Origin of the sequence: Daejeonella rubra (genome assembly GCF_900103545.1) — a bacterium.
GTDB classification, from domain to species: Bacteria; Bacteroidota; Bacteroidia; order Sphingobacteriales; family Sphingobacteriaceae; genus Daejeonella; species Daejeonella rubra.
The window spans coordinates 1-82107 of record NZ_FNHH01000018.1 but is presented as its reverse complement, the minus strand read 5'-3'; the positions used below and the strand labels follow the sequence as shown (position 1 = coordinate 82107).

The window sequence follows — 82107 nt, the reverse complement described above, 5'->3', positions numbered from 1 at the left end:
GGTAACCTTTCCCTCGGAATCGTGGCGTACTTTGCTTCGGAATGGGCGGCGTACTTTGTGTCGGAATCGTGGCGTACTATGGAGCGGAATATCCAGCTGCCGCCATACTTTCTATTGCTCTGCTTAGCCATACCCTGATGAGAAATCCCGGAGGACTCCCTCCTTCTGATCCGGACAATGGCGGGATTACACTTCCGGGAGGCTTTGAAGCAGTGGTAGTTACTGATAGCATTGGTCCGGCGAGGCACCTGGCAGTAAATGATAATGGAGATATCTATGTCAAATTGAGGTTTTCAGCAAAAGGAGGCAATGTAGCCATGCGGGATACCGATAATGACGGAAAAGCCGATATTATTCAACATTTCGGAAGCTATAAAGATGTTGGGAGTTTGGCAAATGGTATGCGTATCCACAAAGGATATCTTTATTACAGTTCTTCACTGGCCATTTACAGAAGCAAACTTACTCCCGGCAAACTAATACCGGAAAGTGAGATGGAAACCGTTCTGACCGATGATCACGGACATGGCGCACACTGGCATATAACCAAGCCTGTTTCATTCGATGATAAAGGATTTATGTACGTACCTTTTGGAACACCCTCCAATAACTGCATGGACATGGCAAACACTCCCGGAGGAAAGCCGGGGCAGCCGGGAATAATGCCTTGTCCGGAGCTTGAGCAGCATGCCGGGATCTGGCGTTTTGATGCCAGCAAAACCGGACTCACACAAAAAGACGGAACCTTATTCGCAACCGGTCTGCGCAGTATTGTAGCGATGGACTGGAATAAGGCAGATAAAAGTTTATATGTTGTGCAGCATGGAAGGGATAATTTACACCGTTTGTTCCCGGACTTGTATACTGCCTGGCAGAGTGCAGTATTGCCTTCAGAAGAATTCCTGAAAATAAAGGAAGGTGATGATGCAGGATGGCCATATTACTATTATGACCAGATGCAGAAAAAGAAATTAATGACACCAGAGTACGGTGGAGACGGCAAAAAAGAAGGCAAAGGTAAAGAACTGGCACAGCCATTAATAGGATTTCCGGGACACTGGGCACCGAACGACCTCTATTTTTACCAGGGAAACCAGTTTCCTGCACGATACAAAAATGGAGCATTTATAGCTTTTCATGGTTCAACAAACCGGGCACCTTATCCGCAGTCGGGTTATTTTGTAGCCTTTGTACCCTTTAAAAACGGTGCTCCTACCGGCGACTGGGAAGTATTTGCCGATGGTTTTGCCGGTGTAGATCCGATAGTTAACGTTAAAGATGCGATCTATCGCCCAATGGGAATTGCCATGGGACCCGATGGATCTTTATACATCAGTGAAACTGAAAAAGGAAAGATCTGGCGCGTGATGTACAAAGGTGATAAAAAGAATTTCGGCACTGCACAGCTGGCAGAGATGGAAAAACATAAACTTCTTTCTCATATCCGGACACCAGATGAAGTGAAAGATAATCTTGAAAAAGGGAAGATCCCGGAAAATGCAAAGCTTTACAATACCTACTGTGCTGCCTGTCACCAGAATGATGGTAAAGGAGATGGTAATCGCTTCCCTCCTCTTGGCGGAACGGATTGGGTAACGGGAGACAAAACAAAGTTATTGAATACCTTACTGATGGGATTGAATGGTGAGATCGTGGTGAATGATAAACCATATAATGGGCTGATGCCTGCTCATAATTTCCTGAAAGACGAAGAAGTAGCTAATATTTTAACCTATATCAGGCAAAATTTTGGCAATAATGCCTCTGCTGTTAGTGTTGAAGAGGTAAAAGCATACAGAAATAGCCAGAAGAAATAAAAACAGGCAATATTTTATTTTCAGGGATCGGATGTAACATGAATACTACCTATATTAGACTTTAATATATACTCAAGTCTTTAAATTAGACTATTCTTTATTCCGAAACTATAAAAACGTAAAAATCAATCTCAATATAACTTAAACTAAATAATTCAATGAAACGTAGAGACGTTATTAAAGGTCTGACATTGCTGCCATTAGCCGGTGGAGTTGTTGGAAGTGCTCAGGCTGCAATGGCTGCTCCGGCCGGTGCTGAAGGAGCAGGCCTTGCTGGTATGCTTGGTGGCGAGAAAGCTGCAGCAGGATCAGCATTATTAGGTCCTGAAGTGTATCGTGCACTTGGGGTGGAACCGGTAATCAATTGCCGTGGTACATTCACAATTATCGGTGCATCTACTTTAGTTCCTGAAGCTAAAGAAGCAATGTACAATGCTCAATCAAACTATGTTCAGTTAGATGAACTGGCGATGGGCGTTGGTAAAAAATTAGCTGAATTATCAGGAGCAGAATGGGGAGTTGTTTCTTCAGGCTGTGCCGGAGGAATTAAGATCGTAACTATAGCCAGCGTAACCGGTGGAAACCCTGAAAAACTGGTTCGCTTACCTGATATAACAGGTATGGATAAAGATGAAGTAATTATCCCGCGTAGATCCCGGAATGTGTATGATCACGCCGTAAGGAATGCGGGTGTAAAAGTGATCACTGTAGATACTCAGGAAGAACTGGAAGCTGCGATGAATTCCCGTACTGCTATGATCTATATGATGCCTACTAAACCGGGTGATACTGGTCCTCTTTCTGTCATTTCAATCTCAAAGGCTGCCAAAGCAAAAGGGGTTCCTGTATTAGTTGACGCCGCAGCAGAAGCGCTGACCTTAAATCCAAATGTTCACCTGGCTGATGGTGCAACTGTAGTTGCATATAGCGGAGGAAAGGCTATCCGTGGTCCTCAAAGTGCGGGTTTATTATTAGGCGATAAGAAGCTTCTTATGGCCGCATGGCAATCTGGTGCTCCGCACCATGGTCCTGGTCGTGATAATAAAGTTGGTAAAGAAGAGCAGATCGGTATGCTTGCTGCTGTTGAAGCATGGACCAAACGTAATCATGCACAGGAAGAAATTACCTGGACAGGTTACCTTGAGACTATTTCAAAGCGTGTATCTGCAATTTCAGGTATAACAACCAATATCCGCCAACCACAAGGATTGGATAACCGTACTCCTAACCTGAACATTTCATGGGATCCATCAAAGTTCAATGCAACAGGACAGGATATCGCGACCTATCTTTCAACAACTACTCCGCGTATCGCACTTAGTGCAGGTGGTGGAGGTCGTGGTGCAGCAGGTGCAGCTAATTCAACTTCTATCAGTATTGCTGCATGGATGATGCAACCTGGTGATGACAAGATCGTTGCTGAACGCATTTTTAATGCCCTTTCAATGAAGCGCCCCCCTGTACCTGAAATGAAAGCTCCGGCAGCAGACATTAAAGGACGCTGGGAAGTTACTGTAGAGTACTTCAACGAAACGAGCAAACATACCTTCTTTATTGAACAGCAAGATTCCAATTGGCTTAAAGGTTCTCACAAGAGCACATTTACAACCAATGAATTGGAAGGTACCATTGAAGGAAACGAAGTTAAATTCAGAAGTGCATCAAGAATGTTAGCTGATAATGTTCCATTTACTTTTTCAGGAACACTTTCAGGTGATACCATGTCTGGAAATATACATCATGGTGAATACCTGACTTCCAAGTTCACTGCGAAGAAATATATTCAGCCAAGCAGCCGCCAAAAAATCGTTGTACCTGTAGGTCCACCACTTTCAAGCTAATTGCAATTTAAATTAATAAAAATGCCCTGTTTTCATTGAGAACTGGGCATTTTTATTTACATCCCGAATCCTGCTCTTCAATAACTGAGGGAAATTTGTGGGAAAGGAGATCCAAGAACCAAGAGCCAGGATTCAGGACGATGAAGTGGTAGTTTGAAATTACCGGTATTTTTTCAGTGATCGGTATTCTCCCATACCACAAGCCGATGTGCCTAAAAAAGATACAAATCAATCTGAAATGAATGTCATGCCGAAACCTGCTCTTCCGCAGGTGAGGGAACTTCGTAAAACTGGGCACAAATTTGCCTTTAGAACAAAAAATTCCTTCACTTCGTTCAGCCTGCCTGCCGGTAGGCAGGGATGAAACGTGCATAGCGTCTAAAGAAAAATAAATCAATTCAAATCGAATGTCATCCCGAATCCTGCCCTTCCGCAGGTGAGGGACCTTCGTGAAAACGATAAACTTTTTTCAGTTCTAGACAAATTTTCCTATCCGTCCATGTCCACCGCTGGCGGGGGAATTAAAGGGGGTGGTTCTTTAATTTGAAAGATTCAGGCAGAAGCTTAACCTCTTATTCGCACCAAATACAATTCAGCAACACCTTCTGAACGTTTTGGCATCAAAATAATCTCAGACTGACCTAATGACGAAAACAGGAGTCAGAAATTCAGGCATTCTTATGAATTTTATTTTTATACTCCAAAAGTTTTGCAAACAACTCCTTAGAGTTATATGGTTTAGATAGATGATCATCCATTCCTGCTTCACGAATCTTTTCGCTTAAATTACTTGATACAGAGGCCGTAAGAGCAATAATTGGCACGCTTGACTTTACTGCATCAGGCAAATTTCTAATTCGTCTGCTTGTTTCATAACCGTCCAGTAAAGGCATGTGAACGTCCATCAGGATAATGTCATAATGGTTTGTGTCATACTTGTCCAGGGCTTCAAAGCCATCTTTTGTAAAGTCCGGAGTATTATTCCATTTGAGAAAAATCTTTTTTAACAAGAGACTATTAATTGGGTTATCCTCCACAACTAAAATTTTAAGATCCTTAATATCATAGGTATTACCCTTAATATCTAAACCACTATTTACAGGTTCTTTATCAATTTTAAAAGCAATATCAAACCAGAATCTGGCTCCCTTACCTTCAGAACTTTCAAGTTTAATGGTACTGTGAAATAGTGCAAGCAGACGTTTTACTATGGCCAGCCCCAGCCCAGTTCCACCGTAATTTCGGGTTGTACTCGTAGAGGCCTGAACGAAAGGCTCAAAAATAGCGTCCTGTTGTTCTCCATTAATACCAATACCAGTGTCAATTACAGAAAATCGAATATTGATCAATTCACTATCACTACTGATAACATTCAATCGGATGGTAACACTGCCTTCCGCAGTAAATTTGATGGCATTACCGGCAAGATTATAGATGATCTGACTGATACGGGTTGGATCAGTACAAACTATCGATTTTTTTATTTCATCATCAACTTCAAGGTTAAGCTGAAGTCCCCTTTCCTTTGCCTGTAAGCGGAGACCAGAACAAATATCATGCAATAAAGTGTACAAATTAACTCCAATTGCCTCCAGATAAAGTTTTTCGGAACCAAGTTTATTAAAATCAAGGATATCGTTTATCAATGTATGCAGACTTGCTGCAGAGAAATTCAGGATCTTAAGATTCTCTTCCTGATCAGGAGAATTAGATTCTTCCCTTAAAAGTTCAGCCATACCGATCACAGAATTGAGGGGAGTTCTGAGTTCATGAGACATGGTGGATAAAAAATCCGACTTAGACTGGGCAGCTAAATTGGCCTCTTCAACTGCCAGTATCAATCTGGCATTGAGCGATTCCTTTTCTAATATATTCTTAGCAGAGGCCTCGTGATATAAATAATGGGCTATGATAATGGTCAAAAAATTCAGGAACACTGTTATTTCGTAAGCGGGAGATGCAAGTTTATTTGAAGCCAACTCAGATAAATCAAGATTATTTCCAATGAACATATAGGTCAGAACCGGGGCAACTCCAAATATTGAATAAACAATTCCATATGTCCTTCCAAGCAAATAAAAACTGCTCAGAATGATCATAAATATAAACTGAAGTGCCATAATATTGATTGCCTTGGCAAAGACAAACAAAATTGAAAACACCATAATTAAGCCCATCCAAACCATAACATGAGCTATTGGAATGGTGTATTTTTTATTGATCAGTAAGATTTTATATAAAATAAAATAGATGATCAGAAAAATTATAGAACTTTTAAAATGAATATTAAGCTCATTCTCATATATAATAGAAACTATTATGAGGAGCTTTACAATTGATAGGATTAGAAATGTGTAAACGACCTTAACCTTAGACTGTTCAAAAGCCTCGGGTATCGTCAAAAGTAATTTTTTTAACGACCAATTAAATAAGGAGGGTTTGTCAGGCATGTTTTTCAGGTGCCTAAATCTAAAAAAATTATATGATAAATTTAAATTCAAGCTTATCGTTATTGTTATGTAACTAAATCATTTCAATCCAGGCATACTTCTAGAATATTTGAGTGCAAAATGCCATATTTGGGATAGATAAAAATATCGATAAATGTTTGAAGTCCTTTTTTCAAAAGTTGAAGAAAAAATAACGCTGAATGAGGTGGAGAAAGAGATCTGCAGAAGCCTGTTTATTCCTAAAAAATTAAGAAAAAGACAATACATCCTTCAGCAGGATGATATATGCAAAAATCTGATCTTTGTTGAAAAAGGCCTGCTACGTTCTTATAGCGCTGATGAAAAAGGAAATGAACATATCCTGCAGTTTGCTCCTGAAGGATGGTGGATAGCAGATATATACAGTTTTTTCACCGGAGAAAACTCTGCTTATAATATTGATGCTATAGAAGAATCTGAGTTACTTTTAATCACAAACCCCGCTTTAGAGCAATTATATGAGCGGGTTCCTAAATTTGAACGTTATTTCAGAATACTGACTCAGAATAATATGGTTGCCATGCAAAAGAGGCTCACTTCTGAATTAAGCAGTTCTGCAGAAGAAAAATACCTCAAACTTATTTCTGCTTATCCCAACATTGTTTCAAGGGTACCACAACACATGATCGCCTCCTACCTGGGACTTACACCGGAGACATTAAGCAGGATCAGGAAACGGATAGTTAGTTGAATAGGGTGTGCAGAGAATGAATCAACGGCCTTTTAAGCCGTACTCGCAAGAATTGCATCAAATCTCCGGTCGTTGAACCTTATTAAATCCCGGATAGATCAAAAAAAAATGGATAATCGAACCAAAGTCCAATTATCCAATTTGAATATTAATATTTATTTAGCAACAGCAAACTCTCCATCTGCTTTAATCTCAACTTCGTCGCTGATCATTGGAGCAGGGAAACCAGAGCCAAGATTGAAATCTTTACGTGATAAAGTTCCTGTTAACTGAAATCCTGCAACATTGGCTTTAGTCATAGGATGAAGAATTGTTCCGCGGTAAGTAAGGTTAAGACTTACCGGCTTAGTAATTCCATGCATGGTAAGATTTCCACTCAATGTATATTTGTTCTTTCCATTTGGCTTGATGGAAGTGCTTTTGAAAGTCAATTTCGGAAATTTAGAAGCATCAAAAAAGTCAGGGCTTTTTAAGTGATTATCTCTCATTTCAATCTCAGTATTGATCGAACTGATATCTGCGCTCAATTCAAAAATGCCATCACTAAAATCTGGTTTTGAAGATTTAATTGTTACATCAAAATTTTTGAACAAACCTTCTACATCAGAAATACCAAGATGTACAACTGTAAAATTTAATTTAGAATGTGCTTTGTCAACATTCCATGTAGTTTGTGCGAAAGTTGAAGCCTGACTCAAAATAGCCAGAAGGGCAATTAAAATTGATTTTTTCATTTTTGTTTTTTTTATGGTTTAATTAAGGTGTTACTGTTAATTGAGATATTCCCGGAATAAATCCAGACAACATCAATAATGTCATTGTTTCATTTAAGGCCTCTTCATCAAGTCCTCCAACGTAAAATACTTTTTGCTTCTCCTGATCATTTGTCAAATACAATGATATGATATGCGCATTTGGCAATAAATTTTGCAAGCCTGTTGAGGGTAGTGCGTTTAGTGCCTCCTGTGCCGAATCCACATAAGCGATCACGGTCTTTTGAGTTACAAAATCTCCTATCCAAGCAGCGATCATCTCCTGCAGCTCATAAGACAGTGCAAGAATGATACTGTCAGCCTGCCAACTGGCTTCTGTCGAACAATCCAATAATTCAATATCCGCTGATGGAGTTTTTATCAGGATCTGATCCCGAAGATCTGTTAATGCTTGCTTTACTTCAGAAAGCAACAAAAGCCTGTAGTTATTCGAAGCCAGGCTTTCAGCTAATACTGAAGCATGTTTTTCTGTGGCACCGAATATGGCAATACTTTTGATCATCTGAATTCAAATTACTGTCAGCAAATTTATCGTGAAGAATTTGAACCATTAATGACCTGTGATAAGAAATGTTATTGATGCAGATCAAGAAGTTTGGAGAGAACTGTTAACAATCAGAAGGTTTTCTTCTCTTTCCTGTTTTCGTCACAGAAATTGAAAAAGCTTCAAAATATGCCAAATCAGCGTTTATAGATACTTTTTTATGTTAAACTGAAGACCCGCGTATCTTTATTTTACTTTGGTCGGTATTCTCACCAGCAACCCTAATTTGTGATCCTGTGGGTGCTGACTGAAAAATCAACCAAAGGGAAATCTCCATAGAGGAGTCCGAAGAGGCGCTGCGCTAAACTCGGAAAGGGGGAATCATTGATATTTGAGATAAAAAAATAAACATAAAATGAACCACAAATTAGTCTGGCACTGAACTTTCATTCACATCTCTTCCTCCGCCCAAGGCGGATGGTGCGGTAAAGACAACCTTAGCCAACCCACTGACTTTCATAGCATCAGACGCAGCGGTGGCGTTTTGGTCACTTTTTTGCTAAAGAAAAAGGACTAGCCTCCGCGGCAATGAGCGGGCAAAACATCATTAAATTAGCTAATCATATCTTTTGGGTTGATGTTCGCCGTACCACAAGCCAATGTAACTATAAAAGATAAAAATCGATCTGAAACGAATAACATACCGAATCCTGCCCTTTAGCAGGTGAGGTACCTTCGTGAAAACTGTAAACTTTTTTCAGGCCGAGTCAGAGTAATTTGAAAGATTTAGGCACAAGTTTAACCTCCTATTCGAACTAAATACAATTCAGTAACACCTTCTGAATGTTTTTTGCATTAAAATAATCTCAGACTGACTCAATGACGAAAACAGGAGAAGGTATTCTTCTCTTTAAATGAAAACTAATTCGAACAGTCCGGTTTGAAGAGGATTTGGAGAAGGAATAAACCTGAATCAGATTTGTGATAAATTTAGACGTTCAAGATTTGGAAATAATACTGTCTATCCCGAAGTGGATAGCAGAAAAATAACCCATTAGATCCGGGAATATCATTGCTTCGCCATCAGAATGATTTTAATATGAAAATTAACGAAATTTCTGAAAATCAATCTATATAAGCCACACAATCGATCTGTACCAATATTCCATCTCTTCCCATTTGATCAACACCACAGCCACTGTAAGAACGAACAGGCTTCGGATCAGGGAAATAATCTCCATACACCTCGTTGAGTGCCTTGATGTTCTTATTTGGTTCAGCCAGGGTCATATGTACTTTCAATACATTAGCCATATTCGTTCCGGCACGCTCCAGCAGATCTTTCATCTGTTCCAGGGCACTTTTGATCTGCACCTGAATATCTCCCGGTTCCTTTCTCCTGTCTGCATACCAGCCACCAATACCACTCACAAACACTAAATGTCCGGAACGGATACATGCAGACAAGGGACTTGAACTAGGATATTTACTTGCGATCGCCACTTTCTTAGGTGTCCAATCAGATTTCTGCTTTATCTCTGCTTCAGCAGTTTTTGTACCAATTGCGCCAGCAAGTGGAAGAATAGTGAGGCTTTTTAGAATTTCTCTTCTTTTCATGATTGAGATGTGAGATAGGAGATGTGAGATATGAGATATTTAATAATTATGAAGAATTATTGATAAGGGTTATTTCTTTTCAAAAATCATTTGTTTTCAATAACAAGGTATTTTATATTTTTCCTGTCAAAAGTATAGGAAATATGCACCTTTCCATCACTGCTTTGTATGATTGCCGGATAGCTATACTCTTCCTTTGTACCGTCTTCCAGAACGAGTATATCCTTCCAGTTTTTACCATCAACCGACTGGGCAACATTCAGTTTAAACCTACCGTTAAACCACTCCTTTCCTGGGATCAGTGGATTATAAACGATCAGCTGGGAACCATCCTTCAAGGTTACAGCATCTGTTCCTGAATTGGGATTAAGCAATTCTGTACGCTGCATCTTGGTCCAGGTCAAGCCCTGATCTTCCGACCACGACTCTATCACATTCCCTTGCTTGCTCCGGCATAGGATCTGTAACCGACCTCCGGGATAGCTCAGAATACTGGGCTGGATCACTCCAAACTCAGTCCCCGGATCAACAGGAATCCTGGTCCAGGTCTTACCCTGATCTGCAGACCGTTCAATATGTACTTTCCAATTTTCATTTTCTATGGACTCTGTACTGGAAGGGGAAAGAATTGTGCCATCGGAAAGCTGAATGGGTTTATTCTTTATCGGACCAAGAATACCATCAGGCAAACGAACTGCGTCCGACCAGGTTTTACCATGATCCGCTGAGGTTTTATACATTCCCCACCACTCTCTTGGGTTCGGACCGGCTTTATAAAATAGGATCAGTTTATTTTCCTGCGTTTTGAATAAAACAGGGTTCCAGAGCGGAAAAACATCCTTGGCACCAAAATCACCCTCAGCAACTGCCACAGGTGCCGACCATTTGCCTTTTGTATTCGTGGATATCCAGATCTTTACATCCTTATTCCCTTCATGAGAACCACCAAACCACGCAGCCAATAATTCACCTTTTCTGGTTTCAACTAAGGTTGAAGCATGGCATTGCGAAAAAGGGGCATCCTGAAATATAAGCTCCTCCCTGACTTTTATTAATACACTTTGAGCAGATAAAAAATCCGGGTTCAGTAGAAATACAAAAAAAACAACGAAGCCCCTATTTTTCATATCAATCCTTTCTGCTGATAACAAGTATATTAATTTCGATTCTGTTTAAAAAATGCATTTTAAATCAATTATGTCAGGATAAAATTAGAAATTAAAATTGAAATCATCCCGCTCATGCCGCGGGAGAGGGCACTTACTTTTCCCATCAGCTGGAAAAGTAAGCAAAAGAGCCGCGGCTTCCCGGTATTTGTTGTAAATCCACGCTTTATCCTATCGGTGTAATCCAAGCCGTGTTAAGGGAAGTGAAATATATGAATGTAACTACAACACTTCTCCGGATTACTTAAAGGCAGTGATTCATGATTGTTAATGCAAGGATAAAGCGCGCCTTTACTGCCAAATCCCAGGAGGCCGATCTCTGCAAAAGGCAAAACCGGTAATTTATGAACGGTTTTTACCCATAGCAATCCCCAGCTACCATTCATATCAGATAAACGGTTCCAAAGGACAATTCTACCGGTGTAAAACCGGAACAAGGTGCCAGCTAAATCAAAAAATAGTTGCAATTTCTTTCAAGTAGCACTTCCGAGCATTAGATTTTGGGATCTCCTGCTTTCGTCACAGAAATTGAAAAATCTTCAATATATGACAAATCAGCGTGTAGAGGTATTTTTTTTGTTAAACCGAAGACCCGCGTATCTTTTTTTTCCTGTGGTGGGTCTTCTCACCATCCATCCTAATTTGTGATCCTGTGGAAACTGAAAACTTAAACCAAAGGGAAATCTCCATAGAGGAGCCCGAATAGTCACTGCGCTAGACTCGCAAAGGGGGAATCACTGATATTTGAGATAAAAAAAATATACATAAAATGAACCACAAATTAGTCTGGCACTGAACTTTCGTTCACCTCTCTTCCGCCTTGGCTGGTGCGGAAAAGACAACCCTAGCCAATCCACTGACTTTCATAGCATCAGACGCAGCGGTGGCATTTTGGTCACTTTTTTGCTAAAGAAAAAGGACTAGCCCCCGCGGCAATGAGCGGGCAAAACATCATTAAATTAGCAAATCATTTCTTTTGGGTCGATGTTCCCTGTACCACAAGCCGACTTACTTAAAAAAGATAAAAATCGATCTAAATCGAATTTTATACCGAAACCTGCACTTTAGTTAGTGAGGGAACCTCGTGAAAGCATTAAATTTATTTCGATTCTGTTAAAAAAATGCATTTTCAATTTACAAATATTCCTGATGCTTTAGTCTATAAGCTTTAGCCTTTGAGCTTAAGGCTTAGGCCACTTCAGCTCCACTCCCTGTTTCACAATAAAATCCTGGAACTCAGAAAGTAATTGTTTTCCTTCTCTAACTTGTTTCGGGATAACCTGCTTTTTAAGAGAGTAGGTGACCAATAAACCAACTGTTTCGCCAATACTCCATTCAACCGGATGCAGTCGGTAACAACCATTAGTGATATGAGTTGTACCAATATTTTTGTTTGCAGGAATCAGGTTTTCCATTCGAACAGGAAGCAATGAGCCCAATGGGATCTGAAATGGCAGAGATGAAAAATCAATGTAATTATTCCCCCGGCTACTGGGATGCAGATCAATATGGTAATAGCCGATACCCACTGTGTCGTAGAAGTCGGCAGCGATCTTTCCAGCAGCAGGCCCGGCAACCTGGATCCGGTTCTCCTGACCAACATGTTCTTCCAGCACAGTAAATTCAGCCTTAATACGCCTTGATTCACGGATATAAGGGTATTTTGCCATACCGTCTTCCGTTCCCATGATATCTTTACGCAAACGAAGGCCCGGCCATCCCTGTTTTCCATCCGGGCGTGGTGCTTCTGTTTGAAGCCAGTGAAATAAAGATAAACTTAACTGCTTCCCTCTTCCTACATGATGATTGAACTCCTTCTGAGATACACCAACCAGATTACCCAGTGTATAATCATTCTGAGGCCAGTTCACCGTTGAGATATCACCTTTAAAAGCACCAGGAGTGAAATTGTCTTTTGCAAGTATGCGACGGTAATTCCAAAGGTTCAGATATGGATCTGTAGAGCTGCCATCAGGATTGAATCCCAATGGTTTCTTTTCTAAAGTTTTTGGATTGGAATAACTCAGATCAAGCAATTTACCGGACCATGCAGGGGCCATTTTAGGAACCAGGTTTCGCCAGAAATCGTATTCTGCTGGTTTATTGCCCACATTATTTGATCCGGGAACATAATCCATCGCAAAACACATGGTAAATGCCTGCTGGTTATCCGGATCGGCCTTTAATGGCGCATGCAGTTCATGAGTTTCATTTCGCGATTCAGTGCCCATTACAAATTCAGTGCCGGTCATTGGTAGTAATTCGCCGGTTTCAGTAGCATCCACAAAGTATGGAGCAGTTAAAATAAGTGTGCGGCCGGATCTTAAACTCTGAGCTTTCAAAGCTTTCACTTTATTTCCTGAATACTCGGCAGAGCTGATCTTATGCTCAAGCAGCAAAGTTAATTTCCCTGAACTGATATATGGGGCAAGCATATCATGCAAAACTGCCAGAGAAACCCTTGGCTCGTGGCAAAGCGCAGAAACCATCGCATTTCCCGGATTAAGCCTGGGCCTTGCTTTAGCCGCATCTGTGATCGGGTAGTTATTTTTGTAATAATTCCTGACCGCATTTCTGTAATCGCGATAAGCTTTAGGGGCACCATGAGTTTCGATCCAGCTATGTTCATCCGGAGGTACTCCCTGTGAGGTAAGCTGGCCACCGATCCAGTCGGTTTCTTCGGTCATGACCACGTCCAAACCATTGCGCAAAGCAGATAAAGCTGCTGCACAGCCTCCTACTCCTCCCCCGGCGATCACCACACTGCCATGCAGTTCAGAGGATTTCTGTTCCACTATAGAACCAGATGCAAATGAGTGATTTGGGAATGCTGACAATGCTCCTGAAGCCAAACCTGTAGCTCCCAGTCCTGTCAGACTTATAAAATTTCTTCTTTTCATAAACTTTCAGCTTTTGACTTATAGCCGTTAATCCCAAAAAATACGATGTATAAATAACAAAGAACCGGAATCATAAATGCTACAGCCCATGTTGAATGATCTTTTAAATAACCTTGCGAGAATGAGATGATAGCACCACCTGCAATGGCTGTTGATAATATTCCCGAAGCCTTGGTGGTGTATTTGCCCAGGCCCTGAACGGAAAGCGAGAAAATAATAGCGAACATCACTGAATTGAATAATCCTACGCCGATCATCGACCAAACGGCGAATGTCCCGGCAGTACTAACAGAAAGCACCACCAGCAATATTGCAGCAGCGGCACAAACCGTAAGGACAAATGAAGGTTTTAATGTTTTAAGCAGGTAGGAACCGAGCAAACGACCAGCAAGCATTCCACCCCAATAGTAGGAAACATAAGAATTTGCATCTTCAACGCCCATACTTAGTGTATCGGCGATGTAATTAGTAAGAAAAGTACCAATTGATACTTCAGCACCTACATATGCAAAAATAGCCCATGAACCGAAGTTCAGGTTACGGAATGAGAAAATACTCCTTCTTTCTTCAGGAGTAGCCAAAATGCTTTCGGCACCGGCACTTATCTTTGGGAGTTTTAAATTATAAACAACCAGTGCGATACAGATCAGCAAAGCAGCAATTCCTAAATAAGGATATTTTACCGCATCGCTGGAGGTACCAGATTCCTGCAACCTGGATAGAATAAAGTGGGCACCAAAAATGGGTGCTACCGTTGTTCCGATGGATCCTACTGCCTGGATTAGTGTAAGACGTGAAGAGGCTGTCTTCGCCGGACCAAGAGCAGTGATATAAGGGTTTGAAGCTACCTGTAATACCACAATACCGATCGCTAAAACAAATAAAGCGGCAAGGAACAAATAATAGAGATGCATATCGGCTGCAGGGTAAAATAATAAAGCTCCGACCGCCGCAATGGCAAATCCAAGTACCATTCCATTCTTATAACCGATCTTCTCGACGATCATACCTGCAGGAAATGACATAAGCCCGTAGGTCAGGAAAAAGTAGAATTGCACCAGGGATGAATCCGCATAACTTAAGGTGAATCCTTCTTTAAAAAAAGGCACCAGAGTATCATTCAGGCAGGTAATAAAGCCGTTCATGAAGTAAAGAACTGCAAGCGAAATAAGTGCAGGCATGTAATTCTGCTTGCTGCTCTCATTATCTGAGATCACTGCATTTTGCATAGGGATGTTTGCCATATTCTTAAAATTTGAATTCTTCTTCAGCCTTTAGCTTAAAACTAATTGCTAAAAACTATTTTGAGTATTTTGCTTCTATTTTTTCTAAGGTTTTCCAGCACTGATACAGTCCTCTTGGAACATGAAAACAACCCTTCCATTTACCGCCCTTTAATGGAAGTAATACTTCTCCCCTTCGGTTCAGATAACCATACCATTCGCCCTTTTCAGCATCCGGAAAGTGGGCCCATGTATATTTATGAACCTTTTCAAACCAATCCCAGCATCGCTGATCACCGGTATGGTGAAATCCTTTCAACAAGCTGATCAAAGTTTCGATATGCACCCACCATAATTTCTGATCCCATTCCAATTGCTGAGGAGGATGCCCTTTCACGTCCATGAAGTATAAAATCCCTTCAAATTCCTTGTCCCAGCCATATTCCAGAATATTGATGGTAATATCTACTGCCTTTTTAATTAGAGCCTGATCATTTCTGCGCTCGGCAATATCCATTATGAACCACATAGATTCCAGTCCGTGTCCGGGATTGACCAACCTGCCTTCAAAGGAATCAGAAAATGAACCATCTGGCTTTACATTCTCCAGGATAATGCCCAGGTCTTCCTGATAAAAGATATCCATAACTGAATGAATGCCATCATTTATTGTTTTTTCTATCAAGTCCCGATCCAGAAGATGCTCCAGTTCAAGAACCAGGTTACAAAGGATCATTGGTAATGAAAAACCCTGCAGCGGACGGGTATCCGGATAGGCTTTATTATATTTTCCTTTCGGATCATCCTTCTTGCGAAGGATATTATTGAATGTATCAATTGCAAGCTTTGCATATTCTTCTGTTCCAGTAGCTTTGTAGAGCTGAGCAAAGGCCATTGCTGCAAAGCAATCTGAAAATATATTATATGGCTGAATAAGCGGCTGACCTTCGCGGGTGAGTGAAAAATAGAAATTACCTTCACTGTCTTTCCCATGCTTCTTCATGAATTCGGCACCCTGAATTGCAAAATCAAGCCACTCCTTCTTCTGCTCCACCTGATTGTATAACATACTAAAGCACCATACCTGCCTGAACTGCAACCAGGCGAACTTATCGGTATCAAACACATTTCCTCCACGGTCAAGACAGGTAAAAAACCCACCATATTCCTTGTCTCCTGAATTCTTTAACCAAAATGGAATAACATCTTTCAGAAGATTATCCTGATATTTTTCTGCGTATTGTCTGTAATTCATGGGTTTATTGTTAGGATCATTGCAATCCTGTATTAGGTTTGTATTCTTCCTCTAATTAATAGAAAATTAACAAGAAAAGCCAATTGTTTTAGTTTAATCAAAGAATCACCTGTTGCATACCTGAAGAAGCATAAATAAACACCTGTCAATCGAAGATCTGCAAATAGATCAGGATCAATGCAGCGATACTCATTAAGATCAGAGCTGTAAAGCCCAGGATATTAGAACGTTTACTATTTGTAAAATCTCCCATAACATCCTTATTATTAGCTATATGAAGAATAATTGCAATAAGAACAGGTGCGGTTAATCCATATAAAATAGCAGACCAAAGCAGGGCTTTTATTGGAGAAATTCCGATAATATTCATCAATAATCCGAGAATAAGGGAAATTGCAGCCACCATATAAAATGCTTTAGCCTGATGAAATTTCTTATCCAATCCCCTTTGCCATCCAAAGGTCTCTGTAATTATATAAGAAAGAGAACCACATAGTACCGGGATAGCTAATAATCCGGTTCCAATTACCCCAAGTGCAAAAAGTAAATAAGCGGCATCGCCTGCTAAAGGCCTCAAGGCCAATGCTGCCTGCTCAACGGTATCTATGTTATGAATTCCGCTATTAAATAACACAGTTCCGGATGTTAGGATAACAAAGAACATGACAATATTAGAAAACAACATTCCGAAATCAACATCCTGCTTTAGGTCGCCTAATATTTTCTTGTCAATGATAATTTTTTTCCTCTTATGAGTACTGTCCTCTGCCACCATTGTTGCCTGCCAGAAAAAAAGATAGGGAGAAATGGTTGTTCCAAGGATCCCAACTAATATGCTGATGTATTTTTTATCAAAAGTAATTTCGGGAATCAATGCACCTTTAAGAACAGCAATCCAATCCTGTTTATATAAAAAAGGAACGATCAAATAAACCAGAAGAACAATGCAAAGATATTTAAGTGTAGAGGCAAACTTTCGATAGGGCAGATAAATAATAAGGACAAGAAGCAGAACTGTAAAACCAATGCTAAAGAATCCTGCATGGATGGCCGGAAACAACAGGTTACCTACAGCTCCCATACCAGCAATATTAGCTCCAATATTCATTACAATGGCAGGAAAACTAAACAAGACCATCAGATAAAGAACTGGCTTTGAGTAATGGTCCTTTAGTGTGCCTGTTAGCCCTTTTGAAGTTACTAAACCGATTCTTGCACACATTTCCTGAATTGCAGCCATCAGGGGAAAAGTGATCAGGGCTGTCCAAAGTGTTGAAAGTCCGTACTGAGCACCAGCTTGCGAGTAAGTTGCAATTCCTGATGGATCATCGTCACTGGCACCTGTTATCAGGCCAGGTCCCAGTTTTTTCCAAAAAAAACGAAGCCTATTGAATATTTTCTTCTTGCGCATCAAAAATTTGCTTTCAATAATGTTCAATATAAGGAACCCAAATACTGATTAAATATAATCCAACAATAAACTATTTCTCATCAATAAAAAATGATATCCATCAGAACAGGAATATATTTCTCATTTAAAAGAAGGGTCATACTGCCATAATTCCGCAGATCGATGAAAATAAAGCCTGCCCTGATCATCCATTGCCAGCAGGCTGGCAGGTTTAACAAGAACTTCCACATTCATTGTTTTCGGATCAATTTTGAAAAGCTGACTTCCACCAGTTCCGTAAATCATTCCGGAAGGATGAGCAAGCAGGAAAGCATCGCGCCAAACATGACTGGTCAATGGTGGAGTAGGATAAATTACCTTTTCATTGATCACCTTTTTAGTTTTTGGATCGAACACAAAGAGTGTACCTCCGGCCATACCCCAGATGTTCCCATCCGGACCATGAATTAAAGTTGTAATGGCATTCGCACCCTGAACAGGTATGATCTCATCTACTTTGACTCCCTTATTCACATCCCATGAAAAGAGTTTTGGAACTTTAGTCGAGGGCATTACACCCAAACCACCCGAAATACTGGTACCACCCCATACAAGTCCGTTGGCATAGGTAAGACTTACAATAGATTGATCAGCAACCACAAGCCCCAGGGATTTCAATTCAGATTTTGCAGGATCGTAACTAACCAGAGCACCACCAAGTTTACCATATTCAGGAACCATCCCAAAGAACACTTTTCCACTTTGCTTTTCACTTAAAACAGCAAATGGACGACTCTGATCAGGTATTTGTCCAAGAAATTTGGGATTACCCTTTTTCACATCCCAATCCTTTTCCGTATTATATTCATACATATGTCCCTTTGGATAGATCCCAAAATAGATGAACTTATCTTTTACTGTCATCCCTTCTGTCTGGTGCAAGCCGGGATAAGAAGTATGCTGTTTTGTTTCAGGATCATAGGCTGCATGGCCGCCAGCTAAATAGCCCCCTGACCAGATCCTGCCATCCGGTCCTTTCATGATACTTTGTAAAGCGATAGGCTGGCCTGGGATATTCAGCTTTGTACCTTTCATTACTCCGGTTTCCATATTCCTCACCAGAAGCATGGCATCTGTATTTAATATTAAAACCTTTTTTTCCTTGTACAGGATTGCATTTGCAGAACCTGCATGTTCTTCAAGCTTAAGCGGTGCCTGCTGGCGATTGGAAAGATCACGGCTATAGAGGCCAGATTTAAGGGTGTAATAAATACGATTGTTCTGATCGGCCTGACTAACCGCCTTCATATCCATTTCATCTATCTGATACTCGAATTTCTCTGTCTGAAGGTTATAAACCAATGTAAAACTACCATTGGTTATCAGAGCAAGCATTCTATCCCCTCCAGGCTGACCTTTAATGATCTCCAGACTATAAACGAACTCTTTGTTTTTAAACTCCAGGGGTAAAATCGATCTTTTGGATCCATCCTGAGGGTTCAACTCGATCAGATCAGCATGAGATCCCACACCGGCATAGATTTTTCCGGTTTTTTCATAATATGCCAAACTCCTTACATAATTTTCGCCTTCCACCATTGGTCCCTTCCCCACATCAGAAAACCCATCATTTGCATGATACCGGAATACCCTGCATCCGGGATAGGTAGCTCCGAACATCTCTCCGTTCTTGCCTGCGGCAAGATTCCAAACTGTTGTTTGACCCGGTAAAACGACACCAAGATCTTCAACCTTTTCTGTTCCCGGCAAATGCCTGTATAAACGTCCTTTAGCACCGGGAACATATAGCCATCCATCAGTTGAAACTGCCATATCCCAGGCACCATCCGTTCCGGGAAGTTCCTGATCAAGGATCATTTTCTGTTCGTCTACCGTATATCCCAATAAATGGGCGGGGTTCCCCCTAACAACAGTATAAACCAGATCACGGCCTGATTTATCCTGAAGGAAAATACTTCCCTGAATAACCGAAGCCTTGATCTGAGGACCAAGGTTAGTTAATCGGCCTTGTAAATTTTGAGCCTGCAATGAGCAGGAAAAAAGAGTAAGAGTTAAAAAAAGACGAATTGATTTCAAAGGAAATTTATTTATAAAAAAACAATAATTATTTATTCAATGAAGATCTAACCTGTTTTACCAGTTCAGGCTTGATTGGAATAGCATGACTTGATCCCATGGAACGGATATAGGTTAAAATATCCAGTAAATCCTCATCTTTCATGAAGGCAAAAGAAGGCATTGCTGAATCGTATGTTACTCCATTAATAGTTGCAGGACCAGTGGAACCCATTAAGACCTTTTTGATCAGCTCTTTTGGATTAAGTACAACCGTTTGTGAATTCTGCAAAGATGGAAATGTACCCTTCACGCCTAATCCATTTTCCTTATGACATGAGGCGCAGTATTGCAGATACAAAGTTTCGGCTTTTGAACCTGCGGCCATGGAAGAAAGAGAATTCTGAGGATCAGATTTACTCAGATTAGAGATCTTAATTATTCTGTCATCCTCAGGCAGTGGAAAACCGGCAACCGGATTCCAGTCACGGTTACTTGTTGCCAGATAAATATCACCGGCAGGTGAAACACAAAGGTCTCTGATCCTACCAAACTTATTCTCGAAATAGATATCTTCAGCGAGTATTTTTTTACCTTCATTATCCAGCTTAAGTGCCCTTAAGCTCTTTCCTTTCAAGGATACCAGTAAGAGCGAATTCTTTAATCCGGAAATCTTATCTGAAGAATAATAATCAAGACCTGCAGGACCAATAGTTGGAGTCCAGGCTTTTAATGGATCAACAGTACTATTCAAGCCTTTGAATGAAGTTTCAGCAACACTTTCGGCAAAACCCTGAACTGTGGGCCACCCATAATTTCTGCTTTTATTGATCAGGTTAACTTCATCATCATTCGTGTCTCCATGCTCTGAAGTATAGAGTTGTCCGCTATTTGAGAAAACCATACCCTGAATATTACGGAAGCCCCAAGCCCAAACCGGATTCCCTTTCATCGGGTTATCGGCAGGAACTGATCCATCACTATTCATTCTTAAGATCTTTCCATTCGGTGTTTTTGGATCCTGAGAATCAACCATACTCATGGCATCGCCCGTAGCCCAATAAACAAGACCCTTATTCACAACGATTCTGGATCCGTTGTGGCCTAAAGCAGCAGGGATTTCCATCAATACCTTTGCATTCAAAAGTGTATCCTTCGCCCATGTATAACGTACCAGACGGGAATATTTTTTTTTATCTTTTTCTATTGTATAATCCAGAAAAACATAGGGATTTTTCTTCATGTCAGAATGCAGCGCCATACCAAGCAAACCTGTAGTTCGCAGCTGCCAAACATCATTTAACTTCAATAATATTTCCTTTTTCCCGGTGAGTGGGTCTATCCTACTGATCAGACCATGCTGTTCGGCAATCCATATCTTATTATCCGGACCCCAGGCAATTTCCCAGGGAACACTAAGATTTCTTGCAACAGTTTTCACTTCTGTGCTGACTTGTTTTATATCTTTTGGCTGATCCTTTATTTTGCTTTCAGGAAGTACAAAAAAGTATCCGAAAATGCCAATGGCCAGGACAAAATTGAGGAAGATATACTTCATAATTTATGATTTATTGGATATAAAGATTAAACGGCTAAGTAAGAAAAAAACTAATGAGATATAAAATTTAAAAATAAACATTTAGTGCTTTGAAAATTGCTGGGTCAGCATGAAAGATACCTGAATATTAAGAATTAATTAATTATCAATGAATTAATTAATAGCCTCTTCGAATCCAATAAAAAAAGGAGAATAAACCCTATCTTCATAAAGAAATTGAATTTAATAAAGTATTAATTCTAAACCTATGGAAATCAATTACTTCATCTTTGTACCAATCGTGTTAATTGCAATAATTTTGCTGCTCTTTGTTATTAAAAGAAACCAGAAGGACGAAAAGAAATTTGAAGAAGATATGAATAAGGATTCTGGTGATCCTGAAAGTCATCCTACCGACAAGATATAGGCGAAATTAAGGTTATAATTAAGTTTTTAACCCAGAAAATGTGTTTAAATAATTGTCTGCTGGATTCCTTATAAAGGAATAAATTTTAATTATTATTACCTCTGATTATCAACAAATCATTTCGGTCCTTGATGGATAGACGTAGTTTCATTACCGCAAAAACCAATACAAAAACTCCTGAATTTCGTACAAATGCAGGATTGTTTTCCTATTCCCCACCATTTGGTAATGCTGAAATCATTCATTTACTAAAACGGGTGCTTTTTGGTGTGAAGCAGGCAGACATCTCCAAAGTAAAAGGTAAAACTTTGGATGAGGTTCTGGATTTGCTTTTAATTGCCGATCCTGCTCCAGTTCCTCCGCTTAATAATTACAATGATGCGAATTATACTGACCCGAATGTTCCATTGGGCCAGACATGGGTGACAGCTCCAAATGATGGAAATGCTACTGGTCGCAGAATAACTTCTTTCAAATCATGGTGGACCGGACTGATGCTCAATCAAAATACCTCCATTCATGAAAAAATGGTTTTATTCTGGCATAATCATTTTGCCACTGAAACTGCCGATATCAATGACGCCCGATATGTATTCAAGCAGAATGCTCTTATAAGAAGTTTCGCACTTGGCAATTTCAAAGCTTTAGTTAAAGAAATAACTCTTGATCCGGGAATGCTGCGGTATCTGAACGGTTATCTGAACAATAAGACCTCACCTGACGAAAACTATGCAAGGGAACTGCAAGAATTATTCACATTGGGTAAAGGTCCGAAATCCAATTATACAGAAAGTGATGTAAAGCAGGCCGCCAGGGTATTAACAGGATATACGGTCAATGCAACAACGATCGCCTCTGCATTTGACCCTAATAAACATGACACCGGGAATAAACAGTTTTCCGCATTTTTTAATAACGCACTTATTACAGGAAAAACTGGCACAAGCGGCGCATCTGAGTTGGATGAACTGATCAATATGATCTTTCAGCAGCCTGAAACTGCGCTTTATATTTGTCGCAGATTATATCGTTTTTTCATTTATTATGAAATTGACGTAGCAACTGAGACGAATGTGATTGCCCCTCTTGCCACTATTTTCAGGAATAGCAATTATGAAATAAAGCCGGTACTAAAGGCACTCTTCAGCAGTGAACATTTCTTTGACCCGGTAAACCGTGCCTGTTTGATAAAGAGTCCGGTTGATTTTTGTGTGGGCTTATGCAGGGAGTTCAATATGGTTTTTCCGCTTTCAACAGATATAGTTAATCATTATTACATGCATGATTATATCCGTACACAGGCTTCAAATATGCAGCAAAACCTGGGAGATCCACCAAGCGTTGCCGGATGGGCTGCCTATTATCAGGAACCGCAGTTTCATGAGCTCTGGATCAATGCAGATACTTTACCCAGACGTAACCAGTTCAGCGATACAATGATTGGAAATGGTTATACCAGGAACGGGAAAAAGATAAATATTGACATACTTTCATTTGTTGACAGTTTACCCAATCCGGCTGACCCAAATATTCTGATCAGCGACAGTCTTTCAATAATATATTCAATCGATATCTCACAGGAAGTGAGAGATTTCCTGAAAAGCATACTTCTGTCCGGGCAGTCAACAGATTCATACTGGACCGGTGCCTGGGTAACCTATAAAGCGAATGTGAGCATTGCAGCTAACAGAACAATAGTTCTAACACGTTTGCAGGCCATGTTTAAATATCTTATGAACCTTCCTGAATATCAGCTATCATGAAAAGAAGGGATTTTATAAGAAGAACAGCGCCCGCAGGCATAGTATTTCCTGCGCTGATCAATGGATTTACATTTAAAGCCTTTGCTGAGTCTCCGCTGGTTTCTGCTCTCACTCAGGCTCCGACAGAAACAGATCATGTACTCGTTATCGTACAACTGAACGGAGGCAATGATGGCCTTAATATGGTTATCCCGTTTGACCAATACGATAATCTTAGCAATGCCCGTTCAAACATTATTATTCCCAGAAATAAGATCCTTAAACTAAACGGTACAAGTTTTACAGGTTTACATCCTTCAATGAAAGGATTGCAAACTATGTTTAATGATGAAAAACTTAAGATCATACAGTCGGTTGGATATCCACAACCCAATTTTTCACACTTCAGGGCAACTGATATCTGGCTTAGTGCTTCCGATTCAAATCAGACGGTCAATTCAGGATGGGCCGGACGCTATCTGAATGAAGAATACAGTAACTTCCCAACGGGCTATCCAAATAGTGTGATGCCTGATCCGCTGGCTATACAGATCGGATCATTTGTTTCACCTGCCATGCAGGGACCGGCAGTAAACATGGGAATGGCTATTTCAGACCCAGTTAATTTTTACAACCTGATCAATGGGATACAGGGTACAGCTCCCAATACCAGAGGAGGAAAGGAACTAACCTATATCCGCCAGATCGCTCAGCAAACCCAGCAATATGGCTCTGTGATCAAAGCAGCAGCAGCAAAGGTAACCAAGCAGTTTTCGGGTTATCCTACAGGAAACAGCCTGGCAGATCAGTTGAAAATAGTTGCCCGTTTAATTGCAGGAGGATTAAAAACAAGGATCTACATGGTAAGTCTGGGAGGATTTGATACACATGCCCAGCAGGTCAATGCAAATGCCACAGAAACAGGAACTCATGCAAACCTGATGCAAAAAGTTTCAGAAGGAATTAAAGCATTTATGGATGATCTGGAGTTCCTGAATTCAAGTAAAAGAGTGATTGGGATGACCTTCTCTGAATTTGGAAGGCGCATCAAGTCAAATGCAAGCGGAGGGACCGACCATGGTGCGGCAGCCCCTTTGTTTGTTTTTGGACACTATGCTCAGAACGATGTATCAGGTACCAGTCCGATCATTAATTTAAGTACGGGTACTGGAGATAATATACCCATGCAATATGACTTCCGATCGATCTATGCTTCTATTTTGCAGCAATGGTTCTGTGTTCCTGAAACAACTCTTGAAAATGTTATGCTCAGGAATTTTCAGAATATACCGGTAATTAAAAAGTCAGCGCCATGTATGTCAAGCAGTCCTGATATAATGATCGCCAATGCCGGAAAGAACATCATCAGTAATTATCCGAACCCTTTCCAGACATCTACCACGATCTCCTATGAAAGTTCAGGAGGACATACCCTTATACAAGTGTTTAACACAGAAGGAAGATTGATCAAAACGCTGGTAGATGCTGAAATAAGTGCAGGAAACCATAAAGTTACCTTTGAAAACGAAGGTTATTTACCGGGGGTTTATTATGCAAGGTTACAGAATAATACTATTCAGCAGATCAGAACAATGCTACTGGTCAATTAATAAATATCATTCATCATATTATCCTGCCAATTTCGAAAGCTTATAATGTGATATCTTATTTAATACATAAATTTACCTCAAACATATCTGTACCTTAATATTAAAATAGCTTTTTTAATATATGTCTAAATCATATACATCTGCCCTATTGAATTTGTTTACCAACCTGAGCAAGATACCGGGTTTATTATTGCTCACATTTTTTTTGTCAGTGGCTTTGATTTCAATCACAGGCCGTGTTTCTGCACAGGATAAACTCTCTCCGGATGAACTTTTCGTTAAGGCCAGAAAGCTTGCCTTTGATGATAAGAATTATGTTGAGGCAATTGCTCTTACAAAACAGGCATTGAAGCAAAGTCCCGATTATGCAGATATCCGGATCTTTTTGGGCAGACTCTACACCTGGACAGACAAAATAGACAGTGCCAGAGTTGAATTCAAACAGGTTTTAGAAAAAAACCAGGGTTATGAAGATGTTTATCTTGCATATGGATCATTGGAATACTGGAATAATGATTCTGAAAAGGCACTTTCAATTGTTTCTGAAGGAATAAAATATAATGAACGATCTGAAGATCTATTATTACTTAAGGCCAAAATTTTAAATAATCTGAGACGATATGAGGAGGCAAGTAAGACAGTCAATTTGCTGCTGAAATTAAATCCGGGTCTGACAGAAGCCCGTGCCCTTTCAAGCCAAACAGGAGAGTTTGTTTCAAAAAATAAAATCGGTGTTAGCTACGACTATCTATATTTTGATAAGCAGTTTGATGCTCCCTGGCATTTGGGGAGCATTGATTATACCCGGCAAACCGGAATTGGCTCCTTAACAGCAAGAGTAAATATTGCCAACAGGTTTAAAACGAATGGCACCCAATTTGAGCTGGATTTTTATCCACGGATCTCAGATGTATTTTACGCATATGTAAGCGCAGGATATTCTGGGGATGTGGGTGTATTTCCTGAGTACCGTACTGGATTTTCACTTTATGCAAACCTGCCTTCCGCCTTTGAGGCCGAGGCTGGCTTCAGGATGTTGAGTTTTGGTGAGAAAACCTGGATCTACACTGCCTCGGTTGGCAAATATTATAAAAGCTTCTGGTTTAATTTACGATCCTTTTTAACCCCATCTAACAGTTCTGTTTCACAGTCAGTAGCATTAAACGTACGCTATTATTTTGGCGGAGCTGATGATTATTTGAGCTTCGGTACCGGTACTGGTTTATCTCCGGATAACCCAAGAAACAACCTTCTTTACAATAATGGGAACGCCTACAAGTTAAAATCGAATAATATCTCAATTGGTTATAGAAAAACGATCAAAACATCCAATATTATATCCCTTAAGGCATCACTCGAAAATCAGGAGTACCTCAAAGACACAAAAGGGAACCAGCTGGAGTTAGGCATAGGATTTATGAAACGTTTTTAACATGATAAAGAAATTCCTTTACCTGATTACTTTTTTAGTGTTCCTGCCACTTATAATGTGGATTCTTTGGTTAGTAACTCCGAAAACAAAGCTGGTCGCAGCAATAGTGGATAAAACTGTTTTAACAGTGAAAGGACAGGAACATATTTCATTAACCTGGATACTAAATAACGAGCGATATACAAAGACAAGTAAAAAATTATATAATTTAAGTCGCGACTATTTTGGTTTTTTTCCTCTTGAAGATGAAAAATTCAAAATAAAAGGCCTGGAACGATTCTCATCAAAACAACTTCGGCAATTAAGTATTGATGCAGATCTGGTATATTTTACGGACACGTATGGGATCTATAATAATGAATGGTATCAGAAGAAAAACACCAATGAGCGATCCGGAATGCTCTATGGCGGATTAAGCTCAAAAGATGTTGAATTACTGGTGTTAATGAAAGAACAAAAAAAACTCATCATTGCAGAGTTTAACACCATAGGTTCACCTACTGATTCTGCTTCAAGGGCAGGTTTTGAAAAGGCATTTGCCGTCCATTGGACAGGCTGGACTGCCAGGCATTTTGAAAGTCTGGACACCCTGATAAATAAAGATATTCCGCAATGGCTGATCAATAATTACAAGAGATCTCACCAAAACAAATGGCCTTTTAAAAAATCAGGAATTGCATTTGTAAATATTGACGAAAGAATTGCCATCCTTGAAGACAGCACGCACCTGAAAGACCCTATGCCACATATTGTGAGCAATAATTTCGGACAGCAAAGTTTGGGATTACCTTCTGAAGTTAAATACCCTTTCTGGTTTGATATTATAAGTTATGATGCAAATATTAATAAGTCTGCCGCTGACTTTAAGATCAGTGCGAATGCTCAAGGTCTTGCCGAACTAAAAAAAGAGGGTATTCCCTTAATTTTTCCGGCAATCACGTACCATAAAGAGAAAGACTATAGCTTTTATTACTTTTCGGGCGACTTTTGTGATAACTTAATCTCTGTTAATTCCTCTTATTTCAAAGGTATCAGCAATTTTAAATGGGCATTTTATGATGAAAGTAATCCAATGGACAGGGCTAGTTTCTTCTGGAATTTTTACAGGCCATTGATGAGCAATATATTTGAAGATTATTCTAAAACATTAAAATAATTTATCTCTGTGGGGTATATTTTAAAAATATAGAATCAGGAATAATTTTCCCGCCATTGGCAATTATTGAATTTCGTTTTTTGAAAAGGCTGAATTCGTTGAGTATCTGATTCTTTTTAGCATCATCATTGACCTTTTCTTCATCAAGTCCGGGGTTAAGTTTAAACAATACATCCCCATTCAAATGGTGATCTCCAATAATAAAGTCGGTAATATCTGTTTTGCTTTGCATGAATGGCATGCTGTGAATATTCTGAAAGCTCCTGCTGGTATCAAGCCCCTGTCCTATCCAACTGCTAAGAGAGGGAACTTTGAGCTTATGAGAGTTCTTCAGATAAGCAATAATCGAAGGCGGAACATCATAATGGCTTGAAACGGAAGCAAAATTAGCTGTGCGTTTTAACAACGGAGAATAGATAATCATAGGAACATGATACCTGTCAATTTTTGTACTCATTGGTATTTCCGGCATCCTATGGTCACCGGTAATGAAGAATATAGTATTGGCAAAGTCAGCGCGTTTCTGATATTCATTTATAAACCCTCTGATTGCATCATCCATATACAGGATACTTGTGTATTGCGCCTTATATTTTCTATGATCTTTTTTCTCTGATTCATTCAGTTTCATAGTAGCTAAATGATTCTCAAACAAATTTGAATATTTCTCTGTTTCATTGATCAAAAAGGAATTGTGTGTAGAAACCGTTAGGATCACACTTAGAATGGGTTTACTTGCCTGTTTAACAGGACGAGTGTTCAGAAAGTACCTAAACAATTCCTTATCATTATAGCCCCATGTAAATCCATTGATCGGAGGCAATTTGACATATCCTTCGGGGAATGTTTTTTCATCTCTGATCTCATCCACCATATTGTATTTCAGAAAAGGTATCATTCGATCAAAATCCCCGTCTCCTCCATAATAAAAAGAGGTGTGATAGCCGTTGAATTTAAGCAGGTTGAGTAAAGAAAGATGTTTTGGGATCTTGTCAAGCTCCAGAAAGCCATTCTTTGCAAAAGGCAGTGATCCAAGTATCGAAGGAAGTACTGCAAAAGTACGTCCACCCTGACTTAGAAAATTATTCCAGTAAAGACTTTTTTCTGATAGCGAATCCAGAAAAGGGGTAAAACTACCTAAATAGGCATCTTCGTTTGAATAAGCCCTTCCTAAGCCTTCAACGAGCAAGATAACGATATTGGGTGCAGTATTTTTTTGCTCAAAGAAAGGTGAAAGAACATCTTCTGCTGCCTCCTGATGCAAAAAAGGATAATTGACTTCGTCAACATACTCAAATTCAATATTGTTAGTATTCCCATCTGCATAATCACCAATATAGCTATCTGCATAAATATCAATTTCCTGATCAGGAGGATAGAAATGATTGATTGAAGCTTCCAGGAAATAATCTGATTTATTAAGCACCAGGCTATTTTCGAAATCAGTACTAAGATTTGCCTCAGGAACCAGAACTGAGGAGCCTAAAAATGAAAACAATAGGGCAAAAGAAGGCAGGATCATTGCGAGATTCCGGTTAAATCTGATTCCTGGCAATAAAAAGCGCACAGCAGCAATAATCACAACAATCGTAAGAATGAAAACTGAAACAGATAAAAAGCTAACACTTCCGGAAGCACCAAGTGTTTGCTGTATATCTTTTAATGAATAACTATACAAATCTGCTCCAAGAAGCACCAGTGAGGTATTGAAGTAAAGTAATAGTCCGGCGTGGATAATAAAAAAAATAACTATCAAAGTTTGGAATATAACATTTGCGAGCCGGGTGGATAATAAAAAAACTACAGAATAGGCGAAAAACAAGTAAAAGAGCCACTTAATCCAAAAAAACAGATCCATTAACAAACTCCATAACATAATTTGAAAAAAGTTTGTTTGAAAACCATGAGTAATGCTGTTAAAGATGTTTTCAAAAAAGCTGAACAACAAAATAAGCATGAGCCAGACTATAGACAATCCTGAAAATGACTGGCATGCCGCAAGTATTTTGCTGGTAATGGAATGTTGAACCGGAGTTTTTATATCGCTCATCTTATTTACCTTTTTTAGCTGTTGAAAAACCTTCCCTCGTCATTTCTCCCCAGGAAGTTTTTTTCCTCATTAGATCGATATTTCCCTTAATTGCATGCCATACCCCAAAAGGATGCAGGATTATAGGTTCAATGAATGCTGTTAACAATAGACGGCTGATATCCTTGTGTTCCTTATACTGATTATAGGTTCTCACTTCCATGAGGATCCCAAATACAGAATACAACACTCCAAAGGTATAAACCATTATTAATAGCGAAAGGAAATATGAATAGTTTAACTGACCAAAGAAAACAAACAGATTAAAATAAATAAAACCTACAAATTCAACAATGGGTGCCAGAAATTCAAAGAAGAACCAATAGGGGTAGCTTAACATGCCCATTAAGCCATATTTGGGATTGAAAAACATGATCTTATGAAGCCTTAATGTTTCAATTGTACCACGTGTCCATCGATTTCTTTGTCGGCCTAAGATCTTAAATGTTGCAGGAGCTTCAGTCCAGCATAAAGGATCAGGAATAAAACAAACCCTGTAAGGAATTTTCATTTCCTCCATATAACGGCGCATTCTGACAACCAATTCCATATCCTCACCTACAGTTTTATGATTATAGCCACCACATTTGATCACTATCTCCTTATCAAATGCGCCAAATGCGCCAGAAATAAGCATTAAACCACCCATACGGCTCCATGCCATACGGCCAAGCAAAAAAGCACGGATGTATTCAAGAGTCTGCATTCTTGGCAGTAATTGACCGGGAAGATGAACCTTGACTAAACGGCCACCCTCTACCTCACAACCATTTGCAATTCTTACTACCCCACCAGCGGCAATTACTCTATGCTTTGAGTCTTCTAAAAAGGGTTTTATCAGTTTTAAAATAGCATCCTGCTCAAGAATACAATCTACATCGATACAAACGATATAATCATGCCCTGAAATATTTATACCAACATTAAGGGCATCTGCCTTTCCGCCATTTTCCTTATCAACGACAATTAGCTTACTGTAGATAGAATTACGACTCTTATATACTCCCCGAACTGTTTTTGCCGGTATCTTTTGATTAACGAAATATTCAGCCTTATAAAGTTCATATGCTTGAATCAATTTTTCAAGCGAATCATCCTTACTTCCATCATTTACAATGATCACTTCGAGATTACTGTAATAAATTGATAGTAGTGAACGAACATTCTCAATGATATTTGCCCCCTCATTATATGCCGGTGCAATAATACTTATCCTGGGAGCTTCTGAGGCATTAGCAAGAATTCGGTAATTAGTAAAACTGTTTTTACGGAGGTATTTTTTTAGTTCTCCAATTGAATAAAGTCCAATGAAAATATAACCACTCAAAAGAAATATAGAATAGAATAAAAACAAGGAAGAGATAAGGGTATTCAATAGATCCTGCCAGTTCATCTTAATTCCTCCTTTATCTGTGCTATTATTTGATTCAACGGAAATTTATCCGACATAGGATGCTGCATAACCACTTCCATACCTTCAGTTCCCAGAGATGCCAGGGTCCTGACAGTATTGAACTTAATTTCATCAGACTCATCATCAAGAAGTCCGGAAAGGAAAGGAATTTCAGAACCTGTACTTACAGATTCAAGCACATGGAGTATTGTGATCTGATTTCTGGTATTTTCAGCAGGATACACAGTAATAAGATCAGAGGCTGTCTCGTGATTGGGTAATTCTTTCAAAACCCAGATAGCCTGACGTCTTACCTCAGGGTTTGTATGTTTAAGGCATTCTTTAACCTGGTCATAAAGTTCAAAACGATGATAGGTCTTGACAAGTTTCAATGCAAAAAGGATCACTGTATCATTTGTCGAACTTAACCAGACATCGATACCTGTAAAGTGTTCATTAGGCAATTGAGATAATTCATCCAGCAACTTGATTTGCTGCCATTCTGTTATAGGGTAACTTGCGGTATCTAAGAAACGTAATCCTCCAAAACCCTGGAATTTAAGAATTGCATTCTGCGCTTCAACACGGATCAGGCCCCTCTTATGATTTACATATCCGAATATTTTTTCTTCGTATTCCTGCAATCCCATGATCCCTAATTGCTGTAAGGATAAAGCCTTAAGATACCAGGAGGAGCTATCGAGCATCTCGATAGCTCTTTTATCAAGATCCAGCTGTTTGTAGAGTTGAGACAAATTATCGGAGGCGCCACCGGTCATATTGCGTTTTGCTGCAACCAGCTTCCCCGACAGAAGTTTTCTGAAATGAGAGTTTTTTAGAAGTTTTTGCAAACGGTCAGGAACAGCGAACTTTTGAGTACTGATTATTTGCTCAAAAACTTTAGCCGGTTCTACTGGCTCATCTTCTTCAAAAAAAATTGCAGACCTGATCATATGGTCTGCAATAAAATCCCAACGACCTGTATTCGCTTCCCTATTCCTTAATTGACGCTGGTATATGATAATGAACAGGCATAATATAATGATCAGGCCAGCAAAAATGAAAGTGGCGAGATCAGGAAGGCTTAATCCTGAAACAAAACTGTTAAAACGGTCAAAAAGAATAGAGCCCAATTTATATTTTATAATTACCTGATCTTAGCAGCTCCGGAAAATCGGTTAACCCGAACCGATAATTCATTAGGACTAAAAGGCTTGGTTATATAATCATCTGCTCCAAGACGAAAGGCTTCGAGAATGACACTTTCCTGCCCCATTCCGGATAAAATAATCACTTTTATAGTGTCTTTATACTTTTGTTTTACTAAACCAACGATCTCCAGACCAGTTGAGTAGGGCATCATAATATCTGATATAACCATATCCGGCATCTGCTCCTCAATCAAATCTAAGGCAGCTTTTCCATCTCTGGCTAAAAGAATTTCATGCCCATCTCTTTTCAATCGAAATTCAAGGGTTTTTAGCATTAATTCGTCGTCTTCAGCAATCAATATTTTCATCGGTAGGATGTAGTGTTTTAAAAGATAATTTTAATTAAAGAACATATGCAAAAATATGTTTATTTGAATAAAATAGCCCTTTTTAATTGATGAAGAGTAATTTAGCTATTTTTACACATAAGTAGATATACTTATTGAAAAAAGTATATTTATCTTCGATAAAAAAATAATAATGACAATACCTTTGCCATTGAACGAGGTTGAAAGAATGCACAGCCTTTCCAATCTGGATATAGATTACAGTGAATTAGAAAACGAATTCAGCTGTATGTTAAAGATTGTTTCAAAGATCACTGATATGGACGTGATTCTTTTAAGCATGGTAGATTCCCATACGCAATGGACTATTGCTCAGCATGGTATTCAAATAACATCCTTACCCAGAGAAGAATGTATATGCCAGTATACTATTTCAGGAACTGAAGTTTTTGAAATTTCTAACCTATCTAAGGATAACCGTTTTAAGAACATTTCTTATGTTAAAAATGAGCCCTATTTAAATTACTATCTAGGAATTCCTTTAGAGATAAGTAAAGGGGTTAATATTGGAACCCTAAGTATAATGGACAGGCATGCTACAGAAATCAACCCGGAAAAGATTGAATTATTAAAATTAATTGGAGAAGAAATCGTCAACAAATTAAAAACTTTCAATGTAATCAACGGGCTTAAAACAAATCTATCGGATGCTATAAAAATGCAACGAAAAATAGCCCATGATATCCGAAATCCATTAGCCGGAATCATTGGAATTTCTGATTTGCTGATTGATGAAAATGAAGTTCATGAAAAAATAGAGGTAGTTGAATATGTCACTCTGATAAACAGCAGCAGCAAATCTATTTTAGAAATAACAGACAACATTGTTACCGAGCTTGGAGACAATGATTCGGAGCCTTATAGCTTTAATCTAAAGACCTTGAGTGACCGATTAAGTCAGCTTTTTATGCCACTGGCCAAAAATAAGGAAGTTACGCTTGATTTTTTTATCAACAGCAATAAGCAGCATATACCCTTTTCAAAAAGCAAGATCCTGCAGATTGCTGGAAGTCCGGTTTCAAGTGCCATTAAACTTAGTCGTGCTGGTGCAAAAATAAGTATAGATCTGGACCTTGGTATTCAATCGGATAGCAATATTCTAAATATTGTTGTTAAAAGTGACACTCCGATCAGCGTTGACGTAAACCCTGAAAGTGTTGTCCTGAATTTCACCAAGCAATTTGTTGAGAACATGAATGGCAAATTCGACTTTTCCTGCGATGAGCAAAATGGCCTTGCATATGTGATCAGCCTTCCACAAACTACCTGAGATATCAGTTAACTATAATTTCATCTGTTAGTAACCATGGCTTACGGTCAATTCTATTGCGCCATACAGGCAGCTCCGAGAGATTTATTGCTACTACCTTTACATAACGGGCTTCAATTTTGTCAAAATCAAGAACAAATTTTCTAATCGATTTAGGCAAAGCCTCCAGAGGACCCGGATTATTAAACCGTGCTACCTCCCTATATTTAATTCCATCATTTGAAACCTCAACCCGAATTACCGAAGGTAAAAACATGTAAAATCGATGGTTTTCAAGAAACGATATTTTTACCTGTTCCATTTTTGTTGGACTAAGCATATCGATCAGAACTTCCATATTTTCACCATACCATCCTACCCAGTTATAATTAAAATCCCTGGTTCCGGTATTTCCATCAACTAATGTTCTGGGGCCCTTGCTAATAAACTCCTCATTATTTGGAGTTAAAAATCTCAATGGCTTATTTAAAGCTTTATGAATTTCAGGCCCGGATTCAAAAACCGCTTCCCACTCTTCCATATATTGCTCAGGTGTTAAACCTTCCTCGTTCAGCTGTGAAATTCCATTATTACCGAGCATTTTAACTAAATCCTGCAGATTGGACTTCACATTATTTCGGACCGTCCATTTCTTATCTTCAAGAATAAATACACCATTCTGATCAATCCCATGAAACCTCGCTTGCTGCAGCATTGCAAAATTCAATGGCAGTTTTAAAAGTTGAATCCTTTTAAACATATCAACATCGTCTTTAACCAGCAGAGCTCCATTATCAAGAATACTTAGATATTCAGTCAGAAATTGATTACTGAGATAAGTTTGGAAAGGAATAATCGGGTTATCATAAATATCCATCCGCTTCCATGACTTCTCTGCATTTGAATGGATCTGATTTAAATATTCATTAACAGAAGCTCCTGCCTTTCCATAATAGGCATTTAAGAATTCTGTTTTCAATGCATCAACGTCTGTATCCTTATCCCACAGCAATTTTGCTAAAATATAAGTCCTCAATTCAGCCAGTTCACCAGGCACCTCAACGCTGCCCTGTATAAAAAAACCTTCAGGTTTATTCCCGGAAAAATAATTGAAGTTAGGTTTAAGAGTATTAAGATTAGGAAATGGACTGAAATAATTACTGAACTGAACCACATAATCCCAAATGATCATATTTGAGGTGAGCCCTTTCCATGCATCAAAATCATTCCTGAAAGCTTCAGATCTTGGATCAGTTACAACCGGTTTTGCCCGGTTAATATCAATGCTTGAGAATAGAATATTCACATTTCTCAATGGATACAATCCTTTAGGAGCTTTCCTTGAATAAGTATAAGCTAAGGTAGAAATAGTCTTATCCGGAAAAACTTCAGCCACTTTATTAACAAAAGTCAAAATGGATCCCTGCGGGCTCTCATATTTACTGTTTAAAAGAGAACAATTAGTGCATTCACAGGCCCCCAGGTCATCATTTTGGCTTACAGACCAATTGTCAAGCTGCGGAAACTCCTTCATTTTTTTACTCAAATTTTCGACAAGGATCCTAAATACATCCGGATTGGTCAGGCATAATTGCATTGCCTTACGTTGTCCGTTGACCAGACCAAAATATTCAGGATGTACCGTAAAATACTCCTGTGGTGATAGAAGTTTAAAAAAACTATGTCCCCATAAACCCCATCTATCATCAATACGATGAAGTTTATGCCAGTCGAGGTATTCCTGATCCGTTTCTGCATCATAATAATGAAGGGATCTGAATTTTATGTCAGGGATTTCCAAAACATTTATTTCGGTGATAGAAATCGATTCCTTTTTAGGGATGAACTTAACCTTTGATGAGTATTTCCGGCAATCTAAATAACGTTCAAGAAATGTATAAACTCCATATAAAGTGCCTTTTCCAATACCCATGATAACAAGTTTCCGGTCTTTTGTCTGTATGGAATAAGAATCTATGGATGTAAGTTCAACTATCAGTCCTGAACGGTTAGTATTTCCAACTAATATTTCGAAGTCTGATTCGGCATTACTATCATCGATTATTGGGATGAGTACACCAGATATCTGACGGAGATGATCCTGGAGTACAGATGAAGCATAGATTTCTATCTCAGAAGGATTCAATGGCCTTACAATCGAATACGCTGATGCACCTTTATGAACCAGAACAATGGAAAAAGACTGCATAGAGCAAAATAAGATTAATAAAAGCAGAGAGGTCGGCTTGAAAGGGGTACTGATAAAATGCTTAAAATTTCCATCCGAAATCATGATCGAAGCTAATGAAATATCATAAAAAGAATTCCCACAAAATACTAATGTTTCAGATCAAAGCATTTTTGCATGGAAGCGGATATCATCTTTCTCAAGAATTGCTTTATCTTCATGGAGCTTATAATGAAAGTTATCTAGTTTTTGCAATAGGTATTGCAGATTCAATTTTTCCGAAAAGCTAAGGTTACCAGCCACCATTTTACCGACATCATTCATATCATCAAATACCCGGTATAAAAGCTGCTTCCCCTGTTCCGTAATTGAGACCCTTTTGGATCTTTTATCATTTTCATCATCAAATTGGCTTACAAGGCCAGCCTGGAGCAAACGCCTGATCACCTCGGTACCTGAGGTTTTCTCCTGAATATTCCTGTTGATCAAATCACTTTTTGAAAGGCTATCATGAGTGAGCAGAATGGCCAGACAGGTAAAATCTTCAGGGCTTTGGAGTGCAGTTCCATCCAGTGTCTTTTTAATATAGGATTTTGCGTAGCGACTCATATAAATAAATAAGCGACCGATCGAGTTGTCAATCTGGAAAGCTAATTGCTGAGAATCATCTTCATTTTTACCAAAACGAACATCCGAAGCCGTTACAGAGTTAGATTGTGCCAGATGATTAATGAGAAAGCCCGAAAAATCAGTCAGACATAATTCTTTGCCATCATTTTCATCTTCAAATTCTTCGACAAGATTGAGGAGCTGATGTACCAGTTTGAAGCTTTTCATTTGAGTCTTAAATTCGATTTTAAAGAGATAATATAGACTCTGCAGCCAGCCTTCCGCTCTTCATGGCTGCATTTATGGAACCATTCAATAAATGATCTCCGCATATAAAGCAAGAACCATTTATTCGTAACGAAGAAGGAAGAATATCATTTATCACATGACTGTTATCCGGGAGTGCATATGGGATAGTATAGGTTTTTAAATGCACCCAGTTTACACATTCAGGGTACCAGAATTTTAACTCTTCCTTAACTTTCAGTTCAAGGTCTTCAGGTTTTATAAATTGTTCTTTACCAGTAATTGAAACTGAAACAAGTGATTTTCCCTCAGGAGCGTAATTAGCGGAAACATTACTCATTACGGCTATATTATTTACAAGTCTTTCCGGATTAGCATTCAATGCGATCAATGCTTTATGATATGGTGCTTTATCCGTAGAAAAATACATGCAGGTCACCGATTTTTTTTCGACATGACGACGTTGAAATGGTACCGGTATACAGTCGGCTGTTGTTGCAATCAGAATACTGTCCGCTTCATAAATCTTACCTGAAGCTGTTAAAACTTCCTTACCATCAATATTTAAAACACGTTCATTCAAGATCAGTTCTTCAGCTGAAAGACCGGAAGCAAGCTGACTGGATATCATACCCATTCCATTAGCTGGTATGGCTGTATCTGCTTCGCTGAACATTTTAAATACAAACTCAAACATTCTGGCAGAAGTATCCAATTTTTGTTCCAGGTAGATCCCCGACATGAAAGGAGCAAAAAAATCAGAAATGATCTTTTCACCGAAACCAGCATTCCTTAAATATTGCAATGTGGTAGTTTCCTGTTTTGAAAAGATCTCTTCAATACTGGTACTCGCCAGCTTTAATCGGAGAGAAAGAAGTCTGAATTTATCATTCAGGCTGCCCACAGGAGATCGCAATGTGCGTATCAGAGATGATGCTTCTCTCAAAGGATCGCCTATTTCATCTATTCCTGAATTATTAAGAATGATAGAACCCGGACTGAAAGAATGAAGATCAAGTGCTTTATAATCAAGAAAGCGCCTTGCTTCGGGATAAGCAGTCAAAAGTACCTGGAATCCTCTGTCAAGCAGAAATCCATTAACATTATCCGTCCTGACCCTTCCACCCGGGGCATCAGACGCTTCAAGTATTCTTACTTTACGACCAGCTGATCTCAATACACGCGCGGCAGTCAGACCTGCAAGCCCGGCTCCAATAATTAAGGTATCATTTTTAGATGTACTCAATTTTTTTTTGAATTCTAATGGAAAATGGATCAAGTAAACTTTGCATATGCTAATCTACCTAAATGTTCTGTTTTAAAATAACTATCGAGTCCTGCAACAGTAACTGTGCCGGCCTTAATATGATCTACATAACCGTCATTGCCAACAATTCCATCTCCCATCAAAACGTGAACTATTTCACCTATAAGCATCTTCGTGTTATTTATTGGAATGTCAATGATCTCCCTCATCTCCAAACCGATCATTATGCTTGATTGAGCAACAAATGGAGCCTTAAAATCATTGTAGTAAAATTCCTTAAATCCGCAAGGTTCAAATTCCGACTGTCCGGAAGGAAATCTGGCACTTGTTTGATGAGCCTGATCGAACCATTCAGGTAAAACATTATTTAATGTGTATTGTCCTGTTTGTTTTATATTTTCCAATGAATCATGCTCATCACCATCGGGCCTGAATATCATTCCAAGTAAAGGAGGGTTGGCACCCAGATGAAATACCGAGTTAAACAGACCCAGATTACTGATCCCTGAACGATTAACAGTTCCAAGCATATGAAGGCACTTATAACCTGGAAGACTATTGATAAAAGTAGTCCGGTAACGTTTCTCCATTGCTGAAATATGATCCTGACTAAAATTCATATTTATAGATTTTTTAAATTTCCCATTCCACCATCTACACCAATTACCTGACCACTGATCCAACTGCTCTCATCCGATAATAAAAATGAAATAGCTGATGCAATATCCTCTGGCTTTCCGATCCTGCCCAAAGGATGCCGCTTTGCAGAAGCTTCCCGTTTATCTGGTGTATTTAGAAGATTTGAAGCCAGAGGGGTATCTGTCAATGATGGAGCAACTACATTCACCCGTATATTTTGTGAGGCAAATTCTGCTGCCAGAGATAGTGCCAGACCTTCAACACCACTTTTTGCAGCAGCAATGCTGGCATGGTAACTCATTCCAGTGTGGGCGGCAACTGAGCTAAGAAGCACGATTGACGATGCCTTTGCATTTCTTAATGAACGATATGACTGCTGGATAGTTTTTGCAGCACCCACCACATTTAATCGGTATTCTGTTATAAAATCTTCCTCTGTCAGTCGGCTGAAAGGTTTTAAGGTAATGCTTCCTACTGCATAAACCAAACCATGTATTTGTTCAGGCAGATCTTCAATCAGAGACGCTCCTTCAGACAATACATCAAACGGAATATGGATCACTCCTTTCGGCCATTCTGCTGAACTGTTTCGGGAGGCATTATAAATCTGTGCTCCATTTGCTGCAAGTGACTTGACAAGTGCCAGACCAATTCCTGAGCTTCCACCCACAATTAGTATATTTTTACCTGTCATATCCATTATTTGATATGTTTTAAAAATTCATTCCTTGTCTCAGGCAATAGGAACTTACCACAATATTCTGCGGTAACTGTTGAACTGTTCATGTCTCTTACACCCCTTGAAGATACACAATGATGATGAGCATCAATTATAACAGCAACATCCTCTGTTCCAAGTGCAAGTTTCATTTCATTCGCAATCTGAATAGTGAGTCTTTCCTGTACCTGTGGTCGTTGTGAATAATATTGTACTATACGATTAAGTTTAGAAAGTCCTATCACCTTTCCGTTACTGATGTAGGCCACATGAGCCTTGCCTGTAATGGGTACAAAGTGATGCTCACAATTACTGTAAACAGAAATATTCCTTTCAACAAGCATTTGATTGTACTTATAGTGGTTCTCAAACAAGGTTGGCTTTGGCTTAAGTTTAGGGTTCAACCCACTGAATATTTCCTTAACGTACATTTTAGCAACCCTTTTTGGTGTATCCTTCAAACTGTCATCAGTAAGATCAAGACCAAGAATATCCATTATTTGAGTAAAATGTTTACTTATTAACTGGATTTTAGTGTCGTCATCCATGTCAAATGCATCAGCCCTTAGAGGGGTATCAAAAGACGAAGATATATGCTCATCAGAGATCAGATCCAATAATTCATCTTCGGTAGTGATCAGGTTTCGTAGCGTACTATTCTTACTCATTAGTATAATTTCGTATTAATTTGACGCAATTATAATGGTTATGTTTTAATTCTAACGAAGGATTTAGGTCGCACTTTTGTCATAATAAACTGAAATAGCGGAGCAATAGGATTTCATGGCCCAGTGAGGCTTTTTATTAAAAAAAATAAGAATCAGATAAACAAGGATAAATTACTGATTATAAAAGGGTTTGCTTCAGGAGCACTTCAAAAGTAGTACCTTCTCCCTGAGATGATCGAATACTTAGTTTGCCATTTAAGCTTTCAACGAGATGTTTAACCAGTTGCATACCAAATCCATAACCCTTTTCCCCTTCCGTACCATTTTCTGTTGAAGCTGTACCTTTCAGGATAGTATCAATTTTCTCCGTACTCATACCTTCTCCGGTATCTGAAACAATGATCTTAAGGATCTTTTCTTTATCGTTTACTTCAAGTGCGAGTTCAACCTTTACTTTCCCATCCGGAGGTGTAAATTTGATCGCATTTGAGATAAGATTTCCGCTTATCTGAAGTAATTTATTTTTTGGAAAAGGTATACCTTCTGACTTAGGATCGATCTTTACTTCCAGAAGGATATCTTTAGATTTTGCCTGAGGGATGTAGAGTTTTTCCAGGTTATCTTTAAAACCTTTGAGTTCTAATTCATTTCCCTTTACAATATTTGAGTTCCTTTTTTCGGAACTTAAAATTTCATCGGCAAGGTCAAGTATCGATTTGCCACTTTTATGAATCAGATTAATAAACTCCAGAACCTCATCAAGTTTATTTTCTTTACCCTGTTCACTTATTATTTCTGTCAGACCAATTATTCCTCCCAAAGGGCCCCGGATATCATGAACAACCTTGTTTTGAGTTGCTTCAACTTCTTTTACCTTGTTTCTCAAGGATTCAATAGCTTTATAGGCTTTAAGGCGATTAACAATTTCGTCAGCAATAATTCTTAAAAGTTCTTCCTTTTCAGGTGAAAGTGTTCTCACATTTCTGTCAAGCACACATAAAGCACCTATATTCAGTCCATCAGACTGCAATGGAATTCCATAATAATAACGAAGCGAAGGCTCATCCTTTACATAAACTTTATCTTTGAAACGATCATCTTTCGAAAGGTCTTCAACTTCAAAAGGCTGCTCATTTGACAAAATAGTATACTGGCAAACAGAATCTTCACGAGGCATTTGTTCTATTGCAAATCCATGACTGGAAATAGTCCATTGCGTAAATGAGTCGATTAAATTAACAAGTGAAATTGGGGTTCCAGCAACACTTGCAGCAAGCTTGGCAAGATCTTTGAAATTATCCTGGAAGTTTGTATAATCAAGGTTAAAATCAGAGAGATTCAGAACTCTCTCAAATTCATTTGAGGGAAAGGGCTGGTTTATTGACATAGGGTATGATGTGTAAGAATGTTATTTGAAATCAAAAAGCCTGCCGCGAATTTAATGCATTTTAATTATTTTGAACTAAGCTTTTTTTAACAGCAAAATTTTTAACAAGTTCCAAAATATCAGTTATTTAGGCGCATTCCTCCTCCACCCTGAAATCTTCTGTTATTACCATCAGGACTACCTTGATTTTGTGAAGGACCTTTACCACCGGCAAGTTTATTGATCCTCATATTTAAGGTCAGCATGAAATATCTTGTTAGCCGGTTCGTTCTGATATCAGTAAATCCATTTTCGACCACTGATCTCTGAATATTGTTGGATTGATCCAATAGATCGAATCCCTGAAAACGGACAAAGGCCATTTTATTTTTGAGGAACTGCTTTTCAATATAGGCACTAATGATCAAAGGATTGGTATTCAGGTTACCTGAAAAACCCCTGTTAAAGGTCTTGCCTCCATAAAACCCAAGAATAAGAGTTTTAGATTTTTGAAATAAGAGCCTTCCATCCAGGTTAAAACCATAGGTTTTTAAAAGTATGTCGGTGTTGGTTTGCAGTGAGTAATTAGTATTAGTACGGCTATAGGAAAGATTTGGCGTCAATTCCATCCAATTCCCCGGATTAATCTGGAGACTCATCCGCTGACTAATATTCCTTCTTTGAGATGAATTCCTGATATTATCAGCAAAGGATACATTATTGGTATATCTGGTATCACCATTCAGTCGGATGGTGTATTGTTTATCCTTAAATGATTTCTGCCAATTGTATGATACAAAATAGGTATAATAACCATTCGCATTCACAAATCTGACTTCCTGCTTTTTACTGCCATACACATCAGGGATCAATACTATATTCTGAACCACCTGGTTATTCAGCATATTTGCCTGCAGATTCAGGATCAACGAGGTTTTCCTATCTGGATTCGAGCTATTCAGATTGGCGTTCAAATTATGTGAAAATGCACTATTCAGTTCGGGATTTCCTACTACCGGTCTTTGTGGATTTGAAATATCGCGAACCGGTTGCAATTGAGAGAACTGCGGTTCATTTGCAAATCCATAATAATGAATACTGACAGATTTAGTTTGTGAATATTTATACTGATATCTTGCTATAGGGGAAAAGAAGAGATTTGTCCGGTTTATTCTGGTATTCAAACTTTCTGAGTTCCCTGAAAGGCTGGTAGGATTTGCTCTTAATCCCAGTGAAAATTCATTGTTTTTAGTCTTATAGTTGTAGTTCAGTCCAAACTGCTGAGAAAGAAAATTATACTGAAAAACATTACTCAAGGAATCGATCTTCTGCAAAACACCGGCAGCATCCGTAAAACTGCTTATCCGGCTATTATCATAACTATTATAGGTTACATTATAACTCATTTGAATCCGGCTCTTCTCACTTAATGGCTCTGAATAGCTGAACCTGCTGTTCCCATTGAAAACCCGATTCTCTGTTGTATTTATACGATAATTTATAGAATCCCGCAAAGTGTTTCCAGTAGGATCAAAATAGACTATCTGGTTATCATTCTCCTGATCAGCATTGTAACCGCCATTCCTTAAATTCATATTGACAGAATAATTCCGCCCTTGTTTTGGAAAATTATGGTTAAAAAGGATATTGCTGCTAACATTTGGAGCAACAGACCTATTATTTGACAATGAAGCCTGATCTTGCCTGATAACACCAGTTTGAGCAATTGAACCTGCATTATTGCTGATTGAATTTGAAAAGCTTATGTATGGAGAAACAATAAGCATATTAGATTTATTAATATTATACTCTAACCTGCTTCCAAAATTATGTGTATTTGTCTTACTGGCTACATCGCTGAATTCGGTACTTAGAATTAGTCCGGAGGCATTGGCGCTTTGTCTGAAAACATTGCTTATCGTACTTCGGTCACTATTAGTGAAATAATATGACCCACTGACCACCAATTTAGGGCTCCAGCGATTATTATAACTCAATCCTATCGAGCTTAGGTCAGTTATACCTCCTCCACCTGATGCTCCAAAATTAGCACCACCACCTCCACCGCCTCTGCCGCCGAAACCACCGCCACCGATCTGGGTGCCATTGTTATTCAGATTGGCAGTGATACCAATATTTTTATCCCCTTTAAACTGACTGGCAAAGAGTCCCAGCTGATAACGATCTTCACTTCCCCCACCAATGGTTGAATTCATGATCAAACCAGTATTTCTCCCCGGCTTGGTCGTTATATTAATGATCGTTTCCGGATCACCTTCCTTCACTTTTGTAAAATTTGCCTGATCCCCATAATCATCGATCAGCTGGATCTTATCAATGGCATTGGCAGGTATATTTTTGGTTAGTGTCTTCAGATCACCTCCGAAAACTTCCTTTCCGTCTATCTTGATTCTTGTTACCGGCTTTCCTGCAGCCGTCACATTCCCATCCTTATCAACTTCTGCACCGTCCAGACGTTTTATCGCATCCTCAACAACAGCGTCATCCTTCAACTTTAAATCCGACATTCGAAACTCAACCGTATCCTGCTTCATCACCACAGGGGGAGTTCCATTAACAACCACTTCAGCAAGCATGTTACTGCCAGACTTTAATACTATTTTAGGTAAAACAATGGTGGATGTACCCGGCTGATAAACAAACCGGGTTAAAAGTGGAATATACCCCAGGCTAGAAGCGGATATCCCAAATTGAGTCACTTTGACTCCTTTAAAAAAGAAGTTCCCATCCACATCAGACCGTGTAGAAAGTGTATCATTTAAAGTTATTAGCTTTACTGTTGCACTAAAAACAGGTGCTCCTGTAGTATCTTGTAAAACACCCTTAATATCCCGGTTACTTTGGGCAAATAAAGAACAATTCAGGCAAAAAAGGATCAGAACCGGTAGTAATTTAAATTTCATATCAATAATTGCCGATGAAAACCGGTGGCTGAGTTTAAAAAGGAACAATACTATTCCACAGTATAGTCGTTAGGCCCTAAAAATAATCTGTATTTCCGACAAACAAGGCCATATACCAAAGATGTTGCAATTGTTCATTATTATACGTTTAAACAATCATACCTTTGTATCCGCGACTATATTGTAGTGAACTATACCTTCCGGACCTCCATGTCAAAACTCAATGCCCGTGATAAATTTCTTGACTTCTCTGATTACGGAAGGCAGATAGGGAAATTATTCGCGAATCAAATAAGTCATACCCGTATCACCCCTGTTCACGTTACTTTACTTTTTGGTTTATCCGGACTCATAGCGATCTACTGTATAATAAAGGGATATTATTATGGTGCATCCTTCTTTATCATTCTTAAATCGATCATTGACGCCGCCGATGGGGAACTGGCAAGAATAAATAAAACCCCCTCCTATACCGGAAGATACCTGGACAGTATTTTTGATATAATTTTGAACTTTTTGATCTTCATGTCGATCGCTTATGTATCTGAAAGCAGCTTTTTATATGCCTTTCTCGCTTTTTTTGCCGTCCAATTACAGGGGACACTTTATAATTATTATTACGTCATTTTAAGAAATTTGTCGGAAGGCGGTGATACAACCAGTAAGGTCTTTGAATATAAATCGCCAAGGGCTTTACCCGGAGAAAATCAGCGATCGGTGGACATTTTATTTTCCATTTACTATCTGGTATATGGCTTTTTTGATAAAATAATTCACGTTTTAGATCCCGATGCTTATAAAGTCAAAACCTTCCCTTCCTGGTTCATGACCTTACTTTCCATCTATGGATTGGGATTTCAATTGCTCATCATTGCATTCATGCTACCGATGAATTTAATTGAATACATTGTTCCTTTTTTTATCTGGTACAGCATTTTCATTGTTGTCCTGATCGGGATCAGGAAGTCGGTATTGCGTCCCTGAAACTATTTAGTCATCCGGGCAGGCTGATTTGCTTCAGGATAGAAAAAATATTTTAAGCGTAGCTATTTGAATTCCTATATTTATTCACAAAAAATTGTAAATCAAGCATCCCGTTCATGAAAAAACTCTCTCTGTTTACGATCCTTTTCTTAGCAACACTTTTCTTATACGCTCAGAATGAAAAAAATATTGTTGCGCAATCATCCTACAAAAAGGAAATTGAGAAGATAAGCAGTGCAGATAAAATCCAAAAAGCCTTTGCGATCATTCAGGAGTTGGAGCCTGTGAGTATGAAGGAGCTGATTGAGCTTACTCAAATTCCTGCTCCGCCATTTCAGGAACAAAAAAGAGCAGAATATTTTAAAAAAATGCTTGAAGCAGCAGGAATTGATAGTATTTGGATAGATGAGGCAGGGAATGTACTTGCATTGAGAAAGGGAAATGGTAATGGGAAAACGGTACTTATTGATGCTCACCTGGACACAGTTTTCCCAATTGAGACTGATGTGACTGTAAAATTGAAAGGTGATACCCTTTATGCTCCGGGAATAGGTGATGATACCAGGGCACTCAGCATGATGCTAACAGTTCTAAAAGCGATGAATAAGGCCTCCATAACTACTGAATCTGATATAATATTTGCAGCTACTGTAGGCGAAGAAGGTTTAGGTGACCTTAGAGGCATCAAAAATATTTTCAAATCCGGCAACTTAAAAATAGACTCTCATATTGCTATTGATGGAGGCGATATCAGCAGATTAGTCACCAATGGACTAGGCTCCATACGGTACAAGATCACTTTTAACGGACCGGGCGGTCATTCCTGGGGCGCATTTGGTTTAGCCAACCCGCATCATGCCATGGGAAAAGCGATAGATTATTTCAGTACTGCAGCGAGTGCCTATGTAAGTTCCGGTCCAAAAACCACTTTTAATGTAGGTCGGATTGGCGGAGGAACATCAGTGAACTCCATTCCTTTTGAAACATGGATCGAAGTAGACATGCGTTCTTTAAGTCCGGAAAAATTAAAGGGTATTGAGAAAATATTACTTGATCAGATGAACAGAGCATTAATTGACTATAATTCCGGAGTAAAAACCGGAGCTAAGCTCAGCCTGAATGTAGAAAAAATCGGAGAACGCCCATCCGGAGTTCAGAAAGAGGATTTGCCTTTGATCCAAAGAGCTGCTGCAGTAATTGAATTTTTTAAAGGAAAAACCTTTGCCGGTACCGGATCAACAAACTCAAATATTCCAATTTCTTTAGGTATACCCAGCATCACGATCGGTCGTGGCGGCAAAGGTGGCAATGCTCATTCTTTGGATGAGTATTGGATCAATGAGAATGGTGCCGAAGCAATTAAATTTGGATTGCTGATGTTAGTTTCAGAAGCAGGAATAGCCAAATAGCTTAAATTGCTGTTTCAATTCAATGAATATTCCTCCGTCAGATTGATCGGTGATTAACTCTTTTGTTCCAAAATTTTTCATTCCTGCTTAATATTCTGGCAATTATCTAATAATCATATTGGATCCGCTTAAATCTCACAATCATCAGGGATAGAAAGCATTCTGCTGATCCGGGCATGAACTTCGGTGGATCAAAGTCTTTTTCTATTAAACACCTGTTTTCATTGCCCATTTCTGACCAGCATCATACGAAGTGCCAACCATTATCATAGGTGAGCTTAACTAAATAATGCAGTTTTGACCTAATTATAAAACTAAGGTCAGTCTTAGGAAGAAAAATTCAACAGACAGGATTTTAAAAAACAGAGAGGTCAATGAAGTATTCTAATAGGACAATATTGAGATTTTATCAGCTGCTGGGTAAAATATTTTATGCTGCAGCAGCAATCGACAAAGTGGTTAGAAAAGAAGAACTTGACGAGCTTCGTAAATCAGTAAAATCGCAATGGTTAGCTCTGGACCAAACTTTTGATGAGTTCGAAACAGATTCAGCATACCAGATCGAAATTGTATTCGACTGGTTAAATGACAAGCACCCGGATCCGGGTAAGGCAATTCATAGTCTACAGCTTTTTAAAAAGAAATATCCGGAACTGTTTAATGAGAAAGTGAAGGAAATGATCTTTCAGACCGCATCTGCTATTACTTCATCCTATTCAGCCAAAAATAAATCAGAGCTGGTTTTTATGAGCCGGCTTGAGCGCGCATTAGCCGAATCCTGATGATTCTGAATATGTATCTATTACAAAGAAACAACGAGTTTATTATTTCTTTAAGACAGGTAATGAACAAATTGATTCAGAAGATCAAAACCCTGAACAAAGAAGAATTGGGATCTACAATTCTTAATTATTTATCCAATGAAATTTAAAATCCTGAATTATGCTGGGAAATTTAAGTGAAACTGAAATCGATAGTCTATTAAAAAGACAGGTAATAGGACGCATAGCCTGTCATGCTGATGGGGCTACATATATTGTTCCCACGAATTATATATACGATGGAACCCATATTATTTCTCATTCTGCTGCAGGAAAAAAAATAGAGATGATGCGAAAGAACCCTGAAGTATGTTTTGAGGTTGAGGAGATACAATCCATATTTCGCTGGCAAACGGTTATTGCCTGGGGCAAATTCGAAGAAATAACTGATCAGGAAGAGCGTGGCCGGGCAATGCAGGGCCTTATTCACAAGATCATGCCATTGGTAGATGATCCTGCCGGGCATCCCTTCCATGCAATTGCATCAGATGAATATGATATCGAGACTAAAATTGAACTTATTCTATTCAAAATTACTTTAAACAATAAAACCGGGAGGTTTGAAAGTGGTACTCATCCCGTGGTCTGAAAAGTAATTACACCAGAAATAAGGAATTTAATCGTTTAACACTAATTTTTTATTCCATACCATGCTGCCCCCAGAAGTGCCGCTTTTGTATTAAGAATTACATATACAGTAACTTTCTCAACCAGATCATTTAAGCGGCCGCTCTGACAGAAATTTGTTTTAAAATCATTACTTTCAAAAAGGTCAAGGATATAGGGTGCAATTCCTCCACCAATGTACAGTCCACCTGTAGCGTTAAACTTTAAAACCAAATTTGCTGATTCATATGCCAGATAGCGAATAAATATCTCCATTGTTTCTTTACAGACATTACATTTTTGAACATTCTGACTAATGACTGCAGCATCTAAACCATTAACAAATTTTTCTTTTAGCCAGGCAGATTCTTTTCTTTTCAATTCCATGATTAAAAATTGATAGATATGAATAATTCCCGGTCCGCTAAGCAGGCGTTCCCAGCTCACGTGGCCAAATTGTTTTTGAAGGTACAGAAAGAGTTCAAAATCAAACATACTACGAGGTGCAAAATCAGAATGCCCGCCTTCAGTAGCAAAAGGATGATAATATTTCCCATCCCAATATAGCCCTGCTTCACCCAGACCTGTGCCTGGTGCGATGACAGCCGCATTCCCTGGCACATGTTCTATGCCTTTATGGACAATAGTAACTTCCTTTTCTGAGAGCATCGCCAGACCGTATGCTGTTGCTTCAAGGTCATTTATGACATATATCATCTTATTGAAATGTTCAGATAGTTCTTTACTATCAACTTCCCATTTTATGTTTGAAAATTTTGCATGTCCGCTGATCACTGGTCCGGCAACCCCAAAACAAATAAAATCCGGATCAGGGAGGTTTTGCATGAATAAACTTGTAAGTTCAATAAGGCTATTATAATCCGCAGTTATATAGTGAGCCTCATTTACGGGTATTAACTGATCTTCTTCCACTTTATAAAGTGTCAGATTTGTTTTGGTTCCACCAATATCACCTGCTAATATGAGACTGCCAGTCTTGTAATTTTTTTTGTGTTTTAAAGAGGCTTCAAAGGGTAATAACATAGAATATCAGTATTAAAAGGATCCTGTTTTATTTGGCAGGTTCAAATGATCTGTATACCAGGTCAATTTGAAAAAATCATTATAGATCTAACTTATAAAGCAGCTCTTTTCTACCATTCATTGTGGCTATCATGTCAATATTTCGATTATCCAGTATAGATTCGAGGTTTTTATATGCGATAGCTTTTTCAACATTGACAAGTTCAACTTCCATGCCATTGACTTTGAACATTCCTTTTTTCAAAAAAAAATTATTTGCATAATCTTGATCCATTTCAGGGATGGCGGGCTCAGCAAAATTAAAAAGGGTTAAACCCGCCTGAAATGATTTTGCAATCTTAACTATCATTGCAATTGTGGAGATACCTGTAAATCGGATATCAGTAAAAAATCCAATTTGCTTGATACTATTACCACTTTTTAAACGGGGCAGCAACAGAACCGGGCATTCAAGGTCATCTAATAACTTCAGGATCTTTTGATTATACACCGGAAACCTGGATGTATTTTCTGAGTCCTCATTCTGTACCTGGCCTTCAAAATTCAAACCTCTAAACAAGGGAGCATTTTTTCTGGCCGATGTTGAAGAAAGGCTATATTTTTTTTTAAGCGGATGATCCTCTGAATTCTTAGCAGATTGCACAGGCATTTCTTTCGATCTTATTTTCATTTCTGAATTATTAATTATTTACCGCCTTGATAAAATCATGCCTGAAGACGATGGTGGATATTTTCCTCTATTGCTGGTTCTTAATGAAGTGGATGACTGTTCTTCATACCTTACAATTTCGAAGAGCTTAAAGATCTGGTCTGAACAATCATATAGAATTCCTCTGTGTCCCTCATTGGTTTTTAATGCGCATAATATATACTGTTTTCCTGGCTGATCGATGGAAGGGAATTTATATATTTCTTCTATTTCAATTTCTGATAAATTAATTTTGATATTCTGATGAGCACAAATAAGGTACCCGGAAGTAAAACTAAAATCGAGTCGATATCCTCTCTTTCGAAGGTCAAAAATGGCCATATTTAATGAGGGGAAAGTTTTCACGATAAAAAATTTATATACAAATTTGGCGAAAACAGGCTTACCGAATATTGATGAAAATCATTCAATCACTTGATCTTGATTAATATGACATGTTAAATTTTAATGGCCGAAAGTTATATTCAGTCAAATACAAGAAATTTTTTTGTAACAGATTAATGAACAATCTTTTTTAAATCCATAATTATTCCCAAATTGATTAAAATTTAAAAAAGAATATTATGGCAGGTTTAGGTGGTCCCGAAATTATTTTAATTGTAGTGGTAATATTATTGATGTTCGGAGGAAAGAAACTTCCTGAGCTTATGCGTGGTTTAGGCCGTGGCATGAAAGAATTCAAAGATGGAAAAGATGGAGTATCAGAAGAAACTGAAGCAAAACCGGCTCCAGCTATAAAAGAAAGCTAACATAAAAAAGGGTCCTGTTGGACCCTTTTTTATGATTTAAACTACGCCTTTCTGAATTATATTTTAAAATCAATTCAGATCGTTAATAATATCTAATTCTTGCCTAATATCTGACCGGCATGATTTTTTGTATCGATCTCAGTGATCACACGGTTGATATAACCATCCTTATTGATTAAAAAAGTGGTACGAGTAGTACTAAAAGACTTTACACCATTTCTTTCTTTCTCTGTCCAGACACCATAATTAGTTACGATAGTTTTATCCACATCTGCAAGCAAAGAGAAGGGTAAAGCATTCTTTTCGATGAAGCCTCTGTGTGATGCTTCATCATCAACACTTACTCCAAGAATAGTATAACCTTCCTTTTTAAGTTCCTTAAAATTATCGCGTAAGCTGCAAGCCTGAGCAGTACATCCTGAAGTATTATCTTTTGGATAAAAATAAAGCACTAATTTTTTGCCTTTAAACTGGCGCAGGGAAACTGTTTTACCATTTTGATCCTTTGAAGTAAAATCAGGTGCTTTATCGCCTGCTTTTAATTTTGTCTGAGCCTGAATCAAAAGCGGAGAAGTAAGTAGTAGAAGCAGAACTATTTTGATTATTGCTTTCATATTTTATAAGTTTTTTATTAAAAATACAAATTCCATAGTTAAGGATCATTTAGTAATGAAAATGTTATTCAAATTAGTTTTATAAACCTTTAAGAGAATTAAGATGAATACAGCTTGTGTACAGAAAGAGATTGTCTGAACAAAAAAACAGGGAGCCTTTGCAGACTCCCTGTTAATTAAACTTATCTGATCAGTATTATCAGAGTTCTACTTTTGTAATTACTGGAAAATGATCTGATGGGAATTTTCCGAAATAGGTATCGGTAAGTATCCCCCATTTACTTGAGGAGAAGTGTTTTGACATAAATATATGATCAATCACTCCCATTCCCCTTGGGGTTCTGAACCCATTTGAAGATGAATTATTCTCATAAGGATATTTTACACCTGAATAAGAATCCTTCAATATCCCCGAATTGGCGATAGAAAGATACCATTCACTTTCACGGGTACCATTAAGGTCTCCTGTTAATAGTACTGGTTGATTTCCGGCAATTTCCTTAATCTTTTGAATCATCAGATTTCCACTTTCTTTCCTGGCCACTACACCCTGGTGATCAAAATGCACGTTGAACAGGTAGAACTTTTTTCGGGTTTTGATATTTTCCAGGTAAACCCATGAACAGATCCTGTTACAGCATGTAGCATCCCAGCCCTTACCTGGTTTATCAGGAGTTTGTGAAAGCCAGAAATCGCCACTTTTAAGCACCCTGAACATATCCTTTTTGTAATAGATCGAAGAATGTTCACCGGCCTCTTTGCCATCATCCCGCCCAGCTCCATACCGTGCATACTCAGGTAGATTGCTGCTGATATCATCCAATTGATTCTTTAATGCTTCCTGTACTCCGAATACATCAAAATCATGGAATCGTATCAAATTGGAGACCACAGGAGCACGGTTAACCCAAAGATTACCTGAATCGCGGGGGTTATCATAGCGTATATTAAACGTTGCTACTGTGAAAGACTGTGCACTGGCACTCAACATTGAAATTAAAAGAATTCCTGTAATAAAAGCTGTTCTGATGTTCATATATGTGACATATAAAATATTTGTTCCAATCAGCTATAAGTGAAATCATTATACCACTTTCACTCAATTAATGTCAATTAAAACATATACACCGCAATATCACCAGCACCTACATCAATTGTGGTATCATAAACGCTTGCAGGCACAATTGTGCCATCTTTCAATATCCTCTTCAGATTATCATCACCCAAAAGTGTCAGCTTCATACTGTGCTTATAATCCATATTAACGATCAAAAGAAATCGCTTATCTCCGTTTTCAAGAATGGATACAATGGCAGGCTTGCCACCGGTTTCCAGAACTTTCAAAGATTCCGGAAGGGTGGATAATCGGTTTGTTCCAATTGGCGTTTCTTTTCCGGCATATTTAATTGAAACGAGTTTGGATCCATAAAATACTCCGGCAAGATTTTTTATCTCCTGGTTTAATATTTTAATATGATCATAAACTGTTGATCTTTTGCCCCCCAGTGAAATAGGTGCTCCGCGAAAATCTTCAGTTGAAGATACGGGAGTCCAGTAGGTGAAATATTGTAATCCCTGAGCACCATAGGCAAGATTGGTGTACATCTGCACACGCATGGTAGCTAATGTTGGGTCTTCATGAAAATCATCAAACAAAACAGATTGTGCAAATCCCCAGAAAGGTTTTCCGGCTTTCTTTGCCTCATCAGCAAAAATTTCGAGATTCTGATGCCATTTTGTGTACACTCCTTCAGCTGAAGTAAGCGGATAAGAATCATAGGAAAGGAAATGCAGCGGGACTTCTTTGGCAAATTTATTTACATATTCCCGGTAATCACTTGTACCCAATTGGGCTGCCGTAGCATAATTTGGAAACAGGTTTACATAACAGAAATTTTTAGGATCCACTGCATTTACACGTTTCGCCCAGTTTCCAAGTTCTGTGAAAGCATCCATTGCGGGTTCGTCTCTAAGGAAATATCCTGCAAGAGCCGGGTGGGTCATAAAGCGTTTAACGGTCTTCTCAGTCTCCGTTTTCAACTCCGGACAGCTGATCACGATCTTCATACCTGCCTTTTGTGCCGCATCCAGCGATTTTTGAACATCTTCCGGGCTCCCCAGAAAGGAAAAGCTGATATCAAAACCTGCATCTTTCATTTCCTGATAGCGTGCAACAGTCGCTTCTTCCGGCGGGATACTGTACCAACCAAGGATCGGAATATGACCTTTTGACGCCAATTTTTCTTGTGCAGACAGAGAAAATGTGATGAAAAATACAAGGAATGCAAAAATTGTATGCACCAATGGTTTCGATTTGCTGTTCATAATTTTAATACCAGGAACCTTTTAAAATTGAATCCCAATTTAGAAAGTATTAAATCCTTATCTGTCATGTTCTATCCTGAGTTAAATGATTAAAGTGCAAATTTTTTGAACTTTTATCTCTTCATGGCATTTCAGGTATTAAATTTGACTATGATCTTAGCATTTCCTACACTTTCACCTCTTTTTTCACAATACTTTACTACAGATTTTAAGGGAATTGAAGAATTATACCCCGCAGAGCTGGCTTTGGTTGAAGGATCTGCAAGCAAAAGAAAAACAGATTTCAGCACAGGCCGCTTTTGTGCCAGAAAAGCTTTAGAACAGCTCGGAATAGATCATACAGAAATTCTAAGAGATTCCGGCAAACAGCCGGTATGGCCTGAAGGTATGGTGGGATCTATCAGTCATTCCTCTCAACTAACTGGTGCAATTGTAGGGAAACGCAAGGATATCGTATCTGTGGGACTTGACATTGAGACCATTGCAGGCGTAGAATTGAATATGTGGAACATCTTATTTCTGGAATCAGAGCAACAATTTCTAAATTCACTGAACGAAGAAGATCAGAATATGTACCCTACCCTGCTTTTTTCCCTGAAAGAATGTTTTTATAAGTTCCAATATCCGTTAACAAGGCAATTTCTTGAATTCAATGATGTAGAGTTCCATATGATGGATGAAAAAATAAGTATAAAAGTTATCAAAGAGGATTATGATCCGGGATACGATTTGGAAAAACTGCAGTTTCAATGGACTATCGCAGATCAGCAGCTAATTACCTTGTGTTTTCTGAAAGTTTAGGAAAATTCATGCCTGTCAAAATTTATTTCTTCTGTTTAAATCATAAATTGCATTGATCAAATTTATTGCAATTATAAAGTTCGAAAAGCTCATGACCTATACCAGAAAAGAATTCCTTCAAAACACAGCTATTTTACTAACTGCAGCAATGACAAGCTCAAACTTTGCTTTTGGGAAAGAAAAGCCTCTTTTAGCTTTTTCAACATTGGGCTGTCCCGACTGGTCTTTTCAGCAAATTGTAGATTTCGCAGCTGCCAATGGTTATTCCGGTCTGGAAATCCGCGGCATAAAACGCCAGATGGATCTTCCAAAATGTGATGAATTCAGCAGTCCTGAGCGGATAAAAACAACGTTAAGCCTGATGAAGGAGAAGGGTTTGAAATTCATAAACCTTGGAGCTTCCGCCAATATGCACTTTCATGAAGGCCCTGAAAAAGAAAAAAGCATTGCAGAAGCCAAATCTTTTATTGATCTGGCGCAAAAGATAAATTGCCCCTTCGTCAGAGTATTCCCTAACAAATTTCCAAAAGACCGTGATCGCAACCAAACGATCAGTACTGTTGCAGAAAACCTCTTAACTCTTGGCGAATATGCCAAAGAGCGCAATGTTACTGTTCTATTGGAAACACATGGTGATTTTTCAGGCTCAGATGATATCCTGAAAGTCATGAAAGCTGCCTCGCATCCTAATATTGCTTTGGTTTGGGATATTGCAAACATGTGGACCGTAACAAAAGAGTCGCCTAAGGAAGTGTATAAAAAATTAAAGAAATATATTCGCCATACGCATCTCAAAGACGCCAAAATTCAGGGTGATAAATTACAGTACGTATTAATTGGGCAGGGTGATGTGCCAATATTTGAAGCCATAGATATTTTGTATAAAGATGGATATAAAGGGTACTACAGCTTTGAATGGGAGAAATTATGGCATCCGGAAATTGCGGAACCGGAAATAGCTTTAGCTGATTTTCCTAATGCAATGAAGAAACACTTTAGTAATTGAGACCCGATAGCTATCGGGTGAAGAGTTTAGGAGAATGATTTTTTTGGAAGGAAATTTCTGCACTTAATTTTTCTGCTTCCAAAATGATTTCCGGATTTCAATTCCAATTAGATTATCAACAGGCTTAATTCTTAATTTGAAAAAAGGAACGATATTCTTCCTTCAATTCAATCAGGCAGGCTGCACATAAACATCCCTCATAGTGTTCACTTACATACTGAACCTCATTCAAATTCAGTTGTATAGTGCTGCATTGACACTTGCTGTAGGCATTGGCCTTACATTCCATTCTTTTTCTGCAACGCTCACAGGTAATGATCTCATGTTTATTCATTTGTATCAAAATTTCTATAGCCAGGAAACATTAAATCCCGAAGAATAAATCCTTCGGGAATTAATGTTTTCATTTAAACCAGTACCTTATGAACCGCAACTGACGCAGCCATCTTCCATACTGCAACTTGCGCCTTCCTCAGACACTGATGGTTCAACACTTCCAGGATCATTGTTCTGAACCGGATCGAACTTCGGAACTACTGGTTCCATGGTTTTCCCTCCCTGCTTTTCTACCGTAAACTGAACCGCCTTTGTTGCCGCCTGTGTCCGAAGGTAGTACATCCCGGTCTTTAACCCTTTCTTCCAGGCATAAAAATGCATGGAGGTTAATTTTGCGGTATTTGGATTATCTACAAAAAGATTAAGTGATTGCGACTGGCAGATAAAAGCACCCCGATCAGCAGCCATATCTATCAGATTGCGCTGTTTAATCTCCCAAACTGTTTTGTATAATTCCCTGACTTCTTTTGGAATTTCTTCAATATGCTGAACAGAACCATTGGCCCGGATGATATTATCCTTCATGGTGTTGTTCCATAATCCAAGATTAATCAAATCTTTAAGCAAATGCTTGTTCACAATAATAAACTCCCCGCTTAATACCCTGCGGGTATAAATATTAGATGTGTAGGGCTCAAAACATTCATTATTCCCTAATACCTGAGAAGTTGATGCAGTAGGCATCGGAGCGACAAGCAGAGAGTTCCGCACCCCAAATTGTTTTACCTCCCCTCTTAACTTTTCCCAGTCATACCTTTCTGAAGGCTTAACACCCCAGAGATCAAACTGAAACAAACCCTTTGATAATGGTGATCCTTTAAAAGTTTCATAAGCGCCCTGCTCCTTCGCCAGATCTTTACTGGCCGTCATCGCCGCAAAATAGATCGTCTCGAATATATTTTTGTTCAGTACGGCAGCCAGGTCACTTTCAAATGGCAGACGCATCAGAATGAAAACATCTGCAAGGCCCTGCACTCCCAGTCCAACTGGACGATGACGAAGATTGGAATTTCGCGCCTCCTCAACGGGATAAAAGTTATTATCAATGATGCAATTCAGGTTTTTAGTTACCTGATAAGTAATCTCATACAATTTCCCGAAATCAAACTGCCCCTCAGTAACAAAACGCGGTAGCGCTATAGATGCAAGGTTACAAACTGCTACTTCATCCGGACTTGTATATTCCATAATTTCAGTGCAGAGGTTACTGCATTTAATGGTACCCAAATTCTGCTGATTGCTTTTGCTGTTTGCTGCATCTTTATAGAGTAGATAAGGAGTGCCGGTTTCAATCTGTGCTTCCAGAATAGCAAACCATAATTCCTGTGCCTTAATCGTTTTACGTGCCCTACCCTCCGATTCATACTGATGATACAGATCTTCAAACTCTTTCCCAAAACATTCATGTAATCCTGGTGCTTCATGCGGACAAAAGAGGCTCCATTCTCCATTGGCCTCGACTCTTTTCATAAAAAGATCAGGTACCCAAAGTGCATAGAAAAGGTCTCTTGCCCTCATTTCTTCTTTACCATGATTCTTTCTCAGATCCAGAAATTCAAACACATCGGCATGCCAGGGTTCAAGATAAATTGCAAAGGCTCCTTTCCTCTTCCCTCCACCCTGATCTACATAACGGGCTGTATCATTAAACACCTTCAGCATCGGAACAATTCCATTACTGGTACCATTCGTGCCGCCAATATAAGTCCCCGTAGCCCTGACATTATGAATTGCCAGACCTATCCCGCCGGCACTCTGAGAAATCCTTGCAGTCTGCTTCAGCGTATCGTAAATACCATCAATGCTATCATCCTTCATAGCTAGAAGAAAACAGGATGACATTTGAGGCTTGGGAGTTCCGGCATTAAAAAGTGTCGGAGTGGCATGAGTGAACCAACGCTCAGTCATCAGATTATAGGTATTAATAACACTCTCCAGATCATTCTTATGGATTCCGATCGCCACCCGCATGTACATATGCTGCGGGCGTTCAGTAACTTTACCATCAATTCGTAGTAAATATGATTTTTCAAGGGTTTTAAAACCGAAATAATCAAAGCCAAAATCCCTGTCGTAGATAATGGAACTATCCAGCAGATCAGCATTTTTTTTAATTATTTCGATCACATCATCGGCTATCAATGGCATTTTACGGCCACTGAGTGCATCAGAATAATGATACAGATTCAGCATGGTTTCGGAAAACGATTTGATGGTATTTTTATGCAGATTACTTACAGCGATACGACTGGCCAGTAAGGCATAATCGGGATGCTTTGTGGTTAAGGAAGCCGATGTCTCTGCTGCCAAATTATCCAGTTCGGTGGTGCTTACCCCATCATAAAGTCCTTCAATTACTTTTTTTGCAACGTCAATTGCATCTACCAGCGGGCTTAGACCATAAGATAGTTTCTGTATGCGGGCAGTAATTTTATCGAACTTGACGCTCTCTTTTCTTCCGTTTCTTTTGATTACAAACATGATTCTTTTGTGATTGGTTATTATTGATATTTGTCTTAGCTGAACATAAGAGTAAAGGAAATCGGTTAAATTCAATATCAATTACCCTTAGTCTATTTCCTTAAAAATCCTCTTCCAGTGAGAAATTATTCGACTCCTTACTGCCTGAAAGCACTCCCGCTTTCTGATAATCTCCAACCCTCTTCTCAAAGAAATTAGTTTTCCCCTGGAGAGAAATCATTTCCATAAAATCAAAAGGATTTGATGCGTGATAAATTTTCGGGCAGCCCAGTTCATCAGCCCAGCGGTCGGCTACAAATTCAATGTATTGTTTCATCAGTTTAGCATTCATACCAATGAGTTCAACCGGTAAGGCCTCGCTGATAAATTCTTTTTCAATCTCCACCGCATCACGAATAATACCCAGAACCTGTTCTTCTGAAAGTTTATTGGAAAGCATTCGGTAAAGCATACAGGCAAACTCACAATGAAGTCCCTCATCGCGGCTGATCAGCTCGTTGCTAAAAGTGAGTCCGGGCATCAAGCCACGTTTTTTTAACCAGAATATAGAGCAGAAACTGCCACTAAAAAAAATACCTTCAACTGCTGCAAAAGCAACAAGACGTTCGGCAAAACTGCCATTTTCTATCCAGCGAAGCGCCCATTCAGCTTTTTTCTTCACTGCGGGAATCGTATCAATCGCATGAAAGAGATGATCTTTTTCGATGGGGTTATTTATATATGTATCGATCAGCAGAGCGTAGGTTTCAGAATGAATATTCTCCATCATGATTTGAAAACCATAAAAACATCTTGCTTCAGGAACCTGGACTTCTCTCATAAAGTTGACAGCCAGATTCTCATTGACAATACCATCACTGGCTGCAAAAAAAGCCAGGACATTGGATATAAAATGTTTTTCACCGGAATTCAGATTAGCCCAGTCTTTGAGATCTCCTGACAAATCGATTTCTTCGGCTGTCCAGAAACTGGCTTCATGCTTTTTATACATCTCCCAGATTGCGGGATAATTAATGGGAAGGATCACAAAACGATCCTTGTTCTCTTTTAGTAGAATTTCTTCCTGTTGCATATACTTTTGTTATTTTGTGTTAACAAGAATTGACAAAAGGCAACAAACCCAGAAGTAAAGGAGAAAGAGCTTTCGCCAAAACTTTATTCGTGAAAGTTTTGAACAAAACTATTTCGGCAGGTGTCTGGCTCTCCATATTATTGGATTACAGTTGCACGTCAGCCCGTGATTTACACACGGTTCCCTTTTAATCATCCGCCAAAGCGAATGAACCAGAATAGATATGACAAAGAACTAGAAAACGAAAGTAGATATTAAATCCGCGCGGCGAATGATCTAGTTTTAAACAAGCAATCAGTTTTCAACAGATTGAGTGATATGTGAGGTTAAGGACGGAATCAGATAATATGCACGCAAAAAAAACGACCCTGATCAATGATCATGGGTCGCTATAAATTTATGGTGTATCGCTTATGATACCGAAATGTGATTCTTTACCGGATGTTCCGGATCTGTATAATGCTCTTCAAGAAGCGCATCAATATCCTGTTTTACAGCATTTTTAGTAAATCTTTTAATGATCTTATCAAAAGCCTCGTAAACAACAGGCACAATTATCAGGGTCAGGAACAGGGAACTTAAGAGTCCGCCGATAATTACCCAGGCCAAACCATTTTTCCATTCAGCACCCGCACCACCTGCAAGAGCAATTGGCAGCATACCGATTACCATCGCAATGGTGGTCATCAGGATCGGCCTTAAACGTGCATGGTTTGCTGCAAATAGAGCTTCACGCACCGACTTGCCTTCTTCTTCTATTTGCTGATTGGTAAAATCGACCAGAATGATGGCATTTTTCGCCACCAGTCCGATAAGCATGATCAATCCAAGTATCGTAAAGATGTTCAATGAATTATTTGTCAGTGCCAGAGCAAGCAATGCCCCAATAATTGACAAAGGAATTGAGAATAAAACCACAAATGGGTGCACATAATTATTATAAAGTGCTACCATGATCAGGTAAACCATGACGATAGACATTAACAAAGCAATTCCAAGAGTACCAAAGCCTTCCGACTGGTTTTCCATATCACCGCCGAATATATAATTTACACCTGCGGGACGAGGAAGATCTTTTATCAGAACATCCAATTCGGCTACAATAGTACCTGAAGGCTTTCCAACTACCTGGGATTGAACTGATACCTTAGTAGTTTTATCCTGACGCTCTAATCTTGAAGGACCGGAACTCTCAACAACATTCGCAAACTGATCCAGTTTGATCTTTTGTCCGCCGGAATTAATGAAAGTCAATTCCCTCACATCATCCATACTCTTCCGGTTAAAATTATCCAGTCGGATATTGATATCATATTCATACTCTCCCTGACGGAATTTTCCATTGGTATTTCCATTGAAGGCAGTTTGCATAGATGCTCCAACAGTTTGAAGGTTCAGACCCAGAGAAGACATCTTATCGCGATCAACCTGCACGCGGATCTCGGGATTACCCCCTTCTACTGAAAGTTTCACCTCTGTAGTTCCTTTTATGGCTGCAAGCTTTTCCTTCACCACATTGGCAAACTTCATTACACTATCAAGCTGACTACCACGCACCACTACCTCAACCGGCGAACGCTCGGCAGTACCCAAAATACTTACTGGTGTGGTCTTAATTTTTGCACCTGCCAGTTGCTGAACAAGTTCCTTTTTTACTTTGGCTGCATAAACATCCGAGCGATCCACACGTAGCTTACGCTCTACCAGCTGAACATTGATCTCTGCAGAATAAGCAGGAGACTGCTGTGCCCCGGTGGCATCACTTGCCTGCCCTACAGTAGTTACCAATCGGGTAACCTCAGGCTTTGCTCCCAGGATCTGCTCCGCTTTAAATGTTATTAGGTTAGTTTGTTCAATGGAAGCATCCTTGGGAAGTTCAATCTGTACTATAAACTCACCCCGATCACTTTTCGGAAAAAACTCAGTACCGATATATCCCTTTCCGATCAGCATGAAAGTAGCTACAAGCAAGAGCAGTGTTCCTCCCAGTACGGTTTTTTTATGTCCCAAAGACCAGCCAAGAATTTTTGTCAACCAGGCAGTAAATCGATCCAGACCTTTTTCAAAGCTGATGATAACCTTTCCAAAGATGTTCTTTCCCTGAATTTTCTCAAGTTTTCCAAATCTGGAAGAAAGAAGAGGTACAATGGTAAATGAAGTCAGTAAGCTGAATAATGTAGCCATGATTACTACCACACAGAACTGACGTAAAATATCAGAGACCAATCCGGTACTCAGGGCTATCGGAAAGAATACAACTACGATTACCAGCGTAATGGAAGTCACTGTAAATCCAATTTCAGAGGTCGCTTCATATGCAGCACGCACACGATTCTTGCCCATCTCCATATGCCGGTAAATATTTTCCAGTACCACGATGGCATCATCCACAAGAATACCAACCACCAGAGATAAACCGAGCAATGACATCAGATTCAGGGTATATCCCATTAAATAAATTCCGATGAACGTAGCGATCAGAGAGGCAGGGATCGATACCATGACGATGGCGGCATTCCTTAAACTATGCAGGAAAAACAGCATCACAAAGGCTACCAGAACAACTGCAATCAATAGATCATGGATTACGGCATCAGCCGATTGCAGGGTATAAACTGAACTGTCTGTTGCAATGGTCAGATCGAGACTAATGGTTTTATACTCTGTCTCCAATCCGGCGATACTTTTCTTAATACCATCACTTACGGACACTGCGTTCGCATCCGACTGCTTAAGAATTTGAAGGGCAATGGCTGCCTTTTGATCAACCCTGGCTATCTTCTCCACATCCTTTTGTGTATCCTGAACCTCTGCAATATCAGAAAGACGTACCTGTATTCCGTTTTTGTCGGAAACGATAAGCATGCCCAACTCTTCAACACTCGCATACTTTCCTGATAAACGAACAAGGATATCCCGGTTCTCGGTACGAATACTTCCTGTTGGGAAATCCAGGTTAGAAGATTGAATCGCCTGTTGTACCGATAATAAAGGCAGGCCATAAGCAGCTAATTTCTTTTCATCAATATTGACCTGGATCTCGCGTTCGCGTCCGCCAATAATATTCACCTGGGCTACCCCTTCAACACGGGATAAACCCGGTACTATTCGATTTTTGACCAGATCATAAAACTGTGCATCATCCATACCTGCAGTTGCAGACATGGTTATGATCGGAAGATCATCCAGTGAAAATTTATTCAGTGAAGGAGCCTCAATATCATCCGGAAGCTTTGATAATATAGAATTGACCTTACGCTGAGCATCATTCAGAGAAACATTTACATCTGTTCCACTATTCAGAGTAATCGTAACCAGCGACAAGCTTTCATAGGAAGTGGCCTGTATCTTTTTAATATTCTCCATGGAGGATACTGCATCCTCGATCTTCTTGGTCACCGTATTTTCAACCTCACTTGGTGAAGCTCCGGGATAAACAGTCGCCACCGATACTACTGCCGGAGCGAACTTCGGCAACATTTCGTAATTAAGCGATGAGTAACTGATCAGACCAAGCAGCGTTAGTACTGTAAAGAGTACTACTACTATGGTCGGACGTTTTATTGAGATTTCAGCTATTTTCATTTTAATTTTTATTGTTAAAATATTGGTTATCAATATTTTATATATTTTAAAGAAGGCAAAAATATTATTTTATTTTAACCACTTCTGTTCCGTCCACCAAATTGATCTGTCCGCTGGTAATCACTACATCACCTTCTTTCAAACCATCAATAACCTCAACACGCTCTCCGAAAACCCTGCCGGCAGTTACAGTACGCTCCCTTGATTTAGTTCCATCCAGAATAAATACCTTATTACTATTGATACTGCCTACAAATGCAGTTCTTGGGACAGATAAAGAGGCTGCCTGCTCAGGAAAATCAAACAGTGCAGTTCCATACATTCCCGCTTTCAGATCGGCATCTTTGGTATTGCTTACCTCTACTTCTACCGGAAAATTTAAGCTGTTATCTGCTTTAGGGGCGATGAAAACAATTTTGCCGCTGAATGCAATTCCAGGAAAGACATTGGATTTAATTTGTACCGGATTGCCCACTTTAAGATTCACAACCTGATTTTCATTGGCTGTAACTTTTAGCTTAAGGCGGGAAACGTCTACAATCTCAAAAAGCTGATTTCCTACACTCACATACGAACCTTGTTCAACAAATCGTTTATTAATGATTCCGGAAATCGGAGCAGTAATATTAGCATCAGCAGATTTTAAATTTGCTGACTGAAGTCTTGATTTTGTGATCTGGACATTCAGTCGTGCATTATCCAATTGCTGTTGTGTAACTCCACCTGTCTTAAATGAACTTTCGTAGCGTTCAAGATCCCTTGCAGCACTCAGTAAATTTGCCTTTGCAGTTTCCACATCTACATTCAAGAGATCCGCATCTATACGCGCCAGGAGTTGTCCCTTACTGACACGTGAACCTTCATCAACCAGAATACGCGTGATACGTCCCGCATTTTCAGTAGCCAGAGTAAGGTCCTGGTTAGGAGCAAAAGTTCCATTAGAACTGAAATCAATGCTGATATCTGTTTTTGCTGCCTTTTCTGTATTAACCGCAATGGCACCTAAATTTCCGGAACTTACAATAGCCGTGATCTCTGCATTCTTCGTTTTATTTCTCTCTAATACCCAGAATATCAGTGCAAATGTTGACAGGACTGCAACTATTGATATTATAATTTTCGTTTTCATCTTATTCGTTTAGTAGTGATTTTATATTTCCGTTTGATTGAATTAATTGAATCTCAGCAAGCTTATAATTGAGTAAAGCCTTGTTATAGCTATTCTGTGCATCAACCATCGAAGTTTCAGCATTCAATAGGTCCGTAAGTGGAGCGAGTCCGTTATTGTAATTATTTTGAGTGCTGGCATATATCTCGCCAGCAAGTTTTACGTTTTCCTGCTGCGCATTTATAGTACTGATATTGTTCCTCAGTTCCAGATTGGCATTATTATAGGCCAGGCTTAATGAATTTTTGGTGTTTTTAAGATCCTGCTGAATTTGCTGAATCTCAATGTCTGCTTGCTTTACCCTTGATCTTCTGGCAAAGCCATCAAAGATTGGAATGTTCAGGGTAAGACCGATTGCAGATGCATTATATTTGACAGCGCTTGAATTTTGTCCGCCGAACAGATCAAAACGATCACTGGTGCTAGTTCTGGCGAAATTGCCGGTCATACTTAGTGTAGGAAAATATTCAGCAATCGCTGCTTTCTTCTGATAGCCCAGCAATTCTTCCTGCTTCATCAAAAGACGGTAGCGGGTCAGGTCTTCTACTTTAAAATCATTATAACGACTTAATGCATCCTCAGAAATTTTATTCAGTTCTGCAGAAGGCATTTCGATTTTAGTATCTACGGGCATTCCAATATAAAACTTCAATACATTCTCTTGTTGAATTATGCCATTGGCGAGTTGATCCCGTTGAGTTTTCACATTGGTTAGGTTTACACGGACACGATCAAGATCGATCTTCTTAGCCAGTCCATTTTTAAACTGATTAGCAACTGTAGTCTCAATACGGCCAATCGATTGAATATTCGCCTCTATGGTTTTTAACTGCTCCCTGCTTACCAAAACCTGATAATAAGAGGTAGAGACCTGCTGGATAATGTCTTCCTCAGTAAGTTCAGCGCTCAGATTATAAAAGGACTCTCCAGCTTTTGCGGCTTTCAAACCAGTAAAAACCTGCTGATTAAACAATTGCTGACTAAAGTTTAGTCCGACATCTCCTGTCCATTGCCGGCCCATTTTGAATATCTGATTTCCAACTATCAGCTGCGGAATAATCAACTGGTCGGTTAAAGAACTTTTACCGTTTAATTGTGGAAGTGCTCTTGCCCTGATCTCATCAGTTTGAAGCTGTCCATTTATAATTTCCAGTCTTGCTTTCTGAATATCCGTATTATTTGCAAGCGCATAATTTAATGCTTCCTTCAGTGAAAGATTGACAGTCTGTGCCCCTGCAGATAAACTGAGCAGGACCATCAAGCTAATGCCACTTACTGTTTGTTTAATTCTAATTCTCATTTCTCTATTTATTCATTTTCTTTATGTCCCTGATTCTTTTCACCCTGAACTCAATTCTTAGTCACCCTGAACTCGATTCTTAGTCACCCTGAACTCGATTCATAGTCACCCTGAACTCGATTCATAGTCACCCTGAACTCGATTCATAGTCACCCTGAACTCGATTCAGGGTTGATTCAGGACAGGCCCAATTCCCTTCAAAAAGATCTCAGCCAATTCCTTCTGTTTTATAAAAACAGATCGGAAAGATTCCATATCCGGTATTAATTGTTTCTTTTGCTCACCAAGCACCCACATTGCTATACCGGAGAGCATATTGATAAAAAGTTCAGCAGTATGACTGGAATCCTGTAAGTTCAATTCACCAGCTTGAATACCCTTATCAAACAAATTGGCAACAAGTGCAATTTCATTGGTACGTATCTTTACGATCGAATCCTTTACCTCTTCTCTGCATAAACTTTGTTCGGTATTATCCTCGAGGTGAAGCATGAAATAACGTTCCAGGAATTCAATTCTAAGTTCAAGCATAGCAATCACTGATTCTGACATATCCTTCGATCCTTCAAATAACAATGACAAGCGTTCATGATATTCCTTAATAATCCATTCAATAACTGCAATGGTCAATGATGTTTTATCAGGAAAGTAGTAATAGACTGAAGGTTTTGACATAGACAGGTCTTCAGCAATCTCATTCATCGTGGTTTTTTGAATTCCAAAATGTGCGAAACGCTGCAATGCCTTTTCTATGATCAACTCTCTTTTCTTATCAGCCATGCGTTTTCAACCTTTTTACTTTCTGACTATTTAATAATAATAGTCAAAAGTACAAATAGGATTAAACCTGTGCAAGAATTATAGCGAAATTTAGGACAAGGAAGAATAATGTGACAAAAAACTGACTAGTGCAGACCTTTCAGATAGATAGAAGCCAATTTCTTTTGACGGGAAAGCAATGTTTTAAAATGATCTGCGGGAAGCTGAAAAACCTGTTTATTGCTAAAAGCGATGTAACGCATTCCAACCAGTGCATCCATTAAGAGATCAGCTGCTTCTGCAGCATTGCTGATATGAAGTTCATTAGAATCAATGCCACGCTGGAAAATTTCAGTAACAATTTTGATCTCCAGAGACTTGGCATTTTCAATGGTCTTAAGAATATTTGAGGATAGATCTGGTCCGGAAACCCGTATATAATCAAGAATATTATAATATTTCAGAATATATTCCTGTCTTTTTTCAAGCACATAGAATAATGCTTTGTGGGTATCTTTAATTGTTTCAACACCCTTTCTCAATTCTCCGTCTATTTCGTAAACAATGCTTTCAAGTACTGCAGAGTATAAGCTGATCTTATCCGGGAAATAATAATATAATAATGCCTTAGACAATGACAGATCAGAGGCAATTTCGGTCATGGTGGTTTTAGCCAACCCATAATGGGCAAAACGTTTTACCGCAGAATCAATTATGACTTGTCTTTTTTTATCCTGGTTATCCATTGCATCCCAAATTTAAATTAATCTTTTGGTTAGGCAGGGGTATAAGTGAAAAATATAGAAAGATGTGTTTTTGGCAATAAATTGTACAATAGTTGAGATTAATAAAAATTTCGGCTACATACTTTCATCATCGCTTACTATTTTCTGGTAATCAATACCTTATCAATTCTTTGATCATCCATATCCAATATTTCTATCTCAAAGCCTTTCCAGCTAACCTTATCTCCGGTTGTTGGAAAACGATGTAACAAATGAAGTATTAACCCGCTTATAGTAGTAAACCCTTCAGGCTCCTGTGCATTATTAATCTTAAAATAGTTGACTAATTCATAATATGGATATTGCCCGTCAACAAGCCATGATTTTTCGTCTCTTATTATTATTTCAGACTCCTGATTGGTTCCCGGATTAATATCGCCTATCAGAGCATCAAAAACATCAGTTAAAGAAAGAACCCCCTGGAATATTCCATATTCATCAACAACTATAGCTAAGTGAGCTCTATGTTCTTTAAACTGTTCAAGGACTTTATAAACAGCCATTCTTTCATGTACATACAGTGGCCTCTTAATTAGTTCTTTCAAATTAAACAGATCAGGTTCAAAGCTTTTCGGCAGGATTTGGTTGGCAGAAACTGTACCCAGAAGGTTATCCATAGAGCCATCAACAACAGGATAAGTTGTATGAGGATCAACTTCAATTTTCGATGATATTATTTTTAAGTCATCTTTAACATCGAACCATACAATATCAGAGCGGTGAGTCATTAACTCGACTGCCTTTCGATCTCCCAATGCAAAAACACGCTTAACAATATCTTCCTCTATTTCCTGGATCTCTCCGCCAGTAGCACTCTCAGCTATAATTGATTTAATTTCTTCCTCAGTTACTATTCCATCATACTTTTCCTTAATACCAAACAAACGAAGAAACAGATCATTAGTAATTGCTAAAAGCCATATAAAAGGTTTTGTAATGGAGGATATTATCCCCATCGGCCTCGCCATCGTGGTAGCTACAGTTTCAGGAAAACTTAATCCGATGCGTTTCGGCAGCAGTTCGCCAAATACAATTGAAAAGTAGGTGATGATTAAGACGACCGAAACTACTGCCAAAGTTTCAGCGTATTCTGATAAGAACAGGATACTTTTAAATGCTGCTTCTAAATCATCCGTTAACTTTTCCCCACTGAAAATACCTGTCAAAATACCTATCAGAGTTATACCAATCTGAACTGTAGAAAGAAAAGTATTTGGGTTTCTTGCAAGTTCTAAAGCTTTTGCAGCATTTCTATTGCCACCTTTTGCTGCAGTTTCCAGCTTAAACTTTCGTGCTGAAATGAGTGCAATTTCACTCATTGAGAACACTCCATTTAACAGGATCAGAAAAATAATTATCAGGATTTCCATCTTTCAAAGCTAAAAGAATTAATACAATGTATTTTGGAGCAGTTTTGGAAATTCATACCGTACTTATTGATATTAATCGTACAACAAATTGTGTTTTGAGTTAGCGTTTATAAGATGATTTTCGAATTTCAACAAATTTTCAGCTTACGAATTTATATTACAGGCTGTGAACAATCTAGTATCACGAAATAAAACATATAATCTATAACAATCGGGAGATATTTTTAGTTCTGTCTTTGTCTGATCCTGAAATAGCGATACACAAAAAATGCCTCCCAAATGGAAGGCATTTCATTTTTTATATGATTATTTATACAGATCTCTTAGCGTGTTGGAGTTGGTCCGGCAGGCTGAGAAATTCCGTCCAGATCATAAACGACATTGCCGGCTCTTAAAGTCATTTCAGTTTGGAACCGTTGAGATCCTTCAAACTTCCCTCCTCTTACAGGCCATCCAAACTTGCCATCATTGATCTTAAATATTGCGATATCCGCTACAGATCCCTGAGAAAGATTTCCAAGTTCTTCACGTTTGATAGCTTGAGCCGGATGCCAGGTACTTGCAGCGATCACATCTTTAAGAGGCATTCCAGTTGCCATAAATAAACCCATAATGTTCTCCATAGTTTTCATAGGACCATTCATACTACCTGTATGAAGGTCGGTACTGATGGTATTTGGATAAAAACCAGCTTTTACAGCAGGAACACCCTGGTTATAAAGATAACTTGCTCCTCCAAAACCAACATCGAAGATCACTCCCTTTTCTCTGGCCTTGTAAACAAATGGCTTTATTTTACCATTCATATCAACAATTGATTCTCTTCCATTTGGGTTATCAGTACCATTTCCACCGAAAGCATGCGTATAAATATCGCCTTTTCGGAACTTCACGTTAAATAATGAATCGAGTGGCAAAAATGGATCTGAAGAACCAAAATCAACCATGATCGGAATATTTGCGAGCCTTCCAGCTTCAATTGTGCGGTCGGTAGGAACCCAGGTACGGCCTGAGAAGTGCGCAAGTTTCACCCCTACGATATCGTTAGGATATTTCTTAGCCATCTCAGCTGTCTTCTGAGGATCCATTTCATCGATATTATTCTCACCGGCTCCATCCATTCCTGTTCCAACGATGTTCAGCATAGCTAATACACGGGTTTGGGAAGCATCGATGGTCCGTTTTTTATACAGTTCAAAATCTCTCCAGCCTGTACATCCCGCATCAACAACTGTTGTTACACCGGTACGGAAGGTAAATCCGTCGGCAGGTAAAGCTGTAGCTGCATTTTTCAAATAACTTCCATCATGTCCCCAGAAGAAATGAACATGTATATCGATCAAACCAGGTGTTACATATAAACCTTTGGCATCAATGACTCTATCGGCAAGATCAGGGTTAATATTCTTTGCTACCAGAGCAACCTTGCCTTCTGATGCAGGAACAGCCGCACGGGCAGGCATGGCAGGACGGGCTGGGCGACCGTTTTCTGCCGGACGAGCAGCCATTGCAGGACGCGCAGCTTGTGCACGTGTTCCTGAAGTGACTGCCAGGTCCATGATTTCATTTATATTGTTTTTCGGATCGATCAGATGTCCACCTTTAATAATATAACTATAGGGTTTACCTGAGGGTGCTGCAGGCTGCTGGGCACTGGCACTTAATCCGAGGATGACAAGGACGAATAATAAAAAATGCTTTGTTCTCATTGTGTTTTTTAGATTTATTATTGAAATATAGAAAATTACTCAGGGCCGGACAACTTGAGCTAATGACATTAGATGATCCCCTCCGAAAAATAAGCTTGTAAATACAAGTAAATCAAATAGATAGAAATAATTGCAAGAAGTGTAACAATAACATGATTGGGTTTAATTCCTTGTGTACCTATAACTAGGTTGGGGCTTATTGGAGAAAGTTACACTTATGGATGGCCACATTTATAGGTCCCCTTGACATGCAATTTTAGGATCACTTATTTTCTTCAGGAAATAATTAGTTGAGAAAGAAAGTAGTTTGATTGAGATCAATTACTTATATGCAGTGGAGTCAGGAGACTCCAAATTATTTGAAAATCCGCAGAGCTTCACTAACTCAACGGATAGCGGAGCCTCCTCCCGGACAAATAATGACAGCCGAACCATTATTTTGACTTTTTAAAGGAACAAAAATGGTCAAAGTCGGAACAGACACTTTTCTGCTTACTGTATCTACCAGAGCATTTGCAGTTTTTTGCTCTTCATTGGCACTTACTTTTGAGTTAGGAATTTTTCCTGGATAAAGTGGAATGATTTGTTGGGCATTGGAAATCTGATATGATAATACCGGAATCAATGTCAGTATTAGCCGGTTCTTATAATTCATTATTGATCAATTAATTGTACCTGTTGATCAATTTTAATCAAATACATTTTTCCAAAAAAATATATTCTTCAAGGCAATTTGATATGTTTCAATATTTCCAAAAAACTATCCCCAATGTTCAGATTTTTCTGCCCATTAAGAAATACTTTATGCAAATTTGGGTTAGAATCAATTCTTATGAAACAGGGGCTTTTAATAGATATGGACGGAGTAATTTACAGTGGTGAATTATTAATTGAGGGAGCCGACAGATTTATAAACAATCTTATAAAGAAAGATATCCCATTTACATTTATGACCAATAATAGCCAGCGTACGCGGCTTGAGGTTGTGCGTAAGCTGAAGCATCTTGGAATTGATGTGACGGTCGATCATGTTTATACCAGCGCTATGGCGACCGGCAAATTCCTCGGTGATCAGGGCTCCCATGGCACTGCATATGTATTGGGTGAGGGAGGATTACTGGCCAGTTTACATGAGAACGGAATTACGCTGGTAAACACCGACCCTGAATTTGTTGTATTGGGTGAAGGCCGGAATTTTACATTGGAAATGGTGCAGCGTGCCGTAGATATGATCCTCGCCGGGGCAAAATTTATTACTACCAACCGGGATCCCTCACCTAAAAAACCGGGATGGAATAATTTGGGAATTGCAGCCACCACCGCCATGATCGAAGAAGCAACCGGTCGGAAGGCTTTCGTTACCGGAAAACCAAGTCCGGTGATGATGCGTTCGGCGCGAAAATATTTAGGTCTGGAAACAGGGGGCACAACTGTGATAGGTGACACAATGGAAACCGATATACAGGGAGGGGTTCAAATGGGATACAAAACAATTCTGGTACTTTCAGGTATTGCCCAAAAGGAAGACCTTAGCCATTATGCCTTCAAACCTGATTTAATAAGCAGTTCCATTGATAAGATTGATCTGCCTTTAAGATGGTGGGAAAGCTGACAGGATACCCGAAGAGTTAATTCCTGATATATGAATCAAAAGATCCTCTGACTTTCAAATATGTTGATATATCCCAAATACTGATCCTGGTAGTGTAATCTGCAGAACAATAGCCTGAAGCGGTCCTGAAATAATTAAACGCTTTTCATTCGGCAAATATTGAAAAAAGCTAAGCAGTCTTTTATAAATTGATTTACCCTTATAAAAATTCAGAATTTTCTTCCTCAGAATAAAATCACAACGGCTTTTCGCCAGATTCTGATCCACCCGATCATTTTCCTTTCGACACCAGATAGTCCACCGACTTTATCGCTCCAGCATTAAAACGGATCTCCATAGTTCTGAATGATTCAGCGAAAGCTTCCTTTTGTTCCAGCAAATTCTGATAACGTTCCCTGGAAGATTCCATATTCAGGTAAGCCTGGCTTGTGAGCTTTTGTAGCTGCACCTTCACAATATATAATAAAGAAAATCACCTCCAGGATGCGCAACAGCATAGATAATCAGCATAGATCATATGCAAAATGAATATAGCCAAAAAAAAATAAATAAATATTATACAAAGTCTATGGATTTAGTAGATATTATATTTATAATTGCACGATGAAATCAAAATGATTCTCACACGCTTTACAAAATAGGTTTTATGAAAAAAACAGTACTCAGCAGAAAAATTTCAAATTCAATTGTTACTCCCTTCTTAGACAGCCTAATGTCTCGATGTTGTTGATCAGCATCCACCCCTTATTCACTATTTAAATCTTTTCAAATTCTAATAAAATATCAATAATGAAATATTTGTCTTATAAAATAAAATTCCTTCTACTCATCATTTTTCTGATTCAAAATACCTCTTCATTCGCTCAGCAAGTTATTTTGGGAGTGGTTAAAGACACCAAAGGCCTACCTTTGCCAGGGGCCACCGTAGCTGTAAGAGGAACCTCAATTTTTACAAAAGCAGATTCAATTGGCCAGTTCAGACTAAGTGTAAGCCAGGAGCCGCCGTTCTTCATCAGGGCTACTTTTGTTGGTTTCAAACCCCAGGATTTCCAGATCCTGAGATTTGATAAAACACCTGTACAGTTAACTCTTGTAGACGATGCACTTCTTGAAGAAATTGTAGTTACTTCAAGACGCCGTTCAGAGGTCCTTCAGGATGTCCCTATTCCGATTTCGGTGGTGGGCAGAGCCCAAATTGAAGAATCCGGTTCATTCAATGTAACCAGAGTGAAAGAGCTGATACCATCCATTCAGATGTATACTTCCAATCCGAGAAATACCGGTGTTAACATCAGGGGAATAGGCTCACCATTCGGGCTTACCAATGACGGTCTTGATCCTGGTGTGGGCTATTACGTTGATGGAGTTTATTATGCACGCCCTGCAGCTGCTACCCTCGATTTTATTGACATTGATCGTATCGAAGTATTGCGCGGACCACAAGGAACATTATTCGGAAAAAACACCAGCGCAGGTGCCTTTAATATAGTAACCCGCAAAGCAAGCTTCACTCCTGATTACAGTTTCGAAACCAGCTTCGGTAATTATGGATACATCCAGACAAAAGCCTCCGTAACAGGCCCAATCAGTAAAAAAATTGCGGCGCGTCTCTCTTTTTCAGGCACACAGCGTAATGGTGTAGTTGAGAACGTGCGGACCGGAAAATACACCAATGATATTAATAATCTGGGTTTTCGCGGACAGTTGCTATACAAACCTTCTGAGAATACCTTCATCACACTGGCCGCAGATGCATCCGACCAGCAACCTGATGGTTATGCCCAGGTAGTTGCAGGAGTTGTTCCTACTCTCCGACCAGCTTACCGTCAGTTCAATGCAATCATTGCTGATCTTAATTATACACTTCCAAGTCTGAATGCATTCGACCGTAAAATAGACCATGATACACCCTGGAATTCGGGAAATGAGCTGGGCGGTATTTCATTGAACGCTGAAACAAAATTAGGTCCGGGTACCCTCACTTCCACAACTGCATGGCGTTACTGGAACTGGGATCCATCAAATGACAGAGACTTTACAGGTTTGCAGGCTTTGGCAAAATCTCAAAATCCTGCAGAGCATCGTAACTGGTCGCAGGAAGTTCGTTATGCCGGTCAACTGACAGAAAAACTTAGCGGTGTAGTAGGAATATTTTACATTGATCAGGAAGTAAAAATAAATGGAACTGAGGAGTCAGGAACAGCACAATGGCGTTTTTCTCAAAGTTCAACCAGCACCCTTTGGAAAACACCGGGACTCCTGGAAGGATATGGAATATACACCAACGCTTCTATTAAATCTCAAAGTGCTGCAGCTTTTGCAAGTATAGACTGGGAATTCGCTAAAGGATTTCACATCCTGCCTGGGGTCCGCATTAACTACGACAATAAGGATGTGGACTACAACCGGGTTGCCAGGGGTGGATTGCAAACTACTGATGCTGCATTACTTGCCATTAAGAATGGAGTTTATAGTAATCAATCATATTTAGCCAGTGCCGATGAGAAAAATTTCACTTATTCACTTACTGCTTCCTACAGACCAGGTAACCGATTAAATGCTTTTGCAACCTATTCAACCAGTTTCAAACCTGTCGGTGTAAACGTGGCAGGCCTTCCTACTGTCAATGGAGCAGCGGCAACTGATTTGGCAGTTATCAGACCAGAGGATACAAAGCATTATGAACTTGGAATAAAAAGCACACCGGCTGATAACTTTACATTGAACCTTACATTCCATAACTCAGATATCAAAGATTACCAGACCAATGTTCAATCACCGCAACTGGGTGTTAACCGCGGATATATCGCAAACGCAGAGAAGGTGAATGTAAATGGACTTGAACTGGACGCAACGATAAAAGCTAACCAGCACTTCTCATTCAACGGAGCGGCGGCCTATACTGATGCAAAATATGTTCGTTTTACTAATGCACCTCTACCTCTTGAAGAAACCGGTTTAACAGTTGGGGGCGTGCAGGTGGCATTTAAAGATATCTCTGGAGGTCAACTTCCGGGAATCTCAAAATGGGCAGGATCATTGGGCGGTGAGTATAATACCCCGACTAAATTCTTTAATAAGGAAGCAAAATTTTTTACTGCTATAGATGGCTATTACCGTTCCTCATTCTCTTCAAGCCCATCACCTTCAGCCTATCTCAATATTGATGGTTATACACTTTTGAATGCCAGAATCGGATATAAAGCTACCAGGGGTTTATCAGCTTATGTATGGGGACGTAACCTTTTTAACAAGGATTATTTCGAACAGCTTTTACCGGCAGGTGGTAATGCAGGTCATTATGCGGGCGTACTTGGCGACCCAAGAACCTATGGACTTACCCTTCGTTATGCACTCTAAGCTCAGATAACAATTTTTTTGAAAGCTCCGCATCATACGCGGGGCTTTTTTTATACAATCCTCCTGGAATATAAATAAAGCATTAACTCTTTATTTTCAATAAGCTTGCATTAATAGCTACAACTACAGTACTTACAGTCATTAATACTGCACCAGTTGCAGGGCTCAATAAAATACCCTGATTATAAAGTACCCCGGCGGCCAAAGGAAGGGCGATTAAATTGTAACCCGTTGCCCAGGCCAGATTTTGTATCATTTTTCTATATGTTGCTTTCCCAAAAAGAATTAAACTCACAATATCCAGAGGGTTGCTGTTGACCAGAATAATTCCGGCTGTCTCTGCAGCAATATCACTTCCAGAACCCACAGCAATGCCAATATCAGCTTGTGCAAGAGCAGGTGCATCATTAACTCCATCACCTGTCATCGCTACAAATTCACCTTTTTTCTGTAAGTCCTTTATCTTCTCTAATTTTTCGTGAGGTAAGACTTCAGCAATAAAGCTATCCATTCCTAATGCGTTACTGACGCTTTTCGCTACCCGGACGTTGTCACCCGTTAGTAAAATAGACCTGATGTTGTTTTTCTTTAAGATTTGAATGGCTTCAGCTGATTCCGGACGAATCTCATCTGATAAGGCAATATATCCTGCCAATTCTTTATTGATGATCACAAATACAACAGTTTCTGTTTCATTGGCTTTGAAACCAGCAGGAAGAGATAAGTTAGTTTCTGTTAAATAACCCGGACTAACAACCATGATTTTTTTGCCATCAACAGTGGCTTCAACTCCTTTCCCGGTTATCGCCTTAAATTTTTCTGTTGAAGGAATTGTAATTCCCAGATCCTTTACCTTCTGCAAAATACCTGTTGCAATGGGATGTTCAGATTGTTGCTCTAAAGCAGATACCAAACGAATGATTTCATCTTCATTTAATTCTTTTTGCAGGGAAACGATCTTTGAAACCTGGAATTTTCCCACAGTAAGAGTACCTGTTTTATCAAACACGATGGTTGTAATCTTTCTCGAATTTTCAAAAGCTGTACGATTTTTGATCAGTAAGCCGCTTTTTGCTGATAAAGCAGTTGATTTAGCAACAACCAGAGGTACTGCAAGACCTAAAGCATGCGGGCAACAGATCACGATGACTGTAACCATACGCTCCATTGCGAACGCTAAGGTTTGACCTGTTAAATACCAATACAGAAAAGTCACAATACCTGAAACCAGGGCAATAATTGTTAACCATCTGGCGGCTGTATCGGCTAATAACTGAGTTTTAGACTTTGATTTTTGTGCATCATTAACGAGCTTCACCACTTGCGAGAGATAGGAATCTTTTGCTGCATGTGTTACAGTGACCTTAAATGAACCATTCCCATTAACAGAACCGGCAATTACTTTATCGCCCTTTACTTTTAACACCGGCTTTGACTCTCCGGTTAGCATACTTTCATTTAAATAGCTTTCACCTTCTAATACTATCCCATCTGCCGCAACTTTCTCGCCCGGCTTTACCAGAATAATATCAGCTTCCTTAAGTGTATCAGTTTTTACATCGTGAACCTTATCCGGCATCACCATATGAGCATCTGAAGGCATTAACTGTACCAACAGCTCCAGTTCTTTTGAGGCACCTGCAACAGATTTCATCTCAATCCAGTGTCCTAAAAGCATTATTAGAATCAGGGTGGTTAGCTCCCAAAAGAAATCCATCCCCTGCAAACCAAACACTATGGCTACACTGTAGATATAAGCTACTGATATGGCAAAACCAATCAGGAACATCATTCCCGGATTTCTTGATTTCACCTCATCAACCAGCCCTTTTAAAAAAGGTCTTCCTCCATACAAATAAACAATGCTTGACAAAGCAAATAACAGATATTGCGAACCGATAAACCGCCAGTCAACCCCCAGCCAATGCTGGATCATTTCAGAAAGCAGCATGATGGGAACCGTAAGAACCAAAACCACATAAAACCTTTTTCGAAAATCAGCGATCATGCCAGCATGATCATGTCCTTCATGGCCCATGGAAGCATGATTTTCATGATGATGATCTGAAACAACCTTAATGTTTTCAGTTTTTACCGGTACTAAGTCCATTCCACAAATGGGACATTTACCTGGCTTATCTTCCTCGATTTGAGGGTGCATTGGGCAAGTAAATTTTTCTTTTAAGCGTTGCTGCTTCATACTTTGACTTTATCCTATTGGGAACCCAAAAACAATCTGTTTAGCAGGATATTTAAAAACCTTTATTCATTTTGTTCATGATAAAATTGATACTAATATTCCTTTTCGGCAATGTTTGCCTTAATTAATCATGCATTTTTTTAATTGTATCCATCATATGATCATTTCCCATCATCTTACCACACATTGGGCACACCATACTTGAATCAGACTTAGACATTTCCATCATATTTTTCTTCATTTCCGGATTATCTTTCATCATTTTCATCATCTTTTGATGATACTCCTGCATCATGTTACCGTTCTTCCGGTTCATCAGAGCTTCCATCATTTCATTAGACATTTTGCTATTGGTAGCAATAGAATCAATCAATTCCTTTCTTGTCTCATTATTGGCAAGAATCTTATTTACATCTGGTTTGGATTGACAGGAGGCGAACATGACAATTACAGTGATCACCAAGGCGATTTTTTTAAATACGTTCATGATTTTTTTGTTTAAAAAATTCAGATTAGAATAGCGTAAGTTGATATCTAAACAGAACATTTACATGGGTTTTTTGTTTTCAGGAAATTCACCGGCTGCGGGCTCAGAATCTCATTGTTCGTAATCCCAGGGCAATGTCCAATACACTATCCATCGTTTAAGTACAGCGCTCTACCTTCCAATAAGGTGAAGTCTCCCGGCTCCTCACCTTATAAATAATATCAATTAAAACCTGGTATCGAACTAAAAACTTATTTAAAATTACACCTGGTATAGGTTGCAATGAGAGTTAATGTTACAATGGAACTTAAATGTCCCCGAAGGTGGCCTTTTATTGTAAGCAGGTTTCTTAAACTTATGATCTGGCAAAATATTGTAAAGCTATCCCTTTACTTTATTAATTCTTTGGTAAAGTTATAGCTTGACAATATTGGAACTACTAATAGTGTAAATAATTGATTAATAGAAGATAAAAAATAAAGACAAGTCTTAGGACTCTTATGAATTTAACAATCCGATGAGCGCTACACTAAACAGCGGAAAATTGGTCAATATTGATCAGGCAGATTAAAGAACCTTTATTACGATAGATCTTAAATTTTCAGGCAACAGACACCCTTGGTTCGGTAAACCATTATTGCCAGTTTGCCCAAACCCCGGATGCAGTCCAGTTATCAGTCCCTATGGCTCCTACATGTGCTGCTGCGGTAAAGAACGTGGAAAAGTCTGCACCACTTAGATTGGCACTGATCAATGCCGGGGATCCCGCTTCTGGTGTGAGATCCGGAGAGCTCATGTACACACGTTTTAATTGAAGATCCGTTGTCCCTACAATTTTATTTCTATTTATAGATTGTTTTTGAATTACATTATCCTGCAGCTGGACTGCATATCCGCTTACTTCAGGATCCGGTATGATAACTATTCCACTTGGTCCGTCATCATATGTAAAGGATCTTGTCTGGATATCGGCATTCACGAGGTTGTATTTAAACTCAGAACCCAGATTATTAAGTAAAAGCGGTTTGGTTCTGGGACATAGCATTAATCCACCATTTGAATACCCGGCTATAATGGAATTTTGTACATTAAACCTTGTGTTTTTTCTGATATAGATCCCCTGGTTTTGGTGGGTCATATCGATATCTATGCCCTCCGGACCAATAATGGTCATATTAGAAATTACTGGTCTTGTATAAGGCATTATATCGGACGCATCTTTATCATTCAAACTCTCCATTCCATGTGCACGTATAGCAACCGCAGAGCCAGTTGGGTTATACGAAATAATAAATTGCAATTTGCCTCTGTATCCCCGGTCGAAATCAAAGTTATCATCGCCATTATTATAGGCAATCAGGTATTTTGCATTCACGGTACCTCCAACAAATTGAAAGGCATCATCACGGGAATGTTTCACCATTACATTCTCAATGGTAGTACCGGATCCAACACCATTCAGGCTCAAACCGCTGGTCATATCCAGAGCCCACTCCTCTTCCTGAGCTGGGTTAAGGCCCCCTGCGTATTCTATACGGAGATATTTAATTGAGCCCGAATTATCTGTATCGTCTGATCCACCGAATTGTGAATCAACATTAACAGCATGGCCAGCAATATTAAGCATTCCACCGGGACCATTTGTTGATGCTTTACCCATTACAATGATTCCAATCCAGTCGCCCGGAGCTTTTGAAGTTGCCGCTGAAGTAAACACAACAGGTTTTTCTTTCGTACCGTTTATATTGATCTTAGAGCCTCTGCTGATGATCAAGGCTCCTTTATCAAGTGCTGTTGCAGCACTCTCCACCAAAATCTGTGTTCCCGCCGGAATAGTTAACACGGAATTATTTATCACAGATACACGCCCTTTTAAGGTATAAGTTGAATTTTCCTTAAGGCTTAAGCTGGATTTTATCTCCCCGCTTAGAATTATATTTTCAGGAGTTAATGGATTTACATCAATTAGATTAGCTGAGTCTTTTTTACAGGAAGTAAAACCGAGAATTAATACCAGGCTTGGAATTAATGCAGATTTAATAATGTTTTTCATTTTATTTAACTTTTACGTTTCAGTGGCGATGAACCTGCCTGCCGGTAGATAGGGCGATCATGATTTGATAATCATAGCCCTCCGGGTTTTGGCGAAATCATGATTGTTTCATTTTATAATAGTTTAAAATTTCAGTCACCAGCATGCTCCTGATGAAATTTTATACCCTTATTCAATTGAGCTCATGCCGGCTCAATTAATAGATGTTTTTAATAAACTATTTATGAGACCTTTTGTTTTAACAGATCTCATATTTTTATTCTTTAAGTTAAATTTTTTCTGATATATAAATCAGAAGTCCCAAGTACTCACTCTACTGATCCTAATCTAATTGTGCTATCCGTCGGGTTTCGCGCAGCACTCTACGGATTTCCAATAAAAAGGAGTCTCCTGACCCCTCGCCTATGCTATAAAAAACCGGGATTATGCTTCTTTGAGCAACGAGGTTATTTTCCAATACAGAAAGTAATGTGTACTGATTTTCAGTTACTTAATAAAATAAATATGAAAAAGTCAGAAATACTTGTCCAACATTTACCGGCCTTAAACCCCTATGAGTCTTTTCACACTATTCTATATCTTGACCTACTTTGGTAGAAGATATTCGAGTGACGATATTTGCGTTGAACCAATACATTATATCCTCGAATTGAAAAGTATTATTTGAAATTTCTACTCCCTTCGACTATTTTTAGGCAAGCCTACTGTTTAGACTACAATAATAAAATGTAATAAAAATATTGTTACATTTAAATAGATTTGATATGTAAGGGCAGCACAAATCTTATTAAAAACCAGTCAGTTACTGCTAAGTACTTATTGCTTACCTAAATGCACGAAAATGTCTATTGATACTTTATCAGCGTTACCCAATGGTGCGAAATTTTATCGAGCGGATTTGCATATTCATTCCTTCGGAGGATCTCACGATGTTAAGGACAATTCGATGACTGCAGGTGCCATTGTAGCAAGCGCCATTGCTGAAAATTTGGATATCATTGCAATTACCGATCACAACGAGATAACTAATGTAAACTTGGCGCTACAAGCCAGCACAGGAACTTCCTTGCTTGTAATCCCGGGTATAGAATTATCAACGCCGCAAGGCCATCTATTGTGTTATTTTCCAGACCTAGATTCTCTACAAAAGTTTTCAGGCAGAATTAATGTTGTTGATAGAAACACTCAAAATTCTAGATGCCAGAATTCAATACTTGAATGCCTCAATTTATTGGAGCCATTAAATGGGATTGCCATACTTGCCCACGTTGATGTTGGAAGTGGTTTTGAAATAGAAAATCCCGGGAGCTCGCCTCACAAACTAGACATTATTTGTCATAAATGTTTATTAGGGCTTGAATTAAAATCAGCTAACTCAGATATTTTTTATTCATCAGAGGATGTTGATTCCAATAGGAGAATGTTTGCGGACGAAAGAATAAAAAAGTTAAATCTTGGAACAAAACAATTCTTAGCCCGGGTACTGAATTCAGATGCACACACTTTAAGTGCATTGGGTAGAAATGCGTCGGGAGTAAAGAAAGTCACTAGGCTCAAAATGGACAAACCATCATTTAATGCCTTCAAAATAGCTCTAGAGGATAGTGACGCTAGAGTAAGAATCGAAGATCAAATTCCTTCTTCCATACCACGGATTGCTTTTGCAGTATTAGATGGAGGTTTTTTAGACGGACATAAAATACATTTCAGTCCTAATCTGAATTGCATAATTGGAGGTAGAGGAACCGGTAAGTCAACGACATTTGAGGCTATTAAATGTTTGATCGGTAAAAAAAGTGAAAATCCCGTAGTCGACTCAGATATATGGCCCCATAACATACATCTCTATTGGGTGGACAAGGCAAACCAATTTCATCAAATGGAACGACCGCTGGGTGGTGTGATGTCAAATCTTACCTTAGAGGATGGACCCACAGAATTTCATATTGAATGCTATGGTCAAGGTGAAACTGAAAGAATTAGTAAAGATGCTCAAAGTAATCCCATCGCCTTATTAAGTTACCTTGATAGGTTTGTTGATATTGGTGCATTTAAAATAGAAGAGGATAATGCAAGAAATCAGCTATTAGAAATACAGTCCGAAATAGAGAAGGCAGTAAAAAACGTTAATTTAACGTGAGTTCGATATAAGAAATCAGATTTTCAAGAATTATTTTTAGTTTATAACTATTTGATAATGAATAAGTAAGCATATTTTATTA

General features: G+C 39.0%; 63 protein-coding genes and 1 riboswitch. Of the genes, 19 read left to right on the top strand and 44 right to left on the bottom strand.

Features of this window, described 5'->3' with window-relative positions; genetic code table 11:
• The first annotated feature begins 41 nt into the window (after window positions 1-41).
• Together BLR27_RS12665 and BLR27_RS12660 are read left to right on the top strand one after the other, a co-directional pair.
• Complete coding sequence (locus BLR27_RS12665; RefSeq protein ID WP_221406336.1) at window positions 42-1817, top strand: c-type cytochrome; 1776 nt, start codon at window positions 42-44, stop codon at window positions 1815-1817.
• A 158-nt stretch (window positions 1818-1975) separates the two neighbouring features.
• The gene (locus tag BLR27_RS12660; RefSeq protein ID WP_090705414.1) at window positions 1976-3658 is read left to right on the top strand and encodes a PLP-dependent transferase; all 1683 of its coding nucleotides are present in this window, start codon (window positions 1976-1978) and stop codon (window positions 3656-3658) included.
• A 668-nt stretch (window positions 3659-4326) separates the two neighbouring features.
• On the opposite strand, the gene BLR27_RS12655 is transcribed toward BLR27_RS12660, so the two are convergent.
• Entirely contained in the window at window positions 4327-6060 is a 1734-nt protein-coding gene (locus BLR27_RS12655; RefSeq protein WP_176767699.1) for an ATP-binding protein, read from the bottom strand.
• A gap of 202 nt (window positions 6061-6262) precedes the next feature.
• On the opposite strand from BLR27_RS12655, the gene BLR27_RS12650 reads away from it, so the two are divergent.
• Window positions 6263-6838 carry a Crp/Fnr family transcriptional regulator gene (locus BLR27_RS12650; RefSeq protein ID WP_090705410.1) on the top strand — a complete coding sequence of 192 codons (576 nt, stop codon included), beginning with the start codon at window positions 6263-6265 and terminating at the stop codon, window positions 6836-6838.
• Between the two features lie 155 nt (window positions 6839-6993).
• Here the strand turns inward: BLR27_RS12650 and BLR27_RS12645 are convergent, their stop codons facing one another.
• The 10 genes from BLR27_RS12645 to BLR27_RS12595 form a co-directional block, all read right to left on the bottom strand.
• Entirely contained in the window at window positions 6994-7572 is a 579-nt protein-coding gene (locus BLR27_RS12645; RefSeq protein WP_090705408.1) for a YceI family protein, read from the bottom strand.
• 22 nt (window positions 7573-7594) lie between these two features.
• Window positions 7595-8113: a Rossmann-fold NAD(P)-binding domain-containing protein gene (locus tag BLR27_RS12640; RefSeq protein ID WP_090705406.1), complete on the bottom strand. Its 519-nt coding sequence runs from the start codon at window positions 8111-8113 to the stop codon at window positions 7595-7597.
• A gap of 1107 nt (window positions 8114-9220) precedes the next feature.
• Window positions 9221-9712, bottom strand: a complete 492-nt coding sequence (locus BLR27_RS12635) for a RidA family protein (RefSeq protein WP_090705404.1) — start codon at window positions 9710-9712, stop codon at window positions 9221-9223.
• Between the two features lie 86 nt (window positions 9713-9798).
• Window positions 9799-10839: a sialidase family protein gene (locus tag BLR27_RS12630; RefSeq protein WP_090705429.1), complete on the bottom strand. Its 1041-nt coding sequence runs from the start codon at window positions 10837-10839 to the stop codon at window positions 9799-9801.
• A 1220-nt stretch (window positions 10840-12059) separates the two neighbouring features.
• The gene (locus tag BLR27_RS12620; RefSeq protein WP_090705400.1) at window positions 12060-13778 is read right to left on the bottom strand and encodes an FAD-dependent oxidoreductase; all 1719 of its coding nucleotides are present in this window, start codon (window positions 13776-13778) and stop codon (window positions 12060-12062) included.
• Window positions 13775-15022 carry a sugar MFS transporter gene (locus BLR27_RS12615; protein WP_176767698.1) on the bottom strand — a complete coding sequence of 416 codons (1248 nt, stop codon included), beginning with the start codon at window positions 15020-15022 and terminating at the stop codon, window positions 13775-13777. Before BLR27_RS12615 ends, BLR27_RS12620 begins: the two co-directional genes overlap by 4 nt.
• A gap of 55 nt (window positions 15023-15077) precedes the next feature.
• Window positions 15078-16256 carry an AGE family epimerase/isomerase gene (locus BLR27_RS12610; protein ID WP_090705399.1) on the bottom strand — a complete coding sequence of 393 codons (1179 nt, stop codon included), beginning with the start codon at window positions 16254-16256 and terminating at the stop codon, window positions 15078-15080.
• Between the two features lie 145 nt (window positions 16257-16401).
• Window positions 16402-17667 carry an NRAMP family divalent metal transporter gene (locus BLR27_RS12605; protein ID WP_090705397.1) on the bottom strand — a complete coding sequence of 422 codons (1266 nt, stop codon included), beginning with the start codon at window positions 17665-17667 and terminating at the stop codon, window positions 16402-16404.
• Between the two features lie 120 nt (window positions 17668-17787).
• Window positions 17788-19743: a ligand-binding sensor domain-containing protein gene (locus BLR27_RS12600; RefSeq protein ID WP_143007747.1), complete on the bottom strand. Its 1956-nt coding sequence runs from the start codon at window positions 19741-19743 to the stop codon at window positions 17788-17790.
• 28 nt (window positions 19744-19771) lie between these two features.
• Window positions 19772-21280, bottom strand: coding sequence for a PQQ-dependent sugar dehydrogenase (locus BLR27_RS12595; protein WP_090705393.1), 1509 nt, complete (start codon window positions 21278-21280; stop codon window positions 19772-19774).
• Window positions 21281-21527: 247 nt separating this feature from the next.
• On the opposite strand from BLR27_RS12595, the gene BLR27_RS18540 reads away from it, so the two are divergent.
• The 5 genes from BLR27_RS18540 (at window position 21528) to BLR27_RS12575 (ending at window position 27626) form a co-directional block, all read left to right on the top strand.
• A complete protein-coding gene (locus tag BLR27_RS18540; protein ID WP_176767697.1) occupies window positions 21528-21686 on the top strand; it encodes a hypothetical protein in 159 nt (52 codons plus the stop codon).
• A gap of 131 nt (window positions 21687-21817) precedes the next feature.
• Window positions 21818-23449 (top strand): DUF1800 domain-containing protein, encoded by a 1632-nt coding sequence (locus BLR27_RS12590; RefSeq protein ID WP_090705391.1) that lies wholly within the window; start codon window positions 21818-21820, stop codon window positions 23447-23449.
• Window positions 23446-25038, top strand: a complete 1593-nt coding sequence (locus BLR27_RS12585) for a DUF1501 domain-containing protein (protein WP_090705390.1) — start codon at window positions 23446-23448, stop codon at window positions 25036-25038. The genes BLR27_RS12590 and BLR27_RS12585 overlap by 4 nt, the downstream gene beginning before the upstream one ends.
• Window positions 25039-25159: 121 nt before the next feature.
• Window positions 25160-26470 carry a YaiO family outer membrane beta-barrel protein gene (locus tag BLR27_RS12580; protein WP_090705388.1) on the top strand — a complete coding sequence of 437 codons (1311 nt, stop codon included), beginning with the start codon at window positions 25160-25162 and terminating at the stop codon, window positions 26468-26470.
• Window position 26471: 1 nt separating this feature from the next.
• Complete coding sequence (locus BLR27_RS12575; protein ID WP_090705386.1) at window positions 26472-27626, top strand: hypothetical protein; 1155 nt, start codon at window positions 26472-26474, stop codon at window positions 27624-27626.
• A gap of 1 nt (window position 27627) precedes the next feature.
• Here the strand turns inward: BLR27_RS12575 and BLR27_RS12570 are convergent, their stop codons facing one another.
• Genes BLR27_RS12570 through BLR27_RS12555 form a run of 4 tightly spaced genes read right to left on the bottom strand, consistent with a single transcriptional unit; the run spans window position 27628 to window position 32627 of the window.
• Window positions 27628-29676: an LTA synthase family protein gene (locus BLR27_RS12570; RefSeq protein ID WP_090705384.1), complete on the bottom strand. Its 2049-nt coding sequence runs from the start codon at window positions 29674-29676 to the stop codon at window positions 27628-27630.
• Between the two features lies 1 nt (window position 29677).
• Entirely contained in the window at window positions 29678-31108 is a 1431-nt protein-coding gene (locus BLR27_RS12565; RefSeq protein ID WP_090705382.1) for a glycosyltransferase family 2 protein, read from the bottom strand.
• Window positions 31105-32241, bottom strand: coding sequence for a HEAT repeat domain-containing protein (locus BLR27_RS12560; RefSeq protein ID WP_090705381.1), 1137 nt, complete (start codon window positions 32239-32241; stop codon window positions 31105-31107). The genes BLR27_RS12565 and BLR27_RS12560 overlap by 4 nt, the downstream gene beginning before the upstream one ends.
• 14 nt (window positions 32242-32255) lie before the next feature.
• Entirely contained in the window at window positions 32256-32627 is a 372-nt protein-coding gene (locus tag BLR27_RS12555; protein ID WP_090705379.1) for a response regulator transcription factor, read from the bottom strand.
• Window positions 32628-32799: 172 nt separating this feature from the next.
• Here BLR27_RS12555 and BLR27_RS12550 point away from each other — a divergent pair, with 172 nt between their 5' ends.
• Window positions 32800-33936 (top strand): GAF domain-containing sensor histidine kinase, encoded by a 1137-nt coding sequence (locus BLR27_RS12550; RefSeq protein WP_090705377.1) that lies wholly within the window; start codon window positions 32800-32802, stop codon window positions 33934-33936.
• Window positions 33937-33940: 4 nt separating this feature from the next.
• Here BLR27_RS12550 and BLR27_RS12545 read toward each other — a convergent pair whose 3' ends face one another.
• From BLR27_RS12545 to BLR27_RS12510, 8 genes are all read right to left on the bottom strand, one after another.
• Window positions 33941-36124, bottom strand: coding sequence for a DUF4838 domain-containing protein (locus tag BLR27_RS12545; RefSeq protein WP_176767696.1), 2184 nt, complete (start codon window positions 36122-36124; stop codon window positions 33941-33943).
• 141 nt (window positions 36125-36265) lie between these two features.
• The gene (locus BLR27_RS12540) at window positions 36266-36940 is read right to left on the bottom strand and encodes a MarR family winged helix-turn-helix transcriptional regulator (RefSeq protein ID WP_090705373.1); all 675 of its coding nucleotides are present in this window, start codon (window positions 36938-36940) and stop codon (window positions 36266-36268) included.
• Between the two features lie 19 nt (window positions 36941-36959).
• Complete coding sequence (locus BLR27_RS12535; RefSeq protein WP_176767695.1) at window positions 36960-38204, bottom strand: NAD(P)/FAD-dependent oxidoreductase; 1245 nt, start codon at window positions 38202-38204, stop codon at window positions 36960-36962.
• A 29-nt stretch (window positions 38205-38233) separates the two neighbouring features.
• A complete protein-coding gene (locus BLR27_RS12530) occupies window positions 38234-38845 on the bottom strand; it encodes a flavin reductase family protein (protein WP_090705369.1) in 612 nt (203 codons plus the stop codon).
• A gap of 2 nt (window positions 38846-38847) precedes the next feature.
• Window positions 38848-39558, bottom strand: coding sequence for an SDR family NAD(P)-dependent oxidoreductase (locus BLR27_RS12525; protein WP_245704507.1), 711 nt, complete (start codon window positions 39556-39558; stop codon window positions 38848-38850).
• 5 nt (window positions 39559-39563) lie between these two features.
• On the bottom strand, window positions 39564-40250 hold the full coding sequence (gene folE, locus BLR27_RS12520; RefSeq protein WP_090705365.1) for a GTP cyclohydrolase I FolE: 687 nt from the start codon (window positions 40248-40250) through the stop codon (window positions 39564-39566).
• A 178-nt stretch (window positions 40251-40428) separates the two neighbouring features.
• Window positions 40429-41637, bottom strand: coding sequence for a GAF domain-containing sensor histidine kinase (locus BLR27_RS12515; RefSeq protein ID WP_090705364.1), 1209 nt, complete (start codon window positions 41635-41637; stop codon window positions 40429-40431).
• Window positions 41638-41756: 119 nt separating this feature from the next.
• Window positions 41757-44540 (bottom strand): outer membrane beta-barrel protein, encoded by a 2784-nt coding sequence (locus tag BLR27_RS12510; RefSeq protein WP_090705362.1) that lies wholly within the window; start codon window positions 44538-44540, stop codon window positions 41757-41759.
• Between the two features lie 210 nt (window positions 44541-44750).
• Here BLR27_RS12510 and BLR27_RS12505 point away from each other — a divergent pair, with 210 nt between their 5' ends.
• The 4 genes from BLR27_RS12505 to BLR27_RS12490 all read left to right on the top strand — a co-directional run bounded on the left by BLR27_RS12505 (window position 44751) and on the right by BLR27_RS12490 (window position 48343).
• The gene (locus BLR27_RS12505) at window positions 44751-45524 is read left to right on the top strand and encodes a CDP-alcohol phosphatidyltransferase family protein (RefSeq protein WP_090705361.1); all 774 of its coding nucleotides are present in this window, start codon (window positions 44751-44753) and stop codon (window positions 45522-45524) included.
• Between the two features lie 116 nt (window positions 45525-45640).
• Complete coding sequence (locus tag BLR27_RS12500) at window positions 45641-46933, top strand: M20/M25/M40 family metallo-hydrolase (protein ID WP_090705359.1); 1293 nt, start codon at window positions 45641-45643, stop codon at window positions 46931-46933.
• 374 nt (window positions 46934-47307) lie between these two features.
• Window positions 47308-47715: a hypothetical protein gene (locus tag BLR27_RS12495; RefSeq protein ID WP_090705358.1), complete on the top strand. Its 408-nt coding sequence runs from the start codon at window positions 47308-47310 to the stop codon at window positions 47713-47715.
• A gap of 160 nt (window positions 47716-47875) precedes the next feature.
• Window positions 47876-48343: a pyridoxamine 5'-phosphate oxidase family protein gene (locus tag BLR27_RS12490; protein ID WP_090705356.1), complete on the top strand. Its 468-nt coding sequence runs from the start codon at window positions 47876-47878 to the stop codon at window positions 48341-48343.
• A 41-nt stretch (window positions 48344-48384) separates the two neighbouring features.
• Here the strand turns inward: BLR27_RS12490 and glk are convergent, their stop codons facing one another.
• From glk to BLR27_RS12475, 3 genes are all read right to left on the bottom strand, one after another.
• The gene (glk, locus tag BLR27_RS12485; RefSeq protein ID WP_090705354.1) at window positions 48385-49404 is read right to left on the bottom strand and encodes a glucokinase; all 1020 of its coding nucleotides are present in this window, start codon (window positions 49402-49404) and stop codon (window positions 48385-48387) included.
• Between the two features lie 79 nt (window positions 49405-49483).
• Window positions 49484-50074 carry a hypothetical protein gene (locus BLR27_RS12480; RefSeq protein WP_090705353.1) on the bottom strand — a complete coding sequence of 197 codons (591 nt, stop codon included), beginning with the start codon at window positions 50072-50074 and terminating at the stop codon, window positions 49484-49486.
• An 18-nt stretch (window positions 50075-50092) separates the two neighbouring features.
• Window positions 50093-50458 (bottom strand): hypothetical protein, encoded by a 366-nt coding sequence (locus BLR27_RS12475; protein WP_143007746.1) that lies wholly within the window; start codon window positions 50456-50458, stop codon window positions 50093-50095.
• 218 nt (window positions 50459-50676) lie between these two features.
• Here BLR27_RS12475 and BLR27_RS12470 point away from each other — a divergent pair, with 218 nt between their 5' ends.
• Window positions 50677-50862: a Sec-independent protein translocase subunit TatA/TatB gene (locus BLR27_RS12470; protein ID WP_090705349.1), complete on the top strand. Its 186-nt coding sequence runs from the start codon at window positions 50677-50679 to the stop codon at window positions 50860-50862.
• Window positions 50863-50954: 92 nt separating this feature from the next.
• Here BLR27_RS12470 and bcp read toward each other — a convergent pair whose 3' ends face one another.
• From bcp to BLR27_RS12455, 3 genes are all read right to left on the bottom strand, one after another.
• A complete protein-coding gene (gene bcp / locus BLR27_RS12465) occupies window positions 50955-51476 on the bottom strand; it encodes a thioredoxin-dependent thiol peroxidase (protein WP_090705348.1) in 522 nt (173 codons plus the stop codon).
• Between the two features lie 199 nt (window positions 51477-51675).
• On the bottom strand, window positions 51676-52512 hold the full coding sequence (locus BLR27_RS12460; RefSeq protein ID WP_176767694.1) for an endonuclease/exonuclease/phosphatase family protein: 837 nt from the start codon (window positions 52510-52512) through the stop codon (window positions 51676-51678).
• A gap of 77 nt (window positions 52513-52589) precedes the next feature.
• Window positions 52590-53801 (bottom strand): beta-galactosidase, encoded by a 1212-nt coding sequence (locus BLR27_RS12455; RefSeq protein ID WP_221406335.1) that lies wholly within the window; start codon window positions 53799-53801, stop codon window positions 52590-52592.
• 150 nt (window positions 53802-53951) lie between these two features.
• On the opposite strand from BLR27_RS12455, the gene BLR27_RS12450 reads away from it, so the two are divergent.
• Both BLR27_RS12450 and BLR27_RS12445 read left to right on the top strand, forming a co-directional pair.
• On the top strand, window positions 53952-54602 hold the full coding sequence (locus BLR27_RS12450; protein WP_176767693.1) for a 4'-phosphopantetheinyl transferase family protein: 651 nt from the start codon (window positions 53952-53954) through the stop codon (window positions 54600-54602).
• 52 nt (window positions 54603-54654) lie between these two features.
• Window positions 54655-55608 (top strand): sugar phosphate isomerase/epimerase family protein, encoded by a 954-nt coding sequence (locus BLR27_RS12445; RefSeq protein ID WP_221406334.1) that lies wholly within the window; start codon window positions 54655-54657, stop codon window positions 55606-55608.
• A 124-nt stretch (window positions 55609-55732) separates the two neighbouring features.
• Here the strand turns inward: BLR27_RS12445 and BLR27_RS12440 are convergent, their stop codons facing one another.
• The 11 genes from BLR27_RS12440 to BLR27_RS12390 form a co-directional block, all read right to left on the bottom strand.
• Window positions 55733-55897, bottom strand: a complete 165-nt coding sequence (locus tag BLR27_RS12440; protein ID WP_245704508.1) for a cysteine-rich CWC family protein — start codon at window positions 55895-55897, stop codon at window positions 55733-55735.
• Between the two features lie 131 nt (window positions 55898-56028).
• Window positions 56029-58425: a ribonucleoside-diphosphate reductase subunit alpha gene (locus BLR27_RS12435; protein ID WP_090705341.1), complete on the bottom strand. Its 2397-nt coding sequence runs from the start codon at window positions 58423-58425 to the stop codon at window positions 56029-56031.
• A 100-nt stretch (window positions 58426-58525) separates the two neighbouring features.
• The gene (locus BLR27_RS12430; RefSeq protein ID WP_090705339.1) at window positions 58526-59497 is read right to left on the bottom strand and encodes a ribonucleoside-diphosphate reductase small subunit; all 972 of its coding nucleotides are present in this window, start codon (window positions 59495-59497) and stop codon (window positions 58526-58528) included.
• A 98-nt stretch (window positions 59498-59595) separates the two neighbouring features.
• Window positions 59596-59729: riboswitch (cobalamin riboswitch) on the bottom strand.
• A gap of 179 nt (window positions 59730-59908) precedes the next feature.
• The gene (locus tag BLR27_RS12425; RefSeq protein ID WP_090705338.1) at window positions 59909-63082 is read right to left on the bottom strand and encodes an efflux RND transporter permease subunit; all 3174 of its coding nucleotides are present in this window, start codon (window positions 63080-63082) and stop codon (window positions 59909-59911) included.
• Window positions 63083-63146: 64 nt separating this feature from the next.
• Window positions 63147-64211, bottom strand: a complete 1065-nt coding sequence (locus BLR27_RS12420) for an efflux RND transporter periplasmic adaptor subunit (protein ID WP_090705336.1) — start codon at window positions 64209-64211, stop codon at window positions 63147-63149.
• 1 nt (window position 64212) lies between these two features.
• Window positions 64213-65550 carry a TolC family protein gene (locus BLR27_RS12415; RefSeq protein ID WP_090705335.1) on the bottom strand — a complete coding sequence of 446 codons (1338 nt, stop codon included), beginning with the start codon at window positions 65548-65550 and terminating at the stop codon, window positions 64213-64215.
• Window positions 65551-65715: 165 nt separating this feature from the next.
• The gene (locus BLR27_RS12410; RefSeq protein ID WP_090705333.1) at window positions 65716-66330 is read right to left on the bottom strand and encodes a TetR/AcrR family transcriptional regulator; all 615 of its coding nucleotides are present in this window, start codon (window positions 66328-66330) and stop codon (window positions 65716-65718) included.
• A 125-nt stretch (window positions 66331-66455) separates the two neighbouring features.
• Window positions 66456-67055, bottom strand: a complete 600-nt coding sequence (locus BLR27_RS12405) for a TetR/AcrR family transcriptional regulator (protein ID WP_090705332.1) — start codon at window positions 67053-67055, stop codon at window positions 66456-66458.
• A gap of 137 nt (window positions 67056-67192) precedes the next feature.
• On the bottom strand, window positions 67193-68464 hold the full coding sequence (locus tag BLR27_RS12400) for a hemolysin family protein (RefSeq protein WP_090705330.1): 1272 nt from the start codon (window positions 68462-68464) through the stop codon (window positions 67193-67195).
• 323 nt (window positions 68465-68787) lie between these two features.
• On the bottom strand, window positions 68788-70173 hold the full coding sequence (locus tag BLR27_RS12395) for an amidohydrolase/deacetylase family metallohydrolase (protein WP_143007745.1): 1386 nt from the start codon (window positions 70171-70173) through the stop codon (window positions 68788-68790).
• Window positions 70174-70558: 385 nt separating this feature from the next.
• The gene (locus tag BLR27_RS12390) at window positions 70559-70828 is read right to left on the bottom strand and encodes a hypothetical protein (protein WP_090705329.1); all 270 of its coding nucleotides are present in this window, start codon (window positions 70826-70828) and stop codon (window positions 70559-70561) included.
• Between the two features lie 177 nt (window positions 70829-71005).
• Here BLR27_RS12390 and BLR27_RS12385 point away from each other — a divergent pair, with 177 nt between their 5' ends.
• Window positions 71006-71785 carry an HAD-IIA family hydrolase gene (locus BLR27_RS12385; RefSeq protein ID WP_090705420.1) on the top strand — a complete coding sequence of 260 codons (780 nt, stop codon included), beginning with the start codon at window positions 71006-71008 and terminating at the stop codon, window positions 71783-71785.
• A gap of 271 nt (window positions 71786-72056) precedes the next feature.
• Here BLR27_RS12385 and BLR27_RS12375 read toward each other — a convergent pair whose 3' ends face one another.
• Window positions 72057-72239, bottom strand: coding sequence for a TolC family protein (locus tag BLR27_RS12375; protein ID WP_090705325.1), 183 nt, complete (start codon window positions 72237-72239; stop codon window positions 72057-72059).
• Between the two features lie 335 nt (window positions 72240-72574).
• Here BLR27_RS12375 and BLR27_RS12370 point away from each other — a divergent pair, with 335 nt between their 5' ends.
• Window positions 72575-75145 (top strand): TonB-dependent receptor, encoded by a 2571-nt coding sequence (locus BLR27_RS12370; protein WP_176767692.1) that lies wholly within the window; start codon window positions 72575-72577, stop codon window positions 75143-75145.
• Between the two features lie 82 nt (window positions 75146-75227).
• Here the strand turns inward: BLR27_RS12370 and BLR27_RS12365 are convergent, their stop codons facing one another.
• The 3 genes from BLR27_RS12365 to BLR27_RS12355 form a co-directional block, all read right to left on the bottom strand.
• A complete protein-coding gene (locus BLR27_RS12365) occupies window positions 75228-77345 on the bottom strand; it encodes a copper-translocating P-type ATPase (protein WP_262485657.1) in 2118 nt (705 codons plus the stop codon).
• 124 nt (window positions 77346-77469) lie between these two features.
• Window positions 77470-77832 carry a hypothetical protein gene (locus tag BLR27_RS12360; RefSeq protein WP_143007744.1) on the bottom strand — a complete coding sequence of 121 codons (363 nt, stop codon included), beginning with the start codon at window positions 77830-77832 and terminating at the stop codon, window positions 77470-77472.
• Window positions 77833-78466: 634 nt separating this feature from the next.
• A complete protein-coding gene (locus BLR27_RS12355; RefSeq protein ID WP_090705321.1) occupies window positions 78467-79885 on the bottom strand; it encodes a hypothetical protein in 1419 nt (472 codons plus the stop codon).
• 841 nt (window positions 79886-80726) lie between these two features.
• Between BLR27_RS12355 and BLR27_RS12350 the strand changes: the two genes are divergently transcribed.
• Window positions 80727-82025, top strand: coding sequence for an AAA family ATPase (locus BLR27_RS12350; RefSeq protein WP_090705319.1), 1299 nt, complete (start codon window positions 80727-80729; stop codon window positions 82023-82025).
• Window positions 82026-82107 lie beyond the last annotated feature (82 nt).

What these genes read in the sequence shown, in the direction of transcription:
- BLR27_RS12665 (WP_221406336.1), top strand. Translation starts at nt 42, where the DNA reads ATGGGCGGCGTACTTTGTGTCGGAATCGTGGCGTACTATGGAGCGGAA.
- BLR27_RS12660 (WP_090705414.1), top strand. Translation starts at nt 1,976, where the DNA reads ATGAAACGTAGAGACGTTATTAAAGGTCTGACATTGCTGCCATTAGCC.
- BLR27_RS12650 (WP_090705410.1), top strand. Translation starts at nt 6,263, where the DNA reads ATGTTTGAAGTCCTTTTTTCAAAAGTTGAAGAAAAAATAACGCTGAAT.
- BLR27_RS12645 (WP_090705408.1), bottom strand. Translation starts at nt 7,572, where the DNA reads ATGAAAAAATCAATTTTAATTGCCCTTCTGGCTATTTTGAGTCAGGCT.
- BLR27_RS12640 (WP_090705406.1), bottom strand. Translation starts at nt 8,113, where the DNA reads ATGATCAAAAGTATTGCCATATTCGGTGCCACAGAAAAACATGCTTCA.
- BLR27_RS12635 (WP_090705404.1), bottom strand. Translation starts at nt 9,712, where the DNA reads ATGAAAAGAAGAGAAATTCTAAAAAGCCTCACTATTCTTCCACTTGCT.
- BLR27_RS12630 (WP_090705429.1), bottom strand. Translation starts at nt 10,839, where the DNA reads ATGAAAAATAGGGGCTTCGTTGTTTTTTTTGTATTTCTACTGAACCCG.
- BLR27_RS12620 (WP_090705400.1), bottom strand. Translation starts at nt 13,778, where the DNA reads ATGAAAAGAAGAAATTTTATAAGTCTGACAGGACTGGGAGCTACAGGT.
- BLR27_RS12615 (WP_176767698.1), bottom strand. Translation starts at nt 15,022, where the DNA reads ATGGCAAACATCCCTATGCAAAATGCAGTGATCTCAGATAATGAGAGC.
- BLR27_RS12610 (WP_090705399.1), bottom strand. Translation starts at nt 16,256, where the DNA reads ATGAATTACAGACAATACGCAGAAAAATATCAGGATAATCTTCTGAAA.
- BLR27_RS12605 (WP_090705397.1), bottom strand. Translation starts at nt 17,667, where the DNA reads ATGCGCAAGAAGAAAATATTCAATAGGCTTCGTTTTTTTTGGAAAAAA.
- BLR27_RS12595 (WP_090705393.1), bottom strand. Translation starts at nt 21,280, where the DNA reads ATGAAGTATATCTTCCTCAATTTTGTCCTGGCCATTGGCATTTTCGGA.
- BLR27_RS18540 (WP_176767697.1), top strand. Translation starts at nt 21,528, where the DNA reads ATGGAAATCAATTACTTCATCTTTGTACCAATCGTGTTAATTGCAATA.
- BLR27_RS12590 (WP_090705391.1), top strand. Translation starts at nt 21,818, where the DNA reads ATGGATAGACGTAGTTTCATTACCGCAAAAACCAATACAAAAACTCCT.
- BLR27_RS12585 (WP_090705390.1), top strand. Translation starts at nt 23,446, where the DNA reads ATGAAAAGAAGGGATTTTATAAGAAGAACAGCGCCCGCAGGCATAGTA.
- BLR27_RS12580 (WP_090705388.1), top strand. Translation starts at nt 25,160, where the DNA reads ATGTCTAAATCATATACATCTGCCCTATTGAATTTGTTTACCAACCTG.
- BLR27_RS12575 (WP_090705386.1), top strand. Translation starts at nt 26,472, where the DNA reads ATGATAAAGAAATTCCTTTACCTGATTACTTTTTTAGTGTTCCTGCCA.
- BLR27_RS12570 (WP_090705384.1), bottom strand. Translation starts at nt 29,676, where the DNA reads ATGAGCGATATAAAAACTCCGGTTCAACATTCCATTACCAGCAAAATA.
- BLR27_RS12565 (WP_090705382.1), bottom strand. Translation starts at nt 31,108, where the DNA reads ATGAACTGGCAGGATCTATTGAATACCCTTATCTCTTCCTTGTTTTTA.
- BLR27_RS12555 (WP_090705379.1), bottom strand. Translation starts at nt 32,627, where the DNA reads ATGAAAATATTGATTGCTGAAGACGACGAATTAATGCTAAAAACCCTT.
- BLR27_RS12550 (WP_090705377.1), top strand. Translation starts at nt 32,800, where the DNA reads ATGACAATACCTTTGCCATTGAACGAGGTTGAAAGAATGCACAGCCTT.
- BLR27_RS12545 (WP_176767696.1), bottom strand. Translation starts at nt 36,124, where the DNA reads ATGCAGTCTTTTTCCATTGTTCTGGTTCATAAAGGTGCATCAGCGTAT.
- BLR27_RS12540 (WP_090705373.1), bottom strand. Translation starts at nt 36,940, where the DNA reads ATGAAAAGCTTCAAACTGGTACATCAGCTCCTCAATCTTGTCGAAGAA.
- BLR27_RS12530 (WP_090705369.1), bottom strand. Translation starts at nt 38,845, where the DNA reads ATGAATTTTAGTCAGGATCATATTTCAGCAATGGAGAAACGTTACCGG.
- BLR27_RS12525 (WP_245704507.1), bottom strand. Translation starts at nt 39,558, where the DNA reads ATGACAGGTAAAAATATACTAATTGTGGGTGGAAGCTCAGGAATTGGT.
- folE (WP_090705365.1), bottom strand. Translation starts at nt 40,250, where the DNA reads ATGAGTAAGAATAGTACGCTACGAAACCTGATCACTACCGAAGATGAA.
- BLR27_RS12515 (WP_090705364.1), bottom strand. Translation starts at nt 41,637, where the DNA reads ATGTCAATAAACCAGCCCTTTCCCTCAAATGAATTTGAGAGAGTTCTG.
- BLR27_RS12510 (WP_090705362.1), bottom strand. Translation starts at nt 44,540, where the DNA reads ATGAAATTTAAATTACTACCGGTTCTGATCCTTTTTTGCCTGAATTGT.
- BLR27_RS12505 (WP_090705361.1), top strand. Translation starts at nt 44,751, where the DNA reads ATGTCAAAACTCAATGCCCGTGATAAATTTCTTGACTTCTCTGATTAC.
- BLR27_RS12500 (WP_090705359.1), top strand. Translation starts at nt 45,641, where the DNA reads ATGAAAAAACTCTCTCTGTTTACGATCCTTTTCTTAGCAACACTTTTC.
- BLR27_RS12495 (WP_090705358.1), top strand. Translation starts at nt 47,308, where the DNA reads ATGAAGTATTCTAATAGGACAATATTGAGATTTTATCAGCTGCTGGGT.
- BLR27_RS12490 (WP_090705356.1), top strand. Translation starts at nt 47,876, where the DNA reads ATGCTGGGAAATTTAAGTGAAACTGAAATCGATAGTCTATTAAAAAGA.
- glk (WP_090705354.1), bottom strand. Translation starts at nt 49,404, where the DNA reads ATGTTATTACCCTTTGAAGCCTCTTTAAAACACAAAAAAAATTACAAG.
- BLR27_RS12480 (WP_090705353.1), bottom strand. Translation starts at nt 50,074, where the DNA reads ATGAAAATAAGATCGAAAGAAATGCCTGTGCAATCTGCTAAGAATTCA.
- BLR27_RS12470 (WP_090705349.1), top strand. Translation starts at nt 50,677, where the DNA reads ATGGCAGGTTTAGGTGGTCCCGAAATTATTTTAATTGTAGTGGTAATA.
- bcp (WP_090705348.1), bottom strand. Translation starts at nt 51,476, where the DNA reads ATGAAAGCAATAATCAAAATAGTTCTGCTTCTACTACTTACTTCTCCG.
- BLR27_RS12460 (WP_176767694.1), bottom strand. Translation starts at nt 52,512, where the DNA reads ATGAACATCAGAACAGCTTTTATTACAGGAATTCTTTTAATTTCAATG.
- BLR27_RS12455 (WP_221406335.1), bottom strand. Translation starts at nt 53,801, where the DNA reads ATGAACAGCAAATCGAAACCATTGGTGCATACAATTTTTGCATTCCTT.
- BLR27_RS12450 (WP_176767693.1), top strand. Translation starts at nt 53,952, where the DNA reads ATGATCTTAGCATTTCCTACACTTTCACCTCTTTTTTCACAATACTTT.
- BLR27_RS12440 (WP_245704508.1), bottom strand. Translation starts at nt 55,897, where the DNA reads ATGGAATGTAAGGCCAATGCCTACAGCAAGTGTCAATGCAGCACTATA.
- BLR27_RS12435 (WP_090705341.1), bottom strand. Translation starts at nt 58,425, where the DNA reads ATGTTTGTAATCAAAAGAAACGGAAGAAAAGAGAGCGTCAAGTTCGAT.
- BLR27_RS12430 (WP_090705339.1), bottom strand. Translation starts at nt 59,497, where the DNA reads ATGCAACAGGAAGAAATTCTACTAAAAGAGAACAAGGATCGTTTTGTG.
- BLR27_RS12425 (WP_090705338.1), bottom strand. Translation starts at nt 63,082, where the DNA reads ATGAAAATAGCTGAAATCTCAATAAAACGTCCGACCATAGTAGTAGTA.
- BLR27_RS12420 (WP_090705336.1), bottom strand. Translation starts at nt 64,211, where the DNA reads ATGAAAACGAAAATTATAATATCAATAGTTGCAGTCCTGTCAACATTT.
- BLR27_RS12415 (WP_090705335.1), bottom strand. Translation starts at nt 65,550, where the DNA reads ATGAGAATTAGAATTAAACAAACAGTAAGTGGCATTAGCTTGATGGTC.
- BLR27_RS12410 (WP_090705333.1), bottom strand. Translation starts at nt 66,330, where the DNA reads ATGGCTGATAAGAAAAGAGAGTTGATCATAGAAAAGGCATTGCAGCGT.
- BLR27_RS12405 (WP_090705332.1), bottom strand. Translation starts at nt 67,055, where the DNA reads ATGGATAACCAGGATAAAAAAAGACAAGTCATAATTGATTCTGCGGTA.
- BLR27_RS12400 (WP_090705330.1), bottom strand. Translation starts at nt 68,464, where the DNA reads ATGGAAATCCTGATAATTATTTTTCTGATCCTGTTAAATGGAGTGTTC.
- BLR27_RS12395 (WP_143007745.1), bottom strand. Translation starts at nt 70,173, where the DNA reads ATGAGAACAAAGCATTTTTTATTATTCGTCCTTGTCATCCTCGGATTA.
- BLR27_RS12390 (WP_090705329.1), bottom strand. Translation starts at nt 70,828, where the DNA reads ATGAATTATAAGAACCGGCTAATACTGACATTGATTCCGGTATTATCA.
- BLR27_RS12385 (WP_090705420.1), top strand. Translation starts at nt 71,006, where the DNA reads ATGAAACAGGGGCTTTTAATAGATATGGACGGAGTAATTTACAGTGGT.
- BLR27_RS12370 (WP_176767692.1), top strand. Translation starts at nt 72,575, where the DNA reads ATGAAATATTTGTCTTATAAAATAAAATTCCTTCTACTCATCATTTTT.
- BLR27_RS12365 (WP_262485657.1), bottom strand. Translation starts at nt 77,345, where the DNA reads ATGAAGCAGCAACGCTTAAAAGAAAAATTTACTTGCCCAATGCACCCT.
- BLR27_RS12360 (WP_143007744.1), bottom strand. Translation starts at nt 77,832, where the DNA reads ATGAACGTATTTAAAAAAATCGCCTTGGTGATCACTGTAATTGTCATG.
- BLR27_RS12355 (WP_090705321.1), bottom strand. Translation starts at nt 79,885, where the DNA reads ATGAAAAACATTATTAAATCTGCATTAATTCCAAGCCTGGTATTAATT.
- BLR27_RS12350 (WP_090705319.1), top strand. Translation starts at nt 80,727, where the DNA reads ATGTCTATTGATACTTTATCAGCGTTACCCAATGGTGCGAAATTTTAT.